The 115,343-nt window shown below is 58.9% G+C and carries 96 protein-coding genes, 1 tRNA gene, 1 pseudogene and 1 riboswitch (1 of these 99 running past the window's edge); of the genes and pseudogenes, 44 read left to right on the forward strand and 54 right to left on the reverse strand.

All coding sequences use genetic code 11. From position 1 onward, the window contains the following. Together KHQ26_RS17990 and dalD are read right to left on the reverse strand one after the other, a co-directional pair. A partial coding sequence (locus KHQ26_RS17990) for an FGGY family carbohydrate kinase (RefSeq protein ID WP_266097860.1) occupies nt 1-474 on the reverse strand: 474 nt, incomplete at its 3' end. A 9-nt stretch (nt 475-483) separates the two neighbouring features. Then, a complete protein-coding gene (gene dalD / locus KHQ26_RS17995; RefSeq protein ID WP_020804244.1) occupies nt 484-1,851 on the reverse strand; it encodes a D-arabinitol 4-dehydrogenase in 1,368 nt (455 codons plus the stop codon). A gap of 206 nt (nt 1,852-2,057) precedes the next feature. Between dalD and KHQ26_RS18000 the strand changes: the two genes are divergently transcribed. Beyond that, nucleotides 2,058-2,999 carry a sugar-binding transcriptional regulator gene (locus KHQ26_RS18000; RefSeq protein WP_004144198.1) on the forward strand — a complete coding sequence of 314 codons (942 nt, stop codon included), beginning with the start codon at nt 2,058-2,060 and terminating at the stop codon, nt 2,997-2,999. A 22-nt stretch (nt 3,000-3,021) separates the two neighbouring features. Here the strand turns inward: KHQ26_RS18000 and KHQ26_RS18005 are convergent, their stop codons facing one another. Beyond that, nucleotides 3,022-4,023, reverse strand: coding sequence for a substrate-binding domain-containing protein (locus tag KHQ26_RS18005; RefSeq protein WP_004180590.1), 1,002 nt, complete (start codon nt 4,021-4,023; stop codon nt 3,022-3,024). A gap of 254 nt (nt 4,024-4,277) precedes the next feature. On the opposite strand from KHQ26_RS18005, the gene KHQ26_RS18010 reads away from it, so the two are divergent. The 3 genes from KHQ26_RS18010 to KHQ26_RS18020 all read left to right on the forward strand — a co-directional run bounded on the left by KHQ26_RS18010 (nt 4,278) and on the right by KHQ26_RS18020 (nt 8,026). Continuing rightward, nucleotides 4,278-5,027: an SDR family oxidoreductase gene (locus tag KHQ26_RS18010; RefSeq protein ID WP_004180592.1), complete on the forward strand. Its 750-nt coding sequence runs from the start codon at nt 4,278-4,280 to the stop codon at nt 5,025-5,027. A 26-nt stretch (nt 5,028-5,053) separates the two neighbouring features. Next, complete coding sequence (locus tag KHQ26_RS18015) at nt 5,054-6,661, forward strand: FGGY-family carbohydrate kinase (protein WP_020804246.1); 1,608 nt, start codon at nt 5,054-5,056, stop codon at nt 6,659-6,661. An 81-nt stretch (nt 6,662-6,742) separates the two neighbouring features. Continuing rightward, nucleotides 6,743-8,026 carry an RbtT/DalT/CsbX family MFS transporter gene (locus tag KHQ26_RS18020; protein ID WP_004175116.1) on the forward strand — a complete coding sequence of 428 codons (1,284 nt, stop codon included), beginning with the start codon at nt 6,743-6,745 and terminating at the stop codon, nt 8,024-8,026. Nucleotides 8,027-8,084: 58 nt separating this feature from the next. Here KHQ26_RS18020 and fbaB read toward each other — a convergent pair whose 3' ends face one another. The 3 genes from fbaB to thiM form a co-directional block, all read right to left on the reverse strand. Further along, nucleotides 8,085-9,137, reverse strand: a complete 1,053-nt coding sequence (fbaB, locus tag KHQ26_RS18025; protein WP_002912704.1) for a class I fructose-bisphosphate aldolase — start codon at nt 9,135-9,137, stop codon at nt 8,085-8,087. Nucleotides 9,138-9,284: 147 nt separating this feature from the next. After that, a complete protein-coding gene (gene thiD, locus KHQ26_RS18030) occupies nt 9,285-10,085 on the reverse strand; it encodes a bifunctional hydroxymethylpyrimidine kinase/phosphomethylpyrimidine kinase (RefSeq protein ID WP_002912707.1) in 801 nt (266 codons plus the stop codon). Further along, nucleotides 10,082-10,855 carry a hydroxyethylthiazole kinase gene (gene thiM / locus KHQ26_RS18035; protein WP_004151131.1) on the reverse strand — a complete coding sequence of 258 codons (774 nt, stop codon included), beginning with the start codon at nt 10,853-10,855 and terminating at the stop codon, nt 10,082-10,084. Before thiM ends, thiD begins: the two co-directional genes overlap by 4 nt. A gap of 34 nt (nt 10,856-10,889) precedes the next feature. Beyond that, nucleotides 10,890-10,987: riboswitch (TPP riboswitch) on the reverse strand. 185 nt (nt 10,988-11,172) lie between these two features. Here thiM and KHQ26_RS18040 point away from each other — a divergent pair. After that, nucleotides 11,173-11,595 carry a universal stress protein gene (locus KHQ26_RS18040; protein ID WP_004189084.1) on the forward strand — a complete coding sequence of 141 codons (423 nt, stop codon included), beginning with the start codon at nt 11,173-11,175 and terminating at the stop codon, nt 11,593-11,595. Here the strand turns inward: KHQ26_RS18040 and KHQ26_RS18045 are convergent. Further along, nucleotides 11,592-12,506, reverse strand: coding sequence for a LysR family transcriptional regulator (locus tag KHQ26_RS18045; protein ID WP_004151129.1), 915 nt, complete (start codon nt 12,504-12,506; stop codon nt 11,592-11,594). The genes KHQ26_RS18040 and KHQ26_RS18045 overlap by 4 nt on opposite strands. 120 nt (nt 12,507-12,626) lie before the next feature. Between KHQ26_RS18045 and KHQ26_RS18050 the strand changes: the two genes are divergently transcribed. Continuing rightward, nucleotides 12,627-14,438 carry an adenine deaminase gene (locus KHQ26_RS18050; protein ID WP_020317134.1) on the forward strand — a complete coding sequence of 604 codons (1,812 nt, stop codon included), beginning with the start codon at nt 12,627-12,629 and terminating at the stop codon, nt 14,436-14,438. A gap of 2 nt (nt 14,439-14,440) precedes the next feature. Then, a complete protein-coding gene (locus tag KHQ26_RS18055) occupies nt 14,441-15,784 on the forward strand; it encodes an NCS2 family permease (RefSeq protein ID WP_002912743.1) in 1,344 nt (447 codons plus the stop codon). Here KHQ26_RS18055 and KHQ26_RS18060 read toward each other — a convergent pair. Next, the gene (locus KHQ26_RS18060; RefSeq protein WP_004149074.1) at nt 15,774-16,673 is read right to left on the reverse strand and encodes a LysR family transcriptional regulator; all 900 of its coding nucleotides are present in this window, start codon (nt 16,671-16,673) and stop codon (nt 15,774-15,776) included. The two genes, KHQ26_RS18055 and KHQ26_RS18060, sit on opposite strands and share 11 nt — an antisense overlap. A gap of 183 nt (nt 16,674-16,856) precedes the next feature. Here KHQ26_RS18060 and KHQ26_RS18065 point away from each other — a divergent pair, with 183 nt between their 5' ends. Next, the gene (locus tag KHQ26_RS18065) at nt 16,857-17,174 is read left to right on the forward strand and encodes an RcnB family protein (protein WP_002912749.1); all 318 of its coding nucleotides are present in this window, start codon (nt 16,857-16,859) and stop codon (nt 17,172-17,174) included. Further along, the gene (locus KHQ26_RS18070; protein ID WP_074183022.1) at nt 17,146-17,610 is read left to right on the forward strand and encodes a GNAT family N-acetyltransferase; all 465 of its coding nucleotides are present in this window, start codon (nt 17,146-17,148) and stop codon (nt 17,608-17,610) included. Before KHQ26_RS18065 ends, KHQ26_RS18070 begins: the two co-directional genes overlap by 29 nt. On the opposite strand, the gene apbC is transcribed toward KHQ26_RS18070, so the two are convergent. After that, nucleotides 17,607-18,716 carry an iron-sulfur cluster carrier protein ApbC gene (gene apbC, locus KHQ26_RS18075; RefSeq protein ID WP_002912751.1) on the reverse strand — a complete coding sequence of 370 codons (1,110 nt, stop codon included), beginning with the start codon at nt 18,714-18,716 and terminating at the stop codon, nt 17,607-17,609. The two genes, KHQ26_RS18070 and apbC, sit on opposite strands and share 4 nt — an antisense overlap. Before the next feature lie 153 nt (nt 18,717-18,869). On the opposite strand from apbC, the gene metG reads away from it, so the two are divergent. Continuing rightward, entirely contained in the window at nt 18,870-20,903 is a 2,034-nt protein-coding gene (metG, locus tag KHQ26_RS18080; RefSeq protein ID WP_002912753.1) for a methionine--tRNA ligase, read from the forward strand. A gap of 115 nt (nt 20,904-21,018) precedes the next feature. On the opposite strand, the gene KHQ26_RS18085 is transcribed toward metG, so the two are convergent. The 3 genes from KHQ26_RS18085 to KHQ26_RS18095 are packed head-to-tail and all read right to left on the reverse strand — an operon-like array spanning nt 21,019 to nt 23,938. After that, on the reverse strand, nt 21,019-21,489 hold the full coding sequence (locus KHQ26_RS18085; RefSeq protein ID WP_002912756.1) for a DUF1456 family protein: 471 nt from the start codon (nt 21,487-21,489) through the stop codon (nt 21,019-21,021). A gap of 47 nt (nt 21,490-21,536) precedes the next feature. Beyond that, complete coding sequence (btsR, locus tag KHQ26_RS18090) at nt 21,537-22,256, reverse strand: two-component system response regulator BtsR (RefSeq protein WP_004144215.1); 720 nt, start codon at nt 22,254-22,256, stop codon at nt 21,537-21,539. Next, the gene (locus KHQ26_RS18095; RefSeq protein ID WP_002912760.1) at nt 22,250-23,938 is read right to left on the reverse strand and encodes a sensor histidine kinase; all 1,689 of its coding nucleotides are present in this window, start codon (nt 23,936-23,938) and stop codon (nt 22,250-22,252) included. Before KHQ26_RS18095 ends, btsR begins: the two co-directional genes overlap by 7 nt. A 229-nt stretch (nt 23,939-24,167) precedes the next feature. Here KHQ26_RS18095 and KHQ26_RS18100 point away from each other — a divergent pair, with 229 nt between their 5' ends. Continuing rightward, nucleotides 24,168-24,281, forward strand: a complete 114-nt coding sequence (locus KHQ26_RS18100; RefSeq protein WP_002912762.1) for a protein YohO — start codon at nt 24,168-24,170, stop codon at nt 24,279-24,281. Here KHQ26_RS18100 and KHQ26_RS18105 read toward each other — a convergent pair. The 5 genes from KHQ26_RS18105 to bglX form a co-directional block, all read right to left on the reverse strand. After that, complete coding sequence (locus KHQ26_RS18105; RefSeq protein WP_004151128.1) at nt 24,256-24,993, reverse strand: ABC transporter permease; 738 nt, start codon at nt 24,991-24,993, stop codon at nt 24,256-24,258. The two genes, KHQ26_RS18100 and KHQ26_RS18105, sit on opposite strands and share 26 nt — an antisense overlap. After that, nucleotides 24,977-25,924, reverse strand: a complete 948-nt coding sequence (locus KHQ26_RS18110) for an ABC transporter ATP-binding protein (protein ID WP_004149083.1) — start codon at nt 25,922-25,924, stop codon at nt 24,977-24,979. The genes KHQ26_RS18105 and KHQ26_RS18110 overlap by 17 nt, the downstream gene beginning before the upstream one ends. Continuing rightward, a complete protein-coding gene (locus KHQ26_RS18115; protein ID WP_020804254.1) occupies nt 25,917-27,074 on the reverse strand; it encodes an ABC transporter permease in 1,158 nt (385 codons plus the stop codon). The genes KHQ26_RS18110 and KHQ26_RS18115 overlap by 8 nt, the downstream gene beginning before the upstream one ends. A 7-nt stretch (nt 27,075-27,081) precedes the next feature. Then, nucleotides 27,082-27,999 carry an ABC transporter substrate-binding protein gene (locus tag KHQ26_RS18120; RefSeq protein ID WP_020804259.1) on the reverse strand — a complete coding sequence of 306 codons (918 nt, stop codon included), beginning with the start codon at nt 27,997-27,999 and terminating at the stop codon, nt 27,082-27,084. A 136-nt stretch (nt 28,000-28,135) separates the two neighbouring features. Beyond that, nucleotides 28,136-30,433, reverse strand: coding sequence for a beta-glucosidase BglX (gene bglX / locus KHQ26_RS18125; RefSeq protein ID WP_002912825.1), 2,298 nt, complete (start codon nt 30,431-30,433; stop codon nt 28,136-28,138). Between the two features lie 194 nt (nt 30,434-30,627). Between bglX and dld the strand changes: the two genes are divergently transcribed. Then, nucleotides 30,628-32,373, forward strand: a complete 1,746-nt coding sequence (gene dld / locus KHQ26_RS18130) for a D-lactate dehydrogenase (RefSeq protein ID WP_002912827.1) — start codon at nt 30,628-30,630, stop codon at nt 32,371-32,373. Between the two features lie 85 nt (nt 32,374-32,458). Then, on the forward strand, nt 32,459-33,013 hold the full coding sequence (locus tag KHQ26_RS18135) for a GNAT family N-acetyltransferase (RefSeq protein WP_002912829.1): 555 nt from the start codon (nt 32,459-32,461) through the stop codon (nt 33,011-33,013). A gap of 338 nt (nt 33,014-33,351) precedes the next feature. Here KHQ26_RS18135 and pbpG read toward each other — a convergent pair whose 3' ends face one another. Further along, nucleotides 33,352-34,302, reverse strand: a complete 951-nt coding sequence (pbpG, locus tag KHQ26_RS18140) for a D-alanyl-D-alanine endopeptidase (protein ID WP_004180615.1) — start codon at nt 34,300-34,302, stop codon at nt 33,352-33,354. A 188-nt stretch (nt 34,303-34,490) separates the two neighbouring features. Next, nucleotides 34,491-35,078: a Yip1 family protein gene (locus KHQ26_RS18145; protein ID WP_002912831.1), complete on the reverse strand. Its 588-nt coding sequence runs from the start codon at nt 35,076-35,078 to the stop codon at nt 34,491-34,493. A 154-nt stretch (nt 35,079-35,232) separates the two neighbouring features. Here KHQ26_RS18145 and KHQ26_RS18150 point away from each other — a divergent pair, with 154 nt between their 5' ends. Further along, entirely contained in the window at nt 35,233-35,802 is a 570-nt protein-coding gene (locus KHQ26_RS18150) for a DedA family protein (RefSeq protein WP_002912833.1), read from the forward strand. 33 nt (nt 35,803-35,835) lie between these two features. On the opposite strand, the gene mdtQ is transcribed toward KHQ26_RS18150, so the two are convergent. The 6 genes and pseudogenes from mdtQ to dusC all read right to left on the reverse strand — a co-directional run bounded on the left by mdtQ (nt 35,836) and on the right by dusC (nt 44,602). Further along, nucleotides 35,836-37,275 carry a multidrug resistance outer membrane protein MdtQ gene (gene mdtQ, locus KHQ26_RS18155; RefSeq protein ID WP_020804243.1) on the reverse strand — a complete coding sequence of 480 codons (1,440 nt, stop codon included), beginning with the start codon at nt 37,273-37,275 and terminating at the stop codon, nt 35,836-35,838. 269 nt (nt 37,276-37,544) lie between these two features. After that, nucleotides 37,545-38,939 (reverse strand): glycoside hydrolase family 1 protein, encoded by a 1,395-nt coding sequence (locus KHQ26_RS18160; protein ID WP_020804248.1) that lies wholly within the window; start codon nt 38,937-38,939, stop codon nt 37,545-37,547. 15 nt (nt 38,940-38,954) lie between these two features. Next, nucleotides 38,955-40,929: pseudogene (gene bglF / locus KHQ26_RS18165) on the reverse strand (PTS beta-glucoside transporter subunit IIABC). A 30-nt stretch (nt 40,930-40,959) separates the two neighbouring features. After that, nucleotides 40,960-41,793, reverse strand: coding sequence for a transcriptional antiterminator BglG (bglG, locus tag KHQ26_RS18170; protein ID WP_002912842.1), 834 nt, complete (start codon nt 41,791-41,793; stop codon nt 40,960-40,962). 155 nt (nt 41,794-41,948) lie between these two features. After that, entirely contained in the window at nt 41,949-43,313 is a 1,365-nt protein-coding gene (locus KHQ26_RS18175; RefSeq protein WP_032410454.1) for a carbohydrate porin, read from the reverse strand. Between the two features lie 356 nt (nt 43,314-43,669). Further along, nucleotides 43,670-44,602: a tRNA dihydrouridine(16) synthase DusC gene (gene dusC / locus KHQ26_RS18180; protein WP_002912862.1), complete on the reverse strand. Its 933-nt coding sequence runs from the start codon at nt 44,600-44,602 to the stop codon at nt 43,670-43,672. A 357-nt stretch (nt 44,603-44,959) separates the two neighbouring features. Here dusC and KHQ26_RS18185 point away from each other — a divergent pair, with 357 nt between their 5' ends. The 4 genes from KHQ26_RS18185 (at nt 44,960) to sanA (ending at nt 48,054) form a co-directional block, all read left to right on the forward strand. Further along, complete coding sequence (locus KHQ26_RS18185; protein WP_002912865.1) at nt 44,960-45,358, forward strand: CidA/LrgA family protein; 399 nt, start codon at nt 44,960-44,962, stop codon at nt 45,356-45,358. Further along, on the forward strand, nt 45,355-46,050 hold the full coding sequence (locus tag KHQ26_RS18190) for a CidB/LrgB family autolysis modulator (RefSeq protein WP_002912867.1): 696 nt from the start codon (nt 45,355-45,357) through the stop codon (nt 46,048-46,050). Before KHQ26_RS18185 ends, KHQ26_RS18190 begins: the two co-directional genes overlap by 4 nt. 127 nt (nt 46,051-46,177) lie before the next feature. After that, the gene (gene cdd / locus KHQ26_RS18195; RefSeq protein WP_211777932.1) at nt 46,178-47,062 is read left to right on the forward strand and encodes a cytidine deaminase; all 885 of its coding nucleotides are present in this window, start codon (nt 46,178-46,180) and stop codon (nt 47,060-47,062) included. Nucleotides 47,063-47,337: 275 nt separating this feature from the next. Next, a complete protein-coding gene (sanA, locus tag KHQ26_RS18200) occupies nt 47,338-48,054 on the forward strand; it encodes an outer membrane permeability protein SanA (RefSeq protein WP_002912870.1) in 717 nt (238 codons plus the stop codon). 70 nt (nt 48,055-48,124) lie between these two features. Here the strand turns inward: sanA and mglC are convergent, their stop codons facing one another. The 6 genes from mglC to folE all read right to left on the reverse strand — a co-directional run bounded on the left by mglC (nt 48,125) and on the right by folE (nt 55,104). Next, on the reverse strand, nt 48,125-49,135 hold the full coding sequence (gene mglC / locus KHQ26_RS18205; protein ID WP_002912871.1) for a galactose/methyl galactoside ABC transporter permease MglC: 1,011 nt from the start codon (nt 49,133-49,135) through the stop codon (nt 48,125-48,127). 15 nt (nt 49,136-49,150) lie between these two features. Further along, nucleotides 49,151-50,671 (reverse strand): galactose/methyl galactoside ABC transporter ATP-binding protein MglA, encoded by a 1,521-nt coding sequence (gene mglA, locus KHQ26_RS18210; protein ID WP_002912876.1) that lies wholly within the window; start codon nt 50,669-50,671, stop codon nt 49,151-49,153. Between the two features lie 118 nt (nt 50,672-50,789). Next, the gene (gene mglB, locus KHQ26_RS18215) at nt 50,790-51,788 is read right to left on the reverse strand and encodes a galactose/glucose ABC transporter substrate-binding protein MglB (RefSeq protein ID WP_002912878.1); all 999 of its coding nucleotides are present in this window, start codon (nt 51,786-51,788) and stop codon (nt 50,790-50,792) included. Nucleotides 51,789-52,084: 296 nt separating this feature from the next. Beyond that, on the reverse strand, nt 52,085-53,107 hold the full coding sequence (gene galS, locus KHQ26_RS18220; RefSeq protein ID WP_023301158.1) for an HTH-type transcriptional regulator GalS: 1,023 nt from the start codon (nt 53,105-53,107) through the stop codon (nt 52,085-52,087). A gap of 155 nt (nt 53,108-53,262) precedes the next feature. Then, nucleotides 53,263-54,420 (reverse strand): DUF418 domain-containing protein YeiB, encoded by a 1,158-nt coding sequence (gene yeiB, locus KHQ26_RS18225; RefSeq protein ID WP_004149106.1) that lies wholly within the window; start codon nt 54,418-54,420, stop codon nt 53,263-53,265. 15 nt (nt 54,421-54,435) lie between these two features. Continuing rightward, a complete protein-coding gene (folE, locus tag KHQ26_RS18230) occupies nt 54,436-55,104 on the reverse strand; it encodes a GTP cyclohydrolase I FolE (RefSeq protein WP_004184878.1) in 669 nt (222 codons plus the stop codon). A 360-nt stretch (nt 55,105-55,464) separates the two neighbouring features. On the opposite strand from folE, the gene fghA reads away from it, so the two are divergent. Further along, nucleotides 55,465-56,298, forward strand: coding sequence for an S-formylglutathione hydrolase (gene fghA, locus KHQ26_RS18235; RefSeq protein ID WP_032410456.1), 834 nt, complete (start codon nt 55,465-55,467; stop codon nt 56,296-56,298). Between the two features lie 70 nt (nt 56,299-56,368). Here fghA and cirA read toward each other — a convergent pair whose 3' ends face one another. The 3 genes from cirA to yieE all read right to left on the reverse strand — a co-directional run bounded on the left by cirA (nt 56,369) and on the right by yieE (nt 61,354). Continuing rightward, nucleotides 56,369-58,342 (reverse strand): catecholate siderophore receptor CirA, encoded by a 1,974-nt coding sequence (gene cirA, locus KHQ26_RS18240; protein WP_002912926.1) that lies wholly within the window; start codon nt 58,340-58,342, stop codon nt 56,369-56,371. Nucleotides 58,343-58,839: 497 nt separating this feature from the next. Further along, nucleotides 58,840-60,309 (reverse strand): amino acid permease, encoded by a 1,470-nt coding sequence (locus KHQ26_RS18245; protein ID WP_002912929.1) that lies wholly within the window; start codon nt 60,307-60,309, stop codon nt 58,840-58,842. Between the two features lie 178 nt (nt 60,310-60,487). Beyond that, nucleotides 60,488-61,354, reverse strand: a complete 867-nt coding sequence (yieE, locus tag KHQ26_RS18250; protein WP_002912932.1) for a DNA-binding transcriptional regulator YeiE — start codon at nt 61,352-61,354, stop codon at nt 60,488-60,490. A gap of 265 nt (nt 61,355-61,619) precedes the next feature. Between yieE and KHQ26_RS18255 the strand changes: the two genes are divergently transcribed. Together KHQ26_RS18255 and nfo are read left to right on the forward strand one after the other, a co-directional pair. Further along, complete coding sequence (locus KHQ26_RS18255) at nt 61,620-62,669, forward strand: YeiH family protein (protein WP_002912935.1); 1,050 nt, start codon at nt 61,620-61,622, stop codon at nt 62,667-62,669. A 71-nt stretch (nt 62,670-62,740) separates the two neighbouring features. Continuing rightward, nucleotides 62,741-63,595, forward strand: a complete 855-nt coding sequence (gene nfo / locus KHQ26_RS18260; RefSeq protein WP_002912937.1) for a deoxyribonuclease IV — start codon at nt 62,741-62,743, stop codon at nt 63,593-63,595. Between the two features lie 50 nt (nt 63,596-63,645). Here the strand turns inward: nfo and fruA are convergent, their stop codons facing one another. The 3 genes from fruA to fruB are packed head-to-tail and all read right to left on the reverse strand — an operon-like array spanning nt 63,646 to nt 67,426. Further along, complete coding sequence (fruA, locus tag KHQ26_RS18265) at nt 63,646-65,340, reverse strand: PTS fructose transporter subunit IIBC (RefSeq protein ID WP_002912939.1); 1,695 nt, start codon at nt 65,338-65,340, stop codon at nt 63,646-63,648. A gap of 16 nt (nt 65,341-65,356) precedes the next feature. Beyond that, complete coding sequence (gene fruK / locus KHQ26_RS18270) at nt 65,357-66,295, reverse strand: 1-phosphofructokinase (protein WP_032410458.1); 939 nt, start codon at nt 66,293-66,295, stop codon at nt 65,357-65,359. After that, nucleotides 66,296-67,426 (reverse strand): fused PTS fructose transporter subunit IIA/HPr protein, encoded by a 1,131-nt coding sequence (gene fruB / locus KHQ26_RS18275; protein WP_032410460.1) that lies wholly within the window; start codon nt 67,424-67,426, stop codon nt 66,296-66,298. It lies immediately after the preceding gene. A gap of 336 nt (nt 67,427-67,762) precedes the next feature. On the opposite strand from fruB, the gene setB reads away from it, so the two are divergent. After that, nucleotides 67,763-68,944, forward strand: a complete 1,182-nt coding sequence (gene setB, locus KHQ26_RS18280; RefSeq protein WP_004151122.1) for a sugar efflux transporter SetB — start codon at nt 67,763-67,765, stop codon at nt 68,942-68,944. Nucleotides 68,945-68,983: 39 nt separating this feature from the next. Here the strand turns inward: setB and KHQ26_RS18285 are convergent, their stop codons facing one another. Then, nucleotides 68,984-69,238 carry a YkgJ family cysteine cluster protein gene (locus KHQ26_RS18285; protein ID WP_004175066.1) on the reverse strand — a complete coding sequence of 85 codons (255 nt, stop codon included), beginning with the start codon at nt 69,236-69,238 and terminating at the stop codon, nt 68,984-68,986. Between the two features lie 147 nt (nt 69,239-69,385). On the opposite strand from KHQ26_RS18285, the gene yeiP reads away from it, so the two are divergent. Next, entirely contained in the window at nt 69,386-69,958 is a 573-nt protein-coding gene (gene yeiP, locus KHQ26_RS18290; protein WP_002912951.1) for an elongation factor P-like protein YeiP, read from the forward strand. A 70-nt stretch (nt 69,959-70,028) separates the two neighbouring features. On the opposite strand, the gene uxuA is transcribed toward yeiP, so the two are convergent. Next, the gene (gene uxuA / locus KHQ26_RS18295) at nt 70,029-71,219 is read right to left on the reverse strand and encodes a mannonate dehydratase (protein ID WP_002912952.1); all 1,191 of its coding nucleotides are present in this window, start codon (nt 71,217-71,219) and stop codon (nt 70,029-70,031) included. 207 nt (nt 71,220-71,426) lie between these two features. Here uxuA and KHQ26_RS18300 point away from each other — a divergent pair, with 207 nt between their 5' ends. The 9 genes from KHQ26_RS18300 to yejF all read left to right on the forward strand — a co-directional run bounded on the left by KHQ26_RS18300 (nt 71,427) and on the right by yejF (nt 83,083). Next, the gene (locus tag KHQ26_RS18300) at nt 71,427-72,893 is read left to right on the forward strand and encodes a mannitol dehydrogenase family protein (protein WP_004200498.1); all 1,467 of its coding nucleotides are present in this window, start codon (nt 71,427-71,429) and stop codon (nt 72,891-72,893) included. 120 nt (nt 72,894-73,013) lie between these two features. Further along, complete coding sequence (locus tag KHQ26_RS18305) at nt 73,014-73,991, forward strand: CobW family GTP-binding protein (RefSeq protein WP_004144255.1); 978 nt, start codon at nt 73,014-73,016, stop codon at nt 73,989-73,991. A 37-nt stretch (nt 73,992-74,028) separates the two neighbouring features. Then, nucleotides 74,029-74,742 carry a phosphatase PAP2 family protein gene (locus KHQ26_RS18310; protein WP_002912965.1) on the forward strand — a complete coding sequence of 238 codons (714 nt, stop codon included), beginning with the start codon at nt 74,029-74,031 and terminating at the stop codon, nt 74,740-74,742. Nucleotides 74,743-75,168: 426 nt separating this feature from the next. Then, on the forward strand, nt 75,169-75,738 hold the full coding sequence (gene mepS / locus KHQ26_RS18315) for a bifunctional murein DD-endopeptidase/murein LD-carboxypeptidase (RefSeq protein WP_002912967.1): 570 nt from the start codon (nt 75,169-75,171) through the stop codon (nt 75,736-75,738). 188 nt (nt 75,739-75,926) lie between these two features. Continuing rightward, nucleotides 75,927-77,489, forward strand: coding sequence for a cyclic di-GMP phosphodiesterase (locus KHQ26_RS18320; protein ID WP_002912968.1), 1,563 nt, complete (start codon nt 75,927-75,929; stop codon nt 77,487-77,489). 68 nt (nt 77,490-77,557) lie between these two features. Then, nucleotides 77,558-79,363: an extracellular solute-binding protein gene (locus KHQ26_RS18325; protein WP_020804249.1), complete on the forward strand. Its 1,806-nt coding sequence runs from the start codon at nt 77,558-77,560 to the stop codon at nt 79,361-79,363. Nucleotides 79,364-79,372: 9 nt separating this feature from the next. Further along, a complete protein-coding gene (locus tag KHQ26_RS18330) occupies nt 79,373-80,467 on the forward strand; it encodes a microcin C ABC transporter permease YejB (RefSeq protein ID WP_004149130.1) in 1,095 nt (364 codons plus the stop codon). Then, complete coding sequence (locus KHQ26_RS18335; protein ID WP_002912972.1) at nt 80,467-81,492, forward strand: microcin C ABC transporter permease; 1,026 nt, start codon at nt 80,467-80,469, stop codon at nt 81,490-81,492. The genes KHQ26_RS18330 and KHQ26_RS18335 overlap by 1 nt, the downstream gene beginning before the upstream one ends. 1 nt (nt 81,493) lies before the next feature. Then, complete coding sequence (gene yejF / locus KHQ26_RS18340; protein ID WP_004151118.1) at nt 81,494-83,083, forward strand: microcin C ABC transporter ATP-binding protein YejF; 1,590 nt, start codon at nt 81,494-81,496, stop codon at nt 83,081-83,083. A gap of 3 nt (nt 83,084-83,086) precedes the next feature. Here yejF and KHQ26_RS18345 read toward each other — a convergent pair whose 3' ends face one another. The 3 genes from KHQ26_RS18345 to rsuA form a co-directional block, all read right to left on the reverse strand. After that, nucleotides 83,087-83,431 (reverse strand): YejG family protein, encoded by a 345-nt coding sequence (locus KHQ26_RS18345; protein ID WP_002912974.1) that lies wholly within the window; start codon nt 83,429-83,431, stop codon nt 83,087-83,089. Nucleotides 83,432-83,762: 331 nt separating this feature from the next. Next, on the reverse strand, nt 83,763-84,959 hold the full coding sequence (locus tag KHQ26_RS18350) for a Bcr/CflA family multidrug efflux MFS transporter (protein WP_009486448.1): 1,197 nt from the start codon (nt 84,957-84,959) through the stop codon (nt 83,763-83,765). Continuing rightward, nucleotides 84,956-85,675, reverse strand: a complete 720-nt coding sequence (gene rsuA, locus KHQ26_RS18355; protein WP_020804251.1) for a 16S rRNA pseudouridine(516) synthase RsuA — start codon at nt 85,673-85,675, stop codon at nt 84,956-84,958. Before rsuA ends, KHQ26_RS18350 begins: the two co-directional genes overlap by 4 nt. Nucleotides 85,676-85,822: 147 nt before the next feature. Between rsuA and KHQ26_RS18360 the strand changes: the two genes are divergently transcribed. Both KHQ26_RS18360 and rplY read left to right on the forward strand, forming a co-directional pair. Continuing rightward, entirely contained in the window at nt 85,823-87,580 is a 1,758-nt protein-coding gene (locus KHQ26_RS18360; RefSeq protein ID WP_004144263.1) for a DEAD/DEAH box helicase, read from the forward strand. A 136-nt stretch (nt 87,581-87,716) separates the two neighbouring features. Further along, nucleotides 87,717-88,001, forward strand: coding sequence for a 50S ribosomal protein L25 (gene rplY / locus KHQ26_RS18365; RefSeq protein WP_004189006.1), 285 nt, complete (start codon nt 87,717-87,719; stop codon nt 87,999-88,001). A 58-nt stretch (nt 88,002-88,059) separates the two neighbouring features. On the opposite strand, the gene KHQ26_RS18370 is transcribed toward rplY, so the two are convergent. Further along, nucleotides 88,060-88,911, reverse strand: a complete 852-nt coding sequence (locus KHQ26_RS18370; RefSeq protein ID WP_020804245.1) for a LysR family transcriptional regulator — start codon at nt 88,909-88,911, stop codon at nt 88,060-88,062. A 103-nt stretch (nt 88,912-89,014) separates the two neighbouring features. Here KHQ26_RS18370 and KHQ26_RS18375 point away from each other — a divergent pair, with 103 nt between their 5' ends. After that, nucleotides 89,015-90,301: a serine hydrolase domain-containing protein gene (locus KHQ26_RS18375; RefSeq protein WP_049123746.1), complete on the forward strand. Its 1,287-nt coding sequence runs from the start codon at nt 89,015-89,017 to the stop codon at nt 90,299-90,301. Nucleotides 90,302-90,319: 18 nt separating this feature from the next. Here KHQ26_RS18375 and KHQ26_RS18380 read toward each other — a convergent pair whose 3' ends face one another. Beyond that, nucleotides 90,320-90,916 carry an NUDIX domain-containing protein gene (locus KHQ26_RS18380; protein ID WP_004144265.1) on the reverse strand — a complete coding sequence of 199 codons (597 nt, stop codon included), beginning with the start codon at nt 90,914-90,916 and terminating at the stop codon, nt 90,320-90,322. A gap of 82 nt (nt 90,917-90,998) precedes the next feature. On the opposite strand from KHQ26_RS18380, the gene KHQ26_RS18385 reads away from it, so the two are divergent. Next, nucleotides 90,999-91,760, forward strand: a complete 762-nt coding sequence (locus KHQ26_RS18385) for a DeoR/GlpR family DNA-binding transcription regulator (protein WP_014343355.1) — start codon at nt 90,999-91,001, stop codon at nt 91,758-91,760. 19 nt (nt 91,761-91,779) lie between these two features. Here the strand turns inward: KHQ26_RS18385 and yejK are convergent, their stop codons facing one another. Beyond that, the gene (yejK, locus tag KHQ26_RS18390) at nt 91,780-92,787 is read right to left on the reverse strand and encodes a nucleoid-associated protein YejK (protein WP_004144267.1); all 1,008 of its coding nucleotides are present in this window, start codon (nt 92,785-92,787) and stop codon (nt 91,780-91,782) included. Between the two features lie 186 nt (nt 92,788-92,973). Here yejK and KHQ26_RS18395 point away from each other — a divergent pair, with 186 nt between their 5' ends. From KHQ26_RS18395 to eco, 5 genes are all read left to right on the forward strand, one after another. After that, nucleotides 92,974-93,201, forward strand: coding sequence for a YejL family protein (locus tag KHQ26_RS18395; RefSeq protein WP_004195346.1), 228 nt, complete (start codon nt 92,974-92,976; stop codon nt 93,199-93,201). Between the two features lie 18 nt (nt 93,202-93,219). Beyond that, entirely contained in the window at nt 93,220-94,980 is a 1,761-nt protein-coding gene (gene yejM, locus KHQ26_RS18400) for an LPS biosynthesis-modulating metalloenzyme YejM (protein ID WP_002912990.1), read from the forward strand. Between the two features lie 76 nt (nt 94,981-95,056). Further along, nucleotides 95,057-95,133 (forward strand) — tRNA-Pro (locus tag KHQ26_RS18405). Nucleotides 95,134-95,317: 184 nt separating this feature from the next. Beyond that, a complete protein-coding gene (locus KHQ26_RS18410; protein WP_002912992.1) occupies nt 95,318-96,427 on the forward strand; it encodes an AI-2E family transporter in 1,110 nt (369 codons plus the stop codon). Nucleotides 96,428-96,601: 174 nt separating this feature from the next. Continuing rightward, complete coding sequence (eco, locus tag KHQ26_RS18415; protein WP_004175048.1) at nt 96,602-97,093, forward strand: serine protease inhibitor ecotin; 492 nt, start codon at nt 96,602-96,604, stop codon at nt 97,091-97,093. 66 nt (nt 97,094-97,159) lie between these two features. Here the strand turns inward: eco and mqo are convergent, their stop codons facing one another. After that, nucleotides 97,160-98,782 carry a malate dehydrogenase (quinone) gene (mqo, locus tag KHQ26_RS18420; protein ID WP_211777933.1) on the reverse strand — a complete coding sequence of 541 codons (1,623 nt, stop codon included), beginning with the start codon at nt 98,780-98,782 and terminating at the stop codon, nt 97,160-97,162. A 359-nt stretch (nt 98,783-99,141) separates the two neighbouring features. Between mqo and KHQ26_RS18425 the strand changes: the two genes are divergently transcribed. Further along, nucleotides 99,142-100,302 carry a SulP family inorganic anion transporter gene (locus KHQ26_RS18425; protein WP_020317142.1) on the forward strand — a complete coding sequence of 387 codons (1,161 nt, stop codon included), beginning with the start codon at nt 99,142-99,144 and terminating at the stop codon, nt 100,300-100,302. On the opposite strand, the gene mgtE is transcribed toward KHQ26_RS18425, so the two are convergent. From mgtE to ompK36, 6 genes are all read right to left on the reverse strand, one after another. Further along, on the reverse strand, nt 100,265-101,701 hold the full coding sequence (gene mgtE / locus KHQ26_RS18430; protein ID WP_002912996.1) for a magnesium transporter: 1,437 nt from the start codon (nt 101,699-101,701) through the stop codon (nt 100,265-100,267). The genes KHQ26_RS18425 and mgtE overlap by 38 nt on opposite strands. Before the next feature lie 150 nt (nt 101,702-101,851). Continuing rightward, nucleotides 101,852-103,495, reverse strand: coding sequence for a multidrug ABC transporter permease/ATP-binding protein (locus KHQ26_RS18435; RefSeq protein ID WP_004184919.1), 1,644 nt, complete (start codon nt 103,493-103,495; stop codon nt 101,852-101,854). A gap of 74 nt (nt 103,496-103,569) precedes the next feature. Then, nucleotides 103,570-104,223: a DNA oxidative demethylase AlkB gene (gene alkB / locus KHQ26_RS18440; RefSeq protein WP_049124305.1), complete on the reverse strand. Its 654-nt coding sequence runs from the start codon at nt 104,221-104,223 to the stop codon at nt 103,570-103,572. Continuing rightward, the gene (gene ada / locus KHQ26_RS18445; protein WP_004211965.1) at nt 104,223-105,287 is read right to left on the reverse strand and encodes a bifunctional DNA-binding transcriptional regulator/O6-methylguanine-DNA methyltransferase Ada; all 1,065 of its coding nucleotides are present in this window, start codon (nt 105,285-105,287) and stop codon (nt 104,223-104,225) included. The genes alkB and ada overlap by 1 nt, the downstream gene beginning before the upstream one ends. A gap of 73 nt (nt 105,288-105,360) precedes the next feature. Beyond that, complete coding sequence (gene apbE / locus KHQ26_RS18450; protein ID WP_004180700.1) at nt 105,361-106,413, reverse strand: FAD:protein FMN transferase ApbE; 1,053 nt, start codon at nt 106,411-106,413, stop codon at nt 105,361-105,363. Nucleotides 106,414-106,516: 103 nt separating this feature from the next. Then, on the reverse strand, nt 106,517-107,635 hold the full coding sequence (ompK36, locus tag KHQ26_RS18455; protein WP_004149145.1) for a porin OmpK36: 1,119 nt from the start codon (nt 107,633-107,635) through the stop codon (nt 106,517-106,519). 770 nt (nt 107,636-108,405) lie between these two features. Here ompK36 and rcsD point away from each other — a divergent pair. Together rcsD and rcsB are read left to right on the forward strand one after the other, a co-directional pair. Next, nucleotides 108,406-111,063, forward strand: a complete 2,658-nt coding sequence (gene rcsD / locus KHQ26_RS18460) for a phosphotransferase RcsD (protein WP_002913006.1) — start codon at nt 108,406-108,408, stop codon at nt 111,061-111,063. 15 nt (nt 111,064-111,078) lie between these two features. Next, complete coding sequence (gene rcsB, locus KHQ26_RS18465) at nt 111,079-111,729, forward strand: response regulator transcription factor RcsB (RefSeq protein ID WP_002913007.1); 651 nt, start codon at nt 111,079-111,081, stop codon at nt 111,727-111,729. 45 nt (nt 111,730-111,774) lie between these two features. Here the strand turns inward: rcsB and rcsC are convergent, their stop codons facing one another. Both rcsC and gyrA read right to left on the reverse strand, forming a co-directional pair. Then, nucleotides 111,775-114,615: a two-component system sensor histidine kinase RcsC gene (rcsC, locus tag KHQ26_RS18470; protein WP_004211969.1), complete on the reverse strand. Its 2,841-nt coding sequence runs from the start codon at nt 114,613-114,615 to the stop codon at nt 111,775-111,777. 131 nt (nt 114,616-114,746) lie between these two features. After that, nucleotides 114,747-115,343 carry the final stretch of a DNA topoisomerase (ATP-hydrolyzing) subunit A gene (gene gyrA, locus KHQ26_RS18475; protein WP_004175036.1) on the reverse strand. It continues 2,037 nt past the right edge of the window, so only the last 597 of its 2,634 coding nucleotides appear in the window; its start codon lies off the right edge, out of view; the stop codon is at nt 114,747-114,749.

Raw genomic sequence — 115,343 nt, forward strand, 5'->3', positions numbered from 1 at the left:
CAGATAATCCTTGGGCAGCAGCACCGTGGCGGTGCGCTGAAAGTGCTGCGGCTCATGACGGCGCACCCACAACAGCTTCGGCGCGGTAAAGCCCGGCATCGCCAGGTTGCCCGCCACCTGATGCAACTCCGGCGCCATCGCCTCCAGCTCGGCGCACTCTGCGGCGCAGCGGGTGTCGTTCCACAGAATGGCCGGACGGATCGCCTGCCCCTCTGCATCCAGCAACACCGCGCCGTGCATCTGCCCGGAGAGGCCAATCGCCTTAATGGCCGGCCAATGCTGCGCGCATTTTTCCCGTAGCGTGGCCATCAGGTACTCCGTCGCCTCCCACCATAGCTCCGGCGCTTGTTCTGACCAGTGCGGATGAGGCCGCTGAATACTCAGCGGCGCGCTATGGCTGGCGATAACCTCATGGTTCTCATCAATGACCAGCGCTTTGACTTCCGATGTGCCGAGATCGATACCCAGATACATAGCCACCTCTTAGTTAATCAGCGTGTAAACGGCGGCGACTTTCTTGCGCATCAGCGCCAGGAAATCCGCGTTGTTGGCGAGATCACCAAACAGGGCTTTATCACGGGCGTAGACAGCCACCGGATCCTGAGCCTCGAACATCTCATGCACCGCCTGCGCATCCAGGATGCCGTCCTGGTACTGATATGGCAGAGTTCCCTTGTGCCACTGCTCCATAAAGACGAAGAACAGCGCCGGCAGCATGGCGGTCGCTTCCGGGCGGACGCCGCGCTGGTAGCACTCCTGCAAGGTTGGCGCGATCATCGCCGGAATTTTCGAGAAGCCGTCGGCGGCGACGCGCTGGTTGGTGTCCTGGATATAGGGGTTGGTAAAGCGCTTAAGCACCACATCCCGGTAGGTCGGCAGATCAATGCCGTTGTCGCCGAGACACGGAATAACGTCCTCCGTAACGTAGCGGTCGGCAATGGCGTAGATAACATCGGTCAGCGTGCTTTCATGAATATACTGCTGGCCGATTAAGGTTCCCGCCCAGGCAATGCAGCTGTGCGACGAGTTCAAAATACGGATTTTCGCCTCTTCATACGGGATGACCGACTCCACCATCTCCACGCCGACTGCCTCCAGATTCGGGCGGACATCGCGGAAGTTGTTCTCCACTACCCACTGGATAAAGGTCTCCCCCATCACCGGCGCTTTGTCATCAATTCCGGTTTGCGCTTTGATGCGGGCCGGCAGATCGGCCGCCGGACGCGGGGTGATGCGGTCCACCATGGTGTTCGGACAGGTGGTATTGGCCGCCATCCAGTCAATCACCGCCTGTTTGCCGGTGAGCTGCAGGAACTCGACCATACCGTCGTGGAAACGCTCGCCGTTATGACGCACGTTATCGCAGTTGAGCAGGGTCAGCGGCCCGGCGTTGTCGGCCATGCGCTTTTCCAGGATCCGCGCGAGGGTGCCGTAAATGGTTTTGCACTCGCCTTGCAGGTCGGCCTGCAGATCGGGGTTGCTGGTTTCCAGCCGATGGCGAGTGTTCAGGTAGTACCCCCCTTCCGTCACGGTAAAGGCGATAACTTTGGTCTGCGGGTTTGCCCCTTCGTTAATCAGCGGCTGTAGCCCGGCCTGCCACGGCAGCAGTTTCTGGATTGAGGTGATCTCTTCATATTCGCGCTCCCCTTCCGGGCTGACGGTCTCGAGGACGTAACGTCCTCCCTGCGCCGCCAGCGCCTGGACCACCTGCTCGGCGTCGTTGCGAATATTCCCCGCCGCGATGCGCCAGCGATTATCCCCGGAAGCAATCAGACGATGCAGATACCACGCCTGATGCGCGCGATGAAAAGAACCCAGACCGATATGAAGCCATGTGAATTGATTGTTCATGTTCTGCTCTCCTTGAGTTGATGGCGCCACTGTAATTGATCATTTGACCTAAATAAGAGCCATGGATCACAAAAGAGCAATTACCCAATTAAATTACAAATGACCAGCAAAGAGCAAAAGCTTGCCAGTTATGCCAACCACGGCGAGAATGCGGGTATTCGCCGGGCCAATTGCGTGCCCTGGCCAGCAACTTAGGGCGGGAAACCATGAGTAAAGAAGACGATATCCGGTTGGATCAGAAGGTGCGTGCCGCATGGATGTACTACATCGCCGGCCAGAATCAGAGCGAGATTGCCAGCCAGCTGGGCACCTCCAGACCGGTGGTGCAACGGCTGATCGCCGCCGCGAAAGAAGAAGGGATTGTGTCGATTAATCTGCACCATCCGGTAGCGAACTGCCTCGATTATGCGCAGTTGCTGCAGGAAAAATACCGCTTGATCGAGTGCAATGTGGTCCCCGCCTTTAGCGAAGAAAGCACCCTCGACAGTGTGTCATTTGGCTGCTATCAGCTGATGGCTCGCTATCTGCAGGATGATAAAGAGAAAATCATCGGTCTGGGCTCGGGCCTGACCCTGAAAAAAGCGCTGCAGCGCATCGATTTTGACAGCCTGAATACCCGCTGCGTGGCGCTGATCAGCGCCATGAACGCCGACGGGCAGTGCAATTATTACGATGACGTGCCCCTGCTGCTGACCCGCAAAATTAAGGCCAAGTACTATCAGTGGCCGGCGCCGCGCTACGCCCAAAGCGCGGATGAGTATGAAATGTGGTGCACCAATCGCTTATTCCGCAGCGTCTCCGGCGTCGCCCGCGAGGCGGACGTGATTTTTGTCGGCATTGGTCCGCTGGGCACGCAAAGTCCGATCTTTAAAGACGGCTTTATCAATCAGGCGCAGATGGATGAGCTGACCGCCCGCGGCGGCATCGGGGAGATCCTCGGGCGGTTTATTGATGCGCAAGGCGACGTGGTAGACAGCGAGATCAACCGCATGATCACCAGCTATGATATCCGCCAGAGCCACTGCCCGCGGATTGCCGCTGCCTGTGGAGAACATAAACGACCGGCGATCCTGGCCGCCCTTAAAGGCGGCTGGATTAATGGCCTGGTGACCGATGAGCATACCGCCCGCTGGCTGCTGACGCGGTAACGTCGAACAGCCAGACAGCGACTCAGCTGCTGCTCATCAGTCGCGGGGGAATTTCAATCCGCTGCTGGCTGGCTTCGCCGGCGTCAATAATCGAAAAAACAGCGTCCAGCATCGCCGGCACGTCCTGCTGCACCATGTCGATATCGTGCCCCAGCAGATAGACAAACGGATCCCAGTCGAAGCAGCCCATCGGCGGCTGCTCGCTGCCGGTCAGACCCACCTGCGACAGCCAGCGCACAACCCCTTCCAGGGATATCGTCGAGTTAACAAATATCCCCTGCAACAGCGTCTTCGCGCTGCCAAACCGCTCCTGCAGGCAGTCCTCAACGTGGCCTTTCGAATAGCCGGGGGCCAGAATATTCGCCTGCGGCACGCTAAGCCCCAGCTCGCGATGCGCATCGTGGAAGCCGCGTAAACGCTCGCTGGTGTTATGGTCGCTGCTGCGCCCGCCGATAAAGGTCAGCGGCGCCAGCTCTCCGCGGCGGCGGGCGCTATTAGCCAGGATCTTATGAGTCAACGCTTTCGCGCCGCCGTAGTTATCCGAAATCACCGACGGCGAGAGAGAGCCCGGCAGGTCGAGATTGACCGTTGGCACGCCCGCCTGCTGGCATAGCGCGGAAATTTTATCCGGATTGGTCGCCCCGGTCGCGACCACCCAGTCAACCTGCCAGGAGAGCATTGCCTTTACCGCTTCGATCTCCAGTTCCGGACGCCGGCGCGTACAGGTGATAATCGGCAGCAGGCCGCGCTCGCGGGCCATCTCCTCAAAGCGTTCGGCGATGGAACCGAAGTAGCGGTTATCATATTTGGGGATAATCATACCGATGACGTGTGATTTTTTACTGCGCAGCATGCTGGCCTGACGGTTAATCGCATAGCCCTGCTCTTCGGCAATCCGCGTCACCTTTTCCGCAAGCTTGGCGCTGATGCGGCGCTTTTTCCAGTTACCGTTGAGGATAGCGCTCACCGCGCTCGCCGAAACGCCGGAAAGTTCCGCCAGGTCGTAAATCGTTATCTTCTTCATTTTTCCAACTTGCGTCACAAAATCATGTCGCTGTTAATTTCCCCACTTGCTCAATCGATGAAGCGAGAGCAACATAGCTTCATCGATTGAGCATCCTTTTCACGCCAGGAAGTACGCGCGCATACCGCCTCAACATGCCAGCAAGCCTGAATTAAGATGCTGATATTCAATATGTTACCAGGTTTAGTCTATCACCTCGAACGTGATGCCCTCGCGTTCGATAGTTTTAACCAGACACGGCAAAGGATTATAAAATGAACCACTCTGTCTCCTCTATGAATACTTCCCTCAGCGGTAAAGTCGCCGCGATCACCGGCGCGGCATCCGGTATCGGCCTCGAGTGCGCGAGGACCCTGCTGGGAGCTGGCGCAAAAGTGGTACTGATCGACCGCGAAGGCGAAAAGCTCAACAAACTGGTCGCCGAACTTGGCGAAAACGCCTTCGCCCTGCAGGTCGACCTGATGCAGGCGGACCAGGTCGATAACCTACTGCAGGGCATTTTGCAGCTTACCGGGCGTCTCGATATCTTCCACGCCAACGCCGGCGCCTATATCGGCGGGCCGGTGGCCGAGGGCGACCCGGACGTCTGGGACCGCGTGCTGCACCTCAATATCAACGCCGCCTTCCGCTGCGTGCGCAGCGTCCTGCCGCATCTGATCGCGCAAAAATCCGGGGATATTATCTTCACCAGCTCGATCGCGGGCGTGGTGCCGGTGATCTGGGAGCCTGTCTATACCGCGTCGAAATTCGCGGTGCAGGCATTTGTGCACACCACTCGTCGCCAGGTGGCGCAGTATGGCGTGCGCGTCGGCGCCGTACTGCCGGGCCCGGTGGTTACCGCTCTGCTGGACGACTGGCCAAAAGCCAAAATGGACGAAGCGCTGGCCAACGGCAGCCTGATGCAGCCGATTGAAGTGGCGGAGTCGGTGCTGTTTATGGTGACGCGTTCGAAAAACGTCACCGTGCGCGACATTGTGATCCTGCCGAACAGCGTGGATCTCTGACCCTGGCCAGCCTGTGAGAGGATGTGATGCAAAACGATACGCAAAACATTATTGGCGTGGATGTCGGTTCGGGCAGCGTGCGCGCCGGGGTATTCAATCTGCGGGGCGAGCTCCTCGCCCACGCGACCCGGGAAATAACCCTGTTTCGCAGCGCCGGAAACAAGGTCGAGCAGTCGAGCCGTGAGATCTGGCAGGCGGTGTGCTACTGCATTAAAACGGCGGTGGCCAGCGCCGGCGTTTCGCCGTCGTCGATAGCCGGGATCGGCTTCGATGCCACCTGCTCGCTGGTGGTGATTGGCGATAACGATGCGCCGCTGGCGGTCGGGCCTTCGGACGATGCGGACCGCAACATTATTGTCTGGATGGATCATCGCGCCACCGGGCAGGCGGAAAAGATCAATGCCACGGGCCACCCGGTACTGCGGTACGTTGGCGGCAAAATCTCGCCGGAGATGCAAACGCCGAAAATTTTGTGGCTGAAGGAGAATCGCCCGCACATCTATCAGCAGGCGCGCCACTTCTTCGACCTCGCCGATTACCTCACCTGGCGCTCAACCGGCGATGAAGCCCGCTCGGTCTGCACGGTGACCTGTAAATGGACCTATCTGGCGCATGAACAACGCTGGGATGCCGGTTACTTCCGCCAGATTGGCCTCGCAGAGCTGGCGGATGAAGATTTTGTCCGCATCGGCCAGCGGATTGTCGATCCAGGCACCCCCTGCGGCGAGGGCCTTTGCGCCACGGCGGCAGAGGAGATGGGCCTGCCGATCGGTACGCCGGTGGCGGTGGGGATGATTGACGCCCACGCGGGCGGCATCGGTACCGTCGGCGTGCTTAACGGCGCGGTCAACAATATGGCCTATGTCTTCGGCACTTCTTCCTGCACCATGACCACCACTCAGGAAGCGGTATTCGTCCCGGGCGTCTGGGGCCCTTACTATTCGGCGATGGTGCCGGGCTACTGGCTAAGTGAAGGCGGGCAAAGCGCCGCCGGCGCGGCTATCGACCAGCTGCTGAGCTTCCATCCGGCGGCGGCGGAAGCGCGCGAGCAAGCGAAAGCCGCAGGCGTCCCTCTACCGGTCTGGCTGGCGGATCGCGTTCTGACGCAAGTTGCTTCCCCTTCTGAGGCGGTAACGCTGGCCGCCGGTCTGCACGTCGTTCCGGAGTTTCTCGGTAATCGCGCGCCGCTTGCCGATCCCCACGCGAAAGCGCTGATTGCCGGGCTGGGGATGGAGCGGGACCTGGATAACCTGACCGCGCTGTACGTTGCCGGGCTATGCGGGATTGGCTATGGTCTGCGACAGATCATTGACGCCCAGCGCGCCTGCGGAATTGAGAGTGAAAATATCGTCATCAGCGGCGGAGCCGGGCAGCATCCGCTGGTGCGTCAGCTGTTGGCCGACGCCTGCGGCGTTAGCATCGTGAGCACCGCCAGCCGCGAGCCGGTGCTGTTAGGTTCCGCCATCCTCGGCGCGGTGGCGGGCAGAGTCGCGGCTTCGCTGCCGGAGGCCATGAAGCAGTTTACTCAGGTGGATGCCACCTATCACAGCGAGACGGCGTTTAGCCCGCTTCATCAGCGCAGGTATGCGGCCTATAAGGCGCTACAACAGGCCGGCAGGCTGATTCGCGAATAACATACCTCCTTATTTTATAACAATAATGCTCCGCTGCTGTGCAGCGGAGACACTCATCTGCACTCTGAAATCGAGGTCAACATGTCCGTTAATAACAAACAGTGGTACGGTCTACCGCTCAACCTCATCTGGGGATATGTCGCCATCGCCGTGTTTATGACCGGCGACGGCTTTGAGCTGGCTTTTCTGTCGCACTACATCAAAGCACTCGGATTCACCCCGGCGCAGGCTTCCTTTGCCTTTACTCTCTACGGTCTGGCTGCCGCCCTGTCGGCGTGGGTCTCCGGCGTGGTGGCGGAAATCATTACCCCACGTAAAGCTATGCTGATTGGCTTCGTGCTGTGGTGTGTATTCCACGTACTGTTCCTCGTCTTCGGCCTCGGTCGCGCCAACTATGCGCTGATCCTGCTGTTTTATGGCATCCGCGGCCTGGCCTACCCGCTGTTCCTCTACTCCTTTATCGTCGCCATTATCCACAACGTCCGCAGCGACAGTTCCAGCTCCGCGCTGGGCTGGTTCTGGGCGGTCTACTCGGTGGGTATCGGCGTGTTCGGCAGCTATATTCCGAGTTTTACCATTCCCCACATTGGCGAAATGGGCACCCTGTGGCTGGCGCTGCTCTTTTGCGCCACCGGCGGCATTATTGCGCTGGTGTCGATGCGTCATACCGAAACGCCGCGCCATATGCAGAACCTGACCACTCGTGAAAAATTCGCCGAACTGGGGCGCGCCGCGACGCTGCTCTATACCAACCGCAGCATTCTGTTCTCGAGCATTGTGCGCATTATCAACACCCTGTCGCTGTTTGGTTTTGCGGTGATCATGCCGATGATGTTTGTTGATGAGCTGGGATTTACCACCTCGGAATGGCTGCAGGTATGGGCGGCATTCTTCTTCACCACGATCTTTTCGAACGTTTTCTGGGGGATTGTGGCGGAGAAAATGGGCTGGATGAAGGTTATCCGCTGGTTCGGCTGCATCGGGATGGCGCTTTCCAGCCTGGCGTTCTATTACCTGCCCCAGCACTTCGGCCATAATTTTGCCATGGCGCTGGTACCGGCTATTGCCCTGGGGATTTTTGTCGCCGCGTTTGTGCCGATGGCGGCGGTGTTCCCGGCGCTGGAGCCGAACCATAAAGGCGCGGCGATTTCGGTCTATAACCTGTCAGCCGGGCTGTCGAACTTTCTGGCGCCGGCGATTGCCGTGGTACTGCTGCCCTATTTCAGCACTATCGGCGTGGTAATAGCCTATACCGCCTTATATATTCTGGCCTTCTTCCTGTGCCCGTTAATCCGCGTTGAACAGCCTGGCTTTACCAGCGATCAGCATGCGAAACCGTTTACCGCCAACGCGGCAGAGTCTTAATAAACCGCATCTGGTACAAACAATGCGCAATCCGGGCGGTGCCGCCCGGATTTTTGCCTTATGCGATAGTCACTTTGCCATCCAGATAAACATCCTGCACGGCATTGATCAGCTTCACGCCGTCGGCCATCGATTTCTTAAACGCTTTGCGGCCCAGGATCAGCCCCATGCCGCCGGCGCGTTTATTGATCACCGCCGTGCGCACCGCGTCGGCAAGGTCGGTCTCCCCGCCCGCCGCGCCGCCGGAGTTGATCAGCCCGGCGCGGCCCATATAGCAGTTGGCCAGCTGGTAGCGCACCAGATCGATGGGGTTATCGCTGGTCAGTTTGCTGTATACCCGATCGTCGGTATAGCCGAAGTTAACCGCTTTGTAGCCGCCGTTATTCTCCGCCATCTTTTGCTTAACGATATCGGCGCCGATGGTGGCCGCCAGGTGGTTGGCCTGACCGGTCAGGTCAGCGGAAACATGATAGTCGACGCCGTCTTTCTTGAACGCCGAATTGCGCAGATAGGCCCACAGCACGGTGACCAGGCCCAGCTCATGGGCCCGCTCAAAGGCGGCGGAAATCTCTTCTATCTGACGACGCGATTGTTCTGAGCCGAAATAGATCGTCGCTCCCACGGCCACCGCCCCCATATTAAACGCCTGCTCAACGCTGGCGTAGAGGGTCTGGTCGTATTCGGTGGGGTAGCTCAGCGTTTCGTTATGGTTGAGCTTCACCAGGAAAGGGATGCGATGCGCGTAGCGGCGCGACACCGAGGCCAGCACGCCGTAGGTCGACGCCACGCAGTTACAGCCGGCTTCGATCGCCAGCTCGACGATATTTTTCGGATCAAAGTACAGCGGGTTGGCGGCAAAGGAGGCGCCCGCCGAGTGCTCCACGCCCTGGTCAACCGGCAGAATGGAAAGGTAGCCGGTTCCCCCCAGGCGTCCGGTATTGTACAGGGTCTGCATATTGCGTAGCACCGCCGGTGGTCGGTTGTTATCCACCATCACCCGATCAACATAATCTGCGCCAGGCAGATACAGCTGGTCGGACGGAATGGTTATACAACGGTGCTGCAACAGGCTCTCGGCATCTTTGCCCAGCAACTGCGTAATATCAGTCATAGCAATCTCCCGTAAGGCCGGCCGAAGCCGGCGTGCATTATCCCAACCCAATTTTTTTGGGCAGGTTAAGCCTGGTACCGACTTAGCCTATTTTCCAGCCGGGGGGCCATTTTTTCAGGAGATTCTGCTGTCCCGTTGCGCTGCCATTTACCACCAGGCGTGGAAATGGTGCACCGGCCCGATACCGTGGCCTACCTCCAGAGAGTCGGCCTGCGCCAGAGCCGCCGACAGCCAGGCCTTCGCCTCGATAACGGTGGCCGCCCAGTCCGCGTGACGCGGGCGCAGCGCCGCCAGCGCGGCGGAGAGCGTACAGCCGGTGCCGTGGGTATTTTTGGTCTGCACTCGCGGCGCGGTGAACCGCTGTTCCCCTTCGCGGGTGAAGAGCCAGTCCGGGCTTTCGGCATCGTCGAGATGGCCGCCCTTCATCAATACCGCGCCGCAGCCCAGCGCCAGCAGCGCCCGCCCCTGCTCCAGCATTTCCCGTTCGTTACGCGCATGGGGGGCATCGAGTAGCGCGGCCGCTTCCGGCAGGTTCGGGGTGATCAATGACACCTGCGGCAACAATCGTTGACGCAGGGTCTCCACCGCCGAGGCCGACAGCAGCGGATCGCCGCTTTTCGCCAGCATGACGGTATCCAGCACCACGTTGGCCACCCGGTAGCGCGCCAGCCGCTCGGCCACGGCTTCCACAATATCGGTCTCCGCCAGCATGCCGATTTTGGTGGTATCGATACGCACATCGCTGAACACCGAGTCGAGCTGCGCGGCCACAAAATCCGGTTCGATGCGATAGACCGACTGTACGCCGCGGGTATTCTGCGCCACCAGGGCGGTGATCGCCGAGCAGCCATAGGCCCCCAGCGCGGAGAAGGTTTTCAGATCGGCCTGGATACCGGCCCCGCCGCTGGGATCGGTGCCGGCGATGGTCAGGGCGTTGATGCGTTTCATCCCTGCACCTCCTGATACAGCGCGTCGAGAAACGCCGGAATAAAGCTGCCTGGGCCTCCCTGACGGGCGGCGATCTCCCCGGCCTGCTTCATCAGCCCGCAGGCGGCGGCCACGTTTTCCAGCCGGTCTCCCGGCAGCGCCGCGCTCGCCGCCACCACCGCCGACAGCGCGCAGCCGGTGCCCACCACCCGGGTCATCAGCGGATTGCCCCCCGCCACGCTGAGCACCCGCTCGCCGTCGGTGACGTAGTCCACCTCGCCAGTGACCGCCACCACGGTAGCCAGCCGACGAGCCAGCGCCTGGGCCGCCGGCAGCGCCGCGGCGGCCGTATCGGTGGTATCCACCCCGCGCCCGCCGGCGCTCATCCCGGCCAGCGCCAGAATTTCAGAGGCATTGCCGCGAATGGTCGCCGGCTGGAGGGCCAGTAGCTCGTGACAAAAGGCAGTGCGCACGGTCAGGGCGCCGACCGCCACCGGATCCAGCGTCCAGGGCTTGCCGGCCTGACGGGCGTGCTCCACCGCGGCGCGCATCGCCACGGCGCGATCTTCGGTCAGGGTACCGACGTTAATTAACAGCGCATCGGCGATAGCGGCAAACTGCGCCGCTTCGCGGGGATCGATCACCATCGCCGGCGAGGCGCCGACGGCCAGCAGAACGTTGGCGGTAAAGGTCTGCACCACGTCATTAGTCATGCAGTGCACAAGGGGGGAATGGGCGCGCAGCAGATGGCGCAGGTGCGCGACAGGCGCGGGATTCAACAGCTCAGGCATAGTTTGCTCCCGCCAGACGAGGTAGAAGCAATGACCCTGCGGTCTCTGACTTCCCTACGCTGGCATTATCCAGATCAGGTGGTACGGGTATTTCTCAGCCTTCAACGAAGAAGGGCACCCCGAGTCAAAATAGTGAAATTGTTAAGCGTTGTGGAATTTACCGCAACTCACCGGTTCATACAACAAGCCTTTAGCCCTGGTTACGACACCTTCGCGGCCATCATGCTCATCAGGCAACCGGACGGGATTGCATTCCGCTGCTGGCGGGCGGAAAATAATGACATCATGCGCTATTTAGCCTACCGAGGATATACGCCATGGCCGTTTATCACCATGCGCTGGTACTGATTAACAGCAGTCAGGACGGCGTCCCGCTGCTCCAGCATGCCGCCAGAATGGCAGAAGAGAACGGCATGCGCATCACCATCGCCCACATCAGCACCGATTACCGGGCGCTGAACTATGTTTCCGACAGCCTGCGCGACGATCGGGTCTCGCAGGAGGTGATCCAGGCCAAAGCCCTGCTCAACGAGCTGGCCTGCACCGTCTCCCTGCCGGTGGATACCCTCTCGCTGGTGACCACCCGCCGGTTTGAAGACGTAGAAACCTGCGTTCGGCAGCGGCAGATCGATTTAATTATTGCCGGACACCATAACCGGTTGCTGGGCGTCCTCTCCTCACACTCGCTGGAGTACATCAACCACTTAACCGTAGACGTGCTGATCAAGCACCTGCCCTAGCGCAAGGCGGCCTGCAGCAGAGAAAAACAGTCTTCAATAAGCGGGGGCAGCGCCTGCGGGCCGCGCATCAGGGCCACTGTGCGGGCGAGCGCCGGCTGCTGCAACTGGGCGACCCTGAGCGCCGGGTCCTGCAGATGGGTGGTGTACAGCGCCGGCAGAATCGCCACCGCTAAGCGCGAGCGCACCAGGCCATACAGGGTTTCGATATAGTCCACCTGGTAGCGGGTGGTCAGCGTCAGGCGATGGCTCTCCACTAATGCCGCCACCAGCCGCTGGATATTGCCCTTCGAGAACACAGCAATATCCCGCCCCACCAGCTGTTTCCACGGCAGATGTGCCTGCGCGGCCAGCGGATCGTCGCGGTGCAGCACCGCCACGAAGGGATCTTCGCGCAGCGGATAGACCAGCAGTTCTGCGGGCAGTGAACTGTCGATCGCCCCGATGCCGAAATCAATCTCGCCGCGCTGCAGCGCCTGGATAAGCGCATCGTTGGTCTGATCGTGAAATTCAATGCGCAGACGCGGAAAGGCCTCAGCCAGGGTCTGCGGCAGCAGCGGAAACAGCAGCGAACTGACCGACGGCACCAGACCGATACGCACCGTCCCGTCGCCACCCGCCTCGACAATCTGCTGCATATCGGAAAAGGCCGCCTGCGCCACGCTGAGGATCCGCTGGGCGTGGGGTAAAATCGCCGCCCCCAGTTCAGTCAGAGTGACCGTCGCAGCGGTACGGTTGACCAGCTTACCGCCGAGTACCGTTTCAATCTGCCGCAGGGCGCTGCTCAGCGCCGGCTGGCTAATCGCCAGCCGACTGGCGGTATCGGTAAAATGGCGCAGCTGGGCCAGGGTGACGAAATACTGAAGCTGTTTAAGAGAGAGCGCGGGCAGCCGCTGCCAGGGTTCGTTCATCATCGGGTTCGCTACGGTGGTCCTGCACAATAACCCGAGCTTATCGGGTGATAAATTTATTCATCTGGGCAAACGTTTGCTGTGCCCCTAGAGTATCCGCATTATCCTTGTGCCGGAGTGGTTATGTCCAGCAATGCTCAAGTCCGCCGTCGCGCCGTGCAGGCCGCGCGCGGTGAATCCCCGTTTGATCTGCTGCTGATCGATGCGCAGATCGTCGATATGGCCACGGGCGAAATTCGCCCCGCTGACGTCGGTATCGTCGGCGAGATGATCGCCAGCGTCCATCCGCGCGGCAGTCGCGAAGACGCCCATGAAGTGCGTTCCCTGGCCGGTAGCTACCTGTCCCCCGGCCTGATGGACACCCACGTGCATCTCGAAAGCTCGCACCTGCCGCCGGAGCGCTATGCGGAAATCGTCCTCACCCAGGGCACCACCGCAGTGTTCTGGGATCCGCATGAGCTGGCCAACGTCCTCGGCGTCGCTGGCGTGCGCTATGCGGTGGACGCCAGCCGCCATCTGCCGCTGCAGGTGATGGTCGCCGCCCCGTCCAGCGTCCCCTCCACGCCGGGTCTCGAAATGTCCGGCGCCGATTTTGCCGGCGCGGAGATGGAGACCATGCTCGGCTGGCCGGAAGTGCGCGGCGTGGCGGAGGTGATGGATATGCACGGCGTGCTGCACGGTAGCGAGCGGATGCAGGAGATTGTCCAGGCCGGTCTCAACAGCGGCAAACTGATTGAAGGCCACGCCCGCGGCCTGAGCGGCGCTGACCTGCAGGGCTACCTCGCCGCCGGCGTCACCTCCGATCATGAACTGACCTCGGCGGACGACGCGCTGGAAAAACTGCGCGCCGGGCTGACGATCGAGATCCGCGGCTCGCACCCCTATCTGCTGCCGGATATCGTCGCGGCGTTAAAAACGCTGCCGCACCTCTCCTCGCAGATCACCGTCTGCACTGATGACGTGCCGCCGGATATGCTGCTGGAGAAAGGCGGCATCATCGCCCTGCTTAATCTGCTGATCGAGCACGGTTTACCGGCGGTCGATGCGCTGCGATTCGCCACCCTCAACGCCGCTATTCGCCTGCAGCGCCACGATCTTGGGCTGATTGCCGCCGGGCGGCGCGCCGATCTGGTGGTGTTTGATTCCCTGGAGAAACTGGTGGCCCGCGAAGTCTACGTAGGCGGTAAGCTGCTGGCCCGTGCGGGCAACCTGCTGACACCGATCGCGCCCGCCGCGGGCGTCACGCCGCCGCGCGATACTTTGCAGATCGCCCCCCTCCGCGCCGATGACTTTATTCTGCGCGTCCAGGGCATTCGTCACGGCATCGCCCGCCTGCGCCATATCCGCGGCGCGCGCTTCACCCAGTGGGGCGAAGTGGAAGTGCAGGTTCGTGACGGGAAAGTCCAGCTGCCCGCCGGCTTCAGTCTGATCTGGGTCAAGCACCGCCACGGCCGCCATCAGGCGACGCCGCAAATCGCCCTGCTTGAAGGCTGGGGTGAGCTGCGCGGCGCCATCGCCACCAGCTACTCCCACGACTCGCATAATCTGGTGGTGCTCGGGCGCGACGCTAATGATATGGCGCTGGCGGCCAACCAGCTTATCGCCTCCGGCGGCGGGATGGCGCTGGCGCAACAGGGCGAGATCCTTGCCCATGTGGCGATGCCGATTGCCGGCATGCTGTCGGATCTCCCAGCCGCGGAACTGGCGCGTCAGTTCCGCGAGCTGCGCGATCTGAGCAGCCAAGTCGCCGACTGGGAGCCGCCGTACCGGGTCTTCAAGGCCATTGAAGGCACCTGCCTTGCCTGTAACGCCGGGCCGCATTTAACCGATTTGGGTCTGACCGACGGCGGCAGCCGCCAGATAGTCGACCCGTTGATAGCCTGCCGGGAGATCCCGGAGCCAACCGATCACAACAATAATCCTCAGGGAGCCTGAGCATGGCCGATAACACACTTCACTCTTCCGCCCGCGCTAACTGGCTGGAGCGCCGCTTTGCGCTGCGCTCGCGCGGCGGCACGCTACGCACCGAATGCCTGGCCGGGATCACCGGCTTTCTCGCCGCCGCCTATTTACTGGTGGTCATCCCGGGGCTGCTGGCGATCGGCGGGATGGATAAAGGCGCCGCCACCACCGGCACCATTCTGGTCTTCGTCGTCGGCTCGCTGCTGATGGCGTTTTATGCCAACCTGCCGTTTATCGTCGGCCCGGGCATTGGCGGCTCGGTGCTGGTGGGGGTGACGCTGGCCGGTAGCGAAGGGATTGGCTGGCAGACTGGCCTCGGAATTGCCTGCTGGTCGGGGATCCTCTTCTTCCTGCTGACCCGCTTTGGCCTGCGCGAAGTGGTCACCCGCTCGGTGCCGCAGTCGATCAAGCTGGGATTGACGGCCTCCATCGGCCTGTTTGTCGCCGTCCTCGGTTTTCGCAATGCCGGGCTGGTGCTGGCCAATGCGAAAACCAACGCCCTGATGCTCGGCGACTTTCTCGCCCCCGGCGCGCTGGTGGCGCTGTGCGGCCTGTTCCTGGCGATAGCCCTGCAGGCGCGTAAGGTACCGGGCGCCATTTTGTGGGCTATTTTGTGCGCCACGCTGGTGGGTATCCCGTTCGGCGTGACTAAACTGCCGACGCATTTTATCGATGCCCCCCACTCGCTGGCGCCGGTGCTGGGACAGGTTGACCTGCTGGGGGCGTTAAACATCGCCTTCCTGCCGTTCCTGTTCGTCTTTTTCGCATCTGAGTTTTTCTCCACCATGGGGACAACGCTGGCGGTGGGCGGCGAGGCGGGTCTGCTGGATGAAGAAGGCAACATGCCGCAGATTAATCGCCCGTTCATGGTCGATTCGATTGCCGCCGCGCTCGGCCCGTGGGTGGGCATTCCGGCGGCTACGGCGCTGATTGAATCTTCGGCGGCAGCGGAAGCGGGCGGCAAAACCGGCCTCACCGCGCTGTCAGCGGCGGTAATGTTCCTGCTGATGCTGCTGTTCACGCCGGTGGCGTTGATGATCCCGAAAGAAGCCACCGCCCCGGCGCTGATCCTGATTGGCCTGAACATGTTCAGCGGCCTGCGCAAAGTGGATCTTGCCAACTTCACCGACGGGCTGCCGGTGCTGATGATGGTGATGATCACCCTTATCGCCAACAGCTTTGGCACCGGGATTGCCGGCGGGCTGCTGTTTTACATTGTGATCAAGGCTATCGCCGGTAAGTGGCGGGAGATCCCGATTGGCCTGTGGGTATTGGCCGTCCCGCTGGTGTATTACTTCGCGACCTTAGTCAGGCATTAAGCCCTTCACAATGTGATTTCACCTCTTCATATAACAAACGCACCGCGGCAGAGAGCTGTTTGCGGTGCGGACAAATCAGATTCAACGGCACTACATCCCCCTGATAACGCGGCAGCAGGCGCCGCAGGCGCCCCGCCCGCAGATCGTCGCTGACGTCGAGCATCGATTTATAGGCAATGCCCTCCCCGGCGATCGCCAGCCGACGGATCACCTCGGCGTCGTCGCTCATCACCGTGCCGGAGACCTTCTGCTGCTGAACCACGCCGTCGAGGCTCAGCGACCAGCGGTCGAACGGACGGCCGCGCAAAATGTAGATCAACGCATTATGCTGGCTGAGTTCCTCGAGGGTCTGCGGTTCGCCATGGCGAGCGATCCACTCAGGCGAGGCCACCAGCACCCGACGATTTTCCGGCGCCACCGGCAGCGAGATAAACGAAGCATCGTCGTTATTGCCATAGCGAAACGCAACGTCCACCGGATCTTTAAACACGTCGGTCAGCTGATCGGAAAAGAGCAGCCGCAGGCGCAGCGCCGGGTGGCGTTGGCGGAAATCGCGGAACAGGGTCAGGAGCAGGTTACGCCCGAGGTCCGACGGCACGGCAATCTGCAACATGCCGCGAACTTCATCGTCCGGGGTCTGGATCTTCTGCAGACCGGCCTCGAGGGTATCGAGCATCTGGGTGGCGTAGGGCAGCCAGGTCTCCCCCTCCGGCGTCAGGCGCAGGCTGCGGGTCGAACGGGCAAACAGGCGAATATTGAGGATCGTCTCCAGACGCTTAATTGCCGCGCTGACCTGCGCCGGCTGCTGCCCGGCCTCGCGCGCCGCGTCGCTAAAACTGCCCAGCGCCGCGGCGCGGACAAATAAGGTCAGATCTTCCAGCCTGAACATGCCGATTCTCCCCTGCTTCAGATTGCTCCCAAAATACGCATCACCGTCGCTGCAACGCAAGCGGCACAAGACTTGCGCCGCGTTTTGCTTACACTTTTTAAAAATCCAGTGCTTGCCATTTCAGCAACGCATCAGGAATGATACGAGGCTGCTATTTTGAGTCCAGGTAATATTGAGGAAACTATGCGTAAAACAAAAATGATGCTTCTGGGCGTACTTCTTGCCACCGCTGGCGCCAGCTGGACGGCTACTGCCGCGGGGATCGATCAGTATGCGCTGAAAGAGTTCACCGCCGATTTCACCCAGTTTCACATCGGCGACACCGTTCCGGCGATGTATCTCACCCCGGAATACAACATTAAACAGTGGCAGCAGCGTAACCTGCCTGCGCCGGACGCCGGCAGCCACTGGACCTATATGGGCGGTAACTACGTGCTGATTACCGATACCGAAGGCAAAATCCTCAAAGTGTATGATGGCGAGATCTTCTACCATCGTTGATCCGCGCAATCTCCACGTCCGCCCCGGCGAGCCAGCGGACTCTCCGGCGCTGCGCCAGATCTTCCTGCGGGCGCGCAGTTTATCGTGGACCTGGCTTCCCGCCGCGGCGTGGCGGCTGGAAGATTTCGATGCCGCCACCGCGGATGAACAGCTGTGGGTCGCGGAATGCGACGGCCAGCCGGTGGGCTTTGCCGCCGTATGGACCGCCGATAATTTCCTTCACCATCTGTTTGTCGACCCCGACTGGCAAGGCAAACATATCGGCAGCGCGCTGCTGGCGCAGGTCGAACGGACCTTTACCGCCAGCGGAACGCTGAAGTGCCTGATGGAAAATAAAAACGCCCTGCGCTTCTACCAGCGTCATGGCTGGACCATCGAAGCACAGGGCGCGTCGCCCAAGGGCAGATACTGGCTGATGCGCTCGCCGCGGCCTTAAACGGCGCGGAAGGCAATCTCACCCGGGATCACTTCTCCCTGCCAGTACATCTGGGCCGCCACCCGGCCCGCCAGCTGGCGGTAGATGTCGGTAAATTCGCTGTCCGGACGCGCCACCACCGTCGGCGTGCCGTTATCCAGATCTTCCCGCAGCGTAATATGCAGCGGCAGCTGGCCCAGCAGCTGGGTGTGGTATTTCTCGGCCAGTTTTTGCGCGCCGCCGGTGCCGAAGATAGGCTCGTGGTGCCCGCAGTTGCTGCAGATATGCATGCTCATGTTTTCCACGATCCCCAGCACCGGCACTTCCACTTTCTCGAACATCACGATGCCTTTTTTGGCGTCGATCAGCGCGATGTCCTGCGGCGTGGTGACCACCACCGCGCCGGTCACCGGAATGTTCTGCGCCAGGGTCAGCTGGATGTCGCCGGTGCCCGGAGGCATATCCAGCACCAGGTAATCAAGATCCGGCCACAGCGTCTCCTGCAGCATCTGCATCAGCGCCTTGCTGGCCATCGGCCCACGCCAGACCATGGCGTTGTCGTCGGTCACCAGGTAGCCGATGGAGTTGGTTGCCAGACCATATTTCATGATCGGCGCCATATGAGTGCCGTCCGGCGAGGTCGGGCGGCTGTCTTCCGCACCCAGCATGGTCGGAATCGACGGACCATAGATATCGGCATCCAGAATGCCCACCTTCGCCCCTTCCGCCGCCAGGGCCAGCGCCAGATTTACGGCAGTAGAAGATTTACCGACGCCGCCTTTGCCGGAGCTGATGGCGATAATGTTTTTCACGCCGTTGACCCCGGGCTGGTTTTTCACCCGCTTGAGGGTTGCGATGCTGTGGGTCAGCTTCCAGTCGATAGCCTTCGCGCCGGTGATGCGCAGCAGTTCGGCGCTGCACTGCTCTTTCAGCGCTTCGAAGGCGCTGCTCCAGACGAACGGCATTTGCAGTTCAATATGGACGGTATCGTCCAGCCAGGCGACATGGTGCAGCGCCTTAAGGGCGGTGAGATTATGCTTCAGGGTTGGGTGCTGGAAATTGGCCAGCGTCCCGGCGACCATCGCACGTAGGCGCTCAGGGGATTTGGCCTGGGATTGCGAATTCATCCCGACTCCTTTGTTGTTTTGAGATGCTTTCAGTAATCACAGAGTTTATCACAGGTAACGATTATCCATATATGGGCAGCCATTTATGGCGCACCCACAGCCCTTTTGGTAATATCGGAAGCCCTTTTTACAACAGAAGATGTAATGCTCACTATGACTCAAGTCGCGAAGAAAATTCTGGTAACGTGCGCCCTGCCGTACGCCAACGGCTCCATCCACCTCGGCCACATGCTGGAGCACATCCAGGCTGATGTCTGGGTCCGTTACCAGCGAATGCGCGGCCACGAGGTCAACTTCATCTGCGCCGACGACGCCCACGGCACGCCGATTATGCTCAAAGCGCAGCAGCTCGGTATCACTCCGGAGCAGATGATTGGCGAAATGAGTCAGGAGCATCAGACCGATTTCGCCGGCTTCGACATCAGCTATGATAATTATCACTCGACGCACAGCGACGAGAACCGCGAGCTGTCGGAGCTTATCTACACCCGCCTGAAAGAGAACGGTTTTATTAAAAACCGCACCATCTCTCAGCTCTACGATCCGGAAAAAGGCATGTTCCTGCCGGACCGTTTTGTGAAAGGCACCTGTCCGAAGTGCAAATCTCCGGACCAGTATGGCGATAACTGCGAAGTGTGCGGCGCGACCTACAGCCCTACCGAGCTTATCGACCCGAAATCGGTGGTCTCCGGCGCCACGCCGGTGATGCGTGACTCCGAGCACTTTTTCTTCGACCTGCCGTCGTTCAGCGAAATGCTGCAGGCGTGGACCCGCAGCGGCGCCCTGCAGGAGCAGGTCGCGAACAAGATGCAGGAGTGGTTCGAATCCGGCCTGCAGCAGTGGGACATCTCCCGCGATGCGCCGTACTTCGGCTTCGAAATTCCCAACGCGCCGGGCAAATATTTCTACGTCTGGCTGGACGCGCCGATCGGCTACATGGGCTCCTTCAAGAACCTGTGCGACAAGCGCGGCGACACCACCAGCTTCGACGAATACTGGAAGAAAGACTCCACGGCCGAGCTGTATCACTTTATCGGCAAGGACATTGTCTACTTCCACAGCCTGTTCTGGCCGGCGATGCTGGAAGGCAGCAACTTCCGTAAGCCGACTAACCTGTTCGTGCACGGCTACGTGACGGTCAACGGCGCCAAGATGTCCAAGTCGCGCGGCACCTTTATCAAGGCCAGCACCTGGTTAAATCATTTCGATGCCGACAGCCTGCGCTACTACTACACCGCCAAGCTCTCTTCACGCATCGATGACATCGACCTGAACCTGGAAGATTTCGTGCAGCGCGTGAACGCCGACATCGTCAACAAGGTGGTTAACCTCGCCTCGCGCAACGCCGGCTTTATCAGCAAGCGTTTCGACGGCGTGCTGGCCGCGGAGCTGGCCGACCCGGCGCTGTACAAAACCTTCACCGACGCGGCGGAAAGCATCGGCGAAGCATGGGACAGCCGCGAGTTCGGTAAGGCCATCCGCGAAATCATGGCCCTCGCCGACGTGGCTAACCGCTACGTCGACGAGCAGGCGCCGTGGGTGGTGGCGAAACAGGAAGGCCGCGACGCCGACCTGCAGGCCATCTGCACCATGGGCCTGAATATGTTCCGCGTGCTGATGACCTGGCTGAAGCCGGTCCTGCCGCAGCTGGCCGCGCGTGCGGAAGCGTTCCTCAACAGCGAACTGAGCTGGGACGCCATTCAGCAGCCGCTGCTGGCGCATAAGGTCAATCCGTTCAAGGCGCTGTACAACCGTATCGAGATGAAGCAGGTGGAAGCCCTGGTAGAAGCCTCTAAAGAAGAGGTGAAAGCCACCGCGGCGCCGGTCACCGGTCCGCTGGCGGACGATCCGATTCAGGAGACCATCACCTTTGACGATTTCGCCAAAGTCGATCTGCGCGTGGCGCTGATTGAAAACGCGGAATTCGTCGAGGGCTCCGACAAGCTATTGCGCCTGACGCTGGATCTCGGCGGCGAAAAACGTAACGTCTTCTCCGGCATCCGCTCCGCCTATCCGGATCCGCAGCCGCTGATTGGTCGCCTGACGGTGATGGTCGCCAACCTGGCGCCGCGCAAAATGCGCTTCGGCATCTCCGAGGGCATGGTGATGGCCGCCGGCCCTGGCGGGAAGGATATCTTCCTGTTAAGCCCTGACGACGGCGCCAAGCCGGGTCAGCAGGTGAAATAACAAAAAAGCCGGAGAGTATCTCCGGCTTTTTTTGCCCGGCGGCGCTATGCTAGCACGCGCCCGGGGGGGCAGTCGTTGTAGGCCGGGTCAGGCGAAGCCGCCACCCGGCAAAAAATCATGCCTTCGGGTTATGCACCCGCTGGGTCAGTCCGCGCAGGAAATTGCGCAGAAACTGGTCGCCGCACTCGCGGTAGTTTTTGTGGTCAGGCGAGCGCATCATGGCGGTGATCTCCGGCACCGACACCCGGTATTTCTGCTCGCTCATAATCGCCTGGATATCGTCCGTTTTCAGCGAGAAGGCGATCCGCAGCTTTTTCAGCACCGTGTTGTTATTCACCCGACGCTCCAGCGCCAGCTCCGGGGCCGAATCATCTTTGCCGCGCTTGTCATAGATAAGGCCGTTAAGGAAACCCGACAGGATAATGTCCGGGCAGCGAACAAAGCCCTCTTCATCCTCTTTCGTCGTCCAGGTGTCGAAGCTGGCGGCGGTGGATTCCATAGCGGAGAGCGCGAGAATGCGCACCATATCGTTATTATTGACTTTCAGGGTGTAGCGCAGGCTACGAAGAATATCATTACTGAGCATGAGGGCCTTTTACTGTCGATGATGCAATGGGGCGCAGTGTACCAGCTTTACAGGCCAATCGCCTCTTTCAGGCTTTTTAAATAGCGCCGGCTCACCGGCACCGTTTGCCCGGCGCGCATCAGCAGCTCCGCCTGGCCATTCTCCTCCAGGCGAATCTCCTTCAGGTGCGCCATATTCACCAGATACTGGCGATGGCAGCGCAGCAACGGCGTGCGGCTCTCGAGGGTGCGCAGGGTCAGTTCGGTAAAGCCCTCTTTTCCCTCGCGGTCGGTCACGTAGATGCCGCTCATCCGGCTGCTGACGAAGGCCACATCCTCCATCTGCAGCAGCCAGATACGACTGTGGCCGGTACAGGGAATGTATTTCAGCGTCTGCTGAGCATCATCCAGCAGCGACACATCCTGCAGATTACGCTCCTGGCGCAGGCGGGCGAGGGTTTTCTCCAGCCGGGCAGCTTCAATCGGCTTCAGCAGATAGTCAAAGGCATGCTCCTCAAAGGCTTTCACCGCGTATTCATCAAAGGCGGTGAGAAACACGATATAGGGGCGGTGCTCCGGGTCGAGCATCCCGACCATCTCCAGACCGCTGATGCGCGGCATCTGGATGTCGAGAAACAGCACGTCGGGACGCAGCTTATGCACCGCGCCAATGGCCTCCACCGCGTTGCCGCACTCGCCGACGATCTCGATATCGCGCTGTGTCTCCAGCAAAATGCGCAGGTTTTCCCGCGCCAGCGGCTCATCATCGACGATCAATACTCTCAGCATGCATTCTCCTCCAGGGGCAGACGTAGGGTGACACGGGTAAAGCGCTCCGGCTCGCAGGTGACGCTGATGCCGCAGTCGGCGCCAAAACGCGCCCGCAGCCGCCTGTCCACCAGATTCATCCCCAGCCCGCTGGCCTGGGGGTTGGCCCGGTACAGCCCGGCGTTATCTTCGATATCCAGCTGCAGCCAGCGATCGTCCTGGCTGGCGCGGATGGTAATTTCGCCGACGCCAAGATGTTGCGATGTACCATGCTTAATGGCGTTCTCCACGATCGGCTGCAGGGTAAAGGCCGGCAGCTGGTGATGCGCCAGCCCTTCCGGCACCGCCATCTGGATCTGCAGGTTAGCCTGAAAGCGAGCCTTCTCAATCTGCAGATAGGCGTTAACATGCTCGATCTCATCGGCAAGAGTGACAATTTCCGTCGGCCGTTTCAGGTTCTTGCGAAAGAAGGTCGATAGATACTGCACCAGCTGGCCGGCCTGATCGCTGTCGCGGCGGATCACCGCCTTCAGCGTGTTAAGCGCGTTAAACAGGAAGTGCGGGTTGACCTGGGCGTGCAGGAGCTTGATTTCGGATTGCGTCAGCAGCGCCTTCTGCCGCTCGTACTGTCCGGCGAGGATCTGCGCCGACAGCAGCTGGGCAATCCCCTCCCCGAGGGTGCGGTTGATTGAACTGAACAGGCGATTTTTCGCCTCATACAATTTAATGGTTCCTATCACCCGTTGGTTCTCGCCGCGCAGGGGGATCACCAGCGTCGACCCCAGCTTACAGTGCGGATGAATCGAGCAGCGGTAAGGCACCTCGTTGCCGTCGGCGTAGACCACCTCCCCGGTCTCAATCGCCCGTTGCGTATACGAGGAGGAAATAGGCTTGCCCGGCAGATGGTGATCGTCGCCGATGCCGGTAAACGCCAGCAGCTTGTCGCGATCGGTGATCGCCACCGCACCGATATCCAGCTCCTGGATCAGCACCTGGGCCACCTTCATGCTGTTCTCTTCGTTGAATCCCTGACGCAGGATCCCCTCGGTGGACGCCGCCACCTTCAGCGCCGTGGCGGAAAAGGCGGAGGTGTACTTCTCAAACATCGCCCGCTTGTCCAGCAGAATGCGCATAAACAGCGCCGCACCGACGGTATTGGTGACCATCATCGGCGCGGCAATGCTCTGCACCAGATGCAGGGCGTCCTGGAACGGGCGGGCAATCAGCAGAATGATCATCATCTGCACCAGCTCGGCCACGAAGGTGATCGCCCCGGCGGTCAGCGGGCTAAAGACTTTGTCCGGCCGGCCGCGTTTGACCAGCACGCTGTGCACCAGACCGCCCAGCAGCCCCTCAACGATGGTGGAAACCATGCAGCTTAAGGCGGTCATTCCCCCCAGCGAGTAGCGGTGCAGGCCGCCGGTGAGCCCTACCAGCCCGCCGACCACCGGCCCGCCGAGCAGGCCGCCCATCACAGCGCCGATGGCGCGGGTGTTGGCGATGGAGTCTTCGATATGCAGACCGAAATAGGTCCCCATAATGCAGAAAATGGAGAAGGTGACGTAGCACAGCAGCTTGTGCGGCAGGCGAACGGTGACTTGCATCAGGGGGATAAACAGTCGGGTTTTGCTCATCAACCACGCGATGACCAAAAATACGCACATCTGCTGAAGCAGCAGCAACACCAGATCAAACTCGTACATACCCGCAAACCACACATGCCTGAAAGCGCGTACCATACCCTGCCTGGCGAAAACTTTCTTTGAAGCCCTGCATAAAAATGAAAAATGACGGCCAGGATCACACTTTTTTGCGGCGCGTTGCGCAGCAAACGCGGCAAAAAGCCCGGCGCGGCGCGCTAAACCGCAATTAATGTTTCATTAACACCTGCGCTTCACCGTATAATCCCCCTGCTAACATCAGGAGCCTATTATGAAGCCAGCGAAAATCGCGGTCGTCACCCTCTTCTTACTTATGGCCATCGGCGGGATCAGCGGCGTAATGCTGGCCGGCTATTCCTTTATTGTGCGTGGCGGTGTCGGCTGATCCAGCGGGTCAGACGCTCAAACGCGCGGTCGACGATAATCGCCGCCAGCGCCACCAGCAGCGCCCCCTGTACAATATAGGCGGTATTAAAGCCGCTCAGGCCGATGATGATCGGCGTCCCGAGCGTACTGGCCCCCACCGTCGAGGCAATGGTCGCGGTACCAATATTGACGATGACCGAGGTGCGGATCCCCGCCAGGATCACCGGGGCCGCCAGCGGTAGTTCCACCTTATACAGACGCTGCCAGCCGGTCATTCCCATCCCTTCAGCCACGCCTGACACCCCAGGCGGTATCGAACCCAGCCCGGCCAGTGTCCCCTGCAGCACCGGCAGTATGCCATACAGCGCGAGGGCTATGAGCGCCGGCAGCCAGCCAAAGCCCAGCACCGGCACCGCCATCGCCAGCACCGCCACCGGCGGAAAGGTCTGCCCGATAGCGGCGATGGTCTCCACCAGCGGACGAAACGCGCTGCCGGCGGGCCGGGTGACCGCCACCCCAGCCCCCAGCCCGATTGCCGTTGCCGCGAGGCTGGACGCCACCACCAGCCAGCCGTGATCGAGAGTGAGCGCCCAGAAGCTCTCCTGCTGGTAGACCGGCCGCGGCAGTTCCGGGAACAGCCGACTGAACAGCGGCGCGCTGTAGGGCAGCCCTGCCAGCAGGCCGATAAACAGCGCGATAAGCCACCACAGCGGCTCACGAAGCGCCTTCATGGCTCATCTCCTGGCGCAGCAGATCGGCAAAATGCAGCGTACCGCAGGGCCTGCCTTCGGCATCGACCACCGGCAGCGTCTCGCAGCGCCGGGCGACAAACTGCGACAGCGCTTCCCGCAGGGTCATGGTGACGGTCAGCCCCTCGCCCGCCAGCCGTTCGTCGGGACGCAAATAGTCCCCCACCTCGCGCAGCGACAGCAGGCGCACACCCAGCTCGCTGCGACCAAAAAAGGTCTGTACAAAGCTATTTTTCGGTCGCAGGAGCATCTCCAGCGGCGCCCCCTGCTGGACCACCTCGCCCCCGTCCATCAGCACCAGGTGGTCCGCCAGACGCAGCGCTTCGTCAATATCATGGGTCACCAGCACAATCGTCCGGCCCAGCAGACGGTGGATGCGCAGCATCTCCTGCTGCAGCGCCTCGCGGGTCACCGGGTCGAGGGCGCCGAAGGGCTCATCCATCAACAGCACCTCCGGATCTGCCGCCAGCGCCCGCGCCACCCCCACCCGCTGCTGCTGGCCGCCGGAGAGCTGATGCGGGTAACGGTCGCGCAGCGTCGCCTCCAGCCCCAGCAGCGCCATCAGCTCGTCGATCCGGTCGGCGATCCTTGCCCGCGGCCATCTTTGCAACTGCGGCACGGTGGCGATATTCTGCGCCACCGTCCAGTGGGGAAACAGGCCGATGGACTGGATGGCATAGCCCATCCGCCGCCGCAGGGTCAGGACCGGCTGCTGGCGAATGTCCTCGCCGGCAAAGCGAATGGTGCCCCGGTCCGGCTCCAGCAGACGGTTGATCATCTTCAGCGTCGTCGACTTGCCCGAGCCGGAAGTCCCCACCAGCACCGAGAAAGCGCCTTCGCGCAGCTCCAGGGTCAGGTCCTTCACCGCCGGGTGGCCGGCAAACACTTTGCTGACCCCTTGAAATTCAATCATTGGCCTCTCCTTTTAGCCAGGCGCCCCACAGGGCGAACAGGGCATCCACCACCACCGCCAGGGCAATGGTCGGCACCACGCCCAGCAGCACCAGATCCAGCGCACTGCTCAGCAGCCCCTGAAAAACCAGCGCGCCAAAGCCGCCGGCGCCGATCAGCGCGGCCACTACCGCCATGCCGACGGTTTGCACGCTGACCACCCGCAGGCTGCGCAGCAGTACCGGCATCGCCAGCGGAAGCTGCACCTGACGAAAGCGCTGCCCGGCGCTCATGCCCATTGCCGTCGCGCTTTCCAGGGCATCCTGCGGTACCTGCTGCAGGCCGGTCACCACCCCGCGCACCAGCGGCAGTAGCGCATAGAGAGTGAGAGCGATCAGGGCTGGCGCCACGCCGGTCCCGGAGACGCCCAGCTCGCCCAGCGTCGGGAAATAACGCGCCAGACCGGCAAGCGGCGCAATCAGCAGGCCAAAAAGCGCTACCGACGGAATAGTCTGGATCACATTGAGCGCGGTGAAAGCCGGCGCCTGCCAGCGCGGACGCCGCCACAGCCATACCCCCAGCGGCAGGCCAATCAGCAGGCCCGGCAGCAGGGTGCCGAACAGCAGAAGCAGATGCTGGCGCAGGGCGTCATCAAATACCTCCTGACGGTTGGCATACTCCTTCAGCAAGGAGAGCTGATCGAGCGCCCCGATAGCGAGCAGGATGATGGGCAACAGCCAGACTTGCGCATTGAGCAGCCAGCGCCAGAGCGGCCGGACGGTAAGATGACGGATGGCCTCGCTGGCCAGCAGCAGACAAAGCGCCAGCGACAACCACAGGCCGCTGCCGGGCGAGGTGCGCGCCAGCGGCGAGCCGTGGCGGGAGAGCTCAAGCGCCGCCTGGCCGCTGCCCCAGATAAGCAGCGGGAAGATCAGTTCGGCCAGCAGCAGGTGGAGAAACGGCACGATCCTGCCCGGCAGCCAGCAGAGCAGCATCCCGGCAAGAGCCGCCGCCAGCTGAACGCCGGCGAGCCAGGGCAGCGCCTGCCACAGCCCGCGCCCTTCCCCGGAGAGTAAGCGATTCGGCGCATAAGTGACAAACGGCAGCGCCAGCGTAACCAGCAGCAGACCTGTCAGCAGCAGGCCGACGCGGTGAGTACAGCGAATGGTCACCGGTGGATTACTTCAGCAGGCCTTTCTGCTGCAGATAATCTGCCGCCACGCGCTTCGCATCCTGGCCCTCCACCGCAATGCGGGCGTTCAGCTGCTGCAGCGTTTTTTCATCGAGGCTGGCGAAGACCGGCTGCAGCCAGTCGGCAATCTGCGGGTAGGCCTTGAGCACCGCCTCGCGCACCACCGGCGTCGGGGCATATATCGGCTGCACGCCCTGCGGGTCGCTCAGCGTCTGTAACCCCAGGGCCGCCACCGGGCCATCGGTGCCGTAGGCCATCGCCGCGTTAACGCCGGAGGTCTGTTGCGCCGCCGCTTTGATGGTCACCGCCGTATCGCCCCCGGCCAGCGACAGCAGCTGGTTCTGGTTGAGGTTGAAGCCATACGCTTTTTCAAACGCCGGCAGCGCGTCCGGGCGCTCAATAAATTCCGCCGAAGCCGCCAGCTTAAATTCGCCGCCCTGCTTCAGGTAGCGACTGAGGTCGGCCAGCGAGGTCAGCTTATTTTTCTCCGCCAGGTCCTGGCGCACGGCGATAGTCCAGGTGTTGTTGGCCGGCGCCGGGGTGAGCCATACCAGCTGATGTTTCTCCTGATCGAGGCGCTTCACCTTCTCATAGCCCTGTTGGGCATTCTTCCACGCCGGGTCGTTTTCATCTTTGAAGAAGAAGGCGCCATTGCCGGTATATTCCGGGTAGATATCCAGCTCGCCGGCGACAATCGCCCCGCGCACCACCGGCGTGGTGCCGAGCTGGATTTTATTAATCGTTTTTACGCCGTGGCTTTCCAGCACCTGCAGGATCATATTGCCCAGCAGCGCGCCTTCGGTATCAATTTTCGAGCCGACCTTCACCGGCTCCGCCGCCTGCAGCGGTAAACTTATCAGGGCGGCCAGCGCCAGCGCGCCGGACCATGTCGTTGCCATCTTCATCCCGCATCCCTCAGTTCTTTTGCGCTTCGCTTACAGAAGCTTAAGAGAAAAGCGTAGCCCATTTGCCAGCGATGCGAAAAAGAAAAGGCCGATTAATCGGCCTTTAAAGCGTGACGTTGGACTTAAGAGCGATGCCTTACAGCAGCTCAAACTCGCTCTGCTTCACGCGGGCGGAGTCCACGCCGATAAAGACATTGAATTTGCCCGGCTCAGCAACGTATTTCATTTGCTGATTCCAGAACTTCAGCGCGTCGACGTCGATTGGGAAGCTAACGGTTTGCGTTTCGCCCGGTTTGAGGGTGACCTTTTTAAAGCCGCGCAGCATTTTCACCGGCCGGCTCATGGAGGCGGTGACGTCCTGCAGGTAGAGCTGGATCACCGTCGCCCCTTCGCGATTACCGGTGTTGGTCACCTGCACGCTGGCGGTCACGCTGCCATCGCGCGGCATGGTGGCCGACGACATGTTGACATCGGAGACGCTAAAGGTGGTGTAGCTCAGGCCGTAACCAAACGGATACAGCGGGCCATTGGCTTCATCGAAGTAACGCGAGGTGTACTTGTTCGGCTTCTCCGGATTATACGGCCGGCCGGTATTCAGGTGGCTGTAGTAGGTTGGGATCTGCCCCACCGAGCGCGGGAAAGACATCGGCAGCTTGCCCGACGGGTTGTAGTCGCCAAACAGCACGTCGGCGATGGCGTGGCCGCCTTCGGTGCCGGCAAACCAGGTCTCCAGCAGCGCATCGGCTTGCTGATCCTCTTTCACCAGCGCCAGCGGACGCCCGTTCATCAGCACCAGCACCAGCGGTTTGCCGGTGGCTTTAAGAGCGGCAATCAGATTGCGCTGGCTCTGCGGCAGGGTGATATCGGTCCGGCTGGAGGCCTCATGCGCCATGCCCTGCGCCTCGCCCACCACGGCGACCACTACATCGGATTGCTTCGCCGCCGCGACCGCTTCGTCGATCATTTCCTGCGGCGAGCGTGGGTCAACCTGCACCGCGTTCTCATACAAATTGAGGAAATCGACAATGCCTTTGTCATCGGTAACGTTCGCCCCTTTGGCGTAAATCACTTTGCCGTTATCGCCCAGCGCTTCTTTGATGCCGGTCAGAACGGTCACCGACTGGTCGGCCACCCCGGCCGCGGACCAGCTGCCCATCATGTCGCGCTTGCTGTCCGCCAGCGCGCCCACCACCGCGATAGTGCCGGATTTTTTCAGCGGCAGCGTATCAAGACGGTTTTTCAGCAGCACCAGGCTCTCGCGAGCCACTTCGCGCGCCTCTTTACGATGCAGACGACTTTCCGCATTGGTGTCCTGCGGGTCAGAATCTTTCGGTCCCAGGTGGCTGTAGGGATCGTTGAACAGTCCCATATCATATTTCACGTTGAGCACGTGTCGGGTGGCATCATCCAGCTCGGCCATGGTCACCTTGCCGGACTTCACCAGCCCCGGCAGGTACTTACTGTAATACTCGTCGCTCATGCTCATGTTGATGCCGGACTTCAGCGCTACGCGCACCGCGTCTTCCGGGTCGGAGGCCACGCCGTGCTTAATCAACTCTTTGATGGCGCCGTGGTCGGAAACGGTGATGCCTTTAAAGCCCCACTGGTCGCGCAGGACGTCTTTCAGCAGCCAGGAATCAGAGGTCGCCGGGGTGCCGTTCAGCGAGTTCAGGGCTACCATCACCGCGCCGCTGCCGGCATCAAGCCCGGCTTTATACGGCGGCATATAGTCGTTGAACAGGCGCTGCGGGCTCATGTCGACCGTATTGTACTCTTTCCCGCCCTCCACCGCGCCGTAGGCGGCGAAATGCTTGACGCTGGTCATCACCGAATAGCGGTCCGCCGGGCTCTTGCCCTGCATCGACTCCACCATCGCCTGGCCCATCATCGTGGTCAGATAGGTGTCTTCTCCGAACCCTTCGGAAGCGCGTCCCCAGCGCGGGTCGCGGGAGACGTCGACCATCGGCGCCCAGGTCATGTTCAACCCGTCATCGGCGGCTTCATAAGCTGACACGCGGCCCACGGTCTTCACCGCATCAAGGTTAAACGACGAGGCCAGGCCGAGGCTTATCGGAAACACGGTGCGCTGACCGTGCAGCACATCGTAGGCAAAGAACAGAGGGATCTTCAGGCGACTAAGCTGCATCACCTGATCCTGCATTACACGGATATCCGGGCGGGTAACGGTGTTAAAAATCGCCCCCACCTGACCGTTCTTGATCATTTCACGGATCGCCTCTTTCGGGTTATCCGGGCCAACGCTTATCAGACGCAGCTGGCCGATTTTCTCGTCCACCGTCATTTTTTTCAGCAGGTCGGTGACAAAGGCATCCCGCGCCTGCGGGGTCAGGGGGTGGTTACCAAACAGTTCATCCGCCAGCGCGGGTTGCAGCGCCAGACTCACGGCGACGCCTACAGTGCAGAGCCATTTCATTGTTATCTCGCTTTATCTCAGACGGGGACTCGGTAAAACATAATAAAAACCGCAGTTTGCCATATATATAAACAACGCGCCCGCAGAATGCTAAGGTTCTTCTCTGATTTTTGCGAAACATTCATGCATCAAATTGTCATACAAAGCGCTATGCTTATCCTCGATATTTCGCGCACCACCACAAGGAGTGGAACATGTCATCTGCACCCACTGACACCCATAAAACGTTTCTGGCTGACCTGGCGCGCCTGGTTGGCCCTTCGCATCTGCTGACCGACCCGGCAAAAACCCAGCGCTACCGCAAGGGCTTCCGCTCCGGTCAGGGCGAGGCGCTGGCGGTTGTCTTTCCCGGTACCCTGCTGGAGCTCTGGCGCGTGCTCAACGCCTGCGTAGACGCCGATAAAATTATTCTGATGCAGGCGGCCAACACCGGCCTGACCGAAGGTTCGACCCCCAACGGCAATGATTACGATCGCGAGATCGTGATTATCAGCACCCTGCGCCTGGACAAACTGCATCTGCTGGACAAAGGCGAGCAGGTGCTGGCCTGGCCCGGCACCACCCTCTATTCGCTGGAAAAAGCGCTCAAACCGCTGGGACGCGAACCGCACTCGGTGATCGGTTCGTCATGCATCGGCGCGTCGGTCATCGGCGGGATCTGCAACAACTCCGGCGGCTCGCTGGTGCAGCGCGGGCCGGCCTACACTGAGATGTCGCTGTTCGCGCAGATTGACGCCGACGGCAAGCTGAAGCTGGTCAATCATCTGGGCATCGATCTCGGCAGCACGCCGGAGCAGATCCTCAGCCGCCTCGATGACGAACGGATTAGCGATAGCGATGTGCTGCACGACGGCCGCCACGCCCACGATCACGACTATGTCACCCGCGTGCGCGATGTCGATGCCGACACCCCGGCGCGCTATAACGCCGACCCGGACCGCCTGTTCGAATCCTCCGGCTGCGCCGGCAAGCTGGCGGTTTTCGCCGTGCGTCTCGATACTTTCCCGGCGGAAAAGCGCCAGCAGGTGTTTTACATTGGCACCAACCAGCCGCAGGTATTGACCGAGATCCGCCGTCATATCCTCGCTGAGTTCCAGCATCTTCCGGTGGCGGGGGAATATATGCACCGCGATATTTACGATATCGCCGAGAAGTATGGCAAAGACACCTTCCTGATGATCGACAAGCTCGGCACCGACAAAATGCCGTTCTTCTTCACCATGAAGGGGCGCACCGACGCGATGCTGGAGAAAGTCTCGCTGTTTAAGCCGCACTTTACCGACCGCTTTATGCAGAAGCTCGGCCACGTCTTTCCGGCGCATTTACCGGAGCGGATGAAAACCTGGCGTGATAAATATGAACATCATCTGCTGCTGAAGATGGCTGGCGACGGCATCGAAGAAGCGCAGCGTTGGCTGACGGAGTACTTCCAGCAGGCCGAGGGGGATTTCTTCGCCTGTACGCCGGAGGAAGGCAGCAAGGCGTTCCTCCATCGCTTTGCCGCCGCCGGCGCGGCGATCCGCTATCAGGCGGTGCATGCCGACGAAGTCGAAGATATTCTGGCGCTGGATATCGCCCTGCGCCGTAACGATACCGAGTGGTTCGAACATCTGCCGCCGGAGATCGACAGCCAGCTGGTGCATAAGCTCTACTATGGCCACTTTATGTGCCATGTGTTCCATCAGGATTACATCGTCAGGAAAGGGGTCGACGCCCACGCGCTGAAGGAAAAAATGCTGGAGTTACTGAAAGCGCGCGGCGCCCAGTATCCGGCGGAGCATAACGTGGGTCATCTGTATGAGGCCCCGGAGAGCCTGCAGCAGTTCTATCGCCAGAACGATCCCACCAACAGCATGAACCCGGGGATTGGTAAAACCAGCAAGCAGAAATACTGGGGTGAAGCGGCCCCGACGCCAGCCTCTCCGGCGGATCCGCAATAATCGACGGCAGGACTATTCAGCCTGGCGCTTCTGTATTACGCTGCACGCCGGAGAATGTTTCTCCGGCAGATTCAGGAGCGCCGCCATGCCCGCAGAGGCCCCGTTACTCGACAGTGATTTAGAAATTCGCGAAGCGCTGCCCGACGATGCGCACGCCATCGCCGCGCTGTATGTCTGGCACGTGCTTAATGGCCGCGCCTCCTTCGAAGAGATCCCCCCCACCGTTGACGAAATGCGTAAACGGATCCAGACCGTGCGCGACAACGGCCTGCCGTGGCTGGTAGCGCTGTGGCGCGGGGCTATCGTCGGCTACTGCTACGCCACTTTCTATCGCCCGCGTCCGGCCTATCGCTACACCCTCGAGGAATCGATATACGTGGAATCCGGAATGGGCGGACGCGGCATCGGCAGCGCGCTGCTGTCCAGGCTAATCGCTGAGTGCGAGAAAGGCCCGTGGCGGCAGATGCTGGCGATCATCGGCGATGGCCATAACAATGCCGGCTCGCTGGCGATCCATAAAAAGTTCGGTTTTACCGTGGCGGGTCAGCTGCGCAGCGTCGGCTACAAGATGGGCGACTGGCGGGATACGTTGATTATGCAGCGCGCGCTGGGTGACGGCGACTGGACGCTGCCGGAGTGATATCCGGCGCCAAATCCCCGGCTCGCGGCGTAAACGCCTTAGCCGGGCTACCGTTCAGCGCGGTTCCGGAGAGGCGTCAGCCGCCATCCTGCACAAACACCGGCACTCGGCCTGATTGCCCGGCGGCGCTGCGCTTGCCGGGCCTACGAAAGGGGCGAACCCGGTGCCAAATCACGTAGCCCGGATAAAGCGCGAGCCACCATCCGCCACAAACACCGGCACTCGGCCTGATTGCCCGGCGGCGCTGCGCTTGCCGGGCCTACGAAAGGGGCGAACCCGGCGCCAAATCACGTAGCCCGGATAAGGCGCAATGCGCCGCCATCCGTGAGACATGCAGATTAATCGTTCTGCGCGGTCTGCGCGCCGCCTTTCAGCATCGCCTCCGCCATCTGCGCTTCGCGCTGCTTTTTATAGCTCAGCGCCGAGGCGGGTACCGGCATTACCTTCCCGGTTTCAATCCAGGTCCGCAAGCGGCTGGCGTCAGCGAAGTGGGTATATTTGCCGAAGGCATCCATCACCACCAGCGCCACCGGACGTTGGTTAATCACCGTGCGCATAATCAGGCAGTGGCCGGCAGCGTTGGTGAAGCCGGTTTTGGTCAGCTGAATGTTCCAGTTATCGCGATACACCAGATGGTTGGTGTTGCGGAACGGCAGGCTGTAGGCCGGATGGGCGAAGGTGGCGGTCTCTTCTTTGGTGGTGCTCAGCTGGCCGATCAGCGGATACTGCTCGCTGGCGATCAGCAGTTTGGTCAGATCGCGGGCGGTGGAGACGTTATGCACCGACAGGCCGGTGGGCTCCACGTAGCGGGTATGGGTCATGCCCAGCGCCTGGGCTTTGGCGTTCATCGCGCGAATAAAAGCGTCGTAGCCGCCCGGATAGTGATGCGCCAGGCTGGCGGCCGCGCGGTTCTCGGAAGACATCAGCGCCAGCAGCAGCATATCGCGGCGACTAATCTGGCTGTTGAGGCGCACGCGGGAGTAGATCCCCTTCATTTCCGGCGTATGGCTGATATCCACCGTCAGCATCTCATCCAGCGGCAGATGGGCATCGAGCACCACCATGGCCGTCATCACTTTGGTGATCGACGCCATCGGGCGCACCAGATCCGGCTGGCTGGCATAAATGATTTTTTTCGTGGCCAGATCGACGATCATGGCGCTGCCGGAGGCAATTTCCGGCTGCGAGGCGGTCACCGCCGTCGGGGTTTTTGCTAACGCCTGGGGCGCAAAAGGCACAGCCAGCAGCAAGGTCAGGCTGAGCAAAGAGACTCGAAATTTCGGCATCATGGGCATTCTGAAAAGTATTTTTGCACGTTATGGAACGTACGCCGCGAGGTTAAGTGGGCAACTTCGCTGGCAAACGCCATCATACCGCGCCGTAAGGCCCTGTGCCTAATAAGAATCGTGAAGAAATGCTGCATTGCCGACATAAAATACATATTTGCCGGCAATGCATATTTACCCGTGTCGCCCGATCAGAAGAGTCGGTAGCCATACCCCCAGAGCACCACGGTGATGGCCAGCAGCACTTCCAGCACCAGTACCCCAATAGCTAGCGTCGAGCTGGCAAAGCTTAACCCCTCTTCCCGATTAATGCTCAGGAAGGTCGGAATGCCGAGATACAGCAGATACCCGGTATAGAACAGCGCAATAGTACCGACCAGCGCGCACAGCCAGACCAGCGGATAGAGCGCCACAATCCCGCTCAGAAACAGCGGGGTGGCGACGTAGCCGGCAAACACCATGCAGCGTTTCAGGGAAGGCTGCTGCGGATACTGCCTCGCCATCCACCAGATGACCCGCCCCATGATCGCCACCCCGGCGAGCATCACGGCGTAAAACAGCACCGCCAGCGCCAGTCCGGTCAGCATCGACAGTTTAATCACGGTGCCATCGCCGAAGTTCCAGCCCAGCTGCGTGGTGCCGATAAAGGCGCAGATTACCGGAACCGCCGCCATCAGCAGCACATGATGCGTATAGTGATGAGAAATGGTTTCATTCTCGCTCTTAATCACGCTCATTTCCCGGTTGGGATGAGCGAAGAGCCCCCAGACATGGTTCATAGCGTCCCCCTTGTCACGGCTTCGTACTGCACTGATCCAAGTATAATTCACCCTGTAGATTATTTTATGTACAGCACAGAAAATTCTGCGTCGCCGCGTTTTGGTCAGCAGGGTGTATGATTAAGAGGTGATGAGGTAAGGAGAAAAGCTTTTTATGGATATCAATCACCTGATTTCCCAGTATGGCTACGCGGCGCTGATCGTCGGCAGCATGGCGGAAGGTGAGACCATTACCCTGCTGGGCGGCGTCGCGGCGCATCAGGGGCTACTGAAATTTCCCCTGGTGGTGATCGCCGTCGCCCTCGGCGGGATGATTGGCGATCAGCTGCTCTATCTGGTCGGTCGCCGCTTCGGGGGACGCATCCTGCGCCGTTTCGCCAGTCAGAAAGCGCGGATCCGTAAAGCGCAGCGTATGATCCAGCACCGGCCGTGGCTGTTTGTCATCGGCACCCGCTTTATGTATGGCTTCCGGGTAATCGGCCCCCTGCTGATCGGCGCCAGCCGCCTGCCGCCGCGCATTTTCCTGCCGCTGAATATTGTCGGAGCGCTGGTGTGGGCCCTGCTGTTTACCACCATTGGCTATCTCGGCGGCGAGGTGGTTGGCCCGTGGCTGCATCATCTGGACGCCCATCTGAAGCACTGGATCTGGCTGATCCTCGCGGTGGTGGTGGTGGTGGCCGCCCACTGGTGGCTCAGGCGGCGCGAGAGTAAGAAGAAAGACTAAGCGGCGCGCCCGCGGGCGCACCGTGGTTGGCGGTTACTTCACCGTCTGGTGGTAGCCGCCGCCGAGGGCCGAGGTCAGCTGAATGCTGGCGTCAATCCACTGGCCGTGCAGGCGCAATGCGGTGATCCGTTCCTGCAGCGCCGGGAGCTTCGCCATACTGACTCTGGAGCCAGGTAAGATCCCCGCCGCCATTCGGGCCTGCGCCAGATCTACTACCCGCTGAGCGTCTTTTTCAACCTGCTGCTGCTGCTGGCTTTTGGCCATTAATGTTTCGACCTGGCTGGCGGTTTTCGCCACCTGGTTAACGGCATCCACCACCGCTTTGTTGTACTGGGCGATCGACAGGCTATTCTGCGCGCTGGCGATATCCAGCTTGGCGTTAAGGCGGCCGCTGTCAAAGATCGGCAGCGTCAACCCGGCAGTAACGCCCATCTGCTGCGCCGAATGGCGGAAAAGATCGCTTAAGTGCAGGGCATCCTGCTGCAGGAACGCCATCAGATTGATGTCCGGATAAAATGCCGCTTTCGCCGCGTCCACTTCGCTCAGGGACGCCTCAATATACCAGTGGGCGACCTGCAGATCCGGGCGGCGCGCCAGCAGCTCATAGCCGAGGGTATCTGGCAGCTGCGCGCTGACCGTTGGCAGGCTGGCGGGTTTGAGGTTTAGCGACTGGCTCTGGCTGTTGGTCAGGGCCATCAGCCGCGCTTCAATCTCTTTCATCGTGCCCGTCACGTCCGCCAGCTGCTGGTCGGTTTTGCTGACGTTAATATCGTTCTCCGCCCCTTCGGCGGAGTTAGTGATCCCGCGCTGATACAGGGCCTTGTCGACCGTCACGATATTATTTTGCTCGTTTTTCACCTGCTGCAGCACCGCTTTGATCGCCGCTTCCGTCTGCCACTGCCAGTACAGACGCGCCACGCTGCCGGAGAGCAGCTCACGGGTCTGGGCCTGTTCAGCAACCTGGGCTTTCAGCTCGCCGATACGCGCTTTCACCAGCGCACGGTTTTTGCCCCACAGATCGAGATCCCAACCAGCGGTCAGGCCAAAGGTACCGTTGGTGTACCACGGGCCGGTATTGCCGTCGGTGTCGGTAGCAAACGGTCCCATCAGGCCTTCGGCCGACATGCGCTGGCGTTCAATATCGGCGGAGAAATCCATCTCCGGGCCAAGATTCGCCTGCGACATTCGCGCCTGCGCTTCGGCAAGCCTGATGCGCTGTTCGGCAATCTGCATATCCGGCGCGTTGGCCAACGCTCGCTGAATCAGATTATTAAGCTGTGGGTCATGGTAATCTTTCCACCAGTCAGTCTGCGGCCAGCCATTTTTCACGGCGGCAGGGAGATCCATGGAAACATGGGAGGCTGGAATTTGCTGCTGCGGCGGATTAGCAACCTCATGAGATGGCGCGCAGCCAGCCAGCGCGATGGCCAGGGGCAATGCCGCCAGCACGCTTTTATTTAATATCAATTTCATTGGACAGGTCAGATAACTTAATCAGGTTGGTTATCATAAGTTAATTGAATTAAACGCGTTTAGTAAAGCGTGTGACTAAATTATTAGTTTGCTAAAAATAAACAACCTTATCAATTCAGGGGGTGAATATGAGCCGGCATCTTTTAACGAGCCGCACCTCTTTTCCACCCTGCCCGCTCTGGATGAAGAGAAAGAACGTCCGATGACCTTTTTACTGCGCGCGTAAACCGGGCTAACCCCCCGCCCGGCGATGGCCGGGCGGGCATCCTTTAGGCTTTCAGGCTGGCGCCGCGGCTGGCAATCACCTCTTTATACCAGCTAAAGCTCTTCTTCTTACTGCGCGCCAGGGTGCCGGTACCGTCATCATGGCGGTCGACATAGATAAAGCCGTAGCGCTTCGACAGCTCCGCCTTTGAGGCGCTCACCAGGTCAATCGGTCCCCAGCTGGTAAAGCCCATCAGCTCAACGCCATCGTCAATGGCTTCCCGCGCCTGCACCAGGTGGTCGTTCAGGTAACTGATGCGGTAGTCATCGTTAATGCTGCCGTCGGCTTCCACCTTATCTTTGGCGCCCAGACCGTTTTCCACGATAAACAGCGGCTTCTGGTAGCGATCCCACAGCACGTTCAGCAGCGTGCGCAGGCCCAGCGGGTCTATCTGCCAGCCCCACTCCGAGCTCGCCAGGTGCGGGTTCGGCACCATGCTGAGAATATTGCCGCGCGCCTGCTGGTTCAGCGCCTCGTCGGCGGTGACGCAGCCGGTCATGTAGTAGCTGAAGGAGATAAAGTCGACGGTGGTTTTTAGCGCTTCACGATCGGCGTCGGTGATGGTGAGCGTGATGCCGTTGTCACGGAAATAGCGCTGCATATAGCCCGGGTACGCGCCGCGCGCCTGTACGTCGCCGAAGAACTGCCAGCTGCGGTTCTCCTGCAGCGTCTCAAACACATCCTCCGGTTTGCAGCTCAGGGGATACATCAGCCCGCCGAGCAGCATATTGCCGATTTTGCCCTCAGGCACCAGCTCATGACAGGCTTTGACCGCCAGCGCGCTGGCCACCAGCTGGTGGTGAATCGCCTGATACACCTCGCCTTTGCTGCTGCCGGCCGGCAGGCCGACGCCGGTCATCGGGGCATGTAGCGACATATTGATTTCGTTAAAGGTCAGCCACAGTTTGACCTTATTTTTATAGCGGCTGAACACCGTCCGGGCGTAGCGCTCAAAGAAGCCAATCACCTCCCGGCTGCCCCAGCCGCCGTAGTTTTTTACCAGCGCCCATGGCATTTCATAATGCGACAGCGTCACCAGCGGGGTGATGTTGTGCTTCGCCATCTCGTCGAACAGCTTGTCGTAGAACGCGAGGCCGGCTTCGTTCGGCTCGGCTTCGTCGCCGTTGGGGTAGATGCGGGTCCAGGCGATAGAGACTCGCAGGCAGTTAAAACCCATCTCGGCAAACAGGGCGATATCTTCCGGATAGCGATGGTAAAAATCGATCGCCACATCTTTTATGCCGCTGTCGCCGAGTACGCGCTCGACCACTTCGCCGAAAACGCCGTGCGGCTGCACATCGGAGGTGGATAAGCCTTTGCCATCTTCCAGATAAGCACCTTCCACCTGATTGGCCGCGGTCGCGCCGCCCCATAAAAAATCCGTCGGGAATGTTTTCATCTTTTTCTCCTGTGATTAATGGCTGACTGACAACAGCGGCTGACCGGCTTCGACGGTGCTGGACGCCACCGTATCAATCTCCCGGTAGTCGTCGCTGTTGCTGATAATGATCGGGGTCGCCAGGTCGTAGCCGGCGTCCAGAATCGCCTGGCGATCAAACTCAATCAGCAGATCGCCGGCCTGTACCCTGTCGCCCTCTTTCACATGTGCGGTAAAGGGCACGCCGTCGAGTTTGACCGTGTCGATGCCGACGTGGATCAGCAGCTCAATGCCGCTGTCGCTTTGCAGGCCGATGGCGTGTTTAGTCTGAAACAGGGAGGCCACTTCGCCCGGGAACGGGGCAATCACTTGGCCCACCGCCGGGATAATGGCGACCCCTTTACCCAGCAGGCCGCTGGCGAAGGTGCTATCCGGCACCTGCTCGAGGGCGATAACGCTGCCGCTCATCGGCGCCAGAATATCGTTTGCCGAGGCCGGGGCTACCGTCACGGCGCCCGGTGCAGCGCTGGCGCGCGGCAGGCCGGCGAAGAAGGTCAGCACGCAGGCGAGCACGAAAGCCACGCCGGTGCCGATAAGCCCGCCCCAGACGCTGGCGTCAATCCCGCCGGGCGGGATCATCTGCGCCGGGAAAAAGATATTCGGCACGCCGAACGAGTAAGCATGACTATTACTGAAGGCGGTGATCGCCCCGCCGATGGCGCCGGCGATACAGCCGAAGATAAACGGACGACGCAGCGGCAGGGTCAGACCATAGATAGCCGGCTCGGTGATGCCGAACAGCCCCGCAGAGAAGGCGGAACCGGCCAGCATCCGCTGACGCGCATCGCGGGTGGCCAGCAAAATCCCCAGAACCGCCCCCACCTGGGCAATCACCGCCGGAAGAATAATCGGCAGCATGGAGTCGTGACCAAGTACCGTCATGTTGTTGATCATCAACGGCACCAGCCCCCAGTGCAGGCCGAAAATAACGCACACCTGCCACATGGCGCCCAGTACCGCGCCCGCCAGCCATGGGGCAAACGCATAAATGAACTGGTAGCCGTTGGCCAGCAGATGGCTCAGCCAGGTGGCGACCGGGCCAATCACCAGGAAGGTGAGCGGGACCACCACCGCCAGGCAGATCGCCGGGCTGAAGAAGTTTTTCATCGATGACGGCAACAGCGCGTTGCTCTTGCGCTCCAGCCAGCAGGAGACCCATGAGGCGAGAATAATCGGGATCACTGATGAGCTGTAGTTGATAAAGGTCACCGGAATGCCGAGAAAGTGCTCCACCGCCGCGCCCGGCGCCTGGCTGGCCTCAAAGGCCTGAATCATCAGCGGGTGGGTTAACGCCCCGCCAATCACCATCGAGATAAACGGGTTGCCGCCAAACTTCTTCCCGGCGGTATAGCCAAGAAACAGCGGGAAGAAAAAGAACAGCGCGTCGCTGGCGGCAAACCAGATTTTATAAGTCCCCTGCTCCGGCGTAAGCCAGCCGCAGGTCACCGCCAGCGCCAGCAGGCCTTTCAGCAGACCGGTTGCCGCCATCACGCCGATAAACGGTGTAAAGATGCCGGAGATGATGTCGATAAGCTGGCTTAACACCGATCCTTTGGCCGCTTTTTCCTCGGCAACCGGTTCGTTGTCATCGCTTAACCCCGCCTCCTGGCGCACCGCCAGCCAGACGTCGTGAACGTGGTTGCCAATCACCACCTGAAACTGGCCGCCGCTCTCCACCACCATAATCACGCCCGGATTGGCCTTCAGCCCTTCGGCATCGGCTTTGCCGTTATCCTTCAGTTTAAAACGCAGACGTGTCGCACAGTGAACCAGACTCACAATGTTCTCTTTGCCGCCGACGCGGTTGAGAATATCCTGCGCGAGTGCTTTATATTCCATGCTCTTTTCCTTACTGCCGCTGCCCGCAGACAACCGGCGACTGAGTAGTAAAAAATAAAAAAACCCGAGAACCACGCCGGTGGGCGTCGCGCTCAGGTTTTGCCTGCATCATGCAGTAACAATCCAGTTTTGTTGGGGAGAATTAACGCCCCTCTTTTCTTACCCGTTCGATATGAATGGCAAGAAACATAATTTCTTCGGTGGTCAGCGACCGCTGATACTGCTTTTGCAGATGCGTCGCCACCGTTTCCGCACACTTCCACGCTTTGGCGTAGTTATCTTTCACCGCGCTGTGCAGCGAGACGTCGTCATCTTCCACCACCGTGCGCGTCAGCATCCGCTGGGCGAAAAACTTCAGGTGGGTGACGAAACGCTGATAGCTCAGCGACTCTTCATCGTAGTTAAGCTGCAGCTGATACTTCACCAGCTGCAGGATCTCCTGCATCACCCGGGTCACGTGCATGACCTCCGGCATTTCGCTGTTGAGCTGCGCCGTCACCAGATGCAGGGCGATAAATCCGGCTTCGTCCTCCGCCAACTCCACGCCGAGCCTTTTGGCAATGATGGCCCTTGCCTCCTGGCCCAGCGCGAACTCCTTCGGATACAGCCGCTTAATCTCCCACAGCAGCACGTTACGCAGTGCGATGCCCTTTTTCTGCCGCTCGATAGCAAAATGACAGTGATCCGTTAACGTGATGTACAAACTTTCCTGTAACTTGCCCAGCCGTCCGCGTGCCAGGTCGATAATGCGATCGCAGGTGGTCATCACTTCTAACGGTATTTGACTGAGCAGCTCGCCTAAGCGGCCGACCAGCTCATCGCTTTGTAAGGCGAAAACTTTTTCAATTTTACTGTCGTCCAGCACGTCGCCCGGGCGTTTCTGAAAGGCCAGCCCTCGCCCCATCACCACCTGTTCGCGCCGGTGCTCGTCGAGAACCACCACCACATTGTTATTGAGTACTTTGGCGATTTGCATATAGACCCCAGAAACAAAAAAACCTGACCCCCGACGAAACGCCAGGTGATCAGGTTTTGCCTGCCGCAGCAGTTGCAATCCAACACCCGCACTGTAACAACTTCTGCTGCGCGCTCAACCTGACAAGTGAAAAAACGTGATTAAGATCGCGACTATCAGAAGGTCACGACGGTTTTCCACTCCACTACCCACGCATCCTGGGTCTGCGCGACGCCGCCCGGACGGTGCCAGTACTGCAGGCCCGGCTGCAGCTCCAGCCAGGAGACCGGGCGGAAGCGATAATAGAGCTCACCGTTCAGCGAATGACCGGCCACCGGCTGGTAAGCCGGATCGTTATAGTCGGTGGCGCTGCTTATCTGATTCATATAGCGCTGATTACGTGCGTAGTGGCTGCTCATGTCGATCCACGTCAGGCCGAAGCCAATCCAGTCCTCCGGGCGGGCGTCAAACAGACCGCGGTAGCGCATGGAGGCGGCGACGGCGGAGTGGATATAGTTGCTGCGCTGGTCGCTGAGGCTGCCGCTCAGTGAGACGCTCATCCCCCGCAGCGGGTCGTCGGCGTGGCGGGTGATCTGCTGGTTCAGGCCGGCGTACATAAACCAGGTGCTATCGTGCTCGGCGTAACCTTGCGGATCGGTCGCCCCGGCGCCGCCGGATTTACCGCTGTAGAGGTCGCTCTGCGGCGCGTTAGTCCAGACCACGCCAAGGTTATAGGCTCCCGGCAGGCCATTAATCAGCGGACGGGTTTCGATCTCCATCGGCAGTAAGATGCCTTTGCTACCCTTCGTCGACCAGCTCCACGCGTGGCTGCGCGCGGTAGCCTGCGGGTTTTGCTCCATCACCCCGCCTTTCAGGGTGACGGTCGGCGTCAGCTTGTACTCCAGGGTGGTGCCCCAGGTATGAATGTTCCAGTTATTCCAGGTCAGCGAGTTGGCCGATTTCCCACCGCACTGGGTCAGCAGCTGAAAATCGCAGGGTATGATCTGGTCGAAGGTTTGCACCTTGTTCATCATGCCGATGCGCCAGGTCAGGCGGCGGTCGTCAAAGCTGCGGGCAAAGGTGAGCCAGCCAAGGCGGGTAATCGACCCGCCGCCCCAGCTCTCCTGCGATAGATCGTTGAAACTCACCCGCGGATCCTGCAGCCGTTTCGTGGTGAGATTATCATCGTGGTTGCGGTTGACGATATTGCCCTCAAGCCGCGCATCCGGTATGCCGGTCCAGCGCTCCAGATCCTGGGTAAAGGTCAGCGCCACCTGGTCAATATAGGCCAGGTGTTTATCATGGTCATAACCGCCGCCGGCGTTGTAGGCCATCTCGTTAAGATAGCCGAGATTATAATGAAAGCCGTTTTCTTCAAGGATCGGACGAATGCCTAGCATATCGCCCAGCAGCCCTTGCTGCCCGGCTTCAAACCCCAGCGCGCTGCCGTTCCACGCCGGGATGTCCGCGGCGCTCACGGCAGGCGCCATGGCCGCCAGCATAGCGCCGATCAAAAGCTGATTTATTTTTTTGTTATGCATTGTGATATCCACCGTGACTGAATAAAAACAAAGGGGATCCCCAGGCTATTTATTTACCCGTTTTCTTTTTTTAAAAATGAATGGCAAAAAGCGTCCGTCGGTAATAAAACCGCGACAATGCCAGAGAAATCGTTATTCACATCTCATTGTTTTACATCATCATTTTATCCACCCTGAATTTTTACCAAAAAAAAACCTAAGCACTTTGCGCCACGAATGACGAAAGTGCTTAGGTTTTGCCTGAGTTCAGTAGCAATCCTGAATTGATTGACCGCACATTATCACTTTATTCAACCCATGCCTATCATCAATAGGCATGCAAGTAATAATATGTGAAGCGAATAACAGTATGGCGGTTAATAGCGGCCGATCGCCGCCGCTATTTCAGCAGACGTTTGCAGGGCGCGAATTTCATTAAACAGGGTCAGCGCCTCGGTATATTCCTTGCGTAAATAGCCTAACCACTGCTTAATTCTCGCCACATGATACAGACCGGTATCACCCTGCTTTTCCAGGCGGGTATATTTTTGCAACAGCTGGACCACCTGCGGCCACGGCATGCGCGGTTCATTGTATTTGATCACCCGGCTGAGGTTCGGCACATTGAGCGCCCCGCGGCCAATCATCACCGAATCGCAGCCGGTGACAGCCATACAATCCTGGGCGCTTTGCCAGTCCCAGATTTCACCGTTGGCGACCACCGGGATAGTCAGGCGCTGGCGGATCTCGCCGATCGCCTGCCAGTTGATACGTTCGGCTTTGTAGCCATCTTCTTTGGTACGGCCGTGAACCACCAGTTCGCTGGCCCCCGCCTGCTGCACCGCGTCGGCGATTTCAAAGCGCCGTTCACCGCTGTCCCAGCCAAGACGAACTTTCACCGTCACCGGCAGATGCTCGGGAACCGCCTCTCGCATGGCTTTCGCGCCGCGATAGATCAACTCTGGATCTTTCAGCAGCGTTGCCCCGCCGCCGCTGCCGTTTACCAGCTTCGACGGACAGCCGCAGTTTAAATCCACCCCCCATGAACCCAGCGCCACCGCGCGGGCGGCATTTTCCGCCAGCCACTCGGGATATTGTCCCAGCAGCTGGACGCGTACGCGGGTGCCGGACGGCGTGCGGCTCTGGTGATGCAGTTCCGGGCATAGCCTGTAGAACGATTTTACCGGCAGCAGTTGATCCACCACGCGCAGAAATTCGGTGATGCAGAGATCGTAATCGTTAACCTCGGTCAGCAGCTCGCGCACCAGCGAATCGAGCACGCCTTCCATCGGCGCCAGTAGAACACGCATATCGTTACCCGGAAAAAAAAGAGGCGCTATGGTAGCGCCTCCGGGCGCTGGTTGAAAGCGCTCAATGCGTCGGACCAGACGCACGCCGTTCCCCGCACGCTCGATGCGGCAAAGCGGCGAGATAATCTCTATGCTTTACAGGGGTCTGTGGCGTCCCATTCGCCTTTATTTGCCGCGCCTCATCCAGCAAGATAGCGTGGTGAGCGCTCCCGCCTGAGCCGCAAGGTGTCGGGCCCTGACGGGTGAGACTATGGTTCCCGTAAGCTATCAGCGCTATGCATAGAATTCATGATGTGATCGGTAGCACATTTTAGGGATTAATTGTATGATGAATGCACTTCATCAAGGGTTATTACCATGAGTAAATCGCTGACTATTATCTGGCAGTACCTGCGGGCTTTCGTCCTGATTTACGCCTGCCTGTACGCCGGAATTTTTATCGCCGGGCTGCTGCCTATCACTATCCCCGGCAGCATCATCGGCATGCTGATCCTCTTCGTGCTGCTGGCGCTGCAAATTATGCCGCCGCAATGGGTCAACCCCGGCTGCAATATCCTGATCCGCTATATGGCGCTGCTGTTCGTGCCGATCGGCGTTGGGGTGATGCAGTACTGGGATCTGCTGCGCGCCCAGCTGGGGCCTGTCGTTATCTCCTGCGCCATCAGTACGCTGGTGGTGTTTGTAGTGGTGAGCTGGAGCTCCCATTTGGTGCATGGCGAACGTAAAGTGATTGGCCAAAAAGGAAAAGAAGAATGATGCATGAAATCTGGTGGTCGCTACCGCTAACCCTGATCGTCTTTTTTCTCGCCCGCAAACTGGCGGCCCGCTTTAAGTTCCCGCTGCTCAACCCGCTGCTGGTGGCGATGGTGGTGATTATTCCATTTCTTCTGCTGACCGGGATCTCCTATGAGCGTTATTTTGCCGGCAGCAAAGTCCTGAACGATCTGCTGCAGCCGGCGGTAGTGGCCCTTGCGTTCCCGCTGTATGAACAGCTGCACCAGATCCGCGCCCGCTGGAAATCTATCATTACCATCTGCTTTATCGGCAGCTGCGTGGCGATGATCACCGGCACCACCGTCGCTCTGCTGATGGGCGCCACGCCGCAAATCGCCGCCTCTATTCTGCCTAAGTCAGTCACTACGCCGATTGCTATGGCGGTTAGCGGCAGCATCGGCGGCATTCCGGCCATCAGCGCCGTGTGCGTAATTTTTGTCGGCATCCTCGGCGCGGTATTTGGGCATACGTTGCTTAACCTGATGCGCATTCGCACCAAAGCGTCGCGCGGCCTGTCAATGGGCACCGCCTCGCACGCCCTCGGCACCGCCCGCTGCGCCGAGCTGGACTATCAGGAAGGCGCGTTTAGCTCACTGGCGCTGGTGCTATGCGGGATCATCACCTCGTTGATGGCGCCGTTCTTATTTCCGCTGATCCTCGCAGTGGTAGGTTAATAGTGATTTAAATCACATTTTTTAGTGCAACAAATCGGAGTTGCATAAAGAATGAGATATTCATCACATATGGAACCGCTGGCCGCCCGTACACTGGCTTCCCATTACACTGTTATGAGGCAACGCTATGCACTCACGTTTTCAAGCTGCTTTGACGACTCTGGCAGCAGATCTGCAGGCGGCCATCGCCCCGATGCTCGCCGACCCGCATTTCCCGGCGCTGCTCGAAGCCGATCAGGTGGCGACGCTGCAGCATGCGACAGGTCTGGACGAAGACGCGCTGGCTTTTGCGCTACTGCCGCTTGCCGCTGCCTGCGCGCGCCCCGACCTTTCTCATTTTAACGTCGGGGCTATCGCCCGCGGCGTCAGCGGCCGCTGGTACTTTGGCGGCAATATGGAGTTTCTCGGCGCTACCATGCAGCAGACCGTTCACGCGGAACAGAGCGCCATCAGCCACGCCTGGCTGCGCGGCGAGACCTCCCTGCGCGCTATCACGGTGAACTACACGCCGTGCGGTCATTGCCGTCAGTTTATGAACGAACTGAACAGCGGGCTGGCGCTGCGCATTCATCTGCCGGGTCGCGAAGCGCATGCCCTGGAGCACTATCTGCCGGACGCCTTTGGCCCGAAAGACCTGGAGATCAAAACCCTGCTGATGGATGAACAGGACCATGGCTTCCCGGTCAGCGGCGATGCCCTGACCCATGCAGCTATTCAGGCCGCCAACCGCTGCCATGCGCCCTACAGCCACTCGCCTTCCGGCGTGGCGCTGGAGCTGAAAGACGGTACCATTTTCAGCGGTAGCTATGCGGAAAACGCAGCGTTCAACCCGACGCTGCCGCCGCTGCAGGGGGCGCTGAATCTCCTGAGCCTCAACGGCTATGATTATCCCGCTATCCAGCGGGCAATCCTGGCGGAGAAAGCCGACGCGGCGCTGATCCAGTGGGATGCCACCGTCGCCACCCTGAAGGCGCTGGGCTGCCACAATATTGAGCGCGTCCTGTTAGGTTGATCAGCCTGAGCAGATTGCCGGACGGCGTCTTCGGCTTATCCGGCCGACTTTTTATACCGTTAGGTGTCGGGTGGCGCTACGCTTACCCGACCTACGATTCGCGCCATGGCGACCTGAAGATCCCTATGCCGGGTGTCGGCTCACGCCTTACCCGGCCTGCGTTCGGCGATCTGTCTATATTGCTGAAAATCCCCGCAATCAAACGCGGGTTTCTTGCGCTTACCCGGCGGGTAAAGTAGCCTGAAGACTCCGTTGTCTATTATTGAGCCAAGTTCATGTTAAAGCGTGCGTTCTACAGCCTGTTAGTCCTGCTCGGCCTGCTGCTGTTGACCGTGCTGGGCCTTGACCGCTGGATGAGCTGGAAAACCGCGCCCTATATCTATGATGAACTGCAGGACCTGCCCTACCGTCAGGTCGGTGTGGTGCTGGGCACCGCCAAATATTACCGCACCGGCGTCATCAATCAGTATTACCGTTACCGCATCCAGGGTGCGCTGAACGCCTACAACAGCGGCAAGGTCAACTATCTCCTGCTGAGCGGCGATAATGCTCTGCAAAGCTACAATGAACCGATGACCATGCGTCGGGACCTGATTAAAGGCGGCGTCGATCCCGCGGATATCGTACTGGACTATGCCGGTTTCCGTACCCTCGACTCGATCGTCCGTACCCGGAAAGTGTTCGACACCAACGACTTCATTATCATCACCCAGCGCTTCCACTGCGAACGGGCGCTGTTTATCGCCCTGCATATGGGGATCCAGGCCCAGTGCTACGCGGTGCCGTCGCCGAAGGATATGTGGAGCGTGCGGCTGCGCGAGTTCGGCGCCCGCTTTGGCGCGCTGGCGGACCTCTATATCTTCAAACGGGAACCGCGCTTTCTCGGCCCTCTCATCCCGATTCCGGCGCAGCAGCATGACGTGCCGGATGACGCCCAGTCCTATCCGGCCGTGACCCCGGAGCAGCTGCTGGAGCTGCAGAAAGAAAAGTAGCCTCCATCAACGCATTCGTTTCAGATATAAAAAAACCCGCGCCAGGCGCGGGTTTTTGATGCGTTCAATCTTATTTCTTACGGGCGTATTTCAGGGAGTCCAGTGCCACGGCGAAGATAATAATCGCCCCCTTAATAATGTACTGCCAGTAAGGGTTGACGCCGATATAGGTCAGGCCGTAGTTGATGACGGTGAAGATAATCACCCCGGTCACCACGCCGAATACAGTCCCTACCCCGCCGCTGAACGATACGCCGCCCACCACACAGGCGGCGATGGCGTCCAGTTCGTACATAAAGCCGAGGTTATTGGTCGCCGAGCCGATACGACCGGCTTCCAGCAGGCCGCCGAAGGCGTAGAACACGCCGGAGAGGGCATAGATCATCAGCAGGTTTAACGCTACGTTAACCCCGGAGACCTTCGCCGCTTCCGGGTTACCGCCGATAGCGAAAATGTTTTTGCCAAAGCGCGTCTTGTTCCACAGGATCCAGACAAAGAAGACGGCAATCAGCGCGTAGAAGGTAATGTAGGACAGGCGGAAGGAGCCCAGCGCCACAAACCCCTGCGCGAAATGGGAGAAGTGGCTGTCGAAGCCGGAGATCGGCGACGCGCCCACGAAGTCGTAGTACAGCGAGTTAATGCCGTAGACGATGATCATGGTGCCGAGAGTGGTAATAAACGGCGTCACGTTCAGGTAGGCAATGACGATCCCGTTAATCAGGCCGATGACCGCCCCGATGGCGCACACCAGCAGGATCACCAGCGGGATCGGCATGGTCGCCATATCCGGGAATACCTTATTGGCATTATCCACCGCCTGCAGCATGGTGGCGGCAATTACCGCCGCCAGACCCACCTGACGGCCGGCGGAGAGGTCGGTCCCCTGCGTGACGATAAGTCCGGCCACGCCGAGGGCAATTATAATACGCACCGAGGACTGGGTCAGAATATTACTCAGGTTGAGCAGACTTAAAAATGTCGGATCCTGGAAAATAATAATGGCCAGCAGGACCAGAAGGACAACATATATCCCACCCTCTTTCAGGTAAGTGAGAAAACTCTTTTTATTTAACGCACTCATGTGAAGCCCCTGATCTTAAAGGTGCAATGACGCAAGACGCAGTATTTCGTTTTGCGTGGTGGTTTTAGTCTCAACAATGCCCGCGACCAGGCCGTTGCTCATCACCAGAATGCGGTCGGTAATCCCCAGCAGTTCCGGCATTTCGGAAGAAATAATAATGATCCCTTTGTCTTTTTTAGCCAGTTCGGCAATCAGCTGATAGATTTCAAACTTGGCGCCGACGTCGATACCGCGCGTTGGCTCATCCAGCATCAGGATCTCCGGCTGGGTCAGCAGCCAGCGGCCTATAATGACCTTTTGCTGGTTACCACCGGAAAGCGAGCCAATCTGCGTATGCTGACCGGGGGTTTTGACGCGCATCGAGTCAATAACCCATTGGGTATCGCTCTTCATTCGCGAGTTATCCAGCAAGCCGACGCTGTTTTTATATTTCTTAATATTGGAGATCAGCGAGTTAAACCCGATATCCAGATAGGCGTAAATCCCGGTAGAGCGCCGCTCCTCGGTCACCAGCGCAAAACCGTGGTTTATCGCCTCGTTGGCGCTGTGGTTGTTGATCTTCTTGCCGTGCAGCGTGATGGTGCCGCTGGCCTTCTCACGGATGCCGAACAGGGTCTCCACGATGTCGGTGCGTTTAGCGCCCACCAGGCCGGCGATACCGAGAATTTCGCCCTTATGCAGGTCAAAGGAGACATCGCGAATGGAGGGCTGGCGCAGCGAGGTGAGATTGCGCACCTGGAGGATCACTTCGCCCGGAGTGTTTTCGCGATCCGGAAAACGCTGGTTAAGCGAACGCCCGACCATCATGGCGATGATCTTATCCATATCCAGCCCTTCCAGCGGCTGGGTGGCGATCCACTGGCCGTCGCGCAGGATGGTTATTTCATCGCACAACTGGAAAATTTCTTCCATTTTATGCGAGATATAGACGATACCGCAGCCGCGATCTTTCAGCTTACGGATGATCTTAAACAGATGGTTGACCTCTTTTTCCGTCAGCGATGACGTCGGCTCATCCATGATGACGATTTTGGCGTCATAGGAAAACGCCTTCGCGATCTCAATCATCTGCATCTGAGATACCGATAAGGTACCGACGCGGGCGCGCGGATCGATATCAATATCCAGCTCATCAAAAATGGCCTTGGTATCCCGGTACATTTTGTCCTGATCGACAAACATGCCTTTAGTTGGATAGCGCCCGAGCCACATGTTATCCATGACCGAACGCTGTAATACCAGGTTTAATTCCTGATGCACCATCGAAATACCGTTTTCCAGGGCTTCTTTCGCCGAATGGAAATCGATCTCTTTTCCCTGAAAAAGAATGCTACCGGAATCTTTTTGATAGATCCCAAAAAGGCATTTTAATAATGTCGATTTACCGGCGCCGTTCTCACCCATTAACGCATGAATGGAGTGCGGACGAACCTTCAGGTTGACATTATCAAGAGCCTTGACGCCAGGAAACGATTTGTTGATGTTGCTCATCTCCAACAAATATTCGCCTGACCGTTCGCTATTATTGCTGACCATAGTTATACCTGGCTGCGTTCATGCAAGCCCCGTCCGGCGCACTAGCGCCAGCAGGAGTCTGGTTCTGTATCAGGAATAATCGGGCGTGGATAACCCACGCCCGCAACTCACATCACGATTATTTGCCGGTAAACTGGCTCAGGTTGTCTTTATCGACGCCCACGTAGGGGACGCGAACAATCTTGTTGTCAATTTTCCAGTTGGTGCCTGCCGCGGCGTCTTTCCCGTCGGCAAGGTTTTTCGCCAGCTCGAAGGTCGCTTTTGCCTGGTTGTTGGCATCGTTCAGCACAGTACCGGCCATCGCGCCGGATTTCACCAGCGCCAGGGCTTCCGGCAGGGCATCAACGCCGAACACCGGAATGCTGCTCTTGTTGTGCGCTTTCAGCGCTTCAACCGCGCCCATCGCCATGGCGTCGTTGTTAGCGATCACCACTTCAATCTTGTTGGCATTCGGGCCGGAGAGCCAGGCGTCCATTTTGTCTTTCGCCTGGGCGGTATCCCACATCGCGGTATCCAGCTGCAGCTGCTGGGTCTTCAGACCTTTATCATTCAGCTCTTTAATAACGTAAGTGGTACGCGCTTCCGCATCCGGATGGCCCGGCTCGCCTTTCAGCAGAACGTACTGGATCTGACCGTCTTTATTCAGATCCCAGTTCGGGTTGGCTTTCCAGTGCTTGGCGATCAGATCGCCCTGAATAATCCCGGACTCTTTCGAGTCGGTACCGACGTAATAAGCCTTGTCATAACTATCCAGCGCTTTGCGGGAAGGCTCTTTGTTGAAGAACACCACCGGAATATTCTGCCCGCGCGCCTTTTCAATCACCGTACCTGCGGCGGCCGGATCAACCAGGTTAATCGCCAGCGCCTTCACGCCTTTCGCCAGCAGCACGTCAATCTGATCGTTTTGTTTCGACTGGTCGTTCTGCGAATCATTCATCAACAGCTGGACGTCTGGCGCGGATTTGCCATCTTTTTCAATCGCCTTACGCACTACCGACATAAAGTTGTCGTCATATTTATAAATCGTCACGCCGATACGGGTATCTGCTGCGTGTGCGGCGGCGCCAAATAACAGACCAGCCATTACAGCAGACAGGGTAAACACCTTCTTATTCATGGAATCTCCGGTTTTATTATGCAGGGTCATTATTGTGAGAAAATGCAGGCGGGATTTGTTGCATTAGTGTTACCGCACAACGCATTTCACGACGAAAATTCGGTCTTCCGTGTCGGGTAACGCTCCAGAAAAATACGACTGTAAAACTCGTTTAACGCCTTGTTCCTACTAAATAAAGTGAGAAATATCCATCACCTCGTGGTTCAGACTGGTAAACGCTGCCATCATAATCAGGCGAATGTTAATATACTGTGAATTTACTCACAAATTGAAAGCGGTTACATCCCGCGATCGCGTCAGTTAGTGATCGGCCCCACAGTTTGCCGCTGGGCAACGGAATGACGGCGCACCAGCGTCGGCATAAAGCAGTGCGTTGCCTCACGATCCAGCTTGCCGGCCGCCCCCAGCAGCGCCATCTCGGTGGCCAGCTTTGCCATCGACATTACCGGATAGCGCACGGTGGTGAGCTGAGGATCGGTGTAACGGGAAATAGGAATATCATCAAAGCCAATCAGCGACAGATGCTGCGGCACGACAATGCCGTTGTCCTTCAGCGTCGTCAGCGCGCCGGCCGCCATGCTGTCGTTATAGGCAAACACCGCGGTGAGGCCGAGATTGCGCCCCAGCAGTTCGACCATCGCCGCTTCACCGCCCTGCATATCCGGGGAGCCGGAACCGATCCAGCTGTCCGGGGCGATGATGCCTTGCTCCTGCAGCGCTTTGCTCCACCCTTCCCGGCGCATATCGTCATCTTCAATGCCGTGGTTTGAGGAGAGATAGCCGATGCGCTGGTGACCATGATTGAGCAGCATACGGGTGGCCATCAGCGCGCCGCTGACGTTGTCGAGCCCTACGCAGCGATGGGCATACCCCGGCACGATGCGGTTGATCAGCACCATCCCCGGGATATGTTGCATAAAGTCGCTCAGTTCATCATCGCTCAGCGCTTTCGAATGGACGATCAGCGCCGAGCAGCGCTGACGGATCAGCACCTCGATGGCGTGACGCTCTTTTTCCGCCTCGTGATAGCTGTTGCCGATCAGCACATATTTCTGATGCTGCTGAGCAACGGTATCCACTGCTTTCACCAGCGCGCCGAAGAAGGCGTCGGAGACGTCCATCACCACCACGCCGATGGTATCGCTGACCTGGGTGGCCAGCGCCTGGGCGTTGGCGTTGGGCCGGTAGCCCAGTTGGGTCACCGCTTTCATCACCACGTCGCGCGTATCCGGACTCACCAGCGCGCTGTTATTCAGCACCCGCGACACGGTGGCCACGGAAACGCCCGCCTGGCGGGCGACATCACGAATGGTGATCATACTCAGCGACCTTAAGAGAATTACAGCACGTCACATTCACCTCCTGTGCTTAGCAAGGAGGATATTCTGGCAGCGACCCGCGGTCCGCTGCGTGAGTGAGGTCACACGGCTGGAAACGTTTACATCCGTTTTGTTAATGATTGTGATCGAGATCGTTATCTGGATGTATCTTTCAATGATGTGCCTGACGCACGCAGGGTTAACTGACGCCACAGCCATTCCACCGGCCCCTGGCGGAAGCGGCGCAGCCAGAGCGATGAGACAAGGAGGTTAACGGCCCAGATGGGGGGGACAAAGGCCAGCAGCTGCAGACGATCGAAGCGCATAAACAGCCCAAGATGATAAAACAGGGTGGTGCAGATCAGGGTCTGCAGCAGGTAGTTGGTCAGCGCCATGCGTCCGACGCAGGCGATAGCGCCCACCAGGCGGAAACGGCAGAGCTGCGGCCAGTAGCCCCAGGCCAGCGCGGCATAGCCGATAGCCTGCAGCGGGGCGCTAAGTTCGCGCGGCGCCTGCAGTAAAAACGCGCACCAGCGATAGTCCCAGGCCAGATACCACTGGGCGAATATTGCCGGCAGATTGACCGCCATGCCGGCCGCCACCAGCAGCGCGCCGGTACGCCGGTAGTGACGCAGGCTAAACTGCCCCTTCAGCCAGCCGCTACGCATCAGCGCCGCGCCCATCAGCATCATCCCCGCCAGCTGCCAGCCATACTGCGCGCCCAGCGCCAGCAGATTGTCAGATAGCATATCCGCCCGGTTGCTGACCGCCTCCATGCCACCGTGCAGCTTCCAGTACTGCTCATATTGCAGGTTCGCCGCGTCCGGCGCCCACGAGCGATTCGCCGCGGTCCCGGAGATCATCCCCAACAGGACCAGCACCGCAATGCCGGTGAGGTAGAGCACCACCCCGGTGTTAAACAGCGATTTGACATGGTGCGCCTCACGCACCATGCGCCAGCTCACCAGCCCCACCAGGGCATAGGCCAGCAGAATATCGCCATCCCAGAAAAAAAGACCGTGAATGAAACCGAGCAGCGCCAGCAGCGTCAGCCGCGACTGGATCCAGCGCTTCCCTCGCGGAAGCAATAGCTGAAGACCGGCGCCAAACAGCAGCGCGAACAGGGTGAGAAACTTCACCTGCGCCAGCAGGTCGAGGAGCGCCCAGGTCCAGGCATCGCTAAGGGACGCGCTTCCTGACCAGGCGGGATTGAGATAAGCGGCCTTCGGCAAGCCGAAGGCGCTGATATTGAGAAGCAGGATACCGAGGATGGCGACGCCGCGGACAAAGTCCAGCGTGACATTTCTCTCCATGCACCCTGCTCCGTTTTAGTCGTGGTGACGTACTGCGCGCAGGAATTCCTGGCGGGTATTCTGGCTGGATTTAAACAGGCCGCCGAGAGAGGTGGTGGTGGTGGCGCTGGTCGCGTCGCGAATGCCGCGCGCCTTCACGCAATAATGCACCGCGTCAATGGATACCGCCACGTTGTTGGTGCCGAGCAGCGTCTGCAGCGCGATCAGGATCTGCTGCGTCAGACGCTCCTGGACCTGCGGACGTTGGGCGAAGAACTGCACGATGCGGTTGATTTTCGACAGGCCGATCACCGAATCTTTCGGGATATAGGCTACCGTCGCTTTACCATCGATGGTAACGAAATGGTGTTCGCAGGTGCTGGTCAGGGTGATATCGCGCACGGTGACCATTTCATCGACCTTCATTTTGTTTTCAATGACGGTGATTTTCGGGAAGCGAGAGTAATCCAGCCCGGAGAAGATCTCATCGACATACATTTTGGCGATGCGATGCGGGGTCTCCATCAGACTGTCATCACTCAGATCCAGATTCAGCAGTTGCATAATCTCGGTCATATGACCGGTAATCAAACGCTTGCGTGTTTCGTTATCAATTTCTTGTACTGGCGCACGCATCGGCGTCTCCAGCCCACGAGCGACCAGCGCTTCATGAACGAGGACGGCTTCTTTACTCAGTGATGACATTTATGTTTCTCCTGCAGGTGTGGCGCTCTTTGCTTTTTCTGGGGGCAAAGTTTGTATTCATTGTGCGTGAGGTGGCGCACAGAATCCAGTAGCCGTAACGATAATTATTGAAATTGGCGCTGCCTTTTATTAGGGAGCGAAGCCATGCCTCAGGCGCAACGCCAAATCCTTATCGCCGTATCCGGAATGTTCCAACCGCTGTACGCATTCATAAGCGCCGTCGCTACACCGGCATGTTGGCTATAAGTTGCATTAATGATGCAGTAAGTTCTCAAAAGGAGAAAGTGAAAGTTGCTCACCGGCTAATGAAATATCTGTATTATGAACGTTTACGCGCACATCCCTTCCGAGGAGCCTTGCATGGAACTGCTTGAAGAGCATCGCTGTTTTGACGGCCAGCAACAACGCTGGCGTCATCACTCCCCTGTCCTGAACTGCGCCATGACGTTCAGCATTTTTTTACCGCCTGAGCGCGAAACGCCGCCGCCGGTGCTGTACTGGCTGTCGGGGCTGACCTGTAACGATGAGAACTTTACCACCAAGGCGGGCGCCCAGCGCATTGCCGCCGAGCTGGGCATCGCGCTGGTGATGCCGGATACCAGCCCGCGCGGTGACGAGGCGGCCAACGACGACGGTTACGATCTCGGACAAGGCGCCGGCTTCTACCTGAACGCCACCGAGGCGCCCTGGGCGGCGCACTACCGAATGTACGATTACCTGCGTGACGAACTGCCCGCGCTTATTCGTAGCGAGTTTAGCGTCGGCGAACGCTGCGCCGTCAGCGGCCACTCGATGGGCGGCCACGGCGCGCTCATTATGGCGCTCAAAAATCCCGGCCGCTACGCCAGCGTCTCCGCCTTCGCGCCGATCGTCAATCCCTCCCAGGTCCCGTGGGGCAAGAAAGCGTTTACCGCCTATCTCGGCGCGGATGAATCGGCATGGCACTCCTGGGACAGCTGCGCGCTGATGCAGGCCAGCCGGCCGGAGGACGCCGTGCCGACGCTTATCGATCAGGGCGACAACGATCCATTCCTTGCCGGACAGCTGCAGCCGGCGATACTGGCGGAGGTCGCGCGGCAGAAGGCCTGGCCGTTAACGCTGCGCATCCAGCCCGGTTACGACCACAGCTATTACTTTATTGCCTCGTTTATTGAAGACCATCTGCGCTTCCATGCGCAGCATCTCTTTGGCTAAACGCCAATGCGCCGCGAAGCTGCTTCGCGGCGCATGTTCAGGCCTACAGGACGCGTTTTAGCGCCGGCAATCAGAAGCGATAATCCACCGCCATAAAGTAGCGACGGCCTTCTTCGGTATAGCTGTAGTCGTCCCGGCTCAGATCTTTATCACCCACGTTCTGCACCCCGGAGCGCAGTTTCACGTTTTTGGTCACCTGCCATGCCGCGCCAACGTCAAACAGGGTGTAGCCGCCCGGCGTTTTGCCGGTGGCGCTCACCGCGCGCTGCTGGCCGGTATAGTTGGCCGTCACGTAGAAGGACCAGTCGTCCAGCGGTTTCCAGTCGAGCGTGCCGTTGGCGGTATGGAACGGCAGCGTCTGCAGCGGTTTGTCGCCGCCATTGCTCAGATCGCGACCATCGTTGTAGGTGTAGTTCACCGTCAGCTTCCACTCATCGCCAAACGGGATCTTCACCTCCGTCTCCACCCCTTTGATGCGGGCTTTGTTGACGTTGAAATAGCGGAAGATCGGCACGCGCTTGCCGTTGACAGTTTTCCAGCCGACAAAGTTCGGGTAGCCCGGCGCTTCGCTGGCGCTGGAGGTGCGCAGAACGTCGATCATGTCGTCGACATTATTCTGGAAGGTGGTGATGCTGCCTTCGACATTTTCAAGCCAGCCCTCTTCCCCGCGGTAGTAGAGACCGAGCTCGAAGCTTTCGCTGGTTTCCGGTTTCAGATCCGGGTTACCGACGATGCTGCACGAGCCGCGGCAGGAGTTGGTGGTCCAGTCGGGGTTAAGCTGCAGCAGCGACGGGGCTTTAAACGCCGTCGCCCAGCCGCCTTTGACGGTGACGGTATCGGTGGCGTTATACACCAGATAGGCGCGCGGGCTCCAGTGATCGCCATAGGTCTGATGGTCGTCCATACGAATGCCGGTGGTCAGCGCCAGCGGCTCGATGATGCGCCATTCGTCTTCGATAAACAGGGCGTACTGGCTGGCCGACGTTGACTGGCCGCCGCTGCTCAGGTTGACCGGATCTTTCAGTTTGTCGTGGCGCCATTCGCCGCCGAAGGTCACCAGCTGGTTAATCATGCCCAGCGGCAGGACATACTTGCCGTCGATGGCATTGCTTTCCGAGGTAATAGTCCCGCTCTGCCCTGGATTTTTGTTATCCACCTTTTCGCCGTAGAACTTGAGCTCGCTATTGCCGATATCCCAGCGGCCGTTATGGCTCAGAGAGTAGTTCTCCCGCTCAAGGCGGTTGCGGTCAAGGGAATCGGAATCGCGATCCTGACGGTCAAAGCCGTAGCCTGCGGTAAAATCGTGGTTTTCGTTCGGCGTCCAGGCGAATTCAACATTGCCATCGCGGCTGGTGAAGCCCTCGATGCGCGGCGTCTCGCCGGTGGCATTACTGGATGACTGCGGATCGTCCTTGGCGCGTTTTGCCAGGCTGCCGTAGGCCTTCATTCCAAGTACGCCGTCGATCAGCGGGCCGCTGGTGAAGAACTGGCCGTTATAGGTATCCCCGCGATCGCGGTGCTCCTGAATAGTGGTATCAGCACTCAGCGTCCCGGTCCATTTCTGGCCGATTTTTTTGGTAATAATGTTGACCACCCCACCGAGCGCATCGGAGCCGTAGAGGGAGGACATCGGGCCGCGCACCACTTCGATACGCTCAATAGCATCCACCGGGATCCAGTTAAGGTCGAAGTCATTGTGGCGGAAGACGGCGTTCCGCGAGTTAACGCGCTTGCCGTCGACCAGGATCAGGGTATAGCTGCTGCTCAGACCGCGGATGCTAACGCCCTTGCGGTTATCCCCTTCGTTGGTGAGCTGGACCCCAGGCACATCGCGCAGCACGTCTTTCAGGTTCTGAACAGGCTTGCGTTGTAAATCCTGTTGGGTGATGACGCTGATGCTCGCCGGCGCGTCTTTGACATTCTGTTCAGTGGCCGAGGCGGTCACCACCAGCGTTTCTTCATTCACATCGGCCAGAGCCGGAAACGCCAACGATACGACGGACGCAGACAATCCCGCCCGGATAAAAGGGTTTAACCTGAACATTCCAAATCTCCATGAGATGTACAACCAAACAAACAACAAGGTGCTGCTCACACGCGCTGGCGACTTGCCGCTCTGTCGGCGGCATGCTCGCGCTGTTTTCTCGTCGATGTGGCTGGTCGCCCGGTGTCAGTCTGTACAAGCGGCAGAGACGGGGAGTGGCTTCATCCGTAATGGGCGAAAATGATAAAGATAATGATTACGATTATCAATATAATTATGAAGAATTGTGACAAGCTGTAACCGCACAAACATAAAAAAAGCCCTCTGTTCAGAGGGCTTGCGGGTGATGACAAATCTGTCTTCGTTATTGTGCTCACATGTCTGCCGGGTGGCGGCTTTCGCCTTACCCGGCCTACAAAAATAGCAATATCAATCAGTTACGCGGTTATCTGTAGGCCCACGCAAGCGCAGCGCCGCCGGGCAATCCCTGAAGATTGCACTTTGCCAGCAATATAAAGCCCTCTTCACAGAGGGCTTTTATCGCACAATCGCGAAGATTAACGCTTAAAGCGGTCCGGGAAGGTCATTTCGCTGTAGCGAACAAAGCGGGTGCCTTTCGCCAGCTTGTAACCAAACCAGATGACGAGGAACAGCGGAATACCAATGTAGGTCGCCGCCACGCCGCCCCAGTCAATGGTGTCCTTGAGGAACGCTTCGTAGTTCTGTCCGAGGGTGATGATCAGGCACAGCACGAAGGCGAAGATCGGCCCCAGCGGGAAGAACCCGGAACGATACGGCAGATTATTAATATCGTTACCCTGCAGGACGTAGCCGCGACGGAAACGATAGTGGCTGATCGCAATACCCAGCCAGGCGATAAAGCCCGTCATCCCGGAGGTGTTCAGCAGCCACAGGTACACCGTCTGGTTGCCAAACATGGAAGTCAGGAAGCACAGCGCCGCGATCACGGTGGTCGCGTACAGCGCGTTACGCGGCACGCCGCCACGCGACAGCTTCGAGAAAATACGCGGCGCTTTACCGTCGCAGGCCAGGGTGTACAGCATACGCGTGGAGGCGTACATCCCGGAGTTCCCCGCCGACAGCACGGCAGTCAGGATAACGGCGTTCATGATTGCCGCCGCCGACAGCAAACCAGCATGCTGGAACACCAGGGTGAACGGGCTGACGGAGATATCCTTCACATCGTTGCGCAGCAGACTCGGATCGGTATACGGAATGATCAGGCTGATAATCAGGATCGCGAAGACGTAAAACAGCAGGATACGCCAGAAGACCTGGCGCACCGCGCGCGGAATGTTCTTCTCCGGATTTTCAGATTCACCGGCAGCGATGCCGATAAGCTCGGTGCCCTGGAACGAGAAGCCGACAATCATCGCCACGCCAATCATCGCCGAGAAACCGCCGGCGAACGGCGCATCCGCGATCCCCCAGTTGCTCCAGCCGGCTGGCTGCGCCCCTTTGAAGATGCCGACAATCATCATCACGCCGACGATGATAAAGATAATGACGGTGGCTACCTTTATCAGCGAGAACCAGTATTCCGCCTCGCCAAAGCCGCGCACCGAGATCCAGTTCAGCAGGAACATGATGCCGAGGAACAAGGCGCTCCAGATCCAGCCCGGAGTGTCGGGGAACCAGTAGCTCATCACCAGCTGTGAGGCCACGAGGTCAACGGCGATCGTCACCGCCCAGTTGTACCAGTAGTTCCAGCCCAGCGCGAAGCCGAAGCCTTCTTCAACATAATTCTGCCCGTAGGTGGCGAAGGAACCGGATACCGGCATAAACGCCGCCAGCTCGCCGAGGCTGGTCATCAGGAAATAGACCATCAAACCGATCAGAATATAAGACAGCAGCGCCCCGCCGGGACCTGCTTGCGAAATGGTTGCGCCAGAGGCAACAAAAAGACCCGTACCGATGGAACCGCCGATGGCGATCATGGTCAAGTGGCGCGCCTTCAGTTCACGACGTAGCGTGGGCGCTTCTGTGGTTTTAGTTTCCGAAACCATGTGATAATGCTATCCATCCAAAAAATGAGGCGCGATTGTAGCAGACGATCGGGGTTCCATCCGGTACAAATGCAAAGTTATAAGAGAGCTTCATGATCGCCCGCAAATTATTAGTAAAGCACTAACCTGCGGAATTGCCAGCGAATTCCCCCCGTAATCAGGCGATAAAACCGGGCTGCTACACTTGGCAATAGTGCAGAAAACGTTGTAATGCTTTAGAAATATGCTTCTGCCGGTGATGGATCCGCCACAGCGTGCGCGTCAGCCGGGGCAATGGCACTTTCAGCTCCGCCAGCGTGCCCGAGGCAAGCTGTTCGGCAATCACCCGCCGCGATAGACAGCTGATGCCCAGGCCATGCCTGACCGCGTGCTTGATCGCCTCTGAATTACCCAGCTCCATGCCCAGATGAAACGCCGGCAGATGCGACAGCAGAACGTAATCGACAATCTCCCGGGTGCCGGAGCCATGCTCACGCAGAATCCACGGCGCCTCAGCCAGTTGCTGCAGGGTCACCTCCCCCGCCAGCAGCGGTGAGTTGGGCGCGGCAAACACCACCAGCTCATCCTCCAGCCACGGCTCGGCAATAATATCGGCGGCATGGCACGGCCCCTCAATCAGACCGAAATCCACCCGCAGGTCGGCGACGGCGTTGATGACGTCCAGGCTGTTGCCGACGCTCAGCTCGACCGGCAGATCCGGGAAGTCATGACGATAGCGGGCAATAATCTCCGGCATAATATAGTTGCCGATGGTGCTGCTGGCGTAGACTCGGATCGCCCCGTTATCGCCGCGAAACAGCTGCTCGATCTCCAGGGCCCGCTCCAGCAGCGCCAGCGCACGCGGGTACAGCAGCCGTCCATGCTCATTCACCACCAGTCGTTTACCGACGCGGTCAAACAGCTGCACGCCGAGCTGCCCTTCCAGATCGGTCAGCGCGGCGCTGACCGCGGATTGCGAAAGCGCCAGCATCTGTGACGCCTGAGTGGTCGACCCACTCTTGTGGACTTCGGCGAACACTTCCAGCTGCCGCAGCGTAATATGCATAACCCACCCGTTTAGTAATCCAACCTGAATAACCTTCCTTACTATGGTGACACAAATCGAGGCGGCTGACGGAAGGAAAATCCGCTTATATCACAAAATCATCGTCTTGCCGGCGAGACCGCCCCGCTTCTGCCTAACCCGCTCTCGCCCCGTTGTAACCGGCGAAGCGGCCATTAACCACTTATTACGATTGATTATAAACATATAATCAATTTTATATTTAATCCCGCGCGGCGTAACCTTTAGGCAGACAAAGGAGAAGGTTATGACAGCACTCACTTTACCCACCAAACATCGTTCCCTGTGGCATTTTGTCCCAGGCCTGGCGCTGACCGCCGCTCTGACCGGCGCCGCCCTGTGGGCCGGTAGTTTCCCGGCCATCGCCGGCGCAGGCTTTAGCGCCCTGACCCTCGCTATCCTGTTCGGGATGGTCGTCGGCAACACGGTCTACCCGAAAATCTGGCAGCCCTGCGACGGCGGGGTGATTTTCGCCAAGCAGCATCTGCTGCGCCTGGGGATCATCCTCTACGGCTTTCGCCTGACGTTCGCCCAGATTGCCGACGTCGGCGTGAGCGGTATTTTGATTGACGTTCTGACGCTCTCCAGTACCTTTTTCATCGCCTGCTTCCTTGGCCAGAAAGTGTTTGGTCTCGATAAACACACCAGCTGGCTGATCGGCGCCGGCAGCAGCATCTGCGGCGCGGCGGCCGTGCTCGCCACCGAGCCGGTGGTCAAAGCCGAAGCCAGTAAAGTGACGGTCGCCGTCGCTACAGTGGTTATCTTCGGTACCATCGCCATCTTCCTCTACCCGGCGATGTACCCGCTGCTGGCGCACTGGTTTACCCCGGAAACCTACGGGATCTATATGGGCTCCACCATGCATGAAGTGGCGCAGGTTGTTGCCGCCGGCCATGCGGTCAGCCCGGACGCGGAGAACGCGGCGGTTATCGCCAAAATGCTGCGCGTCATGATGCTGGCTCCGTTCCTGCTGTTCCTGGCGGCGCGTGTTAAACAGCTGACCCCGGCAGGCAACGGCGAGAAAAGCAAAATCACCATTCCGTGGTTCGCCATTATGTTCATCCTGGTGGCGGTGTTTAACTCCTTCCATCTGCTGCCGAAAGCCGTGGTGGATATGCTGGTGACGCTGGATACCGTCCTGCTGGCGATGGCAATGGCCGCCCTCGGGGTCACCACCCACGTCAGCGCGCTGAAAAAAGCCGGGGCGAAACCGCTGCTGATGGCGCTGATGCTGTTCGTCTGGTTGATTGTCGGCGGCGGGGTCATTAACGTCGCTATCCACAGCCTGATGGCATAAAGCACTACATCTTTCTCCAGTTAAGCCGCTATCATTACCCACCCCCCAGCGGCTTTAACTGGAGTTTTTTTATGAAATACGTAGGAGCGCACGTGAGCGCCTCAGGTGGACTGGCCAATGCCGCCATTCGCGCCGCCGAAATCGAAGCAACCGCCTTCGCCCTCTTCACCAAGAACCAGCGCCAGTGGCGCGCCGCGCCGCTCAGCGACGAGACCATCGCCGAATTCAAAGCCGCCTGTGAAAAGTATCACTTTGGCCCGGGGCAGATCCTGCCGCACGACAGCTACCTGATTAACCTTGGCCACCCGGTGGAAGAAGCGCTGGAAAAATCCCGTGATGCTTTCATTGATGAAATGACCCGCTGCCAGCAGCTGGGACTGACGCTGCTCAACTTCCACCCCGGCAGCCATCTGCAGCAGATCCCGGAGGAGGAGTGCCTGGCGCGCATCGCCGAATCGATCAATATCGCGCTGGCGAAGACCGAAGGCGTTACTGCGGTGATCGAAAACACCGCTGGCCAGGGCAGCAACCTCGGCTTTAAGTTCGAGCACCTCGCGGCCATCATCGACGGCGTGGAAGATAAATCCCGCGTCGGCGTCTGCATCGATACCTGCCATGCTTTCGCCGCCGGCTACGACCTGCGCAGCGCCGAAGCCTGCGAAAAAACCTTCGCCGCCTTCGAACGCATCGTCGGTTTTCAGTATCTGCGCGGCATGCATCTCAACGATGCCAAGAGCGCCTTCGGCAGCCGGGTCGACCGTCACCACAGCCTGGGGGAAGGCAACATCGGCCACGATTGCTTCAGCTGGATCATGCAGGACAGCCGCTTCGACGGTATTCCGCTGATTCTGGAAACCATCAACCCGGATATCTGGGCGGAAGAGATTGCCTGGCTGCGGGCGCAGCAGATTGCCGAAGTGGCGTAAATAGAGACAAAAAAGGGCCGAACAGTCGGCCCTTTTTTATTGCGGTAGGATTATGCCGCTTTTTCAACTTCCGCTGTTTGCGCCTCAGGGCGTTTCAGCACCGCGTAGGCAAGGCCCGCCACCAGCGTTCCGGCAACAATCGCCAGCAGGTAGCCCAGCACCGGCGTAATTGCCCCCGGGATCAGCAGAACAAACAGCCCGCCGTGCGGCGCCATCAGTTTCGCGCCAACCGCCATGGAGATAGCGCCGGTTACCGCGCCGCCGACGATACAGCACGGCAGAACGCGCATCGGGTCACGGGCGGCAAAAGGAATCGCCCCTTCCGAGATAAAGCACAGGCCAAGAACCAGCGCGGCTTTGCCCCCTTCCCGCTGCCCTTTGTCGAACTTATTGCGCGCTACCAGCGTCGCGATACCCATCGCCAGCGGTGGCACCATACCGGCCGCCATGATCGCCGCCATCGGCGCATAGGTCTGGGTACTCAGCAGGCCAACGCCAAAGGCATAGGCCGCTTTGTTTACCGGCCCGCCCATATCGGTACACATCATCGCGCCGAGGATCGCGCCCAGCAGAACCGCGTTGGCGGTGCCCATGGTTTGCAGCCAATGGGTCAGCCAGGCGAGGATACCGGCTACCGGTTTACCGATCAGATAGATCATTGCCAAACCCACGATCAGGCTGGAGACCAGCGGAATGATCAGGATTGGCTTCAGGGCTTCCATACTCTGCGGCAGTTTCAGCTTCGTGCTGATGGCTTTCGCCACATAACCGGCAAGGAAACCAGCGATGATCCCGCCGATAAAGCCGGAGCCGCCGCTAACCGCCAGCATACCGCCGATAAGGCCCGGGGTCAGACCCGGACGGTCGGCAATGGAGAAGGCGATAAAGCCTGCCAGTACCGGCACCATCAGCGCGAAGGCCGAGCCGCCGCCGATCTGCATCAGCGCCGCCGCCAGGGTGTCTTTCACTTCAAACGCTTTGATCCCGAAGGCAAAGGAGAGCGCGATACACAGGCCCCCGGCCACAACCATCGGCAGCATATAGGAGACGCCGGTCAGCAGGTGGCGATAGGCGCCCGCCGACTCTTTTTTCCCTTCAGCAGCCGCCTGAGGTTTGCCGGATGGCTGGTACGGTTTGGCTTCCGCCACCGCTTTATCCAGCTCCTGGGCGGTTTTCTTCAGCGCCAGACCGGTGGTGGTGCGGTACATCGGCTTGCCGGCGAATTTCGCCAGGTCCACCTCGATATCGGCAGCGACGATCACCAGATCCGCCTCGGCCACCTCTTCCGGGGTGATGGCATTGCCCGCCCCAACGGAGCCGCGGGTCTCCACCTTCACCCACCAGCCGCGTTTTTTGGCTTCGGTTTCGATGGCTTCTGCCGCCATAAAGGTGTGGGCGACGCCGGTCGGACAGGCGGTGACCGCGACAATGCGTTTCTGCCCCTGAGCGGCGGCCGGAACGGCTACCGCCGCTGGCGCAACGTAGGGCTTAGCGTGGTCTTTCGCTTCTCCCAGGAACAGCTCCGGATGGGCGACAGCACGGTTAATATCGCCCAGGTAAACGTTTTTACCATTCAGCGCGCTATCGGCCGGCAGCGCGGTTCCCAGCACGATGGCCAGTTCGGCGTCATTCGGGTTATCAATCAGCTCAAGGTGCGCTTTCGGCGCCGCGGCACCCAGCAGGGTTTTCGCCATGTAGGCGCGCGCCTGTCCGAGTCCGGCATCAATAATCAGCAGCGTTTTCATTATGCCTCTCCTGCTGTCAATTAAAGGGTTGTAAGTCGACTCGCGCCATCATCGCGGCCAACTGGGTACGGTCGGTAATTCCTACATTGCTCTGGCTGACGGCCAGGGCAGCGACGGCGGTCGCCAGGCGCAGGGTATGCTCGCTGGATTCACGCATCAGCAGGCCGTAAATCAGGCCGCCGACCATCGAATCGCCGGCGCCAACGGTGCTGACCACTTCCACTGAAGGTGGTTTAGCAATCCACTCCCCAGAGGCGTTGACCCACAGCGCGCCCTCTTCGCCCAGGGAGATCACCACGTGGGCGATACCCTGCTCGCGCAGCGCATGGGCGGCGTCGATAACATCTTTCATCTCCGGCAGCTTGCGGCCAGCCCAGATTTCCAGTTCGCGACGGTTCGGTTTCACCAGCCACGGCGCCGCTTTTAGTCCGGCAACCAACGCTTCGCGGCTGCTGTCGAAAATGATGCATGGGCACTGACTGCGCAGACGGGTCATCCAGTCGGTGAAGGCTTCCGGGCTAACGCCGGACGGCAGGCTGCCGCTGACGCAGACCATATCGAACTGCCCGAGCCAGCTCAGGGAGTCGTTGACGAAGCGTTCCCAGTCGCCCGGGGTGACTTCAAAGCCGGAGAAGTTGAAATCGGTCACTTCTCCATCTTTTTCCGTCAGCTTAACGTTGATACGGGTCCGGCCCTGCACCACCTGGAAACGGTTGGCGATCCCCAGCTCGCTGAACAGCTGCTGAAAGCCGTCCTGGTTGTCTTTACCCAGGAAACCGCCGACGGTGACGTCAATGCCGAGATCTTTCAGCACTTTCGCCACATTAATGCCTTTCCCGGCGGCGTGCAGGCCGGTGGTGCGCACCAGGTTCACTTCACCGCGTTCAATCTCCGAGGTGAATCCCACCAGGTCGTATGCCGGGTTTAACGTAATCGTTGCTACACGTCTGCTCATTTATGCGCCCTCCCCAAGGCCTGCGGCGATCGCTTCGCCAATCGCATCCAGCGCTTGTTGCGCATCCTCACCCTGCGCGGTAAAACGCAGACGGTGACCTTTTTTCACACCCAGCGCCACAACCTTCATCAGGCTGCGACCGTTAGCCGGCTTGCCGGAACCGTCGAGATTGGTGACGGTGATGTCGCTGGAAAATTGTTTAATGGTGTTGACCAGCATGGTGCCCGGACGGGCATGCAGGCCGTGTTCATTGCGCACCACGAATTCGGCGCTCAGCACATCTTCGGCAATGGCGTCGTCGCTGGTCAGCAGCGCCAGCACGGTGGCGGCGTCGGCTTTCAGCAAATGTTCAGCTTTCTTGTCCAGCAGCAGCTTGCTCAGACGGTTCAGCACTGCGGTCGGCTGCTCGTCGGTCATCGCCACCGTGACCAGCAGGGAAACCGGCTGCTCGTCGCGGGTAAAGGCGTTAGCCGCGCGGCTGACCGCCACGGCGCTGCGCAAATTGCCTTCCGCACTGTCGTTCAGCCAGACGCCCTGACCGAGGTTCAGCGGCGTATCGTTAATGACGTGGCTAACGAAGGCGGCATCGACAGCGCCAACTTCTTTCAGACGCGCCGCGTTCAGCGCCTGCAGGGTCAGCAGATCGCTGGCCGCGACGTCGAGACTGAGGGTCTCGTTATCCAGCTTCAGCGCTTCGCTCTGCTTCTCTCCCATCAGCAGCGCGCGCAGCTCTTCCGCGGTAGTGGCGGACTGCAGCTGCGCGGCGACCGCGTCATCGCTCAGCACATGGGTCAGCTGACGCAGCAGGCCGAGGTGTTCATCTGAGCTGGCGGCAATCCCGATCGCCACATAGGCGGTCTGCCCTTCGCCCCAGGTGACGCCCTGCGGGAACTGAAACACCTGAACGCCGGTCTTCAGCACCTGGTCACGCGTATCCGTCGTGCCGTGCGGGATCGCGATCCCGTTGCCGAGGAAGGTCGAGGTCTGCAGCTCGCGAGCCAGCATGCCGTTCACGTAGCCATCGGCCACGTTGCCGGCGCTGACCAGCGCGGCGGCGACCTGCCGGATGGCCTCTTCTTTATTACCGGCCTGCTGGCCGGGATGAATATCCTGCACAGATAACTGGAACATGGTTCTCCTCTCCTGCTGAATTGAATCGTTTCAGCTAACTTGAGAAAAAAGGCGCCATCTGACGGGGAACGGATTGCCGAATGACGCTGAAACGTTTCAAGAATTTTGTACCTTTCTTGCTCAACGCGCAAGGTACGTCAGCGACTTGATCGCAGAACTTAGAGGTACTGCACACTTTTGCTGAAGCTTTAGCTATCGACCGCCTCGAACGTCAGCTTTTTGCTGAACCCTATATTTTGAAACGCCTTTTTAATTATTCGTGCCATACTACTGTTTATTTTTAGCCAGCAGGCGTAAACTCCGCGCCGTCTCCTGAAACTACAGAAAACCAAACCCATGGAAAACCGTAGCGCCGCTCTCCCCCGACGCGGGTTCGATGTCACCTCTTCCGCCTTCTTAATCGTCGCCTTTCTGACGGGCATTGCCGGGGCGCTGCAAACCCCGACCCTGAGCCTGTTTCTGACCAACGAAGTGCACGTCCGCCCGGCGATGGTCGGTTTCTTTTTTACCGGCAGCGCGGTTATTGGCATTCTGGTCAGTCAGTTCCTCGCCGGCCGCTCCGACCGTCAGGGCGATCGCAAGCAGCTGATTGTCGTCTGCTGTCTGCTGGGGGTGCTGGCCTGCGTCCTCTTTGCCTGGAACCGCAACTATTTCATTTTGCTGTTCATCGGCGTTTTTCTCAGCAGCTTTGGATCGACCGCCAACCCGCAGATGTTTGCCCTCGCGCGGGAGCATGCCGACAGGACCGGCCGCGAAGCGGTGATGTTCAGCTCCATTTTACGTGCCCAGGTCTCCCTGGCATGGGTGATTGGTCCCCCGCTGGCCTACGCCCTGGCGATGGGGTTTGGTTTTACCGCGATGTATCTCAGCGCCGCGGCGGCGTTTATCGTCTGCGGGATCATGGTCTGGCTATTCTTGCCCAGCATGCGCAAAGCAAAGCCGGTAGCGACCGGCCGGCTGGAAGCTCCGCGCACGCATCGCCGCGATGCGCTGCTGCTGTTCAGCATCTGCACCCTGATGTGGGGTACTAACAGCCTGTACATCATTAACATGCCGCTGTTTATCATTAACGAGCTGCATCTGCCGGAGAAGCTGGCGGGGCTGATGATGGGCACCGCCGCCGGACTGGAAATTCCGACCATGCTGATTGCCGGTTACTACGCCCGGCGTTTCGGCAAACGCTTTCTGATGCGTCTTTCTGCAGTGGCCGGGGTGCTGTTTTACGTCGGCATGCTGACGGTGCATACGCCAGCGCTGCTGCTGGCGATGCAGGTGCTGAACGCCATCTATATCGGGATCCTCGCCGGGATCGGCATGCTCTATTTCCAGGACCTGATGCCGGGGCAGGCGGGAGCGGCCACCACCCTCTATACCAATACTACCCGCGTCGGCTGGATCATCGCCGGTTCACTGGCGGGGGTAGTAGCGGAGATCTGGAGCTATCACGCGGTGTTCTGGATTGCGCTGGCGATGGGCGTTGTCACTCAGGCCTGCCTGTGGCGGATAAGAGACGTGTAAGCACATTGGTTTCCATCCCTCTCATCTGCTGCGTTGAGCTCAGGGCGCGGTGGCCAGCTCAAGCTCCAGCAGCCAGGTGATCGCTTCATCGCGGTGGGTGAGGCACATCTCCGGCGAGGGCTGCAGGCTGGCGCACACCTTCGGGCGCAGAGGGGAGCCGAAAATAAGGCATAAATTGCGCTCGGAAAGCTGGATACAACGGGTGTTAGCTGGCTTGCCCTGCGGCATGCCGGGGATCGGCGATGATATAGAGGGGGCGATGCAACATGCGCCACAATCAGTACGACATTCCACAACCCGACTCCCAAACGCTCATTTTGCGCCACAGCCTAAACGTTTTGCCAGAAGATAGCAAAACTCGCGAAATCCGCTTGCCTGAACGCCCGGGCGCGAGTAGTTTTACGCGATATTTTTGACTCGTTAAGTGACAGGATTACTGCAATGCCAAGAGCGAATGAAATTAAAAAAGGTATGGTGCTGAATTACAACGGCAAGCTGCTGATTGTGAAAAATATTGATATTCAGTCACCCAGCGCCCGCGGTGCTGCGACACTGTATAAAATGCGTTTCTCCGATGTGCGCACCGGCCTGAAAGTAGAAGAGCGCTTCAAAGGCGACGATATCGTCGATACCGTCACCCTGACCCGCCGTTTCGTCGACTTCTCCTACGTCGATGGCAACGAATACGTGTTCATGGATAAAGAAGACTATACCCCTTACACCTTTACCAAAGAGCAGATTGAAGAAGAGCTGCAGTTTATTCCGGAAGGTGGGATGCCAGACATGCAGGTGCTGACCTGGGACGGCCAGCTGCTGGCGCTGGAGCTGCCGCAGACCGTTGACCTGGAAATTATCGAAACCGCGCCGGGTATTAAAGGCGCGTCCGCCAGCTCCCGCACCAAGCCAGCCACCATGAGCACCGGCCTGGTGATTCAGGTGCCGGAATACCTGACCACCGGTGAGAAAATCCGCATTCATATCGAAGAGTGCCGCTATATGGGCCGCGCGGATTAATCATCGGTAACGCCCCGACAGTAAAAAAGGACAGCGCTGGCTGTCCTTTTTATTATCCCCATTGCCGCGATTACAGCAGTTCAGGGTATTTGGTCATTTTCAGCGCCAGCTCGACGCCGCGCACTTCCGCCATCCCCTTGAGACGGCCAATCGCCGAATAGCCTGGGTTGGTTTTCTTGCGCAGATCGTCGAGCATCTGATGACCATGATCCGGCCGAAATGGGATCGGGCGCAGATCGCCGGCCTGTTTACGCCGCTGCTCTTCACGCAGGATAGCATCCACCACCGCCACCATATTGACGTCGCCGCTAAGGTGCGCCGCCTCGTGGAAGGTTTTTGGGTTTGCTTCACGGCAGGTAGAGCGCAGATGGGTAAAATGGATGCGATCGCCAAAGGTCTCCACCATCTTCACCAGATCGTTATCGGCGCGAACGCCATACGATCCGGTACACATGGTGAAGCCATTATTAATGCTGTCCACCGTCTCCTTCAGCCACTGCATATCTTCGATGGTCGACACGATACGCGGCAGGCCAAGGATCGGCCGCGGCGGATCGTCCGGATGCACAGCCAGGCGGATCCCTACCTCTTCGCATACCGGCACGATGGCGCGCAGGAAATAGGCCATATTTTCACGCAGCTGCGCTTTATCAATGTGGTCGTACTCCGCCAGACGCGCGCGGAACTGGTCAAGGGTGTAGCCCTCTTCCGCTCCCGGCAGGCCGGCGATGATATTGCGAGTCAGTTTATCGATATCTGCTTCGCTCATCGCCTTGAAATAGACCTCAGCCTGACGCTGCTCTTCTTCACTGTAATCCGCTTCCGCTCCCGGGCGTTTAAGGATATGCAGCTCAAAGGCGGCGAAAGCGATCTGATCGAAACGCAGCGCCCGGGAGCCGTCCGGCAGCTCATATTCCAGATCGGTGCGCGTCCAGTCGAGGATCGGCATAAAGTTGTAGCACACGGTATCGATGCCGCAGGCCGCGAGGTTGCGGATGCTCTGCTGATAGTTGGCAATCCAGGTCGCATACTGCCCGCTGTGGGTTTTAATATCCTCGTGGACGGGAATGCTTTCGACGACCGACCAGGTCAACCCTTTTGCCGCTAACAGCGCCTGACGCGCTTTAATCTCGTCGACCGGCCATACCTGACCGTTTGCAATATGGTGCAGCGCAGTGACGACGCCGGTCGCCCCCGCCTGCCGTACATCATCAAGCGATACCGGATCGTTCGGCCCATACCACCGCCAGGTTTGCTCCATCGCTATGCCCTCACAAAAGTTGTTATACCAATAATGGCGACACTCATGACGACTACCATACATGTTTCTCACCTGGCTGCAAACAGTGCTGGCCTATTGATTGATCCAGCTCACAGTCAGCGGATAATTTCGGCTTACCAATTTAACTTCCTGTCATATAACTTTAGACTGGCATTGTTAATAAGCAGTTAAACAGGTGTGGGAAGAATGACAACAATTGCAACCGCTACGCTACCGAAGAACGTGCAATACCCTCAATACGATCGCAGCCAGCTCCGCTCGCGTATTGTCCATTTCGGCTTTGGCGCGTTTCACCGCGCGCACCAGGCGCTGCTCACCGATCGCGTGCTGAATAACGTCGGCGGCGACTGGGGGATCTGTGAAATCAGTCTGTTCAGCGGCGACACGCTGATGAGCCAACTTCGCGAACAGGACCATCTGTTTACCGTGCTGGAAAAAGGCGCCGACGGCAACCAGCCCATTGTGATCGGCGCGGTGCACGAATGTCTGAACGCCAGGCTCGATTCGCTGGCGGCGATTATCGAAAAATTTTGCGAGCCGCAGGTAGCGATTGTCTCGCTGACCATTACGGAAAAAGGCTACTGCATCGATCCGGCGACCGGGAAACTGGATCCGACGCATCCGCGCATTATTCACGATCTGGAGAATCCGACGCTGCCGCAGTCGGCTCCGGGTATTTTAGTTGAAGCGCTGGCCCGCCGCCGGGAACGAGGCCTTCCGCCCTTTACCGTGCTCTCCTGCGATAATATCCCCGACAACGGTCACGTGGTAAAAAATGCCGTCCTCGGCATGGCGGAAAAACGCAGCCCGGCGCTGGCGGACTGGATCGCCGACAACGTCAGCTTCCCGGGCACCATGGTGGATCGCATTGTTCCCGCGGCCACACCGGAGTCGCTGGCGGAAATCGCCGCCGTGCTGGGGGTCGACGATCCCTGCGCCATCAGTTGCGAACCCTTCATTCAGTGGGTGGTCGAAGATCACTTTGTCGCCGGGCGACCCGCCTGGGAGACGGCGGGCGTGCAGATGACCGATGACGTGTTGCCCTGGGAGCAAATGAAGCTGCGGATGCTCAACGGCAGCCACTCTTTCCTCGCCTGGCTTGGCTATCTGGCAGGGCATGCGCACATTAGCGACTGCATGCGGGATGACGTCTTCCGCCGCGCCGCCCGCCAGCTGATGCTTGACGAACAGGCTCCGACGCTGACCATTACCGGCGTTGATCTGCTGGCCTATGCCGACAGTCTCATCGCCCGCTTCAGCAATCCGGCGCTCAAACACCGCACCTGGCAAATCGCCATGGACGGTAGCCAGAAGCTGCCCCAGCGCATGCTCGATGGCATCCGCGTACATCTGGCGCGCGACAGCCGTTGGCCGCTGCTGGCTCTCGGCGTGGCCGGCTGGATGCGCTACGTCAGCGGCACGGACGACGCCGGTCAGACGATCGACGTGCGCGATCCGCTGGTCGACAAGATCCGGCAGCGGGTGGCCCAGAGCGATGAGCAGCAGCGCGTCGACGCCCTGCTGGGGCTGGAGGAAATATTTGGCCGCGACCTGCCGCACAACGCCCAGTTTGTCGCCGGGATCCGCGCCGCCTGGCAACAGCTGGCGACGCACGGCGCCCGCGAGGCCGTCGCCCGCGCGCTGAATTCTTAACAATATTTGCGCTTATGCGGACAGAATTCTCTTCTGTCCGCCTCAGGACTTCTCTTTTCCCCCTTTTTTCGTCAGGATAGGCGTAACTGTTACAACATTACATTTATCCTGGAGAAAAGAGTGACCAGAACCAATTTGATCACCGGCTTTCTCGGCAGCGGTAAGACGACCTCGATTCTTCATCTGCTGGCGCAGAAGCCTGCGGATGAAAAATGGGCCGTACTGGTTAACGAGTTTGGCGAAGTCGGGATAGACGGCGCGCTGCTGGCCGACAGCGGCGCCCTGCTCAAAGAGATCCCCGGCGGCTGCATGTGCTGCGTCAATGGCCTGCCGATGCAGGTTGGGCTGAACACCCTGCTGCGCCAGGGCAAACCCGATCGCCTGCTGATCGAACCCACCGGTTTGGGCCACCCAAAGCAGATCCTCGATATCCTCACCGCGGCGGTGTATGAGCCCTGGATCGATCTGCGCGCCACGCTGTGCATCCTCGATCCCCGCCAGCTGCTGGATGAAAGAGCCGTCAGCAACGACAACTTCCGCGATCAGCTGGCCGCGGCGGACATCATTGTGGCGAATAAAAGTGATCGGGAAACCCCCGAAAGCGCCCGGGCGCTGGCCGACTGGTGGCAGCGCTGGGGCGGCGAGCGTCGCAAGGTGTCGGCAATCCAGGGCAATATCGATCTGACCCTGCTCGATGAGCCACGACGGAACACCGCCCCGCTGCCGGCGAGCGCGGAGCACGCCCACCGCCATTCCCCCACTTCCGGCCTCGCCGCGCTCAGCCTGGCGGAACACCAGCGCTGGCGCCGACATCTCAACAATGGCCAGGGCTATCAGGGCTGCGGCTGGATCTTCGACGCGGAGACGGTTTTTGACACCATCGGCCTGCTCGAATGGGCCAGGCTGGCGCCAGTGGGGCGCGTTAAAGGCGTGATGCGCATTGCCGAGGGGGCGGTGCGAATCAACCGTCAGGGGGAGGATCTCCATATCGAGACCCTCAGCGTCGCTCCGCCCGATAGCCGGATCGAGCTTATTTCCGCGAATGAAGCCGACTGGAACGCACTCCAGACCTCGTTGTTGAGGCTTCGTTTAAGTTAAGGCGGCTAAGGTTGCCGCCGACTGTCACAAAATCGCAATGGCTATGATGAAAAACCGAATTCCTTTAATCCTGCTGCTTAACATCGCGGGTGTAGCGCTATTTTGCTCCTGGTATCTGCCAGCCAACCATGGCGCGTGGTTGCCGGTCGACTCCGCGATCTTCCATTTCTTTAACCATGGCGTCAGCGTCAGCCATGCTTATGCCTGGCTGCTGGCGATCATCAACAATCGCGCCTTCGACGCCTGTTCGCTGCTGGCGATGGGCTGCCTGATGCTGAGCTATTGGCTAAAGGCGCCGACTGCAGGCCGTCGTCAGATCGCCATCATGGGCCTGGTGATGCTGCTGGCGGCGGTGATCATCAACCAGCTCGCACAACACCTGATGCCGGTACAGCGCGCCAGCCCGTCGCTGTTTTTTAGCGATATTACCCGCGTCAGCGACGTCGTTAACTTCCCCACTAAGGATGCGTCGAAGGACAGCTTCCCTGGCGATCATGGGATGATGCTGCTGATCTTCGCGAGCTTTATGTGGCGCTATTTTGGCCGTCGCGCGCTGGGCGTCGCGCTGATTATCTTTGTGGTCTTTGCTTTCCCGCGGGTAATGATTGGCGCCCACTGGTTTAGCGATATTGCCGTCGGCTCCCTGACCGCCGTGCTGATCGGCGCGCCCTGGGTATTGATGACCCCGCTGAGCGATAAATTGATCGCCTTTTTCGATCGCTACTTACCCAGCAGAATATCGGCCAAATAATGTCTCCGGCAGCCGCAAGAGTCATTAACTATAAGGGGACCTTTTGGGTCCCTTTTTACATTTTCCCTTTTTTTCAACATGACGTTCATCTTCTTGTCACATTAATCCCGTGACAAATGAAGGAATTGTCTGTTTTTTGCCCGATATTGCCGTAATTTTGGCCTTTCCCGATGATTCACTTTTTGTCACCAAAATACTTATAAGAAATCGCGCAAAACCGCTCGCCATGCGGCGTTTGATAGGGTAATCTCGTTCTCGTTTTGCCTTTTCCGCAGCATTAATTCAGGGCATGAATAAAATTGTGCGTGACTGCACAAATTTAAGCTTAAGGAATTGTCTCATTGCGGATGGGTATTTAGGCTCTAACACGTTTGGCATTTTTTATAACGACATTGTCGTTAAGGACAACAAGGGAAAATAAACAGCATGGTCAAATCTCAGCCGATTTTGAGATATATCTTGCGGGTAGCCCCCGCGATTGCAGTAGCGGTTCTGCTTTCCGCGTGTAGTTCAACAAGTACCGCCAGGAATATGCATTCTGAGACGCATGCTGTGGGTAGTGGCGATTTATCATCACTGCAAGCCTCTCAGGATGAATTTGAAACGATGGTCCGTAACCTGGACGTAAAGTCCCGTTTAATGGATCAGTATGCCAGCTGGAAAGGCGTGCGTTACCGCCTCGGCGGCAGCACCCGCAAGGGTATCGACTGCTCAGCGTTTGTGCAGCGCACCTTCCGCGAACAATTTGGTCTGGAACTGCCGCGTTCAACCTCTGAACAGCAGGAAACCGGAAAATCGATTTCCCGTGCCCAACTGCGTACAGGCGATCTGGTTCTGTTTCGCGCCGGCTCTACCGGCCGCCATGTCGGGATCTACCTCGGCAACAACCAGTTTGTTCACGCCTCCACCAGCAGCGGGGTGACTATCTCCAGCATGGATGAGCCATACTGGAAAAAGCGCTACAATGAAGCGCGTCGAGTCCTGAGCCGCTCGTAAACTGTCCTCCACCGCCGCCGGTTATCCCTTGGCTGGCTGCGGGATAAAAAACACTGCCCCAGGCAGTGTTTTTTTTTGCCACCTGGTTCTCAACGTCGCAAAATAAGCTATGTCTTTTAAGTGGGAATGAGAAAAACGACGACCGACACTCCGTTGATGCGCTTCAATAATACGGAAAGAATCTGGCTATGCTTACTCGCTACTTTTCGCCCCAGCGTAAAACCTGGTTAACCAGCCTGAGCGTGGGGATCATCGTCGCGCTGTTGGCCGGGAGCATTCAGTTTATGGTGATCTACCATAACCGGGCCGAGCGTTTCGACGCCATTATCAACAATGTTAATACCTATCTGAAAAGCTATTTTCACGACCTGCGCCAGACCATTGACGGCCTGCAGCCGCTGGTGGACCAGCCCTGCGAGAATATTGACTCCGGGCTTACCTCCCACGCCGCGTTCAGCCCCAACGTCCGCGCTTTCCTGCTGGTCAAAAACGGCATCGCCTTTTGCTCATCGGCTACGGGAGCCATGAATACGCCCCTCAGCCAGCTGATCCCGGCCATCGATATCAGCAAACCCGTTGCTATGGCGATTTTACCAGGCACGCCGATGATGCCGAAGAGCGCGGCGCTGGCGCTGTGGGTAGGTAAACCCGGCGATCAAAACAGCGGCATTTTTGTGTCGATTAACGCTAATCTCACGCCGTATATCCTCTATTCCGCGCGGCAAAACGATTTCAGCGGCATTGCGCTGGCCATCGATCACACCGCTATCTCCACCTTCAGTAATCGGCTGGTGGATCCGCAAACGCTGCATAACGCGCCGATCCGCCAGGCACAGATCGAGGGCTTACCGCTGAAGGTCTACCTGTATGCCAACAGCTGGCTGGCGGAAAATACGCAGTTTGCTCTGCTGCTCGGGGTCGTCTGCGGCCTGCTGGCGGGGCTGCTCTGCTATTACGTGCTGACGATCAAATCGGATCCGCGAAAATCCATTCTGCTGGGGATCAAAAATAACCAGTTCTACATCGTTTATCAGCCGGTGGTTAATGCTCAGACTCTACGTATCAGCGGCGTGGAGGTCCTAATGCGCTGGCGCCATCCGGTGGTTGGTGAAATTCCGCCCGACGTTTTTATTAACCTGGCCGAAACCCAGCAGATGATCGTGCCGCTAACCCATCACCTGCTCGCGCTGATCGCCAGCGACGCTGCGGTGTTGAAGCGTATTCTGCCGCGCGGCGTGAAGCTGGGGCTGAATATTTCCCCTGCCCATCTGCAGGCCGACAGCTTCCGCGACGATATGCTGCGCTTCGCCGCCGCGCTGCCAGCCGACCACTTTCACGTGGTGCTGGAGGTAACCGAGCGGGCGATGATTGATAAAGAAAAATCGATGGCTAACTTCGCCTGGCTCCACCGCCAGGGATTCGAAATCGCGATTGATGATTTCGGCACCGGGCATAGCGCGCTGATCTATCTCGAACGCTATAACTTCGATTATCTGAAGATCGATCGCGGTTTTGTGCAGGCGATTGGTACTGAAACAGTAACCTCGCCGGTGCTGGATGCGGTACTGACCCTCAGCCGCCGGCTGAAATTAATGACCGTCGCCGAAGGGGTGGAGACCCAGGAACAGGCGGAGTGGCTTCGCGGCCAGGGCGTTCATTTCCTGCAGGGGTACTGGATCAGCCGACCGCTGTCGCTGGCCGGGCTGGTGGCTGCGCACGATGAACCCGCGAACTATTTCACAACGCGCTAAGTCTCACTTATGATGCGGGAACGGATGTCGGCCATGGGGGCCGGCCATGACAGGGTATTCTGCCGCCTATGTATGCGCGCCTCTTTCTGATTCTGCTGGCTCTGTTTAGCCTGGACGCTAAGGCGCAAACCATTCAGGAAAGCGTAGCCTTCGCGATTATCGGCGAACCGAAATACGCCGCCGGTTTCAGTCATTTTGATTACGTCAATCCCAGGGCGCCGAAAGGCGGCACCCTCACCCTGGCGGCGATCGGCACCTTTGATAACTTCAACCGTTATGCGCTGCGCGGCAACCCCGCGGTACGCACGGAGGCGCTCTACGATACCCTGTTCACCACCTCGGATGATGAGCCCGGCAGCTACTACCCGCTGATTGCCGAGCGGGCGCGCTATGCCGAGGACTATTCCTGGATGGAGATCGCGCTCAACCCGCGCGCCCGCTTCCATGACGGCACGCCGATCACCGCCCGCGATGTGGCGTTTACCTTCAACAAGTTTATGACCGAAGGGGTGCCGCAGTTTCGCCTGTTTTATAAAGGCACCACCGTGAAGGCCATCGCGCCGTTGACCGTGCGTATTGACCTCGGCCAGCCCGGCAAAGAGAACATGCTGAGTCTGCTGAGCCTGCCGGTGATGCCCGAGGCGTTCTGGCGCCAGCACAAACTCAGCGACCCGCTGTCGAAGCCGCCGCTGGCCAGCGGGCCATACCGCATCAGCGCCTGGCGAATGGGGCAATATATTACCTATTCCCGCGTCGCCGACTACTGGGCGGCCGACCTGCCGGTCAACCGCGGTCGCTGGAATTTCGATACGCTGCGCTATGACTATTATCTCGACGACAATGTCGCTTTCGAAGCCTTTAAAGCGGGAGCCGTCGATCGCCGGGAAGAGACCGTCGCCAAAAACTGGGCTACCCGCTACGTCGGTCGCAACTTCAGCCGCGGCTACATCATTAAAGATGAGCATACCAATACCTCGGCGCAGGATACCCAGTGGCTGGCGTTCAATATTCAGCGCCCGATTTTTGCCGATCGCCGGGTGCGGCAGGCCATTACCCTGGCGTTCGATTTCGAATGGATGAACAAGGCGCTGTTTTACAGCGCCTATCAGCGCGCCAACAGCTATTTCCAGAACACCGAATATGCCGCCCGCAGCCTGCCTGACGCAGCCGAGCTGGCCCTGCTGACGCCGATGAAAAACGAACTGCCCCCGGAGCTCTTCAGCCAGGTTTACCAGCCGCCGGTCTCCCGCGGCGATGGCTTCGACCGCGCAAACTTACTCAAAGCCGACGCCCTGCTCAATGCGGCGGGCTGGACGGTGAAGAACCAGCGCCGGGTCAACGCCGCCACCGGCAAGCCGCTGCGCTTTGAGCTACTGCTGCCGGCCGGGGGCAATGACCGCTGGGTGCTGCCGTTTCAGCACAACCTACAGCGTCTGGGGATCGTCATGGATATTCGTCAGGTTGATAATTCGCAGTACAGCAACCGCCGCCGCAGCCGGGATTACGACATGATGCCAAGCCTGTGGCGCGCCATGCCCTGGCCGGGGACCGACCTGCAAATCTCCTGGGCGTCCGACTATATTCACTCCAGCTACAACGCGCCCGGGGTGCAAAGCCCGGTAGTGGATAAGCTGATTGCGCAGATCCTGCAGTGGCAGGGCAATAAGCAGAAACTGATCCCTCTCGGTCGGGCACTGGATCGTGTGCTGACCTGGAATAACTACATGTTGCCGATGTGGTATATGGCGCAGGACCGCACCGCGTGGTGGAATAAGTTCTCTTTCCCCGCGACCCGCCCCATCTATTCGTCCGGCCTCGATACCTGGTGGTACGACGTGAACAAAGCGGCCACCCTCCCTGCGGACAGACGCTAAGGACATCCCATGGGCAGCTACCTGATCCGCCGTTTGCTGTTAGTCATCCCCACCCTGTGGGCCATCATCACCATTAACTTTTTTATTGTCCAGATCGCGCCTGGCGGCCCGGTCGATCAGGCCATCGCCGCCATCGAGTTTAATCAGCGCGGCGGGATGCCGGGGGCTGGCGACGGCGGCATGGGCGCCAGCCATGCCCGCACCGGCGCAGGCAATATCAGCGAGGGTCACTATCGCGGCGGGCGCGGCCTCGACCCGGAAGTCATCGCCGAGATCACCCACCGCTACGGCTTCGATAAACCGCTGCACGAACGCTATCTGAAGATGCTGAGCGATTATCTGCGCTTTGATTTCGGCGACAGCCTGTTTCGCAGCGCGTCCGTGCTGCAGCTGATTAAAGACAGCCTGCCGGTCTCGGTGAGCCTCGGGCTGTGGAGCACGCTGATTATCTATCTGGTCTCCATTCCGCTGGGCATCCGCAAAGCGGTCAGCAACGGCAGCCGCTTTGATATCTGGAGCAGTACGCTGATTATCATTGGCTATGCGATCCCTGCCTTTCTGTTCGCCATCCTGCTGATCGTGATTTTTGCCGGCGGCAGCTATTTCGACCTCTTCCCGCTGCGCGGTCTGGTCTCGCCAAATTTCGACACCCTCCCCTGGTATCAGAAGATCCTCGACTACCTGTGGCACATCACCCTGCCGGTGCTGGCGACGGTAATTGGCGGCTTTGCCGCGCTGACTATGCTGACCAAAAACAGCTTCCTCGACGAGATCCGCAAACAGTATGTGGTCACCGCCCGCGCCAAAGGCGTTGGTGAGAAACAGATCCTCTGGGGACACGTGTTCCGTAACGCCATGCTGCTGGTAATCGCCGGCTTCCCGGCCACCTTTATCAGTATGTTCTTTACCGGCTCGTTGCTGATCGAAGTGATGTTCTCGCTAAACGGCCTGGGTCTGCTGGGCTATGAAGCGACGGTCTCCCGCGACTATCCGGTGATGTTTGGCACGCTCTATATTTTCACTCTGATTGGCCTGCTGCTGAATATCGTCAGCGATATCAGCTATACGCTGGTCGACCCGCGCATTGATTTTGAGGGCCGCTAATGTCTTTCTTCAGTCCCGTTAATCAGGCCCGCTGGGCGCGCTTTCGCCACAACCGTCGCGGCTACTGGTCGCTGTGGCTGTTTTTAATTCTCTTCCTTTGCAGCCTGGGCGCCGAGCTGCTGGCCAACGACCGCCCGCTGCTGGTGCAGTACCGGGGCCAGCTGTACGTCCCGGTGTTAAAAAACTACACCGAGCAAACCTTCGGCGGCGCGTTCGCCACCGCCGCCGACTATCAGGATCCCTGGCTGCAGCAGCAGCTGGCGACTCACGGCTGGGCGCTATGGCCGCCAGTGCGCTTCGGCGCGACGACAATTAATTTTGCCAGCACGGTTCCCTTTCCATCGCCGCCCTCGGCCAGCAACTGGCTCGGCACCGACGCCAACGGCGGCGATGTGCTGGCGCGGATCCTCTATGGGACACGCATCTCGGTGCTCTTCGGTCTGCTGCTGACGCTGTTCTCCAGCGTGCTGGGGGTGCTGGCCGGGGCGATACAGGGTTACTACGGCGGTAAAATCGACCTGTGGGGACAGCGCTTTATCGAAGTCTGGTCCGGCATGCCAACGCTGTTCCTGATCATCCTGCTCTCCAGCGTCGTGCAGCCGGGCTTCTGGTGGCTGCTGGCAATCACCGTTCTCTTTGGCTGGATGACGCTGGTGGGCGTGGTGCGCGCGGAATTTCTCCGCACCCGCAACTACGACTATGTTCGGGCGGCGCAGGCGTTAGGGGTTAGCGACCGGCAGATCATCCTGCGGCATATGTTGCCCAACGCGATGGTGGCGACCCTCACCTTTCTGCCCTTTATCCTGTGCAGCTCCATTACCACCCTGACGTCGCTGGATTTTCTCGGCTTCGGCCTGCCGCTCGGCTCCCCCTCCCTCGGCGAGCTGCTGCTGCAGGGCAAAAACAACCTGCAGGCGCCCTGGCTGGGCATTGCCGCGTTTCTCTCCGTCGCCGTGCTGCTGACGCTACTGATTTTTATTGGTGAAGCGGTTCGCGACGCCTTTGATCCCAGTAAGGCGGTGTAATATGACCCACCCGCTGTTAGCTATCGACAATCTCTCTATTGCCTTTCGCCAGCAGGGTGAGACGCAGACCGTGGTGCATAATCTGTCGCTCGAGGTGGCGGTCGGCGAAACGCTGGCCCTGGTGGGCGAATCCGGCTCAGGTAAGAGCATCTCCGCCCTGTCGGTGCTGCGGCTGCTCCCTACCCCGCCGGCCAGCTACCCCAGCGGTGACATCCGTTTTCATGGCCAGTCGCTGCTGCATGCGGATGAGGCGACCCTGCGCGGCGTGCGCGGCAACCGGATCGCGATGATCTTTCAGGAGCCGATGGTATCGCTCAATCCCCTGCACACCCTGGAAAAACAGCTCTACGAGGTGCTGTCGTTACACCGGGGAATGCGCAAACAGGCGGCGCGCGGGGAGATCCTCGACTGCCTGGAGCGCGTCGGGATCCGTCAGGCGCCGCGGCGGCTGGCGGACTATCCGCATCAGCTCTCCGGTGGCGAGCGCCAGCGGGTGATGATCGCCATGGCGCTGCTAACTCGCCCGGAGCTGCTGATCGCCGACGAGCCGACTACCGCCCTGGACGTATCGGTGCAGGCGCAAATTCTGCAACTGCTGCGCGAGCTGAAGCAGGAGCTGAACATGGGGCTGCTGTTTATCACTCATAACCTGAGCATCGTCCGCCAGCTGGCTGACCGGGTGGCGGTTATGCAGAACGGCCGCTGCGTGGAACACAATGACTGTCGGGCGCTGTTCAGCGCGCCAGCGCATCCCTACACCCAACGCCTGCTGGATAGCGAGCCGGACGGGGAGCCGGTGCCGCTGGCCGCCGATGCCCCGGTGCTGCTGCAGGCGGACGATTTAAAGGTGGCGTTTCCCGTTCGCAAAGGGATCCTGCGTCGGGTGGTCGATCATCATCGGGTGGTCAACAGCCTCAGCTTTCAGCTGCGCGCCGGCGAGACGCTGGGCCTGGTGGGGGAGTCGGGTTCCGGTAAAAGCACCACCGGCCTGGCCCTGCTGCGCCTGATCCCGTCCGGGGGCAAGATAACCTTCGCCGGCCAGCCGATTCAGGGGCGTAACCGCCGACAGCTGCTACCGCTGCGCCGACAGATGCAGGTGGTTTTTCAGGATCCGAACTCGTCGCTCAATCCGCGCCTCACGGCGCAGCAGATCATTGAGGAAGGCTTGCGCGTCCACCAGCCGACGCTGACGGCGGCCGAACGCGAACAGGCGGTGATCCTTGCCATGCAGGAGGTCGGCCTCGACCCGGCCAGCCGCCAGCGCTATCCGGCGGCGTTCTCCGGTGGCCAGCGACAGCGTATCGCCATCGCCAGAGCGTTGATCGTCAAACCGCAGCTGATCGTCCTCGATGAACCGACCTCATCGCTGGACAAAACCGTTCAGGCGCAGATTCTGAACCTGCTGAAAGCCTTACAGCGAAAGCATCAGCTGGCCTATATTTTTATCAGCCATGATTTAGGCGTGGTGCGGGCGCTGTGTCACCAGGTGATGGTGCTGCGTCAGGGAGAGGTGGTCGAACAGGGCGAGTGCAAGTCCGTCTTCAGCGCACCCCGGCATGAGTATACCCGCCAGCTGCTGGCGCTAAGCTGACGGTCAGAAAGGGTTATTGCCGGAGAAGGGCTCGGCGATGGCCACGCCAAAGTTTTTCAGACGACAGGTGGCGGCAAACTCATCCTGCAGGTTAACGAACAGGCAGGGTTCACCTTCGCACTCCAGCACGGAACAGTCGACTTCGATGTCGCTTAACGCCTGGCTGAGCTTATGCATCACCGGCCAGGCTTTCTCACCGTCCGGGCTCAGCAATTTAAGGGCAACGAGACTGTTCTCGTTCTGCGCGCCGTTTTGCGGAATCGGTTCAACTCTGGAACCCGCAAAACCGGCCAGCCAGCGATAGCTCTGCGGCAGACGGTGTACGATAGAGAGTTGTTGTGTATTCACTTGGTTTCCCCGGAAGCAAAAGGCTTCACAATAAATTTACATCAATATTAACACACTGTTGACAAATAGTCCTGCCTTGAGGCAGAAAACGTTTACAGCGGCGGCGGACCAGGGTTAAGCGCTTATAATCCAGCGCTTTATTTTTTATACCCGGCGAGCCGATTGGCGCTATATGTACCCGTTTCTGTGATCCAAAACAACTTTTTTATCGCAACAATGCGACTTTTTACACTAATTGATTTTACATAAAGGAAACAAATCGCAGAACCCTGAAGCCCATTGCGGTTGACATGCATCAAGAAAGGGGCGATTTCGCCCCTGAAAATGTGACCTAGCGTGCGATTTTTCGCCGCCGGGATGCGTAAAGCGAGAAGAAAATAGAGCAGGTTGCGCAGAAGGCAATAGAGATCAGCATCGGCCAGGCGGTGGTAAACGTCGCCATTGACAGCAGCGCGCCGATAATTGCCCCGATACCGAAACGGAAAGTCCCCGCCAGCGACGAAGCAGTGCCCGCCATATGCGGAAACTCATCGAGGATCACCGCCATGGCGTTAGACGACACCATGGATACGCAGCCGACAAAGGCCGCTACGCCGATCACCAGTGACCAAAAGCCGACATCCAGCAGCGCGCAGACCACCATCCACACCGCCATGGCAAACTGGATCCACAGCCCGGCGCGGAACATACGCAACGCCCCTACCCGCCGCACAAACCGGCTGTTGAACATGGTCATCAGAAACAGAAAAACGATGTTCAGCGCAAAATAGTAGCCAAAGTGCTGAGGCGCGACGTGGTTTATATTGATGTAGACAAAGGGACCGGCGCTAAGGAAAGAGAACATGCCCGCGAAGCTAAAGCCGCTCGCCAGCATATAGCTCAGTACCCGCTTGTGGCGGAACAGCGTGGCAAAGTTACCCAGCGTGGTGCGCAGATGGAACGGCTGACGCCTTTCAGCCGGCAGCGTTTCGCGGACAAACAGGCCGATCATCAGCGAGGCCAGCAGGGCCACCAGGGCGAGGATCCAAAAGATGGCATGCCAGCTGAACCAGACCAACACCGCCCCGCCGACCATCGGCGCCACCAGCGGCGCAATGGTCGTGACCAGCATGACAAACGACATCATGCGCGAAAACTCATCTTTCGGATAGATGTCGCGCATCAGGGCGTTAATCACCACGCTGGCCGCCGCGGCTGCCAGACCGTGGAAGAAACGCATGACAATCAGCATATCGACGGTTTGCGACAGGGCGCAGGCTACCGCCGCCGCCGCGAAGACCAGCGTCCCGCCGAGGATCACCGGCTTGCGGCCAAGGCTGTCCGCCATCGGGCCGTACAGCAGCTGACCCAGCGCAAAGCCGAGGATATAGGTGCTGAGCGTCATCTGCGCGCTGCCGTCCGGGACGTTATACTGGGCGGCGATCACCGGCAGGGCCGGAAGATACATATCAATAGACAGCGGCATCAGCATGGCCAGCAGGCCAAGGATAAACACAATCCCCAGTGAAGAATTTTGCTTCAGCGTCACGTTTTACTCCGTGGCTGCGGGGCGCCCACGCTGGCGATTTCCGCTTCCGTCAGCGGACGATATTCACCCGGCGCCAGCGATTCATCCAGCAGGATGTCGCCGATGCGTTCCCGATGCAGGCCAACCACGTGGTTGCCCACGGCGGCGAACATGCGTTTCACCTGATGGTAGCGGCCTTCGCTGATGGTGAGGCGCACTTCGGTCGGAGTGATAACTTCCAGCAACGCCGATTTGGTGAGATCTTTTTCGTTATGCAGCTGAACGCCTTTGGCGAACAGCTCCGCGGTCCCTTCCGCCAGCGGGCTTTCCAGCGCCACCAGATAGGTTTTTTCACAGTGGTGGCGCGGCGAGGTAATGCGATGCGACCACTGGCCGTCATCGGTCATCAGCACCAGCCCGGTGGTGTCGATATCCAGCCGTCCGGCGGCGTGCAGCTTATGCGCCACCGGCTCGTCGAGGAAATAAAGGATAGTCGGATGATCGGGATCGTCGGTGGAACAGACGTACCCTTGCGGCTTGTTGAGCATAAAGTAACGCGGGCCATTCTGCTGGGTCAGCGTATTTCCGTCATACTCCACCTCGTGCTCCGGCTGGAGCTTAAAAGAGGCATCTTTCACAATGTCGCCGTCCACGGTAACGCGGCTGCCGCGAATTTCACGCCCGGCAATAGCCCGGCTGACGCCCAGCTGCTGAGCGATAAACTTATCAAGTCGCATGAGATTTTTTTAGCCTGTCATAGTGCTGGAGCGGGCAAATCGCCCGAAAAAGAAGAATTTCACCGGCTAGTATAACGGGCTCTTAACACCACTCAAGGGAAAAGATTCATGGCATACTATTCGCCAGTTAATTAGCCCCGTGAATTCATGACTTTTACATTACGTCCTTACCAACAAGAAGCCGTCGATGCCACCCTCGCCTGGTTCCGTCGCCATACCGAGCCGGCGGCGATTGTCCTGCCCACCGGCGCGGGCAAAAGTCTGGTGATCGCCGAGCTTGCCAGGCTGGCGCGCGGCCGCGTGCTGGTGCTGGCCCATGTCAAAGAGCTGGTGGCGCAGAACCATGCCAAATACTGCGCCCTTGGCCTCGAGGCGGATATCTTCGCCGCCGGTCTGCAGCGAAAAGAGAGCCACGGCAAAGTGGTGTTCGGCAGCGTGCAGTCGGTGGCGCGCAATCTCGACCAGTTTCGCAGCGAATTTTCGCTACTCATCGTCGATGAATGCCACCGCATCAGCGATGATGACGACAGCCAGTATCAGCAGATCATCGGTCACCTGCGGCAGGTCAATCCGCAGATCCGGCTGCTCGGCCTGACGGCCACGCCGTTCCGCCTTGGCAAGGGCTGGATCTATCAGTTCCATTATCATGGGATGGTGCGCGGCGATGAAAAGGCCCTGTTCCGCGACTGCATCTATGAGCTACCGCTGCGCTATATGATTAAACACGGCTATCTGACGCCGCCGGAGCGCCTCGATATGCCGGTGGTGCAGTACGATTTCAGCCGCCTGCAGGCGCAAAGCAACGGCCTGTTCAGCGAAGCCGATCTTAACCATGAGCTGAAAAAACAACAGCGTATCACGCCGCATATTGTCAGCCAGATCGTGGAGTTCGCCGAAAACCGCAAAGGGGTGATGATCTTTGCCGCCACCGTGGAACACGCCCGGGAAGTGACCGGCCTGCTGCCGGTAGGCCAGGCGGCGCTGATCACCGGCGAAACGCCTGGGCCGGAGCGGGATCGCATCATCGAGGCCTTTAAAGCGCAGGCGTATCGCTATCTGGTGAACGTCGCGGTGCTGACCACCGGCTTCGACGCCCCGCACGTCGACCTGATCGCCATCCTCCGCCCCACCGAGTCGGTGAGTCTTTACCAACAGATCGTTGGCCGCGGTCTGCGCCTGGCGCCGGGGAAAACCGACTGTCTGATCCTCGACTACGCCGGCAATCCGCATGACCTGTATGCCCCGGAAGTAGGGACGCCGAAGGGCAAAAGCGACAACGTGCCGGTGCAGGTCTTCTGCCCAGCCTGCGGCTTCGCCAATACCTTCTGGGGCAAAACCACCGCCGACGGCACCTTGATTGAACACTTTGGCCGCCGCTGCCAGGGGTGGTTCGAAGATGACGACGGCCACCGCGAACAGTGCGACTTCCGCTTTCGCTTTAAAAACTGCCCGCAGTGTAATGCGGAAAACGACATCGCCGCCCGCCGTTGCCGGGAGTGCGACACTATACTGGTTGACCCGGACGATATGCTGAAGGCGGCGCTGAAACTGAAGGACGCGCTGGTGCTGCGCTGCAGCGGCATGGCCCTGCAGCACGGCGGCGACGAGAAGGGCCCGTGGCTGAAAATCACCTACTACGATGAAGACGGGGCGGATGTCAGTGAGCGCTTCCGTCTGCAGACCCCCGCCCAGCGCACCGCCTTCGAACAACTGTTTATTCGCCCGCATACCCGCACCCCCGGGGTGCCGCTGCGCTGGATAACGCCGGCGGATATCGTGACCCAGCAGGCGCTGCTGCGCCATCCGGACTTTGTCGTCGCCCGCATGAAGGGGCAGTACTGGCAGGTGCGGGAAAAAGTGTTCGATTATCAGGGGCGTTTTCGTCGCGCCAACGAGCTGCGTTAATTACCGGAAAGCTGAGGTTTTGATTGCCCGGGTGTCGTTTGGCGGCTATAATGCCGCCCGCTTTTGCATTCGCAAAGCAGATAATCCGCCTGTTGCTGGGTCGCCTGTAGCAGGCTTTATATATAGAGAGACATCAATGTTTACTATCAACGCAGAAGTACGTAAAGAGCAGGGTAAGGGTGCGAGCCGCCGCCTGCGCGCAGCTAACAAGTTCCCGGCAATCATCTACGGTGGCGCAGCTGCTCCGGTTGCTATCGAACTGGACCACGACAAAGTATGGAACATGCAGGACAAAGCTGAGTTTTACAGCGAAGTTCTGACCGTCGTTGTTGATGGCAAAGAAGAAAAAGTCAAAGTTCAGGCTGTTCAGCGCCACGCGTTCAAGCCGAAACTGACTCACATCGACTTCGTTCGCGCGTAATCGCCGATAGCAAGTTGTATGGCAAGCGCCCCGGGGTCTCAGGCTCCGGGGCGTTTTGTTATCTGCGCTGCCAAAGCTCCGGCGCCTCGTGCACGATGTCGCTAAGCATCCGATGCTTATTCATTCCGGGCAGCCAGAGCATCACCATAGTGACGTTCAGCCCCTGACTGCCGACCTCCGTCGCGATTTCACTGACTCCCTGCCACTCGCCTGGCCGCAAATGGTCCGGTAAAAACCCCCAGCCCCTCCCCTGCTCCAGCGTATGGCCGGAAATCTGCAGCCGGCGGGCGATTTGATCGTCACTGCGCCGGTGCATCACTAACTGCGGCGTCAACGAAAGATTCAATAGCGTCAGCGGCCGCGGAGCGTCGTGGAACAGGCTGTCCGCCGCGTAGAAACGCAGATCCACGGTGCCGAGCGCCCGCCACTCCATTTCGCTCCCCAGCGTGCGGTTGTTAGCCTGACATATCGCCATCTCCGCCACGCCATCGCTCAGCGCCTGCTCGGCTTCGCGACGCGAGGCGCTCCAGCAGCTCAGGCGGATCTGCCGTCGGGCCAGGTTATCGGCCAGCGCACAGAGAAATTCACGCGGCACGAAGGGATCGTACACCAGACGCAGCGCCTGCCCGGCGGTTTGCGGCAGCGTTTGCGCAAAAGACTCGAAAGCCTGCGCCTGACGCAACAGCAGATGCGCCTGGCGAAACAGCTGCTCACCCTCGGCAGTTAGCGTCAGGCTACGTCCTTCACGGCTGAACAGCCGGTAGCCCAGAGCATCTTCCAGATAGTCCAGCAGATCGCGCAGCGTGGTCCGGTCTTTAGCTAAACGAATGGCCGCCTGCGACAGGCTGCCGGTCTCAGCAATCGTCGCGAAGGCTTCAATCTGTGCGAATGAGTACTGTAGGGTTTTCATCCTTTTCTCCCTTAAGGGGGAAAATCCCCCATGTGCTGATTTTAGCCGGCGCGCGCCGATTTATATACTGCGCAGCGAATCTATGGCAAACGAGGAAATGACAATGATAAGAAAACCACTGGCCCTGGCGTTAATATTGGCGGCTCTGCCGGCGGCGGCAATGGCGCAACACTGCGGCAGCCTGACGCTGGATGTCTGCCCAACGCCTTACGATCAAACGCTATCCGCGGCCAAAGACATGCTCAGCTGGGATCAGACTTCACGCGTGATTGGCTTTCGCAATGACTATCGCAACTATGCCGGCGATGTCTTCCGCCACGGCGCCTCGACGCCGCTGGAGCGCGCTGAAAAACAACTGACCGATGCCCGCTATACGCTCAACGGCCACACCTGGAATTTGCAGGATTACCTGAAGCGCGAGAACGTCAGCGGTATGCTGGTGCTGAAAGATGGTAAAGTCGCCTGGAAATATCTCGCCGAAGGTAATACCGACACCACCCTGTGGACCTCGCGCTCGGTAGGCAAATCGGTGGTCTCGACGCTGGTCGGTATCGCCATTCAACAGGGTAAAATCCACTCCCTTAATGACCTGATTACCGTTTATGAACCCGAACTGAAAGGCACCGCCTGGGACGGCGTAACGCTGAAGCAGTTGATTCAACACACCAGCGGGGTGGAATGGAATGAAGACTACACCGACCCGCAGTCGCATTTCGCCCGCCTGACCCAGTGTGAAGCGCACCCCGGCGCCTATGCCTGCGTGCGTAAGATCGTCACCGGCCTGGCGCGTCAACACCCGGCGGGCGAGCAGTGGTCCTACTCTTCCGTCGGCGCCTGGCTGCTTGGGGATATCCTGGAGCGCGCCACCGGCATGTCGCTGGCCGCCTGGCTTGAACAGGCTCTATGGCAGCCGGCCGGGATGGCCCACGACGGCGTGTGGCATGCTTATCAGCAAGGGAAGCACGACGTCGGCGCCCACGGCTTTAACGCCACCCTTGAAGACTGGGGCCGCTTTGGTGAATTCGTCGCCCGTGACGGTCGGTTAAGCAATGGCAAACAGCTGGTGCCGACTGGCTGGTTCGATCAAGCCGCCAGCTGGACCAAGGCGCTAAACTCGGTCTCGGCAGCGCATCCGGAGGGTATTTACGGCTATCAGTGGTGGAATAACGCGATTCCGGCGAATGCGCAAAACGTCCAGCCGACGCCGCAGGAAGGGCTTAAAGGGTCGCTGTGGGCGCTGGGGATCTACGGCCAGGTGATCATGGTGAACCGCGCGGAACACCTGGTGATCGTCCAGTGGTCGACCTGGCCGCAGGCGGAACCTTCCTTCAACGCTCAGCCGTTGGAAGCGGCGCTGATGTACAGCGCCATTGCCCGCGAGCTGCGTTAACTCCCCGCTCCTTGCCGCTCAGCCGGCGAGGAGCGTGTCGGCATTCAGCGCCAGGTGTTGCAGCAGGATAATGGTTTTAGCATCCATGATCTCGCCATCGCGAATGGCCTGCAGCGCCCGCGTCAGCGGCCACTCCAGTACTTCAATGTCCTCACCTTCCGCCGCCAGTCCGCCGCCGTCGCCCCGACGGTCATCGGCCTGATATTCGGCGATAAAAAAGTAGAGTTTTTCGGTGACGGAGCCGGGGCTCATAAAGACGGTGAAGACGGGTTCGACACGGGTCACGCGAAAGCCGGTCTCCTCTTCCGCTTCGGCAACGATCCGCGCCTCCGGCGAGGCGTTATCCAACAGCCCGGCAGCCGCCTCAATGAGATATCCGTCGTGGCCATGAGTAAATACCGGAAAACGGAACTGACGGGTCAGGACCACCGTCCGCTTTTCCCGGTTGTAGAGTAAAATGACTGCGCCGTTGCCCCGGTCATAAGCCTCGCGGCTCTGCTCCTGCCAGCGACCGTCCCGACGCAGCAGTTCGAAGGTATATTTTTTCAACGTGTACCAGTTATCCGAGAGCAGCGTCTCGCGAACGTGGCGGACGTGCGGTGCATGTGTTTGCATGTTATTTCCCCTTTGAGGTGACAGCAGGCACCATAACATGCATAATCGTGCACAAACAAGATCATTCGATGAAGGAAAACCGATGCTCGCCAGTCAGAGAAAACAGCAGATCCTCCAGATCCTCACCGAGGAAAAACAGGTGATGTCCGGGGAGCTAAGCCAGCGGTTTAACGTCTCCGAGGACTCCATTCGCCGCGATCTGCGCGAGCTGGCGGCGGAGGGAAAACTGCAGCGGGTCCATGGCGGGGCATTGCCGGTTTCCGCCGCCATTGCGCCAATTGAAACGCGCAAAAGCGTGCAGATCGACTCCAAGCAGGCGGTCGCCCGCGCCGCCGCCGCCATGATCCAGCCGGGACAGGTGGTGATTGTCGATGGCGGCACCACCACCGCGGCGATGATCGGCTTTTTACCCGCCGACCTCAGCTGCACGGTGGTCACCCACAGCCCTGGCATCGCCGTGGCGCTGGTGGACCATCCGCGAATCGAGGTGATCCTGCTCGGCGGCAGAGTATTTAAACATTCGGTTGTCGCCGTCGGCGCCGAGACGCTGGCGGGAATGGCGCGGATCAACGCCGATCTGTTCTTTATGGGGGTGACCGGCGTCCACCCGCGGGCGGGTTTCACCACCGGTGATTACGAAGAGGCAGGCATCAAGCGCGCGCTGACGGCCAGGGCGGCAGAAACCGTGGTAATGGCCTCCCGGGAAAAGCTCAACGCCGCGTCGGCCTTTGCCATCGGCGAGCTGAGCCTCGCCAGTACGCTGATTGTCGATGGAGAACCCGACGCCGCGCTGCGCCAACAGTTGGTGCAGAGCGGCGTGGAGATCGTCCCCGTTCAGCGGTAGCGCCGCCGTGGCGCAGGGCTTAATTGCCGCCTGACGTCCGGCGCTGCAGCTGGTCGCGCAGATTCGGCGGGGTACCCTTAATGGTCAGGGTATCAGTGGCGGGATCCCAGAATACGCGTTCGCCCAGCAGCATGGCGTCGAAGTTAATGGTCAATCCGCCGCCGCTGCCGGCAAACTTGGTCAGCTGACGTAAGGTGCTGCGATCCGCCGGGAAGCTCTCTTCCAGCTCATAGCCCTGCTCAGCGGTGAATTCCTGGAAGCTCTTTTCGCTGACGCCGGCGAGCTCTTTGGACAGCGACTCCAGCTCAATCTCTTCCCCAGCCTGCAGCTGTTCGTTGCAGTAGGCGTAGACCTGCTGGCGCACGTTCTGTCGCTCGGATTTATCAAGCTGGGCATCGGCGGCGAAGTCATCCACCGCCTGCAGCAGGCCGCGGTTCTGCGCTTTGGCGTTAAGCCCTTCGCTGGCGCCGAGGAAATCCATAAAGAAATCGGCCACTTTGCGCCCTACCCGCCCTTTCAGGAAGGTCAGATAGCGGGTCGACTCCGGGTTGGTTTCCCATTCGGTGAGATCGATGCGCGCGACGATATCGGCATGGTTAATATCCAGATAATGGGTCGAGCGGATATCCAGCTCTTCGTTGACGCGCATACTGCTCAGGTTATTGAGTACCGCCACCAGCAGATACTCGACCGCAAGGTAACGATACTGGCAGAAGAGGACAATGCCTCCTTCGGCGAACGGGTATTTCGCCAGCTCATCGCGCAGGCGACCGGTCGCCGCGCGGCTAAACGCCAGAAACTCTTCTTCCCCCTGACGCTGCAGGCGCAGCGCTTGGGCCAGTTCGCTCTCTTCATTGAACAAGCCATAGGCTTTGCTTTTGGCGCTATAGACCCGGTGCAGTTCAGCCATCATCTCGACGACCGTCGCGTTCGGCTCCAGCAGTGACTCGCGCAGCACCAGCTCCAGATTTTGTTCATCACGTTTGATTAACTGATGCAGGGCAATCTGGTCGATATCCAGACTCATGTTAAACTCTCCTTTTAGACCGGGCGGTATTCAACCACCGCCGGGTGGCCGACGCAACTGGCGCCACACATTTCGACGTCGCTAACGTCGATTGATGCGCTTTTGCGCCGCGGCGAAAAAATGCGGAAAAAAAGCTGCTGCTACGGTAATATGTTGCCCTTTCACGAACAAACAGATTTTGAGTTTATGCCGCAAATTTCCCGCTATAGCGATCAACAGGTCGAACAGTTGCTCAGCGAGCTGACGAACGTCCTGGAATCACACAAAGCCCCGGTGGACCTTTCACTGATGGTGTTAGGCAATATGGTGACCAACCTGATCAACAGTAGCGTCGCGCCGGCGCAGCGTCAGGCCATCGCCCGTTCTTTCGCGCAGGCTTTGCAATCTTCGATTAACGACGATCCAGCGCATTAAGGATAACAGCAACAGTATATGGTGACTCTACGTCAGCCCTACCGAGAAAAAGTCTCCCAGATGGTTAGCTGGGGGCACTGGTTCGCCCTGTTCAACATGTTGTTGGCCATGGTGCTCGGCAGCCGCTACCTTTTTGTCGCCGACTGGCCGACGACGCTTGCCGGACGACTGTTTTCGTACGTCAGTCTCGTCGGGCATTTCAGCTTTCTGGTGTTTACCAGCTATGTGCTGATCCTCTTTCCGTTGACCTTTATCGTGGTCTCGCAGCGCCTGATGCGCTTCCTGTCGGTGATCCTTGCCACCGCCGGGATGACGCTGCTGCTGATAGACAGCGAGGTTTTTACCCGCTTCCATCTGCACTTAAACCCGGTCGTCTGGGAGCTGGTCATCAACCCTGACCAGAATGAGATGGCGCGCGACTGGCAGCTGATGTTTATCAGCGTCCCGGTCATCTTCTTGATTGAAATGCTCTTCGCCACCTGGAGCTGGCAAAAGCTGCGCAGCCTGACGCGCCGCCGCCATTACGCCCGCCCGGTCGCCTGGTTCTTCTTTTTGTCGTTCGTCAGCAGCCACCTAGTCTATATCTGGGCGGACGCCAATTTCTATCGCCCGATCACTATGCAGCGGGCGAATCTGCCGCTCTCCTATCCGATGACCGCCCGTCGTTTCCTTGAGAAACATGGCCTGCTCGACGCCCAGGATTATCAGCGTCGTCTGGTGGAGCAAGGGGCGCCGGAGGCGGTATCGGTCCAGTATCCGCTTAGCAACCTGCGCTACCGTGACCTCGGCGCGGGCTACAACGTGCTGCTGATCACCGTCGACAACCTGAACTACTCGCGGTTTGAAAAGACCATGCCGGCGCTGGCGGCATTTGCCAAAGAAAACGTTAACTTTACCCAGCATATGAGCTCGGGCAATACCGCCGACAGCGGCCTGTTTGGCTTGTTCTACGGTATTTCGCCTGGCTATATGGACGGTGTCCTCTCGGCGCGTATTCCCGCCGCGCTGATTACTGCCCTCAACCAGCAAGGCTACCAGCTGGGCCTCTTCTCCTCCGATGGGTTTAGCAGCCCGCTGTATCGCCAGGCGCTGCTCTCCGATTTCTCGCTGCCGAGCGCGAAGACCCAGAGCGACGAGCAGACGGCCAATCAGTGGATCGGCTGGCTGGACCGTTACGCGCAGGATGAGAATCGCTGGTTCTCGTGGATCTCGCTCAATGGCACCACTCTCGACGACACGCAGCAGCAGGGCTTTGTCCGCCGCTACAGCAAGGCGGCAGGCGACGTTGATGCCCAGATCGATCGGGTGCTGACTGCGCTGCGCGAAGCCGGCAAACTCGATAATACGGTGGTAATTATTACCGGCGGCCACGGCAAGCCGCTGAATGCGAAACACGACGCGTTCGACTGGTCGCGCGAGCAGCTGCAGGTGCCGCTGGTTATTCACTGGCCGGGCACGCCGGCGCAGGAGATTGCCACCCTGACCGATAACAAAGATGTGATGACTACGCTGATGCAGCGCCTGCTTCACGTTTCGACGCCGGCCAATGAGTACTCGCAGGGAGAAGATCTGTTCAGCGCCGCGCGGCGTCGTAACTGGGTCACCGCGGCCAACGGCGATACGCTGGCCATCACCACCCCGACCATCACCGTGGTCCTCAACCATAACGGCACCTATACCACCTGGAGCCGCGACGGCGAGAAAATTAAAGATCAGAAACCGCAGCTCAGCCTGTTGCTGCAGGTCCTGACTGACGAAAAACGCTTTATCGCTAACTGATTGATTAATTATGAATCAATCGCGCGTGACCCGCTTGCATTCGCCTGGGGAACGGGTAATATTGTTCCCCACGCGTCGGCACGTAGCGCAGCCTGGTAGCGCACCGTCATGGGGTGTCGGGGGTCGGAGGTTCAAATCCTCTCGTGCCGACCAAAAACTCCACAGAAACCAGCCTTTTAAGGCTGGTTTTTTTATGCCTGTTTCCCCTGTTGCCGCCCGCTCGCTTAATTTGTGCCCTTTCTTCAATGTATCGTGAAGATGTACGACTATCCTGATGGTAAATTACGTCGTAGCATCTATTATTCGACCGTATGACTCATAAGCAGGAGCGGATAACATGAGAGTTAATGGACTTACCAAAGGATTTTTCATCCTTATCGTCTTCATTGTAACCCTGGCCTTTTTTGATGTTCTCTCACCCTATTATTCCGCCATCCTTTGGGCTGCGATCCTCGCGGTGATTTTTAATCCGGTCAAAAACAAGATCCGTACCCGCCTCGGCGAGCGCAATGGCCTCGCGGCGCTGATGACCATCGTCATTATCTGTCTTATCGTTTTTACGCCGCTGGCTATCATTCTCTCCTCGCTGGCCTACGAGCTCAACCTGGTGTACAGCAAACTACAGCATAACGACACCCAGTTTCCGACGGTGGTCGCCAGCCTGTTCGCCCATCTTCCCGGCTGGGCCAGAAGCTTCCTCGCCGATCATAACCTTGATAGCGCGCAGCAGATCCAGCAGCAGCTCTCTGATGCCGCTCTGAAAGGCGGTCAGTATCTGGCCGGCAGCGCGTTTCTGATTGGCAAAGGGACTTTTGGCTTCACCGTCAGCTTCGGCATCATGCTGTATCTGCTGTTTTTCCTGCTGAAGGATGGACCTTATCTGGTGCTGTTGATCCTCGAGTCTCTACCGTTATCAAGCTATGTGAAGCAGCATTTGTTCGCTAAATTCGCCGCTGTGGCCCGCGCCACGGTAAAAGGTACCGTCGCCGTGGCGCTGGCGCAGGGGGCGCTGGGTGGCTTTGCCTTCTGGATCGCCGGTCTGGACGGCAGCATTCTCTGGGGAGCGCTGATGGCGTTTCTGTCGCTTATCCCGGCGGTGGGCTCGGCCATTATCTGGGTGCCAGCGGCCATCTACCTCTTCGCCACCGGCCAGCTGTGGCAGGGCGCCTTTATCGTCGGCTTCTTTGTGATTGTGATTGGCCTGGTGGATAACATTCTGCGTCCACTGCTGGTGGGCAAGGATACCAGGATGCCGGACTATCTGATCCTTATCGCCACTCTGGGCGGCATGGAGATCTACGGTATCAACGGCTTCGTGATCGGGCCGCTGATCGCCGCCCTGTTTATCGCCTGCTGGAACCTGCTGTCGGGACGAGAACATGCCGGCAATACCGATGAAATCGATGAAGAGTTTATTGAGGAAGCGAAAAATAGCCGTAATGAATAGCTTTCCCGGCAGGGGGCTGGCGGCCCGCCAGCGCCTCTGTTGCGCTCTGCGCGGCCGATGTCTTACCGGTAGATAACACTATTCATTTTGCAAAAATTGGTAAATAAATCTTAACATTCAGCTGAGTGATGATAGGCTATCTCTGTCAGGAACGAAAATAAAGGATGATCAACCGTGAAAAAAATCACTACGCTAGCCGTTTCTCTGCTGACCGCCGCCTGCATGTCCGCTGGCGCATTGGCCGCAGACCAGCCGCTGGAAAAAGTCGCGCCGTTCCCGAAAGCGGAAAAAGGCATGAAGCGTCAGGTTATTCAGCTGCCGCAGCAGCAGGATGAGTCGGCGCTCAAGGTTGAGCTGATGATCGGCCAGACGCTGGAAGTCGACTGCAACCATCATCGTCTCGGCGGGGAACTGGAAAGTAAAACCCTGGAAGGCTGGGGCTATGATTACTATGTCTTTGAGAAGCTGAGCGGCCCGGTATCCACCATGATGGCCTGCCCGGACGGCAAAAAAGAGAAGAAATTTGTCACTGCCGGCCTCGGGGATGACGCCATGCTGCGCTACAACAGCAAACTGCCGATCGTGGTATACACGCCGAGCAATGTCGATGTGAAATATCGCATCTGGCGCGCCGACGAGACTATCGGCAACGCCGTCGTCCGCTAAGGCGAACAGCGCAAACGGCAATAAAAAACGGCAGCCCGCAGGCTGCCGTTTTTGTCAGAGCGTTTATCAGAGCGCGATATCCGCCATCGGCTTGCCGCCGCTCAGCGGCTTCAGCTCCGCCTGCGGTACCTCATCCACCGCCCCAGCTGGCTGATATTTCAGCTCCAGCACTTCACTGGTCCACGCCAGCGCTTTCTCGATCTCCGCCGGATTGCCGTCAAGACGAATACCGTAGGTTGGGATGATCGCCTTCAGCTTGGCCTGCCATTCCGGCGAATTGACTTTATCTTTAAACACTTTTTCCATTAGCTGCAGCATGATAGGCGCCGCGGTGGAGGCCCCTGGCGACGCGCCGAGAAGCGCCGCGACGGTGCCTTCATCATCGCTGACCACTTCGGTGCCCAGGCGCAGTACCCCGCCCTTCTTCGCGTCGCGCTTAATGATCTGCACGCGCTGACCGGCCTGCCACAACCGCCAGTCCTCTTTCCGCGCTTCCGGATAATATTCGCACAGCGCGGCCAGACGATCTTTATCTTTCTGCATCACCTGGCTAATCAGATATTTTACCAGATCGAAGTTGTCCAGGCCGACGTTGAGCATTGGCAAAATATTTGAGGTATTCGTCGAGGCCAGCAGATCCCACAGCGAACCGTTCTTCAGGAAACGGGTCGAGAAGGTGGCGAATGGTCCGAACAGCACCACGCGTTTACCGTCGATAATACGGGTATCGATGTGCGGCACCGACATCGGCGGCGCGCCCACTTCGGCCTGACCGTAGACCTTCGCCAGATGGTGGTTCACCACCTCCGGATTTTCGCAGACCAGGAACTGGCCGCCGACCGGGAAGCCCGCATACTCTTTGGCCTGCGGAATGCCGGTCTCCTGCAGCAGGGTCAGCGCTGCGCCGCCGGCGCCGATAAAGATAAATTTAGCTTTAATGACCCGCTTCTGACGACGATTGTCGGCATCCGCCAGGGTGACCGTCCAGCTCTTGTCGGCGTTGCGCTTGAAGCGACGCACCACGGTGCCCAGCTGTAGGGAGAAATTATCATGCTTTTGCAGACCGGCGATCAGCTGGCGGGTAATTTCACCATAGTTGACGTCGGTTCCCACTTCTGAGCGAGTGGCGGCGACCTTTTGCAGCGGGTCGCGGCCTTCCATCACCAGCGGCGCCCAGGCTTTGATCTGCTGATGGTCTTCAGAATAGCGAATACCGCGGAACAGTTCACTTTGCTGCAGCGCCGCGTAGCGCGCACGCAGGAAGTTGACGTTATCTTCGCCCCACACAAAGCTCATGTGCGGCACGCTGTTAATGAAAGATTTTGGTTTGTTCAGGACGCCGCGTGTCACCTGATGCGCCCAGAACTGACGCGAGATATGGAAGGCTTCGTTGATGTCGACCGCTTTGTCGATATTGATGCCGTTGGCGGTCTGCGGCGTGTAGTTCAGCTCCATCAGCGCCGCGTGGCCGGTACCCGCATTATTCCACCCGTTTGAGCTCTCTTCCGCCACGCTGGACATCTGCTCAACCATGGTAATAGACCAGTCTGGCTCAAGCTCCTGCAGCCAGGTTCCCAGTGTGGCGCTCATAATGCCACCGCCAATCAACAATACATCCGTCTCTTGCTCATGGCGGGTGTTGGTCCNNCCAACCGCCTGTGAGCGTGGTACGGCCATCTTTTTATTCATCGGATTTGAGCCTTACTTTACTCGCTGTTTTTATTTAGCGCAGGTGATACGATTCTCACCCCTCACGTTACCACCGAAGCTCAAAAATTTAAATATTGTTTAAATTTTAAGTTCTGTTTTGAGATCCGTTATAAAAATGTTTAATAAATGTATACACCAAATCACTTTTTGTACTGGTGCGCTGACAGATTCCGCGCTATCATCCCTGGTTTTGTGACAGACCGCACGGAAGCAGGGCCTGACACCGCTCCCTCTTTTTTTATAAGCTGCGAACTTTTTTTATGCCTCCAGTTTCTGACCCCGCCGCTTCCGGCAACCTCCGTCCCATCCTCCGCTCCCCGTCTTTACTGACGCGCGAAGTGCTGGCCGGCGTGCTCACCGCCCTGGCGCTCATCCCTGAAGTGATTTCGTTTTCAGTCATTGCCGGCGTTGACCCGCAGGTAAGCCTGATTGCTTCGGTGGTGCTCTGCCTGGCGATGTCAGTCTTCGGCGGACGCCCGGCGATGGTCACCGCCGCCGCGGGCTCGGTGGCGCTGGTGATTGGCCCGATGGTGCATCAGCACGGCGTGGGGTACATTTTACCGGCTGTCATTCTGGCGGGTATTATTCAAATTTTGTTTGGTCTGTGCGGCATGGCGCGCCTGATGCGCTTTATTCCCCCGGCGGTGATGACCGGGTTCGTCAACGCCCTTGGGATCCTGATTTTCTTTGCTCAGGTGCCGCATTTCTGGAGTCGACAACCGCTAATCGTTGGCCTGTTCGTCCTGACGCTGCTTATCGTCCTGTGGGCGCCGCGCGTTATTAAGGCTATCCCGGCGCCGCTGATCGCCATCGTCGCGCTCACCCTCTATACCGCGACCACCGGCCAGCAGCTGCCGACCGTCGGCGATGAAGGCTCGATGAGCGGTGGCCTGCCGGGGTTCACCGCCCTGACCGTTCCCCTGAACCTGACCACCCTGCAGATAATCTGGCCGTGTGCCCTCAGCATCGCCTTTGTCGGCCTGATGGAGTCCTTGCTGACGGCTAAGCTGGTGGATGATCTCACTCATACCTCGTCGAACAAATCGCGGGAAAGCGCCGGGCTGGGTATCGCCAATATCCTTGCCGGCTGCTATGGCGGCATCGCCGGCTGCGCGATGATCGGCCAGACTATCGTGAACGTGGAAATGGGCCGGGCCCGCAGCCGCCTCTCAACGGTAATCGCCGGCCTGGTGCTGCTCCTGCTGGTGACAGCGCTCAGCCAGGTGATGGCGAAGATCCCGATGGCGGTTCTCGCCGGGGTGATGGTGATCGTGGCGGTGAAGACCTTTAGCTGGCGCAGCATTCGCCCGGGTGAGCTGGCGCGTAATCCGTGGCCGGAAACGCTGGTGATGCTGGTGACCGTCGCCGCGACGGTGGGAACCAGCAATCTGGCGATCGGTGTGCTGGCGGGGATTGTCGCGATGGCGATCATCCCCCGCCGCCTGCGGGCAAAAGCGCAGGCTACATTAGAAACAGCGTCGCCAGACCCAGAAAAATAAAGAAGCCGCCGGTGTCGGTGATGGCGGTGATCATTACGCTGGAGCCGACCGCCGGGTCACGCCCCAACTTCACCATGACCATCGGGATTATCACGCCCATCATTGCCGCCATCAGCAGGTTGAGCATCATGGCCAGCGTCATCACCCCGCCGAGCTGCGGATCGTCATACAGCCACCAGGTGATGGCCCCCATAATCCCGCCCCACACCAGGCCATTAATCAGCGCAACGCCCATTTCACGCAGGATCAGAAAGGTAAAGCTGCCGGGCTGGATCTGCTGCAGCGCCATCGCCCGGACGATCATGGTGATCGTCTGGTTGCCGGTGTTGCCGCCGATGCCGGCGACGATCGGCATCAGCGAGGCCAGCGCCACCAGCTGTGAAATGGTGTGTTCGAAGCCGTCGATGACCCGGGAAGCAATAAACGCCGTACACAGATTGACCGCCAGCCATGCCCAGCGGGTTTTCACCGCTTTGCTGACCGGGGCGAAGACATCCTCTTCATCGCTCAGGCCGCCCATCCGCCGCAGATCGTTATCGGTTTCTTCATAAACCACATCGACGATCTCATCGATGGTCAGGCGCCCGATCAGCTTGCCGTCGGCATCAATGACGGCGGCGCTGAGCAAGTCGTCGCGTTCGAAGGTGCGCGCCACCTTCTCCGCCTCTTCGTGCGGCTGAAAGGTGACCGGGTCGCCCTCCATCACCTCCCCCACCCGCTTCTGCGCATCATTGAGCAGAATGGTCTGCAGCTCCAGCTCGCCGAGCAGCAGCTTGTTACGGGTGGTAACGAACAGCTTATCGGTGTTTTCCGGCATTTTACCGAGACGCCGCAGATAGCGCTGCACCGCCGCCAGGGTGGCCTCCGGTCGCACCGTAATGACCTCAAACTCCATGATCGACCCGACGCTGTTGTCAGCGTAGCGCATAATCTGGCGAATACGGGCGCGCTTCTCGGCCGGCAGGGTCGCCAGCAGCCGTCCGGTCAGGTTGCGCGGCAGATGCTGCAGCAGGTAAACCTGTTCATCGATATCCAGCGGCTGCATGGCCTGCAGCAGCTCGGGGTCGCTCATCTTGTCGATCAGGTCGCCCCAGACGTTCTCTGAGGCCTCCAGCAGCACTTCGCCGCGTTTATCGTCGGGCACCAGGCACCATAGCGCGGTGCGGGCGTCATAGGGAAGCGCTTCCAGCGCATCGGCGAGATCCGGCGGCGGCAGATGCGAGACCAGCATTTCCACTTCGGCCAGGTCATCGGCCAGCGTCCCTTCATCATAGCGCTCAGCCAGCGTCAGTTTGCCCAGCAGCGCGGAAGTCACCGCTTTATCGGTGCTCAAGAGCCAAATCAGACGGGCGCGCTCTTCGTCACGCAAGCGGGCGCTTTTTTTATGCAAAACGGACATCGATCGGGCAATCCTTTTGAGAATGGTGAGCCGGCCTGCGGGCCGGAAGCCTTAAGCATAGCGCGAGGAGGGGGAAATAATAACCGTCAGCGATGTAGACGCTGAAAATTTCAGCGGCGCCCGGGCTTTTCCCCGGGCGCGTGGCGATTGTCAGGCCGTACGGGCCACCGCATCGCGGGAAGCCTGTTCCCGCTCTTCGCCGGTAAGTTCGGCGAGCTGGCCGGCGCGCATCTCCAGCAGACGATCGGCGTGCTGGAAGTAGTGATCGTCATGGCTGATGGCGAACACGGTTTTGCCCATCTGCTGCATCAGCGGCAGCAGGACCTGGTAGAACTCGCGGCGGAAATGCGGATCCTGATCCGCCGCCCATTCATCCAGCAGAATGATGTCCCGGGACTCGGCCAGCGCCAGCAGGAGCGCCACGCGCTTCTTCTGCCCTTTCGACAGCCGCAGGTCGGCGATTTTTCCGTTCTCCAGCTGCAGCTTGTGAGCCATTTGCAGACGCTCCAGCCATGTCGCCACCAGCGCCGGATCGGCCTCCTCGCCCTGCGGCCCGAGCAGGCGGTCAAACAGCCAGACGTCGGTAAACACTGCGGAAAACAGTTTGCGGTACTCCTCTGGCCTCTCCGCCGCCAGCGGCTGGCCGTCGACGAGGATCTGACCGGATATTGGCTGGTACAGGCCGGTCAGGAGCATCGCCAGCGTTGACTTGCCGCTGCCGTTGCCGCCTATCAGAAACACCAGCTCGCCGCGCTTCAGCGTCAGATTAAGCGGCCCTACCGCAAAGCGCTGGTCCGGATAATGGAAGGTGACATCGCGCAGCTCCAGCGTCTGCCAGTCAGGATGCGCCTGCGGCCGGGGAAAGTCGGCCCGGTACGGGGCGAGGGAGAACTGACGAAGCTTGTTAAACGCCACCTGGGCGCTGAGCAGCGTGGGCAGCGCGCCGACGGCGGAGAGCAGCGGCGTGCGCAGAAACAGCAGCGTCAGGGAATAGGTCGCCGCCACGGCGGTATCGGCCCAGCCGAGGCTGTTGGCCATCCAAAACACCAGCCCGATGGCGCCAAGCATCATAATATTCGACCAGTTGACCGCGCTGAGGTGGAAGGTATCGGCGCGAACGATATGATGCCGGTACTCCCGGGCGTCCGGGAGGTAGAGCTGGTTAAACACATACTCCGCGCGCTCGCGGTTGAGGGTCAGCTCTTTACGCCCCTCCAGCACCGTCTGATAGTCGTGATACAGTTTATCTTCCGTTTCGCGCAGGCTGGCCATATGTTTGTACACCCGCGAGACCAGCACAAAGCCGCCCCAGATGGTGAGCGCCATCCACAGCGCCGTCACCAGCATCATTTTTCCTGACAGCCAGGCGAGGTAGGCCGCGGAGCCGAACGTGAGAATGATCCCCTGCACCAGCTCCGGCAGGCGCACAAAGGCGATGGTGATATTGCGGATATCGCTGGTCAGCCCGGCAAGCAGCGACGCGCTGCCGATCTTCTCTACTTGTTCAATCTGGGTATCGAGGATGCGTTTAACAAACTCACCGCGCAGACGATAGACAAAATGGTGGCCGAGGGTGGTTAGCGCCAGCTGCGAACCCAGGGTCACCGCCATCAGCAGCCCCAGCAGACCAAGAAACTCCGGCAGGACCCGCAGCGAGGTATCGACAGCGGTAATCAGACGCAGGTTAATGAAAGCGATTAAGCCGATACCCAGCGCGGCGCTGAGCAGGCTGAGAGCAATAACGCCCAGAAACGGCCAGCGGTACTGGCGCCAGACGAGAGAGAGAAGTTCCATAACAGGCTATCCGCAAAAGCAAAACAGCCAGCAGTTTAAACGGCTCGCCGATGACATCAAGAATAATTCTTATTTTAATACTGGCGACCGCCCGCCTGTCGGAAGGTGAGATTGTAACGACAGTCGCCCGTTTCCGGATGATGCCCCGCTTTCAGCGGCTGAATGCCATGATAAAACAGGCGCGACTCGCCGCCCCAGAGCACCACATCGCCATGCTCCAGCAGCAGCCGCTGCAGCGGGTCGCTGCGTTGCAAGCCGCCAAACTGAAAGATAGCCGGCAAGCCCAGCGAGACCGAGACAATCGGCGCCCGCAGATCCTGTTCATCTTTATCCTGATGCAACGACAGTTTTGCGCCAGGACAATAGCGGTTAATCAAACAGGCGTCGGGGGAAAACTCCGGGTAGCCGCCGGCGGCGGCCGCCGCCAGCGCCAGTTCATGAAATACGGCAGGCATCGGCGGCCAGGTTTGATCGGTTACCGGGTCGACCGGGGCGTACAAATAGCCGTGGCGATCGGTAGTCCAGCCCAGCGCGCCGCAGTTGGTCATGGCGACCGACATGGTGTACCCGCCCGGCGTGACCATCTGGCGAAACGGCGACTGACTGGCGACGTCGGCTATCGCCTGCAGCAGCGCCGGGGCGCGTTCGCGGGCAAATCGCCGCAGCACCACCGCGCCGGGGGCCAGCGGCTCCTGCCACGGTGGGGTATCGCTAAAAAGATCGAGCATTACTCCTCCTCATGTTGGGCCTCGCGCGCCAGCAGCTGCGCTTTTCGCGCCGTTCCCCAACGATAACCGGACAGGGCGCCATCTTCACGCACCACCCGGTGGCAGGGAACAATCACCGCCAGCGAATTCGCCGCGCAGGCGCCGGCCACGGCTCTTACCGCCCGCGGCTGGCCAATATGCTCTGCCACCTGGCGGTAGCTGCGGGTCTCACCCGCCGGGATCTGCCGCAGCGCCTGCCAGACCTGCAGCTGAAACGCGGTGCCCTGCAGATCCAGCGGCAGCGATACCGGCCGCCGGCTGTCGTCGAGGTGGGCGAAAATCTCGGCCATCTGCTGACAAAAATCAGGGTCGCCTTCACGCAGCTCGGCATTGGGAAAGCGCCGGCGCAGGTCGTCGAGCAATGCCGCATCGTTATCACCCGGCAGCACCGCGCAGACGCCGCGCTCGCTCTGCGCCACCAGGCAACGACCCAGCGCGCAGTCGCCCGTGGTCCAGGTTACCACGGTGGCGGCGCCGCCGCGGCGAAACTGGCTGGCGGTCATCCCTAACGCTGCGTCGGCCTGGCGATAATAGCTGCTGCTGTCGGGAAAACCAGCCGCCAGCGCGGCGCGGGTCACCGGTATCCCCTGCTCCAGCGCTTCCCGCAGGCGCTGCGCCCGCCACGCTTGTTGCCAGGCTTTAGGGGTCATGCCGGTGACGGATTTAAATAAACGGTGGAAATGAAACGGGCTCATCGCCAGCTGGCCTGCCAGCGCCTCGAGGGTCAGGGGCGCGTCCTGCTCCAGCAGCCGACAGGCCTGCGCCACTTTGTCGACCCTTTGCTGCTGCGGGTAGTCTTTATCCGGTTGGCAGCGTTTGCAGGGGCGGAATCCCGCCGCCACGGCGGCGGCGACGTCGGCAAAAAAGCGTACGTTTTCTCGCCGCGCGCGCCGCGAGCGGCAGGAGGGACGACAGCAGATGCCGGTGGTCAGTACCGCAAAGACGAACTGACCATCGGCCCGGGTATCACGTTCGCAGACCGCCTGCCAGCGGCGATCATCGGTATCGGCAACTATCGGTTTCATGACGGGTCTCCAGCTGTAAGTGTACCCTCAGTCTGTGGTAAAGCCCGCAGTAAAAAACCCGCAATCTTGCTTTTTAATTTTTCTCGCCGACAAGGAAAGTGCGGAACTGCGGCGACATCCAGGTTTTAAAACCCTCTCCTTCTTTAACGATCATGTAGACCGCCAGCCCCTCCTCGCGCACCACCTGCTGCGCTTTTTCCGGCCCCAGCACCATCAGTCCGGTATCCCAGCCGTCCGCCTCCAGCGCCGTTGGCGCAATGACGGTCACGGAGACCAGCTTATGGGTTATCGGCTGCCCGGTCTGCGGATCGATAACGTGCGAGATGCGTTTGCCATCGAGTTCATAGTAGTTGCGATAGCTGCCGGAGGTGCTGATGCCGTGACCATTGATGTCGACAATCGCCTGAACGGCGTTTTCGCGGTCGGTCGGTTTCTGGATCGCTACCCGCCAGGGCTTGCCTTCGCCATTCATCCCGCGGCTGACCAGCGCCCCGCCCACCGACACCAGATAGCGGGAGATCCCCTCCTGCTCCATCAACCGCGCGAGGTGGTCGGCGGCATAGCCTTCCCCCACGGTGGAGAGGTCGACAAACAGATCGGGAATATCTTTTTGCAGGAACTGCCTGCCGCTCTGATTAATAACCTGCAGATGCTGCAGGCCGGTGCGCGCCTTCGCCGCGGCTATCGCCTCGGCATCCGGGGTGGTGACCGGCTGTTTATCCGGGCCAAAGCCCCACAGGTTGACCAGCGGCCCCACGGTAATATCCATCGCGCCGTGCGTTTTGGCGCCAATCCGCAGCGACAGGGTGACGATATCCGCCATCGCTTCGCTCACCGGCCAGGGTTCGGTAGTGGCGGCATGATTGAAGCGCATCAGCGCGGAGTCGTTTTTCCAGGTCGACAGCAGGCGATCGTCGGCGTCCAGCTGGGCCTGAACCTTGGCGCGCAACGCCTGGGCCTTTGCTTCATCCACGCCAATGACGCTGACCCGCCAGAAGGTGCCCATCGTTTTGCCATCCAGCACGGTGGCCGTCGCGGTGGGGGTCGCAGGAGTGGTAGCTGAATCGCAGCCAGAGAGCAGAACGCAGGCGCCCAGCAGCGCGGCGCGAAAGAAAGTCATATCCATTAATCGAGGCTCCTCTTACCAGGGCGACAAGAGTATACCAGCGAGGTTAAACCGGACATAAAAAAAGGCGCCAGAGGCGCCTTTTTGTTATGCAGCTTGCAACTTAGAACTGGTAAACCAGGCCCAGTGCAACCACGTCGTCGGTAGAGATACCAGCGCGACGAGTGAAATCGTTTTCGTCCAGCAGGTTGATTTTGTAGTCAACATAGGTGGACATGTTTTTGTTGAAGTAGTAGGTCGCGCCAACGTCAACATATTTCAGCAGGTCCTGGTCGCCGTAACCTTCGATGTCCTTACCTTTAGACTGCAGGTAAGCTACGGACGGACGCAGACCGAAGTCGAACTGGTACTGAGCAACCACTTCGAAGTTCTGTGCTTTGTTAGCAAAACCGCTAATAGAATCAGATTCTCCGTTGCCGCTGAAACGAGTTGCGTTGTAGGTCTGGGTGTACTGAGTCGCCAGGTAAATGTTGTTGGCGTCGTATTTCAGACCACCGGTGTAGGTTTCAGCGTTGTCGCCACGGCCTTTATCCAAACGATTCTGATCGCCGTTACGTTTGGAGTGCGAGTACGCGAAACCAGCGCTGATGCCATCATAGATGTCATAGGTCAGAGAGGTACCGAAGCCGTCACCGTTCTGTTTCAGAGCGCCACGACCGTTGTTGGTCGGAGAAGTACCTTCGCCGCTGACGCTGCCGTTTTTACCCTGATACTGCAGAGCAAAGTTCAGGCCGTCAACCAGACCGAAGAAATCAGAGTTACGGTAGGTTGCAACGCCGTTAGCACGGGACTGCAGGAAGTTGTCAGAACCGTAGGTGTCGCCGCCGAATTCCGGCAGAACGTCGGTCCAGGACGTTACGTCGTATACTACGCCGTAGTTACGACCGTAGTCGAAAGAGCCCGCGTCGCCAAATTTCAGGCCTGCGAATGCCAGACGAGTCCATGCCTGATCGCTGGAGCTTTCAGTGTTGTTCGCCTGAACGTTGTATTCCCACTGGCCGTAACCGGTCAGCTGGTCGTTGATCTGGGTTTCGCCTTTCACGCCTACACGCATGTAGGTCTGGTCGCCGTCGACGCTCTTGTCGTCAGAGAAGTAGTGCAGACCGTCAATTTTACCGTACAGGTCTAATTTGTTGCCGTCTTTGTTATAAATTTCAGCCGCATTTGCTGCGCCTGCTACCAGCAGAGCCGGTACCAGGAGGGACAGTACTTTAACTTTCATGTTATTAACCCTCTGTTTGTTATATGCCTTTTATTATGCCACTGCTTACTGATTACCCTTCTAATCAGTCGGCTATTTCATTGTGCTGCAAAATGCAGAATAATCCAACAAGAATATGATACTAAAACTTCTAAGATGTTTCAAAGTTCCCACAAGATGTTTCAATTTGTAAATTCAGCGGAACTTTTTTCACCGCAAAATGGTCAGGGAAATACGCACTAATCATCAAAAAAAATATTTAACCTTTTATAATCAAAGTGATAGACGACAACATATCTATAGCACTGAATGGTAAAACAAAATGATCATTGGTGGCTAAAATAAGAGTCGCTATCATCATTAACTTTATTTATTACCGTCATTCAGTTCTGAATGTCTGTTTACCCCTATTTCAACCGGATGCCTCGCATCCGGTTTTTTTTACCCTTCTTTACACAACTTTAATTTATCTGTGCTACGGCTAATGATTCCCTAACGACTATTAATCAATCAATTAGGCCATCAGTGGTGCATATTCTGCCAATGTCTTGTTATTTCGTGCGATTCTTCCCTTTTGTTTCCGTCAATATCGTCGCCGGTTAACCTTCCCGGCGCGGTTTCATTTACGCTTCGTTTCTAAGATAATTCCTGGGCGGCATCGCACCGCTGGCGCCAATCTGTAGTATGGATTTACGCCATTAGCCTTTATACTGCCAGCAGCATCTGCTTTGTTGCCAGTTACTCTGGCGCTACATCCTGTTTACAAACAATGATGAGTCGTTCAGCCACAAATGACCCCGAAAAAATTCTCCCTGATCCCCGGCAACATCAGCCGCTTCTTCATTTTGATGGTTATTGTCCTGCTGGCGACAATGGGGGTGATGATCCAAAGCGCCGTCAATGCCTGGCTGAAGGAGAAAAGCTATCAGGTGGTTGATGTCTCCCACGCTCTGCACCAGCGCATTGACGCCTGGCGCTATGCCACCTGGCAGATCTACGACAATATCGCCGCCACCTCAGTCAACACCGCAAGCGGCGGTCTGCAGGAGACGCGTTTAAAACAGGACGTTTACTACCTGGAGAAACCCCGGCGTAAAACCGAAGCCCTGATCTTTGGGTCCCATGACAGCTCCACCCTCGAAATGACGCAGAAAATGTCCGATTATCTCGATATTTTGTGGGGCGCGGAGACCATTCCGTGGTCGATGTACTATCTCAACGGCCTGGACAATAGTCTGATCCTGGTCTCCACCCTGCCGTTGAAGGACCTCTCTTCGAGCTTCAAAGAGTCAACGATCAGCAGCGTCGTGGAGTCACGGCGCGCGGAAATGCTGCTGCAGGCTAATACCCTTGATGAGCGCGAGACGTTCTCGCCGCTGCGCCATCTCGCCTGGCAGAACGCGCACTATTTTACGTTACGCACCACCTTCAACCAGCCCGGACACCTTGCCACGGTGGTCGCCTTCGACCTGCCGATTAACGATCTGATCCCGCCCGGCATGACCATCGACAGCTTCCGTATTGAGCCTGACCCGTCGCAAAATCTCGCCACCACGCCGGATAAAGAGAGCGCCGATCATATCGGGATCACCTTTAACGGCATGCAGATTGACATCGCCACCGACATCAGCACTACCGGTATGCAGTTGCTGTGGACGGTACCAATGAGCACCATGCTGCTGGAGTCCATGCAGAACATTCTTCTGCCGCTGCTGCTCAACATTGGTCTGCTGGCGCTGGCGCTGTTTGGTTTTACCACCTTTCGCCACTATAAAGGACGCAGCCATTCGTCTGGCGCCGGGCTCCCCTCCGCCGCCAACAGCGAACTGCGTCTGCTGCGCGCCATTAACGAAGAGATTGTTTCTCTGCTGCCGCTGGGGCTGCTCGTTCACGATCAGGAAGCCAACCGAACGGTTATCAGCAATCCAATTGCCGACCATCTGCTTCCGCACCTGAATCTGCAGAACATCACCAATATGGCGGACCAGCATCAGGGGGTAATTCAGGCCACCGTCAATAATGAGCAGTATGAAATCCGCCAGTATCGCAGCCAGGTAGCGCCGCGCACCCAGATCCTGATCATCCGTGATCAGGACCGCGAAGTGCTGGTCAATAAAAAGCTCAAGCAGGCCCAGCGCTTGTATGAGAAAAACCAGCAGGGACGGGCGGCCTTTATGCAGCACATCGGCAGCGCCCTGAAGCAGCCCGCGCTGACGCTGGCGGCAGAGGCGGCGGCGCTCAGTAGTACAGAGAATCGGACGCTGGCCCAGCATGCCGATGAGCTGGTCAAACTCATCGATGACATTCAGCTCGCCAATCTGCTGGAAAGCGATGCCTGGAAAACCAACCAGACGTTGTTCTCGGTGCAGGAGCTTATTGACGACGTCGTGCCGGAAGTGCTGCCGGCGATGAAACGCAAGGGTCTGCAGCTGCTCATCAACAATGCGCTCCCGGCCGGCGAGCAGCGCTATGGCGACCGTGAAGCTCTGCGGCGCACGCTGGTGCTGTTAATCCAGTATTCAGTGACCACCACGCCTATCGGCAAGATCACCCTCGACGTCTGTCAGGATGAGTCGGCCAGCGATCGCCTGACCTTCCGCATTCTGGATACCGGCAACGGCGTCTCGGCAAACGAGATCGACAATATGCACTTCCCGTATCTCAACGAGACCCAGAGCGACCTGTACGGCAAAGCAAACGCCCTTACCTTCTGGCTATGCGACCGCATGACGCGCAAGCTGGGCGGGCAATTGACCATTAAAGCCCGGGAGTCGCTGGGGACGCGCTATACCCTGCATCTGAAAATGCCGGCTAGCGAAGAGGCGCCAGAGGCGGGAGAGCATTTGCTGGATGACGTTATCGTCCTGCTGGATGTGACTTCCAGCGAAGTGCGGCGGATTGTCACTCGCCAGCTGGAGAGCTGGGGAGCGTCCTGCATCACACCGGACGATCGGGCGACCAGTCAAGCCTTTGATCTTTATTTAACGGATAATCCGTCTAATCTTACTGCTTCAGGCTTGCTTTTAAGCGATGATGAGGTCGGGATACGCAAGATCGGCCCGGGCCAACTGCGGGTCAACTTTAATATTAGCACGGCGATGCAGGAGGCTATCCTGCAGCTTATTGAGCAGCAGCTGGCGGAGGAGGCGGTTCAGCCCGTCACCTCAGGAAACGAGAGTAACGCCGAACTCCATGCCAGCGGCTATTACGCACTGTTTGCCGATACGGTACCGGATGATGTTCAGAGATTGTATACTGAAATCGAAGCGGGCGATTTTGCTGCTCTGGCGCAAACCGCCCACCGCCTCAAAGGGGCATTTGCTATGCTTAATCTGATACCCGGCAAGCAGTTATGTGAAACGCTTGAGCATCTGATTCGCGAAAAGGATGCGCAAGGCATAGAAAAATATATCAGCGACATTGACGCTTACGTCAAGAGCTTGCTGTAGAAGGTAGCCTTATACATGAACACTATGAACGTAATTATTGCCGATGACCATCCGATCGTACTGTTCGGTATTCGTAAGTCACTTGAGCAAATTGAGTGGGTGAACGTCGTTGGCGAGTTTGAAGACTCCACGGCCCTTATCAACAATCTTCCGAAGCTGGACGCCCATGTGCTGATCACCGATCTGTCCATGCCCGGTGACAAATACGGCGACGGGATCACGCTGATTAAATACATCAAGCGCCACTTCCCGGATCTGTCGATCATTGTTCTGACCATGAACAACAATCCGGCGATCCTCAGCGCGGTGCTGGATCTGGATATCGAAGGGATCGTCCTCAAGCAGGGGGCGCCGACCGACCTGCCAAAAGCGCTGGCCGCGCTGCAGAAAGGGAAGAAATTCACCCCGGAAAGCGTCTCTCGCCTGCTGGAAAAAATCAGCGCCAGCGGCTATGGCGATAAACGCCTGTCGCCGAAAGAGAGCGAAGTACTGCGCCTGTTCGCCGAAGGTTTCCTGGTAACCGAGATCGCCAAAAAGCTTAATCGCAGCATTAAAACCATCAGCAGCCAGAAGAAATCGGCGATGATGAAGCTGGGCGTCGAAAACGACATCGCCTTGCTGAACTACCTCTCTTCCGTCTCGCTGAGCGCGACGGACAAAGAGTAATCTCTTCGCCCTCTCCGTCTCGCCCCGGCGAGACGGAGCTCCCCATTATTCCCGCCCTTTACGCACCCGCGCCGCATATACCGTCAGCGTTTGCTTCAGTACGTCGAGGGTGACCGGCTTGGACAGACAACTGTCCATCCCCGATTCCAGACAGCGCTGCTTCTCTTCCGCCAGGGCATTGGCCGTTACGCCAATCACCGGCAGCGTCAGGCCAAGCTGACGAATGCGCTGCGTCAGGCGATAACCATCCATATTAGGCATGTTGACGTCGCTGAGCACGATATCGATGTGCTGCTTGCTGAGGACGTTGAGCGCGTCGATCCCGTCGTTCGCGGTCACGCACTGGTAGCCGAGCGAACCCAGCTGATCCGCCAGTAGGCGGCGGTTGATCGGGTGATCGTCGACCACGAGGATCATCATGTCGTCGTTATTGCCGGCCTGCGCCTCCGGGGCCATCAGCGCCGGGCTATTTTCCGCACTGGCGAGCGCAACATGGAAAATACGCCCCAGCAGCGGCAGCAGTTCGTGGGGAGTCGTCACGCTGTGCAGCCATTCGCCGGCGGACCGCTCCTGCGGAATACCGATATGACGGCGACAGAAGATGACTATGGCCCTTCCCTGCCATCCGCTCAGCGCCTCATCGTCAGTGAGTAAGACATCCTCGGCGCCCGGCGTTTCGCCGGCATGGCGGCGGACCGTCAGGCCGTGGTAGCTGAGCAGCGAGGTGACGAACATCGCCAGCGAAGTGTTATGAATCGCCAACCAGCAGGTCTTGCCAGCGAAACCGTCTCTGCTCACCGGTGAGGTATTCTGCACGCCATACAGAGGAATACGGATGGTAAAGCGGCTACCCATCCCCGGCTCGGTTTCGACAGCAATATCGCCATCCATCATGCTGATCAGTTTTTCACAGATCGCCAGGCCAAGGCCGGTGCCCTGAAAATTGCGCTGCACGCCGGTCCCCACCTGGAAGAAAGGATCGAAGAGGCGCAATACCTCTTTCGCCGGGATCCCCTCTCCAGTGTCGCGAACGCTAATCTGCAGATAATCCCCCGCGCACTGGACGTGCAGGACAATACAGCCGGTATCGGTGAACTTTATCGCATTGCTGAGCAGATTTGAGATCACCTGCTGCAGGCGCATCGGGTCGCCGGACATTTGTTCCGGAACGTCCGGCTCGATAAAGCAGTACAGGCCCAGCTGCTTGCGCACCACCAACGGCAGATAGTTAGCGGAGATATGGTTCATGACTTCGCGCGGAGAGAACTCCCGCGGCTCGATCTTCAACTGCTCGGACTCGATTTTCGAGAAATCAAGAATATCGCTGATGATTTTCAGCAGCAGGCTGGAGGAGTTGTTCATCGCCGTCACAAGGCGATCGACGCCTTTCGGCAACGCTTTGGTCTGCAGCAGATCGAGGTTACCGATGATGCCATACAGCGGGGTACGCAGCTCATGGCTAACGGTCGCCAGGAACATCGATTTCGACTGGCTGGCCTGCTCCGCCGCCTGGGCCATCTCCTGCAGCGACTCCTCCATTTTCACGCGGGCGGAAACGTCCACCAGCACGCAAATGGCGACGTTTTCATTGCGATAGCGTGAATGAACAAAGCTAATCTGCAGGTTGGTATGGTTGCTGGTCAGCACGTCGACAAAATTGACCTGCTGGCCGCAGATGATCTGCGTCAGCCGCTGGCGGTCCTCGTGGGTCAGCATGTTCAGGTAGTTGTGCGCCAGTTCATTACTGAGAATATTGGTCCCGTCGGCAGTGCGCAGAATACAGATCCCTACCGGGGCAGAAGCCACAATTTTGCGGTTGAACTGCTCGTGCTCTTCCAGGCGCTGGGCGTCATTCTCCGCGGGGATAAAAATGCGCCGCTCATACATCCGCGCCAGCGCGAACAGCATCGCGCCGCTGAGGATATTAAGAACGATAGCATTGATGATCAGCATACGGATCCGCTCCAGCACCTGATCCACCGAGACGGAATAGACGATGCTCAGGGAGGACGGCGAGAGGCTTTTTTTCAGCACCAGCTCGCGGAAACCCGAACTGTAGCCAAACCACATCCGCTCCTGCATCCACTTCGCTTCGCTCTGGATTTTACCTTCCGCACCGGCCAGCGAAATCAGCGGCTGCCCGTTATCGTCAAAGATCGTCACGCTCATCGGCAGGCTGCCCGGCGTAAAGAAGCTTTCCATGCGGATGGTCTGCTCCACGCCCAGCATCGCCTGCAGGCGATTGGCCATATAGACCGGCGTCAGGGCGTAAAAATAGCCCACCCCGGGGCGAACGCCCTGGCTTATCCAGAACAGGTTGTTGCCGCGCTCGTTTTGCGGCGCGTTGCGATATTGCTCTATGCGCTGATGCAGGACTTTCAGCGCCTGATCGCGCTCAATCGGCACGTCCCGCAGGCCAAAGTTGGCCATGCAGAGGTTATCGCTGCCGATGAGAAAGATGCGGTTAAGGTCGTAGGCGGCAGTAAAATTATCCCGCCAGTAGCGCATAAACCATGCCAGCGACTGCAGCGAATTACGCCAGGTGGCGCTCATCGCGCTGCAGTCGGAATCGGGGTACAGGGGTTCAAAGTTGGGCACCGCCATATCGCCGTTTTGCCCTTGCGCTACCGCGTCCCCTGCCGACAAGCGATTACCGGCGACATACTTCAGCTCTTTCATTACATCCGCGGTACGCTGGATATAGCGCTGGGCCTGATCGGCGTTGAGATTAAGCTCCTGATGGATTTCGGCTTCCCGCTCGTGCAGCGCGTTGACGATATAAAACACAGAGACAAACGCAATAAGCAGCCACAGCAATACCGCCAGCGCTCTGAACAGATAACGTGAAACCTTCAGGGTTGTATGAAAAGAGGCAAGATATTTCAATGTGGCGATGCTCGGCCGTCAGGGACTCAACAGAATGCGGTTAAGGTAGCGGTAAACCGGCTTTGCCGCAATGTTAATGCAAAAAGGGCCGGGAAAATACCCGGCCCTTCCAGAACATTTACCTCGGACGATTATTCTTCGTCTTCGGCGACATCGTCATCGGTATCTGCTTCCGGGGCGATATCGTCATCGCCTTCCGCCGCGCTACCGTCGATGGCATCCAGCTCTTCATCATCCACCGGCTCAGCCACGCGCTGCAGACCCACCACGTTTTCATCTTCCGCGGTGCGGATGAGGATCACGCCCTGGGTGTTACGGCCCACGATGCTCACTTCGGAAACGCGGGTACGCACCAGCGTCCCGGCGTCGGTGATCATCATGATCTGATCGCAGTCATCCACCTGCACGGCGCCGACCACGGAACCGTTACGCTCGGTGACTTTGATCGAAATAACGCCCTGGGTGGCACGCGACTTGGTCGGATACTCCGCCGCCGCGGTACGTTTACCGTAACCGTTTTGCGTCACCGTCAGGATCGCGCCTTCGCCGCGTGGAATAATCAGCGAGACGACGCTGTCGTTTTCCGCAAGCTTAATACCGCGTACGCCGGTGGCGGTACGGCCCATGGCGCGAACGGCGTCTTCCTTGAAGCGTACAACCTTACCGGCCGCGGAGAACAGCATCACTTCATCCTGACCAGAGGTCAGATCGACGCCGATCAGCTCATC

This window comes from Klebsiella sp. 10 (assembly GCF_018223925.1).
Classification (GTDB): domain Bacteria; phylum Pseudomonadota; class Gammaproteobacteria; order Enterobacterales; family Enterobacteriaceae; genus Klebsiella; species Klebsiella pneumoniae.

Bases quoted from the DNA above. Each gene is read 5' to 3' on its own strand.
- KHQ26_RS18010 (WP_004180592.1), top strand. From the start codon at position 4,278: ATGAACCACTCTGTCTCCTCTATGAATACTTCCCTCAGCGGTAAAGTC.
- KHQ26_RS18335 (WP_002912972.1), top strand. From the start codon at position 80,467: ATGTCTTTCTTCAGTCCCGTTAATCAGGCCCGCTGGGCGCGCTTTCGC.
- KHQ26_RS18185 (WP_002912865.1), top strand. From the start codon at position 44,960: ATGAGTAAATCGCTGACTATTATCTGGCAGTACCTGCGGGCTTTCGTC.
- KHQ26_RS18325 (WP_020804249.1), top strand. From the start codon at position 77,558: ATGTATGCGCGCCTCTTTCTGATTCTGCTGGCTCTGTTTAGCCTGGAC.
- KHQ26_RS18190 (WP_002912867.1), top strand. From the start codon at position 45,355: ATGATGCATGAAATCTGGTGGTCGCTACCGCTAACCCTGATCGTCTTT.
- rcsD (WP_002913006.1), top strand. From the start codon at position 108,406: ATGACCCCGAAAAAATTCTCCCTGATCCCCGGCAACATCAGCCGCTTC.
- KHQ26_RS18320 (WP_002912968.1), top strand. From the start codon at position 75,927: ATGCTTACTCGCTACTTTTCGCCCCAGCGTAAAACCTGGTTAACCAGC.
- thiM (WP_004151131.1), bottom strand. From the start codon at position 10,855: ATGCCTGAGCTGTTGAATCCCGCGCCTGTCGCGCACCTGCGCCATCTG.
- uxuA (WP_002912952.1), bottom strand. From the start codon at position 71,219: ATGGAGCAAACCTGGCGGTGGTATGGGCCGAACGATCCGGTATCGCTT.
- KHQ26_RS18095 (WP_002912760.1), bottom strand. From the start codon at position 23,938: ATGTACGAGTTTGATCTGGTGTTGCTGCTGCTTCAGCAGATGTGCGTA.
- dusC (WP_002912862.1), bottom strand. From the start codon at position 44,602: ATGCGTGTTCTACTGGCGCCGATGGAAGGCGTGCTCGATTCGCTGGTG.
- fruA (WP_002912939.1), bottom strand. From the start codon at position 65,340: ATGAAAACGCTGCTGATTATTGATGCCGGACTCGGACAGGCGCGCGCC.
- yeiP (WP_002912951.1), top strand. From the start codon at position 69,386: ATGCCAAGAGCGAATGAAATTAAAAAAGGTATGGTGCTGAATTACAAC.
- KHQ26_RS18385 (WP_014343355.1), top strand. From the start codon at position 90,999: ATGCTCGCCAGTCAGAGAAAACAGCAGATCCTCCAGATCCTCACCGAG.
- KHQ26_RS18380 (WP_004144265.1), bottom strand. From the start codon at position 90,916: ATGCAAACACATGCACCGCACGTCCGCCACGTTCGCGAGACGCTGCTC.
- KHQ26_RS18020 (WP_004175116.1), top strand. From the start codon at position 6,743: ATGTCCGTTAATAACAAACAGTGGTACGGTCTACCGCTCAACCTCATC.
- KHQ26_RS18050 (WP_020317134.1), top strand. From the start codon at position 12,627: ATGTCCAGCAATGCTCAAGTCCGCCGTCGCGCCGTGCAGGCCGCGCGC.
- rcsB (WP_002913007.1), top strand. From the start codon at position 111,079: ATGAACACTATGAACGTAATTATTGCCGATGACCATCCGATCGTACTG.
- KHQ26_RS18370 (WP_020804245.1), bottom strand. From the start codon at position 88,911: ATGAAAACCCTACAGTACTCATTCGCACAGATTGAAGCCTTCGCGACG.
- folE (WP_004184878.1), bottom strand. From the start codon at position 55,104: ATGTCATCACTGAGTAAAGAAGCCGTCCTCGTTCATGAAGCGCTGGTC.
- btsR (WP_004144215.1), bottom strand. From the start codon at position 22,256: ATGCTGAGAGTATTGATCGTCGATGATGAGCCGCTGGCGCGGGAAAAC.
- KHQ26_RS18135 (WP_002912829.1), top strand. From the start codon at position 32,459: ATGCCCGCAGAGGCCCCGTTACTCGACAGTGATTTAGAAATTCGCGAA.
- yeiB (WP_004149106.1), bottom strand. From the start codon at position 54,420: ATGGAGAGAAATGTCACGCTGGACTTTGTCCGCGGCGTCGCCATCCTC.
- mdtQ (WP_020804243.1), bottom strand. From the start codon at position 37,275: ATGAAATTGATATTAAATAAAAGCGTGCTGGCGGCATTGCCCCTGGCC.
- KHQ26_RS18300 (WP_004200498.1), top strand. From the start codon at position 71,427: ATGACAACAATTGCAACCGCTACGCTACCGAAGAACGTGCAATACCCT.
- apbC (WP_002912751.1), bottom strand. From the start codon at position 18,716: ATGAATTCGCAATCCCAGGCCAAATCCCCTGAGCGCCTACGTGCGATG.
- KHQ26_RS18160 (WP_020804248.1), bottom strand. From the start codon at position 38,939: ATGAAAACATTCCCGACGGATTTTTTATGGGGCGGCGCGACCGCGGCC.
- KHQ26_RS18245 (WP_002912929.1), bottom strand. From the start codon at position 60,309: ATGGTTTCGGAAACTAAAACCACAGAAGCGCCCACGCTACGTCGTGAA.
- sanA (WP_002912870.1), top strand. From the start codon at position 47,338: ATGTTAAAGCGTGCGTTCTACAGCCTGTTAGTCCTGCTCGGCCTGCTG.
- apbE (WP_004180700.1), bottom strand. From the start codon at position 106,413: ATGGATATGACTTTCTTTCGCGCCGCGCTGCTGGGCGCCTGCGTTCTG.
- rplY (WP_004189006.1), top strand. From the start codon at position 87,717: ATGTTTACTATCAACGCAGAAGTACGTAAAGAGCAGGGTAAGGGTGCG.
- yejM (WP_002912990.1), top strand. From the start codon at position 93,220: ATGGTGACTCTACGTCAGCCCTACCGAGAAAAAGTCTCCCAGATGGTT.
- cdd (WP_211777932.1), top strand. From the start codon at position 46,178: ATGCACTCACGTTTTCAAGCTGCTTTGACGACTCTGGCAGCAGATCTG.
- KHQ26_RS18145 (WP_002912831.1), bottom strand. From the start codon at position 35,078: ATGAACCATGTCTGGGGGCTCTTCGCTCATCCCAACCGGGAAATGAGC.
- KHQ26_RS18330 (WP_004149130.1), top strand. From the start codon at position 79,373: ATGGGCAGCTACCTGATCCGCCGTTTGCTGTTAGTCATCCCCACCCTG.
- KHQ26_RS18175 (WP_032410454.1), bottom strand. From the start codon at position 43,313: ATGCATAACAAAAAAATAAATCAGCTTTTGATCGGCGCTATGCTGGCG.
- KHQ26_RS18410 (WP_002912992.1), top strand. From the start codon at position 95,318: ATGAGAGTTAATGGACTTACCAAAGGATTTTTCATCCTTATCGTCTTC.
- KHQ26_RS18015 (WP_020804246.1), top strand. From the start codon at position 5,054: ATGCAAAACGATACGCAAAACATTATTGGCGTGGATGTCGGTTCGGGC.
- dalD (WP_020804244.1), bottom strand. From the start codon at position 1,851: ATGAACAATCAATTCACATGGCTTCATATCGGTCTGGGTTCTTTTCAT.
- mglC (WP_002912871.1), bottom strand. From the start codon at position 49,135: ATGAGTGCGTTAAATAAAAAGAGTTTTCTCACTTACCTGAAAGAGGGT.
- KHQ26_RS18375 (WP_049123746.1), top strand. From the start codon at position 89,015: ATGATAAGAAAACCACTGGCCCTGGCGTTAATATTGGCGGCTCTGCCG.
- ada (WP_004211965.1), bottom strand. From the start codon at position 105,287: ATGAAACCGATAGTTGCCGATACCGATGATCGCCGCTGGCAGGCGGTC.
- KHQ26_RS18310 (WP_002912965.1), top strand. From the start codon at position 74,029: ATGGCTATGATGAAAAACCGAATTCCTTTAATCCTGCTGCTTAACATC.
- alkB (WP_049124305.1), bottom strand. From the start codon at position 104,223: ATGCTCGATCTTTTTAGCGATACCCCACCGTGGCAGGAGCCGCTGGCC.
- KHQ26_RS18360 (WP_004144263.1), top strand. From the start codon at position 85,823: ATGACTTTTACATTACGTCCTTACCAACAAGAAGCCGTCGATGCCACC.
- KHQ26_RS18395 (WP_004195346.1), top strand. From the start codon at position 92,974: ATGCCGCAAATTTCCCGCTATAGCGATCAACAGGTCGAACAGTTGCTC.
- fruK (WP_032410458.1), bottom strand. From the start codon at position 66,295: ATGAGCAGACGTGTAGCAACGATTACGTTAAACCCGGCATACGACCTG.
- yejK (WP_004144267.1), bottom strand. From the start codon at position 92,787: ATGAGTCTGGATATCGACCAGATTGCCCTGCATCAGTTAATCAAACGT.
- KHQ26_RS18005 (WP_004180590.1), bottom strand. From the start codon at position 4,023: ATGAAGAAGATAACGATTTACGACCTGGCGGAACTTTCCGGCGTTTCG.
- fbaB (WP_002912704.1), bottom strand. From the start codon at position 9,137: ATGACTGATATTACGCAGTTGCTGGGCAAAGATGCCGAGAGCCTGTTG.
- fruB (WP_032410460.1), bottom strand. From the start codon at position 67,426: ATGTTCCAGTTATCTGTGCAGGATATTCATCCCGGCCAGCAGGCCGGT.
- KHQ26_RS18065 (WP_002912749.1), top strand. From the start codon at position 16,857: ATGCGTAAAACAAAAATGATGCTTCTGGGCGTACTTCTTGCCACCGCT.
- KHQ26_RS18100 (WP_002912762.1), top strand. From the start codon at position 24,168: ATGAAGCCAGCGAAAATCGCGGTCGTCACCCTCTTCTTACTTATGGCC.
- mgtE (WP_002912996.1), bottom strand. From the start codon at position 101,701: ATGTCCGTTTTGCATAAAAAAAGCGCCCGCTTGCGTGACGAAGAGCGC.
- yieE (WP_002912932.1), bottom strand. From the start codon at position 61,354: ATGCATATTACGCTGCGGCAGCTGGAAGTGTTCGCCGAAGTCCACAAG.
- KHQ26_RS18105 (WP_004151128.1), bottom strand. From the start codon at position 24,993: ATGAAGGCGCTTCGTGAGCCGCTGTGGTGGCTTATCGCGCTGTTTATC.
- KHQ26_RS18040 (WP_004189084.1), top strand. From the start codon at position 11,173: ATGGCCGTTTATCACCATGCGCTGGTACTGATTAACAGCAGTCAGGAC.
- KHQ26_RS18110 (WP_004149083.1), bottom strand. From the start codon at position 25,924: ATGATTGAATTTCAAGGGGTCAGCAAAGTGTTTGCCGGCCACCCGGCG.
- cirA (WP_002912926.1), bottom strand. From the start codon at position 58,342: ATGTTCAGGTTAAACCCTTTTATCCGGGCGGGATTGTCTGCGTCCGTC.
- fghA (WP_032410456.1), top strand. From the start codon at position 55,465: ATGGAACTGCTTGAAGAGCATCGCTGTTTTGACGGCCAGCAACAACGC.
- KHQ26_RS18255 (WP_002912935.1), top strand. From the start codon at position 61,620: ATGACAGCACTCACTTTACCCACCAAACATCGTTCCCTGTGGCATTTT.
- yejF (WP_004151118.1), top strand. From the start codon at position 81,494: ATGACCCACCCGCTGTTAGCTATCGACAATCTCTCTATTGCCTTTCGC.
- pbpG (WP_004180615.1), bottom strand. From the start codon at position 34,302: ATGATGCCGAAATTTCGAGTCTCTTTGCTCAGCCTGACCTTGCTGCTG.
- galS (WP_023301158.1), bottom strand. From the start codon at position 53,107: ATGATCACCATTCGTGATGTCGCCCGCCAGGCGGGCGTTTCCGTGGCC.
- nfo (WP_002912937.1), top strand. From the start codon at position 62,741: ATGAAATACGTAGGAGCGCACGTGAGCGCCTCAGGTGGACTGGCCAAT.
- KHQ26_RS18085 (WP_002912756.1), bottom strand. From the start codon at position 21,489: ATGCTCAGTAATGATATTCTTCGTAGCCTGCGCTACACCCTGAAAGTC.
- dld (WP_002912827.1), top strand. From the start codon at position 30,628: ATGTCATCTGCACCCACTGACACCCATAAAACGTTTCTGGCTGACCTG.
- KHQ26_RS18000 (WP_004144198.1), top strand. From the start codon at position 2,058: ATGAGTAAAGAAGACGATATCCGGTTGGATCAGAAGGTGCGTGCCGCA.
- KHQ26_RS18055 (WP_002912743.1), top strand. From the start codon at position 14,441: ATGGCCGATAACACACTTCACTCTTCCGCCCGCGCTAACTGGCTGGAG.
- setB (WP_004151122.1), top strand. From the start codon at position 67,763: ATGGAAAACCGTAGCGCCGCTCTCCCCCGACGCGGGTTCGATGTCACC.
- KHQ26_RS18435 (WP_004184919.1), bottom strand. From the start codon at position 103,495: ATGGAACTTCTCTCTCTCGTCTGGCGCCAGTACCGCTGGCCGTTTCTG.
- thiD (WP_002912707.1), bottom strand. From the start codon at position 10,085: ATGAAACGCATCAACGCCCTGACCATCGCCGGCACCGATCCCAGCGGC.
- ompK36 (WP_004149145.1), bottom strand. From the start codon at position 107,635: ATGAAAGTTAAAGTACTGTCCCTCCTGGTACCGGCTCTGCTGGTAGCA.
- KHQ26_RS18120 (WP_020804259.1), bottom strand. From the start codon at position 27,999: ATGAAGATGGCAACGACATGGTCCGGCGCGCTGGCGCTGGCCGCCCTG.
- KHQ26_RS18150 (WP_002912833.1), top strand. From the start codon at position 35,233: ATGGATATCAATCACCTGATTTCCCAGTATGGCTACGCGGCGCTGATC.
- rsuA (WP_020804251.1), bottom strand. From the start codon at position 85,675: ATGCGACTTGATAAGTTTATCGCTCAGCAGCTGGGCGTCAGCCGGGCT.
- metG (WP_002912753.1), top strand. From the start codon at position 18,870: ATGACTCAAGTCGCGAAGAAAATTCTGGTAACGTGCGCCCTGCCGTAC.
- mglB (WP_002912878.1), bottom strand. From the start codon at position 51,788: ATGAATAAGAAGGTGTTTACCCTGTCTGCTGTAATGGCTGGTCTGTTA.
- bglG (WP_002912842.1), bottom strand. From the start codon at position 41,793: ATGCAAATCGCCAAAGTACTCAATAACAATGTGGTGGTGGTTCTCGAC.
- mglA (WP_002912876.1), bottom strand. From the start codon at position 50,671: ATGGTCAGCAATAATAGCGAACGGTCAGGCGAATATTTGTTGGAGATG.
- mepS (WP_002912967.1), top strand. From the start codon at position 75,169: ATGGTCAAATCTCAGCCGATTTTGAGATATATCTTGCGGGTAGCCCCC.
- bglX (WP_002912825.1), bottom strand. From the start codon at position 30,433: ATGAAATGGCTCTGCACTGTAGGCGTCGCCGTGAGTCTGGCGCTGCAA.
- KHQ26_RS18045 (WP_004151129.1), bottom strand. From the start codon at position 12,506: ATGATGAACGAACCCTGGCAGCGGCTGCCCGCGCTCTCTCTTAAACAG.
- KHQ26_RS18060 (WP_004149074.1), bottom strand. From the start codon at position 16,673: ATGTTCAGGCTGGAAGATCTGACCTTATTTGTCCGCGCCGCGGCGCTG.
- KHQ26_RS18070 (WP_074183022.1), top strand. From the start codon at position 17,146: ATGATGGCGAGATCTTCTACCATCGTTGATCCGCGCAATCTCCACGTC.